Annotated in this window: 76 protein-coding genes, 1 other RNA gene and 1 pseudogene; 47 read left to right on the forward strand and 31 right to left on the reverse strand. The window is 39.7% G+C overall.

The window, feature by feature from the left end:
• The first annotated feature begins 423 nt into the window (after positions 1-423).
• The gene (locus tag A33Q_RS00010) at positions 424-1,905 is read left to right on the forward strand and encodes a S8 family peptidase (RefSeq protein ID WP_016254386.1); all 1,482 of its coding nucleotides are present in this window, start codon (positions 424-426) and stop codon (positions 1,903-1,905) included.
• A 167-nt stretch (positions 1,906-2,072) separates the two neighbouring features.
• Here A33Q_RS00010 and A33Q_RS00015 read toward each other — a convergent pair whose 3' ends face one another.
• The 5 genes from A33Q_RS00015 to tsaD form a co-directional block, all read right to left on the reverse strand.
• Entirely contained in the window at positions 2,073-3,125 is a 1,053-nt protein-coding gene (locus A33Q_RS00015) for a M42 family metallopeptidase (protein ID WP_009035185.1), read from the reverse strand.
• A 295-nt stretch (positions 3,126-3,420) separates the two neighbouring features.
• On the reverse strand, positions 3,421-5,304 hold the full coding sequence (locus A33Q_RS00020; RefSeq protein ID WP_009035186.1) for an amidophosphoribosyltransferase: 1,884 nt from the start codon (positions 5,302-5,304) through the stop codon (positions 3,421-3,423).
• A 132-nt stretch (positions 5,305-5,436) separates the two neighbouring features.
• A complete protein-coding gene (locus tag A33Q_RS00025) occupies positions 5,437-5,952 on the reverse strand; it encodes an HNH endonuclease (protein WP_009035187.1) in 516 nt (171 codons plus the stop codon).
• Between the two features lie 54 nt (positions 5,953-6,006).
• Positions 6,007-6,474: an SsrA-binding protein gene (gene smpB, locus A33Q_RS00030; protein ID WP_009035188.1), complete on the reverse strand. Its 468-nt coding sequence runs from the start codon at positions 6,472-6,474 to the stop codon at positions 6,007-6,009.
• A 361-nt stretch (positions 6,475-6,835) separates the two neighbouring features.
• Positions 6,836-7,840 (reverse strand): tRNA (adenosine(37)-N6)-threonylcarbamoyltransferase complex transferase subunit TsaD, encoded by a 1,005-nt coding sequence (gene tsaD / locus A33Q_RS00035; protein ID WP_009035189.1) that lies wholly within the window; start codon positions 7,838-7,840, stop codon positions 6,836-6,838.
• A gap of 13 nt (positions 7,841-7,853) precedes the next feature.
• Between tsaD and A33Q_RS00040 the strand changes: the two genes are divergently transcribed.
• From A33Q_RS00040 to A33Q_RS00055, 4 genes are read left to right on the forward strand one after another with little or no spacing between them, the layout of a single operon-like run.
• Positions 7,854-12,473, forward strand: a complete 4,620-nt coding sequence (locus tag A33Q_RS00040; protein WP_009035190.1) for a translocation/assembly module TamB domain-containing protein — start codon at positions 7,854-7,856, stop codon at positions 12,471-12,473.
• Positions 12,474-12,521: 48 nt separating this feature from the next.
• Positions 12,522-13,820, forward strand: coding sequence for a cryptochrome/photolyase family protein (locus A33Q_RS00045; RefSeq protein ID WP_009035191.1), 1,299 nt, complete (start codon positions 12,522-12,524; stop codon positions 13,818-13,820).
• On the forward strand, positions 13,820-14,773 hold the full coding sequence (locus tag A33Q_RS00050; protein WP_009035192.1) for a Smr/MutS family protein: 954 nt from the start codon (positions 13,820-13,822) through the stop codon (positions 14,771-14,773). The genes A33Q_RS00045 and A33Q_RS00050 overlap by 1 nt, the downstream gene beginning before the upstream one ends.
• Positions 14,774-14,776: 3 nt before the next feature.
• Entirely contained in the window at positions 14,777-15,610 is an 834-nt protein-coding gene (locus tag A33Q_RS00055) for a hypothetical protein (protein ID WP_009035193.1), read from the forward strand.
• 2 nt (positions 15,611-15,612) lie between these two features.
• Here the strand turns inward: A33Q_RS00055 and A33Q_RS00060 are convergent, their stop codons facing one another.
• From A33Q_RS00060 to A33Q_RS00090, 7 genes are all read right to left on the reverse strand, one after another.
• Positions 15,613-17,085 carry a cellulose synthase family protein gene (locus tag A33Q_RS00060; protein ID WP_009035194.1) on the reverse strand — a complete coding sequence of 491 codons (1,473 nt, stop codon included), beginning with the start codon at positions 17,083-17,085 and terminating at the stop codon, positions 15,613-15,615.
• Complete coding sequence (locus tag A33Q_RS00065) at positions 17,085-18,629, reverse strand: 4Fe-4S binding protein (protein ID WP_009035195.1); 1,545 nt, start codon at positions 18,627-18,629, stop codon at positions 17,085-17,087. Before A33Q_RS00065 ends, A33Q_RS00060 begins: the two co-directional genes overlap by 1 nt.
• Entirely contained in the window at positions 18,626-19,984 is a 1,359-nt protein-coding gene (locus A33Q_RS00070) for an NAD(P)/FAD-dependent oxidoreductase (protein WP_009035196.1), read from the reverse strand. The genes A33Q_RS00065 and A33Q_RS00070 overlap by 4 nt, the downstream gene beginning before the upstream one ends.
• A complete protein-coding gene (locus A33Q_RS00075; RefSeq protein ID WP_009035197.1) occupies positions 19,977-20,735 on the reverse strand; it encodes a DUF547 domain-containing protein in 759 nt (252 codons plus the stop codon). Before A33Q_RS00075 ends, A33Q_RS00070 begins: the two co-directional genes overlap by 8 nt.
• Positions 20,736-20,886: 151 nt before the next feature.
• The gene (locus A33Q_RS00080; protein WP_009035198.1) at positions 20,887-21,372 is read right to left on the reverse strand and encodes a rhodanese-like domain-containing protein; all 486 of its coding nucleotides are present in this window, start codon (positions 21,370-21,372) and stop codon (positions 20,887-20,889) included.
• A gap of 90 nt (positions 21,373-21,462) precedes the next feature.
• Positions 21,463-22,176: a Crp/Fnr family transcriptional regulator gene (locus A33Q_RS00085; protein ID WP_009035199.1), complete on the reverse strand. Its 714-nt coding sequence runs from the start codon at positions 22,174-22,176 to the stop codon at positions 21,463-21,465.
• Between the two features lie 73 nt (positions 22,177-22,249).
• Entirely contained in the window at positions 22,250-22,795 is a 546-nt protein-coding gene (locus A33Q_RS00090) for a type I restriction enzyme HsdR N-terminal domain-containing protein (protein ID WP_016254387.1), read from the reverse strand.
• Here A33Q_RS00090 and A33Q_RS00095 point away from each other — a divergent pair.
• Positions 22,774-24,414 carry an amidohydrolase gene (locus tag A33Q_RS00095; protein ID WP_040489531.1) on the forward strand — a complete coding sequence of 547 codons (1,641 nt, stop codon included), beginning with the start codon at positions 22,774-22,776 and terminating at the stop codon, positions 24,412-24,414. The genes A33Q_RS00090 and A33Q_RS00095 overlap by 22 nt on opposite strands.
• A gap of 1 nt (position 24,415) precedes the next feature.
• Here A33Q_RS00095 and A33Q_RS00100 read toward each other — a convergent pair whose 3' ends face one another.
• Complete coding sequence (locus A33Q_RS00100; RefSeq protein ID WP_009035202.1) at positions 24,416-25,114, reverse strand: ComEA family DNA-binding protein; 699 nt, start codon at positions 25,112-25,114, stop codon at positions 24,416-24,418.
• Positions 25,115-25,338: 224 nt separating this feature from the next.
• Here A33Q_RS00100 and hemA point away from each other — a divergent pair, with 224 nt between their 5' ends.
• From hemA to A33Q_RS00115, 3 genes are all read left to right on the forward strand, one after another.
• Entirely contained in the window at positions 25,339-26,610 is a 1,272-nt protein-coding gene (gene hemA / locus A33Q_RS00105; RefSeq protein WP_040489544.1) for a glutamyl-tRNA reductase, read from the forward strand.
• Positions 26,611-26,679: 69 nt separating this feature from the next.
• Entirely contained in the window at positions 26,680-28,254 is a 1,575-nt protein-coding gene (locus tag A33Q_RS00110) for a WG repeat-containing protein (protein ID WP_009035204.1), read from the forward strand.
• Between the two features lie 35 nt (positions 28,255-28,289).
• Positions 28,290-28,742 (forward strand): YciI family protein, encoded by a 453-nt coding sequence (locus A33Q_RS00115; protein WP_009035205.1) that lies wholly within the window; start codon positions 28,290-28,292, stop codon positions 28,740-28,742.
• A 12-nt stretch (positions 28,743-28,754) separates the two neighbouring features.
• On the opposite strand, the gene A33Q_RS00120 is transcribed toward A33Q_RS00115, so the two are convergent.
• From A33Q_RS00120 to A33Q_RS00130, 3 genes are all read right to left on the reverse strand, one after another.
• Entirely contained in the window at positions 28,755-31,592 is a 2,838-nt protein-coding gene (locus tag A33Q_RS00120; protein ID WP_009035206.1) for a PD-(D/E)XK nuclease family protein, read from the reverse strand.
• Complete coding sequence (locus A33Q_RS00125; RefSeq protein WP_009035207.1) at positions 31,585-34,845, reverse strand: UvrD-helicase domain-containing protein; 3,261 nt, start codon at positions 34,843-34,845, stop codon at positions 31,585-31,587. Before A33Q_RS00125 ends, A33Q_RS00120 begins: the two co-directional genes overlap by 8 nt.
• Positions 34,846-34,930: 85 nt before the next feature.
• Positions 34,931-35,539: a DUF6992 family protein gene (locus A33Q_RS00130; protein ID WP_009035208.1), complete on the reverse strand. Its 609-nt coding sequence runs from the start codon at positions 35,537-35,539 to the stop codon at positions 34,931-34,933.
• A gap of 197 nt (positions 35,540-35,736) precedes the next feature.
• Here A33Q_RS00130 and A33Q_RS00135 point away from each other — a divergent pair, with 197 nt between their 5' ends.
• From A33Q_RS00135 to A33Q_RS00180, 10 genes are all read left to right on the forward strand, one after another.
• A complete protein-coding gene (locus A33Q_RS00135; RefSeq protein WP_009035209.1) occupies positions 35,737-36,297 on the forward strand; it encodes a YceD family protein in 561 nt (186 codons plus the stop codon).
• A gap of 17 nt (positions 36,298-36,314) precedes the next feature.
• On the forward strand, positions 36,315-36,506 hold the full coding sequence (gene rpmF / locus A33Q_RS00140; RefSeq protein WP_009035210.1) for a 50S ribosomal protein L32: 192 nt from the start codon (positions 36,315-36,317) through the stop codon (positions 36,504-36,506).
• Positions 36,507-36,783: 277 nt separating this feature from the next.
• A complete protein-coding gene (locus tag A33Q_RS00145) occupies positions 36,784-37,782 on the forward strand; it encodes a beta-ketoacyl-ACP synthase III (RefSeq protein WP_009035211.1) in 999 nt (332 codons plus the stop codon).
• 21 nt (positions 37,783-37,803) lie between these two features.
• Entirely contained in the window at positions 37,804-38,367 is a 564-nt protein-coding gene (efp, locus tag A33Q_RS00150; protein WP_009035212.1) for an elongation factor P, read from the forward strand.
• 103 nt (positions 38,368-38,470) lie between these two features.
• The gene (gene accB / locus A33Q_RS00155; RefSeq protein WP_009035213.1) at positions 38,471-38,944 is read left to right on the forward strand and encodes an acetyl-CoA carboxylase biotin carboxyl carrier protein; all 474 of its coding nucleotides are present in this window, start codon (positions 38,471-38,473) and stop codon (positions 38,942-38,944) included.
• 27 nt (positions 38,945-38,971) lie between these two features.
• The gene (gene accC, locus A33Q_RS00160; RefSeq protein WP_009035214.1) at positions 38,972-40,321 is read left to right on the forward strand and encodes an acetyl-CoA carboxylase biotin carboxylase subunit; all 1,350 of its coding nucleotides are present in this window, start codon (positions 38,972-38,974) and stop codon (positions 40,319-40,321) included.
• A gap of 189 nt (positions 40,322-40,510) precedes the next feature.
• A complete protein-coding gene (locus A33Q_RS00165; RefSeq protein ID WP_009035215.1) occupies positions 40,511-42,820 on the forward strand; it encodes a PSD1 and planctomycete cytochrome C domain-containing protein in 2,310 nt (769 codons plus the stop codon).
• A gap of 1 nt (position 42,821) precedes the next feature.
• On the forward strand, positions 42,822-44,273 hold the full coding sequence (locus A33Q_RS00170; RefSeq protein WP_009035216.1) for a DUF1501 domain-containing protein: 1,452 nt from the start codon (positions 42,822-42,824) through the stop codon (positions 44,271-44,273).
• A 12-nt stretch (positions 44,274-44,285) separates the two neighbouring features.
• Positions 44,286-46,424: a c-type cytochrome domain-containing protein gene (locus A33Q_RS00175; protein WP_009035217.1), complete on the forward strand. Its 2,139-nt coding sequence runs from the start codon at positions 44,286-44,288 to the stop codon at positions 46,422-46,424.
• Positions 46,425-46,426: 2 nt separating this feature from the next.
• Positions 46,427-47,164 carry a sugar isomerase domain-containing protein gene (locus tag A33Q_RS00180; protein ID WP_009035218.1) on the forward strand — a complete coding sequence of 246 codons (738 nt, stop codon included), beginning with the start codon at positions 46,427-46,429 and terminating at the stop codon, positions 47,162-47,164.
• A 6-nt stretch (positions 47,165-47,170) separates the two neighbouring features.
• Here the strand turns inward: A33Q_RS00180 and A33Q_RS00185 are convergent, their stop codons facing one another.
• Positions 47,171-47,917 carry a hypothetical protein gene (locus A33Q_RS00185; RefSeq protein WP_040489534.1) on the reverse strand — a complete coding sequence of 249 codons (747 nt, stop codon included), beginning with the start codon at positions 47,915-47,917 and terminating at the stop codon, positions 47,171-47,173.
• Positions 47,918-47,988: 71 nt separating this feature from the next.
• On the opposite strand from A33Q_RS00185, the gene A33Q_RS00190 reads away from it, so the two are divergent.
• Positions 47,989-48,558, forward strand: a complete 570-nt coding sequence (locus A33Q_RS00190; RefSeq protein WP_009035220.1) for a hypothetical protein — start codon at positions 47,989-47,991, stop codon at positions 48,556-48,558.
• On the opposite strand, the gene A33Q_RS00195 is transcribed toward A33Q_RS00190, so the two are convergent.
• Positions 48,553-51,144, reverse strand: coding sequence for a family 20 glycosylhydrolase (locus A33Q_RS00195; protein WP_009035221.1), 2,592 nt, complete (start codon positions 51,142-51,144; stop codon positions 48,553-48,555). The genes A33Q_RS00190 and A33Q_RS00195 overlap by 6 nt on opposite strands.
• A gap of 248 nt (positions 51,145-51,392) precedes the next feature.
• Between A33Q_RS00195 and A33Q_RS00200 the strand changes: the two genes are divergently transcribed.
• Together A33Q_RS00200 and A33Q_RS00205 are read left to right on the forward strand one after the other, a co-directional pair.
• Positions 51,393-52,130, forward strand: a complete 738-nt coding sequence (locus tag A33Q_RS00200; RefSeq protein WP_084328450.1) for an adenylate/guanylate cyclase domain-containing protein — start codon at positions 51,393-51,395, stop codon at positions 52,128-52,130.
• 10 nt (positions 52,131-52,140) lie between these two features.
• A complete protein-coding gene (locus A33Q_RS00205) occupies positions 52,141-53,637 on the forward strand; it encodes a tetratricopeptide repeat protein (protein WP_016254395.1) in 1,497 nt (498 codons plus the stop codon).
• Positions 53,638-53,657: 20 nt separating this feature from the next.
• Here the strand turns inward: A33Q_RS00205 and A33Q_RS00210 are convergent, their stop codons facing one another.
• Positions 53,658-55,007 carry a S8 family peptidase gene (locus tag A33Q_RS00210; protein ID WP_084328451.1) on the reverse strand — a complete coding sequence of 450 codons (1,350 nt, stop codon included), beginning with the start codon at positions 55,005-55,007 and terminating at the stop codon, positions 53,658-53,660.
• Positions 55,008-55,377: 370 nt separating this feature from the next.
• On the opposite strand from A33Q_RS00210, the gene A33Q_RS00220 reads away from it, so the two are divergent.
• Positions 55,378-56,523: an acyltransferase family protein gene (locus A33Q_RS00220; RefSeq protein WP_009035226.1), complete on the forward strand. Its 1,146-nt coding sequence runs from the start codon at positions 55,378-55,380 to the stop codon at positions 56,521-56,523.
• Between the two features lie 31 nt (positions 56,524-56,554).
• On the opposite strand, the gene A33Q_RS00225 is transcribed toward A33Q_RS00220, so the two are convergent.
• The 3 genes from A33Q_RS00225 to A33Q_RS00235 all read right to left on the reverse strand — a co-directional run bounded on the left by A33Q_RS00225 (position 56,555) and on the right by A33Q_RS00235 (position 60,226).
• Positions 56,555-57,118: a DUF3109 family protein gene (locus A33Q_RS00225; protein ID WP_009035227.1), complete on the reverse strand. Its 564-nt coding sequence runs from the start codon at positions 57,116-57,118 to the stop codon at positions 56,555-56,557.
• Between the two features lie 71 nt (positions 57,119-57,189).
• Positions 57,190-57,648, reverse strand: coding sequence for a DUF4442 domain-containing protein (locus A33Q_RS00230; protein WP_009035228.1), 459 nt, complete (start codon positions 57,646-57,648; stop codon positions 57,190-57,192).
• Positions 57,649-57,802: 154 nt separating this feature from the next.
• Positions 57,803-60,226 carry a TonB-dependent receptor domain-containing protein gene (locus tag A33Q_RS00235; protein WP_316929402.1) on the reverse strand — a complete coding sequence of 808 codons (2,424 nt, stop codon included), beginning with the start codon at positions 60,224-60,226 and terminating at the stop codon, positions 57,803-57,805.
• Positions 60,227-60,463: 237 nt separating this feature from the next.
• On the opposite strand from A33Q_RS00235, the gene rnpB reads away from it, so the two are divergent.
• Positions 60,464-60,860: RNase P RNA component class A (gene rnpB, locus A33Q_RS21445), an RNA gene on the forward strand.
• Positions 60,861-60,879: 19 nt separating this feature from the next.
• Positions 60,880-62,038: pseudogene (locus tag A33Q_RS00240) on the forward strand (sigma-54-dependent transcriptional regulator).
• Positions 62,039-62,228: 190 nt separating this feature from the next.
• Here the strand turns inward: A33Q_RS00240 and A33Q_RS00245 are convergent.
• Positions 62,229-63,242, reverse strand: coding sequence for a long-chain-fatty-acid--protein ligase (locus tag A33Q_RS00245; protein WP_009035231.1), 1,014 nt, complete (start codon positions 63,240-63,242; stop codon positions 62,229-62,231).
• A gap of 54 nt (positions 63,243-63,296) precedes the next feature.
• On the opposite strand from A33Q_RS00245, the gene A33Q_RS00250 reads away from it, so the two are divergent.
• A complete protein-coding gene (locus A33Q_RS00250) occupies positions 63,297-63,977 on the forward strand; it encodes a hypothetical protein (protein WP_009035232.1) in 681 nt (226 codons plus the stop codon).
• Positions 63,978-64,028: 51 nt separating this feature from the next.
• Here A33Q_RS00250 and A33Q_RS00255 read toward each other — a convergent pair whose 3' ends face one another.
• Positions 64,029-66,443, reverse strand: a complete 2,415-nt coding sequence (locus A33Q_RS00255; protein WP_009035233.1) for an alpha-ketoacid dehydrogenase subunit alpha/beta — start codon at positions 66,441-66,443, stop codon at positions 64,029-64,031.
• A 443-nt stretch (positions 66,444-66,886) separates the two neighbouring features.
• On the opposite strand from A33Q_RS00255, the gene ald reads away from it, so the two are divergent.
• The gene (ald, locus tag A33Q_RS00260) at positions 66,887-68,005 is read left to right on the forward strand and encodes an alanine dehydrogenase (protein WP_009035234.1); all 1,119 of its coding nucleotides are present in this window, start codon (positions 66,887-66,889) and stop codon (positions 68,003-68,005) included.
• Between the two features lie 96 nt (positions 68,006-68,101).
• On the opposite strand, the gene A33Q_RS00265 is transcribed toward ald, so the two are convergent.
• Both A33Q_RS00265 and A33Q_RS00270 read right to left on the reverse strand, forming a co-directional pair.
• Positions 68,102-68,335 carry a (2Fe-2S) ferredoxin domain-containing protein gene (locus A33Q_RS00265; protein WP_040489539.1) on the reverse strand — a complete coding sequence of 78 codons (234 nt, stop codon included), beginning with the start codon at positions 68,333-68,335 and terminating at the stop codon, positions 68,102-68,104.
• Positions 68,336-68,615: 280 nt separating this feature from the next.
• Positions 68,616-69,539: a sugar phosphate isomerase/epimerase family protein gene (locus A33Q_RS00270; RefSeq protein ID WP_016254402.1), complete on the reverse strand. Its 924-nt coding sequence runs from the start codon at positions 69,537-69,539 to the stop codon at positions 68,616-68,618.
• Positions 69,540-69,713: 174 nt separating this feature from the next.
• Between A33Q_RS00270 and A33Q_RS00275 the strand changes: the two genes are divergently transcribed.
• Genes A33Q_RS00275 through A33Q_RS00290 form a run of 4 tightly spaced genes read left to right on the forward strand, consistent with a single transcriptional unit; the run spans position 69,714 to position 75,940 of the window.
• Complete coding sequence (locus tag A33Q_RS00275) at positions 69,714-70,418, forward strand: hypothetical protein (RefSeq protein WP_009035237.1); 705 nt, start codon at positions 69,714-69,716, stop codon at positions 70,416-70,418.
• Entirely contained in the window at positions 70,415-73,156 is a 2,742-nt protein-coding gene (locus A33Q_RS00280; protein ID WP_009035238.1) for a TonB-dependent receptor, read from the forward strand. The genes A33Q_RS00275 and A33Q_RS00280 overlap by 4 nt, the downstream gene beginning before the upstream one ends.
• The gene (locus tag A33Q_RS00285) at positions 73,153-74,325 is read left to right on the forward strand and encodes a DUF4249 domain-containing protein (protein ID WP_009035239.1); all 1,173 of its coding nucleotides are present in this window, start codon (positions 73,153-73,155) and stop codon (positions 74,323-74,325) included. Before A33Q_RS00280 ends, A33Q_RS00285 begins: the two co-directional genes overlap by 4 nt.
• A gap of 1 nt (position 74,326) precedes the next feature.
• Positions 74,327-75,940 carry a hypothetical protein gene (locus A33Q_RS00290; RefSeq protein WP_051394788.1) on the forward strand — a complete coding sequence of 538 codons (1,614 nt, stop codon included), beginning with the start codon at positions 74,327-74,329 and terminating at the stop codon, positions 75,938-75,940.
• 70 nt (positions 75,941-76,010) lie between these two features.
• Here the strand turns inward: A33Q_RS00290 and A33Q_RS00295 are convergent, their stop codons facing one another.
• From A33Q_RS00295 to tilS, 4 genes are all read right to left on the reverse strand, one after another.
• Positions 76,011-78,740 (reverse strand): hypothetical protein, encoded by a 2,730-nt coding sequence (locus tag A33Q_RS00295; protein ID WP_009035240.1) that lies wholly within the window; start codon positions 78,738-78,740, stop codon positions 76,011-76,013.
• Positions 78,741-78,837: 97 nt separating this feature from the next.
• Positions 78,838-79,776 (reverse strand): malate dehydrogenase, encoded by a 939-nt coding sequence (gene mdh, locus A33Q_RS00300; RefSeq protein ID WP_009035241.1) that lies wholly within the window; start codon positions 79,774-79,776, stop codon positions 78,838-78,840.
• Between the two features lie 149 nt (positions 79,777-79,925).
• Positions 79,926-80,462 carry a Crp/Fnr family transcriptional regulator gene (locus tag A33Q_RS00305; protein WP_009035242.1) on the reverse strand — a complete coding sequence of 179 codons (537 nt, stop codon included), beginning with the start codon at positions 80,460-80,462 and terminating at the stop codon, positions 79,926-79,928.
• Between the two features lie 3 nt (positions 80,463-80,465).
• Positions 80,466-81,782 carry a tRNA lysidine(34) synthetase TilS gene (gene tilS, locus A33Q_RS00310; RefSeq protein WP_009035243.1) on the reverse strand — a complete coding sequence of 439 codons (1,317 nt, stop codon included), beginning with the start codon at positions 81,780-81,782 and terminating at the stop codon, positions 80,466-80,468.
• Positions 81,783-81,830: 48 nt separating this feature from the next.
• Here tilS and A33Q_RS00315 point away from each other — a divergent pair, with 48 nt between their 5' ends.
• The 9 genes from A33Q_RS00315 to A33Q_RS00355 all read left to right on the forward strand — a co-directional run bounded on the left by A33Q_RS00315 (position 81,831) and on the right by A33Q_RS00355 (position 91,244).
• The gene (locus tag A33Q_RS00315) at positions 81,831-83,510 is read left to right on the forward strand and encodes an OstA-like protein (protein ID WP_016254406.1); all 1,680 of its coding nucleotides are present in this window, start codon (positions 81,831-81,833) and stop codon (positions 83,508-83,510) included.
• Positions 83,511-83,639: 129 nt separating this feature from the next.
• Complete coding sequence (locus A33Q_RS00320; protein WP_009035245.1) at positions 83,640-84,347, forward strand: T9SS type A sorting domain-containing protein; 708 nt, start codon at positions 83,640-83,642, stop codon at positions 84,345-84,347.
• Positions 84,348-84,418: 71 nt separating this feature from the next.
• A complete protein-coding gene (locus A33Q_RS00325; RefSeq protein ID WP_040489556.1) occupies positions 84,419-85,351 on the forward strand; it encodes an outer membrane protein assembly factor BamD in 933 nt (310 codons plus the stop codon).
• Between the two features lie 25 nt (positions 85,352-85,376).
• Positions 85,377-85,691, forward strand: coding sequence for a DNA-directed RNA polymerase subunit omega (locus tag A33Q_RS00330; protein WP_009035247.1), 315 nt, complete (start codon positions 85,377-85,379; stop codon positions 85,689-85,691).
• Between the two features lie 2 nt (positions 85,692-85,693).
• Positions 85,694-86,902 carry a bifunctional phosphopantothenoylcysteine decarboxylase/phosphopantothenate--cysteine ligase CoaBC gene (gene coaBC / locus A33Q_RS00335; RefSeq protein WP_009035248.1) on the forward strand — a complete coding sequence of 403 codons (1,209 nt, stop codon included), beginning with the start codon at positions 85,694-85,696 and terminating at the stop codon, positions 86,900-86,902.
• Between the two features lie 39 nt (positions 86,903-86,941).
• Entirely contained in the window at positions 86,942-87,844 is a 903-nt protein-coding gene (gene porD, locus A33Q_RS00340) for a type IX secretion system protein PorD (protein ID WP_009035249.1), read from the forward strand.
• A 44-nt stretch (positions 87,845-87,888) separates the two neighbouring features.
• Positions 87,889-89,541 carry a DNA repair protein RecN gene (gene recN, locus A33Q_RS00345; RefSeq protein ID WP_009035250.1) on the forward strand — a complete coding sequence of 551 codons (1,653 nt, stop codon included), beginning with the start codon at positions 87,889-87,891 and terminating at the stop codon, positions 89,539-89,541.
• Between the two features lie 181 nt (positions 89,542-89,722).
• On the forward strand, positions 89,723-90,538 hold the full coding sequence (locus A33Q_RS00350; protein WP_009035251.1) for an enoyl-ACP reductase FabI: 816 nt from the start codon (positions 89,723-89,725) through the stop codon (positions 90,536-90,538).
• 64 nt (positions 90,539-90,602) lie between these two features.
• On the forward strand, positions 90,603-91,244 hold the full coding sequence (locus A33Q_RS00355; protein ID WP_009035252.1) for a DUF2911 domain-containing protein: 642 nt from the start codon (positions 90,603-90,605) through the stop codon (positions 91,242-91,244).
• A 299-nt stretch (positions 91,245-91,543) separates the two neighbouring features.
• Here A33Q_RS00355 and A33Q_RS00360 read toward each other — a convergent pair whose 3' ends face one another.
• Positions 91,544-92,323 (reverse strand): prohibitin family protein, encoded by a 780-nt coding sequence (locus A33Q_RS00360; protein WP_009035253.1) that lies wholly within the window; start codon positions 92,321-92,323, stop codon positions 91,544-91,546.
• 106 nt (positions 92,324-92,429) lie between these two features.
• Here A33Q_RS00360 and A33Q_RS22035 point away from each other — a divergent pair, with 106 nt between their 5' ends.
• The 7 genes from A33Q_RS22035 (at position 92,430) to A33Q_RS00390 (ending at position 97,846) form a co-directional block, all read left to right on the forward strand.
• The gene (locus A33Q_RS22035; protein ID WP_160169326.1) at positions 92,430-92,603 is read left to right on the forward strand and encodes a hypothetical protein; all 174 of its coding nucleotides are present in this window, start codon (positions 92,430-92,432) and stop codon (positions 92,601-92,603) included.
• Positions 92,604-92,727: 124 nt separating this feature from the next.
• Positions 92,728-93,285, forward strand: coding sequence for a phosphoribosylglycinamide formyltransferase (gene purN / locus A33Q_RS00365; RefSeq protein WP_009035254.1), 558 nt, complete (start codon positions 92,728-92,730; stop codon positions 93,283-93,285).
• Between the two features lie 109 nt (positions 93,286-93,394).
• Positions 93,395-94,921 (forward strand): bifunctional phosphoribosylaminoimidazolecarboxamide formyltransferase/IMP cyclohydrolase, encoded by a 1,527-nt coding sequence (purH, locus tag A33Q_RS00370; RefSeq protein ID WP_009035255.1) that lies wholly within the window; start codon positions 93,395-93,397, stop codon positions 94,919-94,921.
• 199 nt (positions 94,922-95,120) lie between these two features.
• Complete coding sequence (gene xerA / locus A33Q_RS00375) at positions 95,121-96,233, forward strand: site-specific tyrosine recombinase/integron integrase (protein ID WP_009035256.1); 1,113 nt, start codon at positions 95,121-95,123, stop codon at positions 96,231-96,233.
• 152 nt (positions 96,234-96,385) lie between these two features.
• A complete protein-coding gene (locus A33Q_RS00380; protein WP_009035257.1) occupies positions 96,386-96,616 on the forward strand; it encodes an Imm27 family immunity protein in 231 nt (76 codons plus the stop codon).
• Positions 96,613-97,251, forward strand: coding sequence for a hypothetical protein (locus A33Q_RS00385; protein WP_009035258.1), 639 nt, complete (start codon positions 96,613-96,615; stop codon positions 97,249-97,251). Before A33Q_RS00380 ends, A33Q_RS00385 begins: the two co-directional genes overlap by 4 nt.
• Before the next feature lie 262 nt (positions 97,252-97,513).
• Positions 97,514-97,846 (forward strand): site-specific integrase, encoded by a 333-nt coding sequence (locus A33Q_RS00390; protein ID WP_235062759.1) that lies wholly within the window; start codon positions 97,514-97,516, stop codon positions 97,844-97,846.
• Positions 97,847-97,910 lie beyond the last annotated feature (64 nt).

A 97,910-nucleotide genomic window follows, 5' to 3' on the forward strand; every position in this document is an offset into this window, starting at 1 on the left:
TATGTAGGCGGATATTCATATTAAAAAATGTATCTAACATTAAAAATTCACTATATACACTTGTAAAAAACTTTTCTAAACGAACGAAATACCACCCACAAACCATTCATATAATAATGACCGCTGTTTCAAAACATCAAAACTCTTAACATTAATGCTTAATAAAACACATTTTTGCTCTATTAAAATGTATTTTATAAAATATTTATTTTATATTTCTCCGTATTTACAAAAGCTTATTTCAGTTTGGATTAGTATTCAGACAGATTAAAAAGCTTATTAAAAAACAAAACCAACTCTTTTTTGTACCACTTATCACTATTTTAAAACCTTTAATTTACAATTATGATGTGTTCGACCAAACCCAGATTTTCGCATTTTCTAATGATTGTAGTCCTTCTGTTTTCCGCTTGTCAAAGCGAAATGGAAGATCTTGTCCAGATTGAGGAAAACTTGATAGAAGAGGAGTCTGTATTCAACCAATTTCATTTCGAAGAACTGGCTGACATAACAGACTTTACCAACCTTAGAGAAGGTGATTTTACAGGAAGATTTTTGATCCTAAGTAAAGGGCAAAATCTTCCCAATAACTTAGAGGGAAGTATTCAAAATGCAGGAGGTGAAATTGTCAAAACTTTCCCTCAAATAGGTGTGGCAGTGGCGGTTGCCCGAACTCCTGACTTTCTTTCTAATGCAAAAAAAATCAACGGAGTAGAATCGGTAACACCTGATTTAATTCTTCAGTACACCAAAGAACCTGAAACAAGAGGTGAAGATATTCAATTGGATTTAAGTACAGCAAGAAGAGGCAGCTCAAGTTCTGCAGGAACACCTTTCAATTACCAGGATGCATTTCTTGATGGGTTTCAGTGGGCTCCTTCATCCATTGATGCTCCTGCCGCTTGGGACAATGGTTTCACCGGTAATGGAGTAAGGGTTGCTGTGATAGATGGTGGTTTTTTTGCTACGCATGTGGACCTGGCACCAAATATGGACATTCAGAGTTCAAGGTCTACTGTTCCGGGTGTGAATTTCAACCAAGATCTTGGCGGCTTCTGGCATGGCACACACGTGGCAGGCATAGTGGCTGCAGCAGGAAATGGAATTGTCGGTATAGCTCCAGAAGCCACCATCATCGGAGTCAAAGCCCTTCACGGAGGATCGGGAGCATTTGAATGGATCCTAGAAGCCATTCTTTATTCGGCGACTCCTCAGGCAGCTGGAGGAGCAGGAGCAGACATTATCAATATGAGTTTGGGAGCTACAATTCCATACAGAGATTCTTGGAGTGATAAAGAATTTAGAGATGCTTTTAGAGACTTACAAAAAACCTATGATAGAGCTACAAGATTTGCTTATCAAAACGGTGTAACCGTAATAGCAGCAGCCGGTAACGGTGGAAACAACTTTGATGATGCCAAGGAACTATTTCAGCTTCCTGCACAAAACCAACACGTACTTTCTATAAGCTCTACAGGCCCTACCGGATGGTTGTTAGGAAATGACAACTTCTCACAGCCGGCATACTATACCGATCATGGCAAATCTTTGGTAGACTTTGCAGCTCCAGGAGGGACTTTAGGACTATGGGTAGTGGAAGGATTTGATGGTAATTGCACCTTAAATGGCACTAATCTATCTTTCACCAGTTTCTGTGAGGTGTTTGACCAGGTTATCAGCTGTAATGTAAACAACGGCTGGGCTTGGGCACAGGGTACTTCTATGGCTGCTCCAGCTGCAGCAGGTGTGGCAGCACTGATACTTCAAGCCAACAATGGAAAGCTGAGCCCCGCTCAAGTTGCTGCAAGAATGAGACAATCTGCAACTGACTTGGGCAAGCCAGGACAGGATGAATTCTACGGACATGGATTTGTCAATGCAGCCAAAGCCGTTGGATTAAACTAAAAACAAAAATTTCTAAGCTTTTGTAAATACACCTTCGGTTTATTGAACCAAACCGGATCACAGAAAAAAAGTCTGTCCACTTTCATTTGGACAGACTTTTTTTTATTTTAAAATAAATTATTCAAAAAGGGATGCAGAAAGGCCTTGAGGCCTAAAATCCTCATTTATCAGTGATCCCAATTGTAGTCATCCATATCCTCCAAACATGCTTTTAGAAGCTGGATACTTCCAGCTATATCCTCCTTGTGGGCCATTTCTATAACTTGATGTAGGTGTCGGGTAGGGATGGAAATTGCCCCTGCAATAGAGCCCTGCTTTCCCATTCGTTGGATGCCTGCAGTATCAGTGCCTCCGGCAGTCAAGATCTCGGGCTGCCACTTGATCTGATACTTGTCTGCTGTTTGTTTCATGAAATCCACCATACGGTAATCACAAATGGTCATGCCGTCCATGATCTTGACAGCTGTACCATTGCCTAGTTCAGTGATTTTTTCATGAGATTGGGCTCCTGGTACATCATAGGCAATGGTAGTATCCAAGGCTATCCCAAAGTCAGGATTGATCCCATGGGCGGCTACATTCGCACCCCTTAGACCTACTTCCTCTTGCACCGTAAAAGTTGCGTACACATCAAAGGCAGGATTTTCCAGTTGCTTGAGGGTTTCGATAAGGATAAAAACCGCCACCCTATTATCAATAGACTTACAATTGACACAATCCCCCATTTCTATCAACTCCCTGTCTCTTGTAATCGGATCACCTACACTGATGTATTTTTCCACTTCATTTTTCGGCATACCCAAGTCTATAAAAAAATCGGTGGTCTTGGGAAGCTTGGTTCTTTCTTCAGGCGACATAACATGAATGGGCTTGCTTCCCATGACTCCTACCAAATCCTTTTTTCCATGAATGATCACCCTCTGGGCTGTCAATGTTTTGGGATCAAAGCCCCCCAAAGTATGGAAACGAACAAAGCCCTTGTCATCAATATGGGTTACTATAAAACCAATCTCATCCATATGGGCTGCCACCATCACTTTCTTCCCTACAGGATTGTTTTTGGATTTTTTGACTGCGATCACATTACCCAAATTGTCTGTTTTCACTTCATCAACAAAAGGTGTGACCAATTCAATCACCAGGTCTCTGACACGTTTTTCATATCCCGGAGCTCCGGCTATTTCACAAATCTGCTTCAATAAGCTTACGTTAATTTCCATTTTCAAATTGTTTTTCTTCCCAAATGGGAAAAGTTCTGCATGAGGAGTTAAATCGTAAATAGCATGAAAGAAACTTTACAAAAAACCAAAAAAAGCTATAAAATACTTTTCGACGAACCTCATCCAATTTAAAGAACAAGTAACCTCATATCTCAAATAAACCCTAAACCATCTAGATTTTTAATTCTTGCCTCTTATCTCTTGCTTCTTGTCTCTCGCTTCTTGACTCTTATTTCCTTATTCATTTTACTTAATACTTTGTACATCGTACTTGGTACTTTGTACTTTATTCAACCTAATAAGCCCGTACAGCCTTGCCTTCCATAAAATTCACAAAAGCCCTGTTGACTACTCGCATTCCTCCACTGGTAGGGAAATTGCCTGTAAAATACCAATCACCGATATGATCTGGGATACATTTATGAAGATTTTCGACTGTCTGATAAATTACTTTCACCTCAGCTTTAATTTCATCAGTGGTGATAATTTCAGCTATTTTATCTGAAACTTCCTGATCTGTAAATGGTTCATACAGCATCTTGACAAAATTCATTGAGCCCTGCTGACTGTTGATACATTTTTCATAAATCTCATCCATCAAAAATGTCATATTCCTTTCTTTAATCAGTTCCAAAGTTGCCCTGAAAGCAATGAACTCTCTCATTTTTGACATATCTATGCCGTAGCAGTCAGGGAATCTGATTTGAGGAGCAGAAGATACGATGATAATGCGCTTGGGCTCCAAGCGGTCCAAAGTAGTCAAGATACTTTTTTCCAAAGTAGTCCCCCTGACTATACTGTCATCGATCACTACCAAAGTATCTATTCCTGACCGCACAACCTCATAAGTCGTATCATACACATTTGCCACCATGGCATCTCTGTCCGAATCATTGGTAATGAAAGTTCTAAGCTTGACATCTTTGCTGACTAGCTTTTCGACTCTTGGCCTGAAATTCAACAGCTCTTCAAGGTCTTCCAAATGTGGCTTCCCCTCCAAGAGCACTTCGCGCCTTTTGGCACTCAAGTAATCTTCCAATCCTTCGATCAATCCCAAGAAAGCAGTTTCCGCTGTATTGGGAATATAGGAAAACACAGTATTTTTGAGGTCAAAATCTATTGCCTGAAGAATTTGAGGAATCAGGGCTTTGCCTAAGGCTTTTCTTTCTCTATAAATATCCGGATCGGTCCCTCTGGAAAAATATATCCTTTCGAAACTGCAGGATTTCTTCTCCCTAGCAGGCATAATCTCATGCTCTGCATAAGAGCCATCTTTATTGATCACCAAAGCATGGCCTGGTTGGATTTCTTTAATTTGCTTATAATCGATATTGAAGGCAGACTTGATCGCGGGTTTTTCAGAAGCTACTACTACAATTTCATCGTCTGCATAATAATAAGCTGGGCGTATTCCAGACGGATCTCTCACAACAAAACTGGAACCATTTCCAATCAACCCTGCCATGGCATACCCCCCATCAAAATCTCTGCAGGAACGTCTCAGTATTCTGGCAACATCAAGCTCATCTTCGATCACTGCTGTGATCTGCTCATTACTGTATTCTTTTTTGTATTTGTCAAAAATCCTCTGGTTTTCCTCATCCAAAAAGTGTCCGATTTTTTCCATTACGGTTACGGTATCGGTTTTTTCTTTGGGGTGCTGTCCTAGCTCAACCAACTTACTGAAAAGCTCTTCCACATTGGTCATGTTGAAATTCCCGGCCATAACCAGGTTTCTGCTTCTCCAGTTGTTTTGTTTCAAAAAAGGATGACAGGTTTCAATACTGTTTTCACCGTGTGTTCCGTATCTTAAGTGCCCCAGCCAAACTTCTCCGGAAAAAGCAATATTTTCTTTGAGATGAGCAGCATCAAAGAGCACTTTTTCTCCTCCATGCTTTTTGGCTTTTTTATATTTCTTGTGGATTTTGTCAAAAATATAATTGACGGCTTGCGGTTCAATTGAGCGGTATCTGCTTATATATCTTGTACCTGGTTTGGTATCAATTTTTATATTAGCGACTCCTGCTCCATCCTGGCCTCTGTTGATCTGCTTTTGCATCAAAACATAGAGCTTGTTGGGTGCATAAAGAGGAGAGCCGTACTTATCGATGTAAAACTGCGGATCTTTTCGGAGCCTCAACATGGCTATACCACATTCATGTTTGATCTGGTCACTCATTTGGGTCTGGGCGAATTTATATGACTTTGCAAAGGTACTCCTATTTTCAATGATTAGAAAAACCTTTTTGTAAATGGCAGTACACTAATATTGAAAAAATAGTTTCCTCTGATCTATTGAGTCCGAAAAATATCACTTCACTCCTACCACTTTTACTTCCAAAAAGGGCAGCCACTCTTCTGCATTGCGATAGGCATACTCTGCCAAGTAAAAACTCAAAGATGGCCTAAAAGGAGTTGTTCTCAACTTCAACCCTGACTGTTCAGGAGACTTGTCCCCTTTCTGCACATTACAGCGGTGACAAGCTGTCACCAAGTTGGACCAGTTGGTTTTTCCTCCTTTGGATTTTGGGATCACATGGTCTATGGTCAGCATTTTCTTGGATCCACAGTATTGACATTCGTTCCCATCCCGCTTAAAAAGATTGTTCCTGTTTAGCAACACCCCCTTATAGGGGATATTTTTATACTCATTGAGCCTGATTACTGCAGGATAATTAAACTCTCTGTTAACTGTTCTGACGACAAGAGTATCGTAACTACTTAGACAACTTACTTTTTCCAAAAAAATGAGAACGAGTGCTTTTTGAACAGTCACAACTGCAACCGGACTGTGATCCAAATTCAAAACTAAAACACGCTTTTCCATAGACCTCTAAGATAAAACTTTGAATGGAAAAACCTGTCGTTCAATAAGAATGTTTTAAAACTTCATTCTTGCCAGTTCTCTTTTAGTATCTTTTTCTTTGATGCTTTGCCTTTTATCATGCACCTTTTTGCCCCGGGCCAAAGCGATTTCCAACTTAGCCAATCCTTTATCATTGATAAATATCCTTACCGGAATGATTGACAGTCCCTTTTCCTCAAATTTACTTTCCAGTTTTTCGAGCTCTTTTTTACTTAAAAGTAATTTCCTTTCGCGTACAGCTTCATGATTGTAGCTTGAGGCCATGGAGTAGGGAGCGATATGCATCTGCTTGATAAAAAGCTCCCCTTTTCTGAAAAAACAATAGGCTTCAGTCAAAGAAACTTTTCCTTCCCTGATCGATTTAATCTCAGTTCCTTTAAGAACCAAACCAGCTTTGAAGGTATCAATAAACTCAAACTCGTAACTGGCCTTTTTATTTTTGATATTGATTATTTTCTCAAACTTCTTTTTCTCTTGTCCCATTTCTTTAAAAATTCCTTTGTGCCTTCATTTTGAACTGTCTCTTCTTTTAATGTTTGTCGGTCTATTTATTGAAGATTTAAGATTTAAGATTGTAGATTTAAGATTGTAGATTAAACCAAAGTTTCACTACTCATTATTCACTATTCACTCTCCACTTCTCACTACCTTAGTTCATCCTTCATCCCTCATCCCTCATCCTTTCCTAACTCCTCCTTCATTATTTATCATTCGAAATTCATCATTCGATATTACTTATTGTTCCCAAATCCCCCCAAACCTAATTCAATTGACATCTCTCAGCTCTGCCCCTCGTAAATCGTAATTCGTCAATCGTAATTCCCTTCATCCTTTCTCCTTTCATCTAAATCTTCATTCTCGCCTCGGGGACCACATCCATTCCACAAAACTCCCCTTTCAGGTATTTATAATGTGCCGCCATGGCAATCATTGCAGCATTATCTGTGCAGTACTCAAATTTTGGGATAAATGTTCTCCACCCATGTTTTTTTGCCAGACTTTGAAGCTCATTTCTCAAACCTGAGTTGGCGGAAACACCTCCTGCTATGGCAATATCCTTAACGCCATAAATATCAGCTGCTTTCTTCAATTTTTGCAATAACATCTTTATCAAGGTAAACTGAATTGATGCACAAAGGTCTGCTAAATTCTCCTCTATAAATTTCGGGTTATTTTTTAATTGATCTCTAAGAAAATATAAAACTGCGGTCTTGATCCCCGAAAAGGAATAGCTAAGGTTTGGCATATCTGAAACAGGAAAAGAAAAAGCCTTTGGATTACCTTCTTTGGCATATTTATCAATCAATGGACCTCCCGGATATGGAAGACCAAGCAATTTGGCTGTTTTATCGAAAGCTTCCCCTACTGCATCATCCAAGGTTTCCCCTATTACCTCCATATCCAAATGATCTTTGACCAGTACCAGCTGGGTATGTCCACCGGAAACCGTCAGGCAGATAAAAGGGAAAGTTGGCTTTGGGTCATCTATAAAATGAGCCAAAATATGTGCCTGCATATGATTCACATCAATCAGGGGTACATCCAATGCATAAGCAAAGGACTTGGCAAAAGACACCCCTACGAGTAATGATCCCATGAGCCCAGGCCCTCTGGTAAATGCTACCGCCGAAAGCTCCTCCTTGGTAATCCCTGAAGTAGCGATGGCCTCATGGACTACCGGAATCAAATGTTGTTGATGGGCACGAGAAGCTAATTCAGGAACTACCCCTCCATATTTTTCGTGTACTGATTGCGTGGCGATTATATTATTAAGTATTTTGCCATCAGAAATTATAGATGCAGACGTTTCATCACATGATGATTCAATGGCCAGAATATTGATTTTCATTGTAAATTAATCCTTGGAAAAGAACCCGAAAGTTACGGAAAAAATACTGAAAGCCTTAAGGCTAATCTTCAGGCTGACTCTTTTCCTTATCCTAGGTCTATTTTTGATCGCAACTTTGCTTCAGATTCCTTACTTTCAAACGAAGCTAACCAATAACCTTACAAATTACATCAGCAAAAATACAGGTTTTAAAACAAGCATTTCCAAAGTTAAAATCCGATGGTGGGACGCAATCAGCCTCAATGATCTGATTATTTATGACCAAAAGGACAGCCTAATGATCGACCTGGAAGAAGTCTACATTGACTTTTCGATCAAAGGGCTTTTTGACAGAGTAAATCCATCATTGGATCAGATTAAAATGGAAAGGGGAAATGTCCGTCTGATCTTCCACGAAGGCGAGGAATACCTCAATATTTCTGAGTTTTTTTCGGAAATAAACAGGATTTTGCCAGGTACCAAAGATCCGGATAAGCCATCGGGTAGATTTGAAATAGCCAATATATACTTCAATGAAACATCACTGGATATTCTGAATTATTCAGCTATACCGGTCAGTTCGGGCTTTGACTACAACAACCTCAGATTTCGGGAACTCATTGCCGATGCTGATAATTTTTATACTGATGGCCCGCTACTGGGTATGAAGGTGAATTACTTAAGAGGAGTAGAATCCACTTCCGGAATGGTCTTTCAACAGCTCAAAACGGATTTTTCCTATGCACCTAATTTTATGGAATTTGATAATCTCTATTTAAGGTCAAATAACACAGAAATTAAGGACTACCTGAAGTTCAGCTACCCCAGCAGTCGATCTCTTTCGAATTTCAATCAGGAAGTCCAGATTTTAGCCAGACTTGACGAGGCTGTTTTGGAAATTAAAGACTTAAACTATTTCACAGATGAAATACCTGAAATTGAAGACAGGATTTTTTTAAGTGGCGAAATCAGCGGAACTGTTGAGAAACTAATCTCAAACCAACTTCTGATCCGATTTGGTCAAAGAAGTGCCTTGTTCGGAAAATTCAAAATCGATGGATTGCCTGATATCAGAAATACTTTTTTTGAAATGTCATTGATGAATTCGGTTCTGAACAGTACTGACCTTTCTCCATATATTTCAAAGGAGGCCAGACAGGAAATCAATAAATTTAGGGATATCCGCTTTGATACGGATTTTTCGGGATTTCTTCACTTTTTCACATTCAACGGGAATTTCCGGACAGGCATAGGTAACATGTTGGGAAGACTGAGCTACAAGTTGGAAAACAACACCCCAACCTATTCAGGTAGACTGGAGCTAAATAACCTCGACTTGGGTGTTTTACTCGAAGATAAGGAGCGTTTCCAGAAAGTATCAATGACCGGCCGCATCAAAGGTACTGGGCTTTCAGTAGAAACAGCCTTGCTGGAAGTAGATGCCGATATCCGCAAAATGGGGGTCCTAGGCTATGATTACACCAATATCCGTACAGATGCAACCTACGGGAAAGATCTTTTCAGAGGAAATATTGCCGTAAATGACCCCTATTTGAAAGGTGAGGCGCAGGGTGTACTCGATGTAAGAGACGGAAAGGATTCTATTAGACTCAATGTGTCTTTGGACACTGCTTACCTGAAGGAACTGAAAATCGTGGAAAGGGACCTCTTCGCAAGTGGAAAAGTAGACATGGATACCAAAGGAGTGACTTTGGATGACATTGAAGGAATTGCCAGATTCAGTGATATTGGGATAAGTTATGAAGGGAGAAATCTCAACATTGACAATTTCTTTTTCCAGTCCTTATTTACGGATGAATCAAGAGTCATATCCCTCAACTCTGACCTTTTGGTGGCGGGAATTTCCGGAATTTTCAAAATCGATGAATTGATTAACGATGTAACCAACCTTAGCAAAGAGTATTTTGCCATATTGACCAACAGCGAAAGTACTGTAGATGTCAGTCAAGTAGGTTTGCATGAACCTTATAGCATTGATATTAATCTGAATTTCATCGATATCAACCCGATCATAAATCTGATAGAGCCCAAAGCTTCCATTTCTACCAATACTTTGATAGAAGGGGCCTTTTATCAAACGCCAGACAATACAATCCTGAATTTCTTTTCAAGCATTGACAGTATTTATTACAATGGCAACTTCTTCTTTGATACCAATCTGGATTTCAACACCTCAAAGCTAACCCGAAGCAATGATGTGTTGGCTTCGTTTTTTGTGTCTTCAAGGCAACAAACACTTACCTCAGGGCTGATTTTCAACAACCTCGAAATGGAAGCCATCTGGGATGAAAACAACATTGATTTCACCTACAAACAGGATCAATTGAGTACTGGAAGTTATATAAGAATCCAAAATGAGATTTCAATTTTTCCGGACCATACCAATATCGTGTTTGAACCCTCTGAGCTCAAAATCATAGACAAGGTCTGGAATTTCGACCCCGAAAACAGCATATTTATTACAGACAATACTTTCTTATTTGACAACCTGAAGCTGTATAACGAAAGTCAATACATCTCTCTGAATGGAGTTATTTCCAATAAGGCTGAGGATGTCCTTGGACTGGAAATCAAAGATGTAAGTCTTGATTTTTTCAATACACTTTCAGTGAAAGAATTTGAAGGATTGGCCAATGGGCAATTTGGTTTCAGCAATTTCTTTGAAACTCTTGCTATCAATGGGCAATTAAACATTGATGATTTTTATATCAATAACTTTCTCATCGGTGATATAGAGGCGGGGACATTTTTTTCCGAGGGACTGATCAATGTGGAATTGAATAATTACAGGCAGGGAAAAAAAGTAATCTCCCTGGAAGGCTCTTTGGGCAGTGAAGATCAAAATCTTTCACTTTTGGCTAAACTGGAAGAAGCAAACCTTTCAGTATTGGAGCCATTTCTGGAAGACTATGTCACTCAAATGGGAGGAACGGTTTCAGGTGACTTGGAAATAGGAGGAACAGTTGCTTTTCCAGTGGTTTTGGGAACCGGTAAAGTAAGTGGCGGCAGGCTTTTGGTAAATTATCTCAACACCCGCTATACCATAGATGGGAACTTGGTATTTGAACCCAATGAGATCAGTTTCAGAGAACTTACACTGAGAGATATCAACGACAACAGGGCTAGGATGCGCGGGGGAATTTCCCATGACTATTTCAGGGATTTTGTTCTGGATATTTCCTCTAATATGGAGAACTTTCAAGTTCTCAACACCTCTATCAGAGACAATGATCTGTTCTATGGTACCGCCAATGTAAGCGGAACTTTGAATATTTTTGGAGCTGCCAATAACCTAGATATTACAGCTAGAGCGACTTCACAACCCAATACGAGAATATTCATTCCTTTCGGCACTTCAAATGTTCAGGCACAGGAAGATTTTATCAATATCATCAATGTGCGCGATACTACCCAAAGGGTTTCCTTTGAGGAATCTGTTGAAAAATTGGCTATCAACAATGTGCGGATGAATTTCGCTTTGGACATCACCCCTGAGGCTTATACAGAAATTCAGATTGACCCAAGAACAGGAGAAAATATTCAAGGAAGGGGAAGAGGCGTGCTTAATCTGGGTATTGATACCCAAGGAAATTTCACCATGCAGGGGAATTATGAAATCACCGAAGCCCGGTACAACTTCTCCCTTTATAATGTCATTCGAAGAGAATTCGTTATTGAACCTGGCGGAAGGATTTCCTGGTATGGAGACCCCTATGAGGGGGTAATGGACCTAAGAGCCTATTATCAGGAAAGTGTATCCCTGCAAAATCTGCAAAACGTACAAAATCAAGGTTTGGAAGATCCACAAATGCGCAGGAGATGGCCACTCAGAGTGATTATGGATTTAAAAGGAAATCTGCTTTCACCAGATATCACCTTTAACTTTGATTTTGCTGAATTTCCATCAGAGGGAAATATTCAGACCTATATCTCAGCCTTCCAAAATAGGATTGCCAACGATGAGCAGGAAAAAAACAGGCAGGTTTTCTCAGTGATTATGATGCGGTCTCTTTCGCCTGAAGGTCAGTTTAGCGGGGTCAGCAATATTGCAACCTCAAACCTTAGCCAATTACTTTCTTCCCAACTGAATAGTTTTATTGCCCAAGTAGATCAAAATCTGGAAGTAGATATAGATTTGGCAAACTTGGACCAGACGGCATTGGAAACATTTCAGCTGCGGGTGGCTTATACCTTTCTTGACGGAAGGTTGAGAGTCACAAGAGACGGAGGGTTTACGGATCTTCAGGGCAATGCTGACCTGAACAGTATTGCAGGAGATTGGCAGGCAGAATATCTGCTTACCGAAGATGGTCGGTATAGAATGAGAATTTACAATAGAAATAATTTCAATACCTTCACATCACTTTCTCTTGCCAGAAATGTTGCCACTTACGGGGTTTCTGTATCCCAAAACCTGTCTTTCAATACTTTCGGTGAACTGTGGAATAAGATCAAAACAGGGGAAAGGGAAAAATTACGCATCAATGATACAGACGACTTCCTGAGGTATGAGTTTGAGGAAGCTGATGAATGGAAGCCTATTCCTTTAAAAGACCTGGACAAAAAGATTGAGCCTGAATACCTGGAAATTATTGAAAGGCCTATAAAAACCAGAAAAGAAGAGGAGGATTAAAACATTTTCAAAAGCTAAAGTATTCTAAACCCAAGCAATCATTTATATATGGAACAAATTAGCATATTCTGGTTTAGGAGAGATTTAAGATTAGAAGACAATACGGGATTATACTATGCCTTTGAGCAAGAAGAAAATGTCTTACCTCTATTTATTTTTGACAGAAATATTCTGGATGACCTGGAGGATAAAAAAGATGCTAGGGTAGAATTTATCCATGATCAGATCCAAAAAATATCCAATGGACTCAAAGATTTTGAAAGCAGTATTTTGGTCAAATATGGCAAGCCTCTGGATATATGGCAAGAGCTATTGGAGGAATATGATATCCAAAACGTCTATACCAACAGGGATTACGAACCTTATGCCAAAGAAAGGGACACCCAGGTCAAGAAACTGCTCAAAGAAAGAAATATACAGTTTTTGGATTTCAAAGATCAGGTGATCTTTGAAAAAGATGAGATTGTAAACGGTTCAGGGGATTTTTATAAAGTATTTACCCCATACAGCAAGGTATGGTTGGAGAAATTCCACAAATCCAAAATCGAAACTGTCTCATTGGATGGAAGAAAACGCAACTTTTTTAAAACTAAGCCATTGGATATCCCCAGTCTGGAGGACATGGGATTTGAAAAAACCGAAATCAAGATTCCTCCTTTGGAAATTGATAAACCTTTGATCAGAAAATACGACAAAACCCGTAATTTTCCGGCTATAAACGGCACAAGCAGACTAGGGATCCATTTGAGATTTGGGACCATTAGCATACGGAAACTGGCATTGGAAGCGTACGAGCTGAATAAAACCTACCTCAATGAACTGATATGGAGGGAGTTTTATATGATGATTCTTTACCACAATCCCGATGTGGTAGATAAAGCTTTCAAACCAAAATATGATCAGATTCCTTGGCGAAATAAGGAAGATGAATTTGAAAAATGGTGTGAAGGAAAAACAGGATATCCTATAGTAGACGCTGGCATGAGAGAACTCAATCAGACAGGATACATGCACAATAGAGTCCGGATGATTGTGGCGAGCTTTCTCACCAAACATCTTTTGATTGACTGGAGGTGGGGAGAAGCATATTTTGCAAAGAAACTACTGGATTTTGAACTGTCTTCCAACAATGGAGGTTGGCAATGGGCTGCAGGAACGGGAACTGATGCCCAACCTTATTTCAGGGTTTTCAACCCTGAATCACAAACTGAAAAGTTTGACAAAGAATTGAAATACATTAAAAAATGGGTTCCTGAATATGGAACTGACAAATACCCTGAACCCATTGTGGCTCATAAAGCCGCACGGAAAAGGGCTATTGAAACCTACAAAAAAGCACTGAATTGATGAATATAGGAGATCGTGTAAGATTATTGCATGGAAATGAAGAAGGGGTAATCACCAAAATTTCTGCTGGGGGGAGAGTAGAAGTAGAGATAGAAGATGGTTTTCGAATCCCTGCTATGAAAAATGAGGTGGTCCTGATTTCGAAAGCAGAAAGGGCCCATTTCGGTAGCTCAAGTGATACAGAGTCCTCCAAAACAACTGAATTTATCCCATCCAAAGTTTCCAATTCCAATGAAGGATTATTTTTGGCCTACTTACCTATTAATGACAAAGACCATAGTGTCTATATCAGTAACAATACGGAAAAAGACACTTTAGCTTTAATCACAGAGCATTACGGAAGCAATTCCCAGGCCTTACTTGCCGAAAAAATCCCAGCAAAAACAAGTCGGAAAGTAACTGAAAAATCAATTCAGAACTTTGAAGAATGGCCCACGCTCCTTCTACAATTTTTCCCTATAAACAATAGAATTGAAAAGACAGAAACACCATTTGAAAGAAAAATAAAATTTAAGGCATCCTCCTTCTTCAAAAGCAAAGGGAAAGCTCCTATCATAGAAAAAGAAGGCTATGTTTTCAAATTGAGTGAAAACAGTGTTGAAATTGATGTTCATCAACTTAATGAGCAATTAAACCCCGGTAAAAAGGCGCTGGTTCAGGAATTCCCGAGGCCACCCAGAGAAATTGATCTTCATATAGAAAAATTGAGCAAAGAACATGAATTCATGAGCAATTCAGAAATGCTCAAGCTTCAGATGGAAGTATTTGAAAGAAACCTGAATTATGCAATTGCCTCTGGAATGGATGAAATTTCCTTTATCCATGGAATAGGTAACGGAGTTCTGAAAAAAGAAATTCACAAGTATTTGAGCCAATTGGGAAATATTAAGTATTTTCAAGACACGCAGAAGAGCCGTTTTGGTTATGGCGCTACGCTTGTCAGAATATCTTAATCCATGCAAGGTAAAATATCTCCTGTTTTCAGGCTTTTTCAACAACATTTTGCAGAAGCCAAGTCAGCATACGTAGCTCTAAGCAAGCAGTTTAGAGGAAAAAAAGCCATTGAACTGGAAAGCAGACTCATTTTCCTGGAAGTCTACCTTGATTTGCTTTCACACATTCATTTCAAAGAAGATGGGTTGAAGTTTGAGCTTTTTTCTCCTTTCAGAAATATTTTCCGCGGACTGAAAAAAACCAAACACCTGAAAATGGTCATCAATCAGGTGGAGGCCATAAAGCTTAAAGAATCCATAGAGTTTAAATCATATACCAAGTCGCTTTTGAATGAAAAAAACCAACTCTATGCAGAAGTCTATGATCAGGTATTGGTCTCTCCCTTACATATTTGGGAAACGCTGTACAATGCTTCTTCCAAATTAAGTAAAGGATTAAAACCCTTGATGATCAATACCGCCACCACTCAAATCATCAATGAGGAATTGGAGTATTTCAACCTGGATCATAAAACAAAACTTGACAGTAAAGCATTGAAAGATATCTATGAGGGGCTTAGGGTTATCATCGCTTTGGAAAATTTACGGATTGAATCAGGATTTAATCCCATTTTCGTAGATGAGGTACACCAAAGGATGGGAACTTTACAAAAATCCCTGCTCAATTGGTATGAAAACCACCTCTTCATTCAACACCTGACTGGCTTTTTGTCTGACAAGCAAAATATTTCCAATAAATACCTAGACTTACTTGAAAATCTTCACCTAAATAAAAAAAATCATAAGTCTAATGTAGAAAAACAGGTAAGAGACCTTTTTGAGAAGATTTTAGACTAGAACTATATTTTTTGAAAATTATAACTCTTGAAAGATTGCCAGCTTACAAGTCCATATCCTATGGCCAGCATCAGGTGAAAAATCAACATTTGGTAAGTTCCGGAAATTAGAGATAAAATAACGATCAGAAAAAATACCAAAGCCAAAAAGGCTTCAATATAGGTGGTAAATGGGACCTGAAGCTGATTGTAAATATTACTGGTCCAAGAGTCCTGGTTACCTTTCAAATTGTATTTTGGAGTACGAATAAAAGGAGACTTCTTCCCACTCAACCCCTCCCAAACTGCTTGGGCATTATGAACTGACAAGCCCATCGACACGGACAAAAATAACGGAAGCTCCCACAAAAATCTGAAAAAACTTTTTCTGGAAAACCCCACCAAACTTAGATTGGCAAAAAAGTAAACCAACGCGATTATCAAAAAGCTAAGCAGAAAGACTGCCGCTGAGCGAAAGTATGAATCCGGAATCATATCCTGCTGAAATGCCCACCATATTGGAATACTGCTGAGGCTTACAATGAATACTGCAATAAAAATAACGGCATTGAGCAAATGGGCTGTGGCATGAATCTTTACTTTGGCAGGATAAGGGTTCAAAAGTACGTTTTTCAAGTGCTTGACAGCACATTCTGCTCCTCCTTTTGTCCAGCGAAACTGCTGTGACTTAATGGCTGACATGATGGGGGGCAATTCAGCGGGGGATTTTACATCCGGCCTATAGACAAATTTCCATCCTTTTTGCTGCGCTCTATAGCTCAGGTCCAAATCTTCGGTCAGCGTATCTGCTTCCCAATTACCCGCATCAAGGATACATGCTTTACGCCAAACCCCACCAGTTCCATTGAAATTGATAAATGCCTCTTGATTATTTCTACCTATCTGCTCTACCATAAAGTGTGCATCCAAAGCAAAGGCCTGAAGTCTGGTCAAAATAGAAAACTCTTCGTTCAGGTGAGTCCACCTTGACTGAACCATTCCTACTTCCGGCTCTTCAAAGTGCCCCACTGTAGCTCTTAAAAAGTCTGGATCCGGCAAAAAATCCGCATCAAAAACAGCGATAAACTCTCCTTTCGCTGATTCCAGGCCAGCTTTCAAAGCACCTGCTTTGAAACCTGATCTGTCCTTTCTGTGAATATATTGAAAATCAATATCAGGATATTCTTTGATTGCTTTTTGGATGATTTCGACGGTTTCGTCTGTACTATCATCCAGAATTTGTATTTCAAGTTTTTCACTGGGGTAGTGAAACCCTGCACAGGCATGGATCAGCCTTTCGACAACATAAACTTCATTGAACACCGGTAATTGAACAGTGACGAAAGGCAGATCGTTTTCATCAGGAAAAGTATGGCTCTTTTTTTTGCGAAGAAATTTAAAAAAATGAAAAAGCAAATGTGCCTGTGCCAAGCTATAGCAAAGTACAAACAACATCGCTATGGCGTAAATGCCAAGAAATATATAAATGATACTCATTAAGATTTTACTGTAATCGATTTGTTCCCTATAATAATTGGGTTTTCGTTGATTCTTCCTTCTTCAGACCCATTTTCCAACTTCAATACTCCCCTAGGGCAAACAGCTGAACAAACACCACAGCCTACACATGATGCTCGTACTATATTCTGTCCGCGCTGGGCATACCAACGCACATCTATGCCCATTTCACAATAAGTAGAGCAATTGCCGCAAGATATACATTGTCCACCATTGGTCGTAATTCTGAACCTGGATTTGAAGCGTTGCACAATTCCTAAGTATGCTGCCAGAGGGCATCCAAATCTACACCAGACCCTGTTGCCCATAAAAGGATAAAACCCAGTACCAATAACTCCTGCAAAGGCTGAGCCTATCGCAAATCCATACACACTATGCAACTGATCCGTGGCCTGACCCAGAAGTCCGAACTCCATAAAATAATTGACAATGGTCACCAAAGTCATGGCTACAGCAAATACCAATACCCCATGAACCATATATCTTTCTACGCTCCAGGCCTTCAAGGACTTATCCGAAAGCTGCCTGTATGGATCCCCCAATGTTTCGGCCAAGCCCCCACATCCACAGACCCAGGAGCAGTACCAACGCTTCCCATAGAAATAAGTGAACAATGGAACACATACTATGATCAGAATAATTCCCCAGACCAACATAAACATGCCTAAAGCTCCTGAGCTAAGCATGCCTTCCATTCTGTAATCATAGAAAAAAGAATAATCCAAAGGCCAAATGTTTTTGAAATCATGCCATGGTTTATTGAGCAAAACCAATATTTCGGGAATCAAAAAAGCAAAAGCCAACTGAAAAAACATAACAGAGGCAGTCCTGATGGTTTGGTAGGTATTACCTCTATATTTTCGAAACATCCTGATCCCCATCACCAAAATAGCCAGCGTATAGATTAATCCATACAAAAACCATTGGGAAGCCGGATTACCAGAAAGAAAAATACTTAAGGGATCTACCATCAATACCAGATTGGTAAGGTATTCTGGAAACCAATAAAGAATAACATAAAACACTATCAACCAGGTACCGGTAATAATACCCAGCAATCCCCTTGATTTCATGGAAGAAAAATAGATTCCATCATTCTTGATTCCTTCCGGCTCATTCCTATACAATGGCAAAATGTAAAGCAGACCTCCCATAACACCCAAACCTATTGAAATACCTAGAAAAAGATAGGGGTTATCCGAAACAGCCCCTTGGCTTGCTGCTTTGGTCAAGTCAAAGGCATAATCGTCCCAGATTACCTGATCCCAATCCTCATTGGATTTTAGCTCATCGTTGAAAGCATCAAAATAGTGGTTGAAATCTGAGACAAAAGAAAAATTACTGGAATAAGTTTCCCCATACATAGGCCTGAGAATCCGCAGCATATCATCTTGATGCTCCTCCTTTACCTTGTCTTCCACCATTTCCCTTTCAAGTTGATAAGTTCCAATAAAAGGGATCAAACTGAAACCAATCAGTCCAAAAATAAATAAGACTAGTCCGATTACCTGAATTTTTTTCATGCCCTTGACCCTATTAATCTGTGAAAGAAAGAACGCTTTGGAATTTCTATTTTTTTACCACTTACAGAGGCGTATTTTTCCAATACTTTTTTGTAAAATTTATCAAAAAACTCAGCGTTAAAATCAGCCTTATGCAAGTTTTGGAGTACTTTTTCCAAAGACCACCCTTCTTGAATTGCTTGGTCAAAAAATTCATGCCTCAACCTCCAACCAAAACTGTTTACTCCAAGAATTTTTTCCGATTCCTTTTCAAAAACCAGCCTAAGACAGTTCTTGCCACTTTCGCTTTCCCAATAGAAAGAATCAATACCCTCTTTCCTTTCATTTGGCACAAGCCCATAAGTCTGATACTCAATATCAAAAAACTTCGCTGAATTGAACCAGATTCCCGGTCGATAAGGGACAGCATTGTCTGAGGTTAGGTTATGCGCAAGTGTTTCTCCGTGCATTCTCCCAGTATACCAAACCTGTTCAATATTTTTCCTGTCATCTCCAGGCTTTTCTCTAAACTCAGCACAATCCCCAATCGCATACACATCCTGTATATTGGTCCTGAAAAAACCATCCACTAAGATCCCCCTGCCAATCTCAAGGTCCGAGTTTTTTAAAAACTTTACATTTGGGCTTACGCCAACTGCCAAGCCTACAAACTGACATTCAATTTTTTCACCCTTGTTGGTCAAAACTGAATCCACTTTCCCTGAATCATCCCCATAAATTTCTTTCAGCTCAGTTTCCAATCTCAAATCTATATGATGTTCCAATATATGCTTATTGACCAACTGTGCTTCTTCCACAGGTAATACATTATCCCAAAAATTCTTTTCCCTGACCAAAAATGTCACCGAAATATCCCTGCTCGCCAGCATTTCGGCCATTTCAATTCCGATCAATCCTCCACCGACGATCACAGCATGTGATATCCCTACCGTATTTTCCTCCATGATATCCAAGTCCTGTTTGGAATAAAGTCCCTGTACTCCATTGAGACTTTGTCCTGGCCAGTCAAATTTGTTAGGGACAGAGCCAGTTGCCAAAACCAAAACATCGTATCCAACTTTTTTTCCAGAGTCTAAAAGCAAAGTTTTATTGTTGAAATCCACTAACTCCACCCAAGCCTGTAAAAGTTGAATATTATTTTTCTCCCAAAACCAATCCTCATAGGGTTTGGTATGTTCAAATTGCATGTGCCCCATGTAAATGTACATGAGTGCTGTGCGTGAAAAAAAGAATTCAGTCTCTCCCGAAATCACCAGGATTTCCGAATTTTCATCCTTTTTACGAATATTTCTGGCACAGGTGATTCCCGCTATACCATTGCCAATAATTATGATTTTTTTCTTTTTATCATTCATTCAGAGACCAGTCGTATTTGATATTTGAGACTTTGGCGTTGGGTTTAATCTTGACTTTAGAATATTTGTTAAGGTAATCAATTAAGCTTCCCTTTTTGGTAAAATCACCTTTGAACCATGAAAAAATCTGGGATATTTCAACCTTTTCGGCACTGATCTTATTGTACTTTGGATTGTTAATGAAGTCCTTCGCCGCCTTTTCTAATTGACTATCAAGCTTTTCGGCTGTAAAAGCTTCATTCAACAATGGAGGACAGGATATTGAGGCACAATTGACTGCAAAATGTATCCTTGGTTCGTCAAATTCCTTTCTGATGATTTTGTGCTCTATATCATCCAGACTGGTATCTTCTCCACCTATTTTGAAGAATTTCTTGGTCCAAACGGTATTGACCATGGGCACATTTAAAGTAGGATTAAGGTCCTTGATACTTTCCACTGGATAATTGTCCGCAATCAGCTTGATGGTAAATGCATTATAGGCATTGATCCAATAAGCCAGTTGCTCGTCTTTAGACCAGGCTTTTTTGTCGGGTGCATTATTGCTCAATAGATTCAAGTATTCCTGTAGTCTCTTTTCTTCCTTGATAAAACCCTTGTAATCTACTTTCCCGTCTTTGGACACGTATTTTTTAAGAAGTTCATCAAAAATCTCATGAGAAGGAGCTTTCTCGGCAGCATCTGAAATCTCGTATGCTCCACAGGAAAAGTTCAGCAAAAAGAGTGTAATTAAAATCGATAAAGTTTTCATAAATATCTTTCGTATTAGTTGAGGTAAGGTACGAAGTAAACAGGAGGATTGTATTTGAATAAAGCTATTGACCTTCTAGTCCCTCCTAAATATGCTTAAAATTGAAAGTTTTATAATTCACCAAATGTCATTAAAAAGACATTTAGCAGCTTCAATACACCTTATCCCCTTTACTCAGCCAAATCCCCCAAGTTTTGCTGTAGGCATGAACTCTATTGGTTTTACCATGCTCATCAAAAACCGGAAGACCCTCATTGACCCAATGAAAAATACCTCCATAGAGGTTGTAAACATTTTGATAACCGGCCTCCTTCAGCTTTTTTCCGATTTCCTGGCTCCTTGCACCAATGGAGCAATAGACTACAATATCCTTGTCTTTGGGAATTTCGCTAATAGCCTCTAGTGAAAAAGTGTCGTAGCCTACCCATTTGGCATTCTTAATGTGGGAAACTTCAAACTCTGATATTTCTCTGGTATCGAGAAAAAGTACTTCTTCAGTGAGTTTTTTGTCTTCTGGATAAACTAAGGGAAACTCTTTGTCATATACTCCTTTCAAAAGCGTTTTATACGCCAAACTTTGACCCCAAACCATCGCAGAACTGAACAGAATTAAAATTATCAGAAAAAACCTTTTCATATTCTTTCAACACCCATTGAGTTCAATTGGTTGCCACAAAAAAACAGTGATCCAAAGTATCACTGTTAATGGGTGTAAACCAAGATTGTTTTATCCATAGAAGTCTGAAAGTCTGGCAAGCCCTTTTTTGTCCAGGACAATGATCTTTTTCCCTTCAAAATCTATCAATTCGTCTTTTTTAAATTCAGAGAGTAACCGGATAACAGTCTCAGTAGCAGTACCTACAAGTCCGGCTATTTCTTCTCTGGTAAGCACAATATCTATTTTTTGACCTTCTTGGCCATCAATCCCATAGGTTTCACTTAATTTCAGTAGCGTGAATGCCAACCTTTCTCTTATGGATTTTTGTGTAGCATCCGTGAGTTTTTCCTCCATGATACCCAAGTCATTGCAAATAGCTTTAGTGACTCTTTGATGAAATGCAGTATCATCAGAAAGGACCTTTAAAAATGACTCCCTGGGAATAAAACATATTTTTGCATCTTCAACTATTGTAGCAGATGAGGAATAAGACTCTTCACCCAACAAAGATGTATAGCCCAGAAAATCTCCTTTTTGTGCAAGCCTGATAATCTGCTCTTTGCCGTTTGAGGCTGTTTTAAAAACTTTTACAATCCCTTCATTGATGCAAAAAATCCCCATAGGCTTGGTGCCTTCGTAGAAAAGTATCTGTCCTTTTTTATGGCTTATAAAATTCTTGTTGTCCGTAATGTGGCATAAATGCTGATCAGAAACTCCCGCAAAAAGGGAAAACTTTCTGCTCACACAAAGTTCACATGCTATGCTTTTGGGTTGACTTTTCATATTATCCTATTGCAATTATTCGAAACTAACTAGTGCTTAAATATAGTTAAAAAGCTGACACATATCAGCTTTTTCAGACCTTAAATTCCGGGAGACCCTGTATCTGTTTGTAATTATTTGATGCTCGATCATAGGCAAAAAACAAATGTTGAACCCCATTACTAATTCCTACAAAAGCCGCTTGCACACTTTGATTATAGACAGTGACCTGCTCCATAGTCTTTTGGGTCAATTTCACTTCTGGAGCTTTACACTCTATCAGTAAAAATGGATCACCTTTCCTGTCAACAATGAGGATATCAGACCTCTTCTGCAATTGATTGTATTTCAATCCTTTTTCAATGGCAAAAAGGGATTTGGGGTAATTTCTAAACTGAACAAGGAATGTGATCATATGCTGTCTGACCCACTCTTCAGGGCTCAAGATCAAATACTTCTTTCTCAGTGAGTCGAAAATGTTTAATTTACCGTCCATTTCTTCAATTTTCAGCTCAATTTCAGGAAAATTGAGCTTTGCTTGAAGAAAATTATATCTGTCATCCATCATGGCTGCAAATATCAGGTCTTTTGGAGAAGAATCACCTATATCTTTTAAAAATGAAAAAAATATTGGACACATGCTTTTTAGTTCTTTTTTGTCTGGGTTTGCAGCATTGCAGCCCTAAAAAAGAATCTGTGGACCTGATTGTTCATAATGCCACAGTCTACACAGTGGATGATGGTTTTAGTATTTTAAAGGCTTTCGCTATAAAAGATAACCGCTTTGTGGAAGTGGGAAGTAACAGCTCCATTTTATCCAAATACCAAAGCGAGGAAATTGTGGATATGGAGGGCAAACCAATCTATCCCGGATTTATTGATGCGCATGCACATTTTTTTAGATATGGTTTGGGGCTTCAGGTGGCTGACCTACTAGGTGCTGAGTCTGAAGAAGAATTGGTACATAGAGTTAAAGAACACCATGAAAAAAACCCGGAAGTAGCATGGGTCATGGGTAAAGGTTGGGACCAAAACCTTTGGGAAGGCAAGGAATTTCCCACCAGGGAAGCCTTGGATGAATTGTTCCCCGACAAACCCGTCCTACTCACCCGCATAGACGGTCATGCGGCATTGGCCAACCAAAAGGCCCTTGATCTCGGAGGAATTACCGCCAAAACGGAGATGGTAGGCGGCAAAGTGATTTTAGCTGAAGGCAAGCCAACAGGAGTCCTAATCGACAATGCAATCAAATTGGTATCGTCCAAAGTCCCTAGCCCAAGTGAGGATGAAGCCAGAACAGCTTTTTTAAACGCCCAGGAAAACTGTTTCGCCGTAGGTTTGACCACTGTAGTAGATGCAGGCCTGGAAAGAGAAACCATTGAACTGATCCAAAAATTGCAAGAGGAAAACGCCCTCAAAATGCGAATGTATGCCATGGTGAACCCCACTAGGGAGAATATGGATTACTATTTTGAAAAAGGCCCTTACCAAGATGACAAATTGACTGTCAAAAGCTTTAAAATATACGGTGATGGTGCATTGGGCTCAAGAGGAGCAGCATTACTCAGACCCTATCATGATCATGCAGATAATTACGGTTTCTTGCTCAAAAATCCGGAAGAGTTTGATGCCTTAGCCAAAGAAATCTATGAACATGGTTTTCAAATGAATACTCATTGTATAGGGGACTCGGCCAATAGAACACTGCTTGATATTTATGCCAAATACCTCAAAGGGAAAAACGACTTGAGATGGAGGATAGAACATGCCCAAATTGTCAGCACGGATGACATGCCCAAATTTGCCAGTTTCAGTATCATTCCATCGGTACAACCCACCCATGCTACCTCTGACATGTATTGGGCAGAGCAAAGGCTAGGTCCTTTCAGGATCAAAACAGCCTATGCCTACAAAGATTTATTGGATCAAAACGGCATGCTGGCTTTGGGAAGCGATTTCCCTGTGGAGCATATCAATCCTTTGTATGGTTTTCATGCTGCCGTAGTCAGAAAGGATGCAAAAAATTGGCCTGAAAATGGTTTTCAACCAGAAAACAGAATAACCAGAGAACATGCACTTAAAGGAATGACCATTTGGGCCGCTTATGCCAATTTTGAAGAAAAATTAAAAGGAAGTATAGAACCCGGTAAGTTGGCTGATTTTGTAGTTTTGGAAAAAGACATTATGACTGCCGATAGAGTTGACTTGAGAACTATCAAGGTAAAACACACTTACATTGGAGGTGAAAAGGTTTATTGAATCAGTCAAATTTCAAGTATGGCCGAAGCCTATCCAACCATTCTTCGTTGAAAATTTTAATCTTTAATAAATCCTCAGCATTTGAGTAAGGTCCGTGCTGATCCCTATAAGCCACAATAACTTTAGCAGCACCATAATTGACATAGGGATGCTTGGCAATTTCTGCAACCTCAGCATGATTTATATCTAGGAGACGAAATATTCCGGGTTGGAATTCAAAATAATCAAAAATCCTCTCCATCACTTCTTGTTTTAATCCATATACTTCAAGTAATTGCTCCTTGTACAACATTCCCCCCATTCCCTCTCTAAACTTGACGATCCTTCCTGCCAAGGTCTGACCTATACCGGGTACAACCTGAAGAGTCACAGAGTCTGCTTCATTAAAATTAAGGCGATTTAACTTTGGTGAAGCCCTTTTCGGAAAATCATCCTTTTTTTTAAGAGTATCTTGAGGCAAAAGCGAATTTTCTTTTACAAAATCTGGTTTATAATGGAGAAATCCAGCCTGCACCATACTATCAATCACCTGCTGGTATTCTTCATATATCTCTTTGTTTTGCTTCTGGACCAGTCGCCCATAAAAATCCGGCACGAAATAAAGAAGGAGAAAAACTGGAACGATGAGTATAAATCCACGGGATTCTCTTTTGGTAAACCCAAAATAGGTTTTCAAAAAAAAGTAAATTCTGGCTTTCATAAAAATTTCATTTTGTGAAACATCCAATTGGAAAAAGATATTCGTATTTGAATAACGAAATTTAAAATATTGGAAACAAAAGTCCAAATAACTTTAGTTTACTTTCCATTTGTTTGAAAATAAGACCTGAGTTATTTAGATAGATTTTAAATTAGAGGTAGATGTCACGAAATATTCTTTTGAACGAGAAACTGAATTAAATTTGTATGCGAAAAGTACCTGAAATGCAGCATAACTTCAGAGCAATAAGCTTATCACATAAAAGTGCCCCAGTCCAAATCAGAGAAGTGATTTCTCTTGATGAAGGATCTATTCATGCACTATTAGTCAAATTGAAGGATTTTTTCAGTCTCACAGATACTTTGATCTTATCTACTTGCAATAGAACAGAAGTATATTATTCCCATGAATTAGATTTAAGTACCGAAATTATCAAACTCATTGGGCTTGAAAAAGGGCTTGACAATGTGGTTGATTATTTGGAGTACTTCAAAATACTCAATAACGACAAGCAGGCGATAGACCACCTTTTCAGGGTATCAATGGGTCTTGAGGCTCAGGTAGTTGGAGACATGCAAATCTCCAATCAGGTCAAAAGGGCTTATCAGCTTTCCGCTGACCTTGACCTTGCCGGTCCTTTCCTTCACAGGTTGATGCATACCGTCTTCTTTTCCAGCAAAAGAGTTGTGCAGGAAACAGCTTTCAGAGATGGAGCAGCTTCAGTATCCTATGCTGCTGTTGAACTTATCGAAGAACTAACTTCCAACACATTCCAACCTAGGGTTTTGCTTATTGGTGTAGGTGAAATAGGTGAAGATGTTGCCAAAAACATGGTTCACATTCCAGACGCCAAAGTATCCATCACCAACCGTACCTTCTCAAAAGCTCAGGCCCTTGCCGATGAAATGGGATTTGAAGCAATTCCTTTTGAGCAGTGTTTTGAAGCGATGAAAGATGCAGATGTGGTTGTTTCATCAATCATGAAATCGGAGCCTTTCATTACAAAGCAATTGGTGAAATCTTTGGACATTCCCAGCTACAAACTTTTCATTGATCTTTCTGTCCCAAGAAGCATAGAGACAACCATAGAAGATGTACCTGGGGTAATGCTATACAATGTGGACAATATCAGAAGCAAGGCTTCCGAGACCTTGGAAAAGAGGTTGGCTTCCATTCCACAGGTAGAAAGGATCATAGAAGAAGCTATAGAAGAATTTTTTAATTGGAAAAAAGGAATGATGGTATCTCCAACCATCAACAAGCTTAAAAATGCTCTGGAGCAAATCCGTCAGGAAGAGATGGAAAGATTCCTGAAAAACGCAGATCAGGCTCAAATTGCGATGATTGACAAAATCACCAAGAGCATGATGCAGAAGGTACTCAAAGTACCTGTAGTACAATTAAGGGCTGCTTGCCTCAGAGATGAAGCAGATCAGATGATTGACATCATTTCGGATCTTTTTGACTTGGAAAAAGTCAGTGAAAAGAAGTCCTGATAAATATCCCTGCGCTTTTATTGAATAAGAGTAGTATTCCTCTTAATTTACCCCCTCAATTATCCGATAATGATTACAAACGCCAAATTGGGGGCAATCACCCTAGCTCTATTACTGGGTTTTTCCACATCTAATTCCTTTTCCCAGACTTACGAGGTATATGATCAAAACCTCAAACTCAAGTCAAGAGTAGCTTATGACCAAATCAAGATTTTGGGAGAATCTGTCCGCATAAGTGCGGTTGATTCTGAGGTTAAATTACTGAGCAGGGAATATAAACCTTACCTCAACCTTAAAGCTGAATCTATTTTTGCTTATGATCAACCTTGGATTGTAACTCAAGGAAAAGATGGTATGGGAGCTTTTCATGAATATGGAGAAGAAATACTACCAGCGGAATACGATAAAGTACAGACTTTTTTTACCAGGCTGCTTGCAAATAAAGGCAACATGTACTGGATTTATGACCATTCCAGCAGAGAAACCAAGGCTTTAGGAACATTCAATGAAGCTAGGTTAGCTACTAATGGTCAGGTTATAGCAAAAACAGCTCAAGGATACCTCCTTCCGCTGTCTGAGGATCCGGATCACCTGTATGAAGAATTAAGAGAAGTCAATCAAAATTACCTGTTTGCCAAAGAGGCAACCGGCTATGGCTTGATCAATAGAGAAGGAAACTACGTGCTTCGTCCCGTAATCGACCATTTGGTACACTTGGAAGAAGATTACTTTTATGCCTATGATGGCAATCAATATATGTTGATCAAAGGCAGGGAAGGAAAAGCAGATATCAATTACACTTCCTATCACAAAATCACTTTAGAGGATGGCTTGATGCTGGAGTTTATCCATGGCAAATTGAGAAGAGTAATGAAAAATGATGGGATTCTTCTGGATCAGGTAGGCATGGAAAAGGTCACCTCTGTTGGAGAAAAGCATTATAATGTTTTTTTAAGAGATCAGACGGTAGGTCTCTTGGGACAAAAAGGTTGGGAAATCAAACCAATATTGGGAGTTGACAAAATCCTTCCAGGGAAGGAGGGACTTTTCCCTGCCTTCAAAGATGGAAAGCTCGGCTATATAGATGTACTGGGAAAGTGGGCTATTCCTGCTCAGTACGAAGACGGAAAAAAATTCAATGAGGGTTTTGCGGCAGTAAAATCCGGAAATCTCTGGGGCTATATAGATAGAAGCGGAAACTGGATTGCTGAACCACAATTTGCCTTTGCCAGCGAATTCAGAAGAGGACTGGCGGTGGTCAAAAAATCAGGAAAAGACAATATTATTAACAAGAACGGGAGTCTGATTCTGGAAACAGGGTACCAGAGGATTTCTTTGGCCGCAGATAATTACTTTATCACTGAGGAAGAAAATAAATTTGGACTTGTAGCTCCTGATGGAAAAGAAATTGTGGAGCCAAAATTTCAAGAATTACGCAGGGAAGATCTCAATAAAATATTGGTAAGAGTAGGTGATAAATATGGTCTTTTGGATGAAAACGGAGACTACCTGCTTCCGCTTTATTATAGAAATATCATGTTTGACCCAGGGGCCAATCAAATCCTTGCTGAAGATTTTTATCAGTTTGCCGAAGAGGAAGCAGAAGAAAATGTAGGTAATTCCAAAAAGAAAAGGGGAGGCTGATAAAGTCAAGCAACAATCATCACAACATCTAAGGTATGAAAAACCATATTTTCTTTCTGCTGGCATTCCTGTTTTGTATACAGGCCAAAGCCCAAAACACCTCATATGACGAAAAGCTTGCCAAAGAGCTTGGAGCGGATGATTATGGCATGCGGAGTTATGTAATGGCCTTTTTGATGGCCGGCGACAGAGTCAGTGAATATAGCACAGAACAACGTCAACAAATCCAACAAGGACACATGGCCAACATCAATAAACTGAGTCAAGAGGGTAAATTGATTTTAGCAGGCCCTTTTATCGAGGGGGGAGAGAAAAGAGGTATTTTCCTTTTTAATGTCAACACACTTGAAGAAGCCAAACTGCTCACCCAATCAGATCCCGCAGTAGAAGCGGGAGTTCTGAAGATGGAGCTGGTACAATGGTATGGCTCTGCAGCATTGCTTAAGATTCCTGAATGGCACAATAAAGTTCAGAAAAAGTTCTTTTGAATTAAATCCACATCACCTCCCACACATTTCTTTGTAAGCACAGTAGCTGCATTTTGCGGTATCATCAGTTTGGACAAAAGGCACCTCTGGATCAAATATTTCGCCCAATAAAGTACTCAGACCTGCTTCAAATTCCTCTTGGTGGTCAAAGTAATTCTCAACTTCTGATTTGTTCATCCGCAGAAATGGACTGAAATTATCCTTAAATATTTCCTTGACATTGAAAAGCCCCGGTTTTAATGGTTTTCTGTTTGTAGGATTGGAAAACTGATACAAATACGCATACAGCATGGTCTGCAATCCAGCCTTATTTCTCTTTTTATTCTCTCTTTCTGTTAATGAGCCAATGGATTCCAGATTTTTATTGTCTTTCCCTGTTTTGTAATCCAAAAGCCTGACAATACCCTGATGCTCATCTACCCTGTCAATCAGGCCATATAGACCAATGGGCTGTATTTCTCCACCAATCAGTACTGGAATGCTTGCATGGTATTCTTTCTCCAAACCCAATATTGAAAAATCTCCATTTTGCATATCATATTCAATGATTGCCTGGATATAATTCACAAAGATTTCTCTTACTATTTGCATCTGCCCGGTGATTTGGATGGCTTTGCCTTCATCCAGATGATAAAACTCTCTGATGGCCTTATCAACCATCAGAGGTACCTGAAGTCTGATGCGCTCAAGTTCATGGGATGTTATTTTTCTGAATTCTTTCCCCTCGGGGACTTCATACAGAAATTCAATTGCACGGTGTAGAATACTTCCAAAAACCCCGGCATCCACTTCTGCAGCTACCTCTTCCTTTTCTTTCAAGCCAGCTACATACCTGAAATAAAACCTTAGCGAACAGTCCAAATATGTATTGATCCCCGATGCAGATAATTTTTTTCTATGAATTTCCGGATCAGACTTGACTATGTATTGATTTAGAGTTTCAAGAATTGCAGGTGTTTTTTCCATGACAATTTCCCGGGAAGGGGTAAGTGAAGCTTCCAGCATAACCACCTTAGGACCTTCAATATCCAGTTCCACCTGCATCTGTTGCAGAAACCGCGACATCTCTCCTGCCTTTCCCTGATTGGCAGATGTGCTATAGATCAAGTGGACTTCTTCAGCCCTGTGGAGCAATCTGTAAAAGGTATAAGCATAAATCGCGTCATTTTGCTCCTGAACCGGAAGACCGAATGCCCTTCTCAGATTAAAAGGAATCATGGAGTTGATACTACCTCCAGGGGGAAAGCTACCTTCATTGACATCACAGATAATTACTCTTTTGAAGTCCAGATTTCGGGATTCAAGCACTCCCATCAACTGTAAGCCTTCCAGGGGTTCCCCATCAAATGGCAGTTTCACTTCCCTGAAAAGCTGTCTGAAAAGCTTCAGAAAAAACTCTGTCTTCAGTTCACCAAGCCTGCTGCCTGTGAAATTTTCCTCCATCCTATTGAGCAGCTTGTAAGTTTGAAAAAGATAGGAACGTTGAATGGTGTCATCTTTCAACTGCTCAGCAAGATGGGATAATAAATCTCCCAAATAATCAAAAAGAGAAGCTGCCTCTACCCTCTTAAAAATCAATGTGAAAAGACCTCCCCCTTTTGTCAAAACTTCTTCATGAATTTCCAGACTGTTTGTCTCCGAAATATGTGTTTTCAGATTATTGACAAATACGCGATCTGCATCAGTAAGATAGGTAAATGACAAAAGATCAATAACAGGCTTATGGTAAAAATAGGTTACCCCATCTCTGACTTTAATAAATCGCTGCAAGTCCAATACCGCATCCAGAAAAGCATAAACAGGTGCATTTCTGATTGGGTAACCCATGGTCACATTGAGCTTTTGGATATTCTCGGGGATAGCATGAAGCGCTGGAAAAAGCAAGGTTTCGTCCGGTAAAATCACAACTGTTTCTTCCAATGCCTCAGAAGGTTTCACATGCTTCAAAAGGTGCCCCACCAAATTCGCCTGATTGATTTTAAGAGGTACAGCATAGGTGGAGATTACCTTGGATTTGGAAATAATCCCCGAGGGGATTTCATCGGGAAAAGTAGGACCAAAAACAGGATCCTTCTTATAATTCCTAAAAAAGAGGCCTGATTCCTGTCTCTGATCATTGAAATAATAAGCATCCACATCCCAGAAAATCTCAGCTCCAAAATTTTTGATAAAATGTTTGATGAGTTTTTCTTCTGTTATGGTAAAAGCATTGAAGCCCACAAAGACATGGTGCTTGGCAGGCGTTGCCATCCTATCCAGTTGTAAAACTCCATTTTTGTAAATTTTCCCACTGTAATACTTTCCCGATACATCCAAATGGGCATTAAACCTTTCATATAAGTCACCAAGTACTTGCCAAAAACGCAGAAATTTCTCTTTTTCTTTTTCTTCTTGACTTTTGAACGATTTCCAGAATTGCTCTATCAGCTTGATTTGTTCCTCAGTCAGGTAACTCAGGTCTGATTCGAAAGATTTGATTTCAGATAGATTTCTATACAGCGTTTTGGCATCCGCCATAAATTGATCAATGTCATTAAAATCTTTGAGAATAAGCTCTCCCCAAAAATAGAACCTATCAAAATCCTCCGGCTCAGGTTGAAGCTGGCAATAGACCTCGTAGAGTTCAAAGACCAAACTCAGATCATCAGCAGGAACCTGCCCGGTAAGACCCGTAAAAACCTGCTCAATCGTCTTTACCTCAGGCATCCAGCTTGGATTTTCTATCAATTCACCCAACTGCCTGATAAAAAACAATCCCGCTCTTCTATTTGGCAAAATTACTGTCACCTCTTTCAAGTCCCTGCCTGAGGCTAAAATACTGGCAGCTGTATCTTTCAAGAAACTATCCATATACTTCAATGATTTCTGTGGGTTCCAAATAGCAGAGAAAACCTTTGACAGACAGCTCGCTCATCTGCTTAAGCAGCTGCATATATTCCCTGACCTGTACTTTATGGGAATCACTTTTTACTCCTGTTTTAAAATCCAAAACCACGGCTTCCTTTTCCGAGATTAATATCCTATCGGGACGTTTTTGAACCCCTCCCGGCAATAATATACCCTGCTCTGCAAAAGCCCTATAAGTACCTGAGTACCAATTTTTAAATTGTGGCATGGCAAATAAATCTTTGAGTTGCTTTTCCAGTTCAAGCTTAATCTGCTCTTCAAACCTTCCCTCAAAATTATATTGAGCAATTAATGAAAGGGCCTCGTCCAGCGTATTGGAGTTTTCAAGTATCTCGTGGACCAATACCCCCAGCTTCCTCTGGGACCTATCTATCATCCCGATTTTCCCAAAATCCCAAGCATACTCTCGGGTCTTCAACCTGGTATTCCATGAGGTGTAAGTCCAATTCATCCAGTTTTCTTTTTCAAAAAAATCAGTCTTTTTCTCTGTCCTACCTGGCCAATTCCCAAACTCAAAAACCTTTTCTTCAGAATTCCAATAAGCTTCTTGGCCGAAAAATTTAACTCCATACCCTGAGTTCAGCAAATTGTACAAAATCCCTCCGGTCTCTTTGGTTGAAACACCGCTCTTTTTGGAGACTTTATAATTGGCATGTCCCCAAATAACCTCCTCCGCCCGGGTAAACGCAACATATAGCATATTTAGTGAATCTAAGTAGGCCAACCTTACCTCATTGGAATAAAGGTTATCAAAGGCTGTTTCTTTCAGTGCTGAAGTATGTGATAGTGGCATGACTGCACTTAAGCCATCTTCTTGCCATTCCGACCATAAGATTGGAGCCTGATTGCCTGTTGCCACCACTTCCCAATCCATAAAAGGCATCAAAACCACCTTGTATTGCAGTCCTTTTGATTTGTGGATGGTCAGTATCCGCATGGCATCATGACCATCCGGGATTTTCACGGTCTGTTTGTCTTTATTCAATTCCCACCAATCCAGAAATCCGGCTAAATCTGCCCTATTCTTTTTCACAAAATCAAAAACAGCTTCCTTGAACCCGGAGATATAAGCCAGGTCTTTACCCTTTTTGCTCAGGTCCAAGAACTGCATCAATACATCTACCAATTCCAACAATGGCTGCTGCAGCCACTTACCCAATTGGTTTTGTAAAATTTGATATTTTGAAAGTAGCTCCAGAGGTAAACTGCTCACTTCAAACAAATCATGGGAATAGTCAATCTCATGAAAAAGCGCATAATAATAAAAACAGGTTTTCAATGCTACTTTATCATCTGGATTCCTGAGGTGTTCTAAAAGAGACAAAAGAGACTTCACTGCTGCTGATCTGTGAACAAATAAAGATTCCTCAGACAAAACATCGTAAGCATAACCGTTATTTGGGTTTTCACGGGCATAATCCATCAGCTTATCAGCTATTTGAGCACCCTGTTGGTTTTTTCTCACCAAAAAAGCCATATCTTTCAAGGCATAGCCCTTATCCTGAAGGCGCTCTACCAATTCAGGCAATTTATTCAACACATCCCCATCCTCTTCTTCCTCTTCCAAGTCCCCGTTCTCCTGAGGAAGGCTTTTTCTATATTCCTTCTCTGTAAACTCCAAATGAATAAAGCCTTGAAAAGCAGTTTGTCTTTTTTGCTCAGGCACCTTCTGACGGACTTCTTGGAAAGCTTTAGTAAGTAGATTTTCAGATTTTACATTAAAATCTGTCTGCATCAACTCCTGCATAAATTCCGGCAAAGACTCAAAAAGTGAATTATTGAAATCTATGACTTTGGGAAGGCTGCGGTAATTTACGGCCAAGTTTTTGACTTGAATCATTTGACTTCCTATCTGCTCCTCCACTTCCTGAAGCAACAGCTCCAATTTGCCTCCTCTCCACCGATAGATAGATTGCTTCACATCACCTACCAGCAAATTGGTATTTCCGGAAGCAAGTGAGTTTAGCAACAAAGGCTTAAAGCTAGACCATTGAAAATCAGAAGTATCCTGAAATTCATCAATCAGAAAGTGCTTATACTGATTGCCTATTTTTTCATAGATAAAAGGAGCATCATTATCCTTGGTGATTTCCTTCAAAAAATCATTGACATCGGAGATCAGAAGAATGCCTTCTTCATCTTTGAGGTCTCTCAATTCCAGAATTAAATTCCTAAACACTCCATATTCTCGAAGATTCCTTAAAAGTGCTTCCAGTGTATTCCATCTGGTTCTCAAAGGGAGGGATTTTTGTATCAAGTCCCTGAGTCCTGAATCAGCAGCAGAAATGATAGCCTCTTTTTGTTTAGAAGTTTTGGTATGCCAGCCTTCCACAGATTCAATATTGCTGAGTTGAAGATCAGAGTAATTGGGAAAAGGCCCAGTCTTGTTTCCAAACTTTTCAAATTTGGAAGCAAAATTAGTATTTCCTTTACCTCCTGAAAAATCAGCCCAATCCAATCCAAATCTTAATCTGATCTCATTGGCCTTCTCTTTCATTTGCAATGCTTCTTGTATCAAAATAGCCCGCTGCTGAAAAATAAATGTTCTCAACTCCTGTACAAATTCTTCCTTTTCTAATGAAGATTGAAAACTATCCCGATAAGCTTTGAATTTTTCCTGAAATATTTCTTTTCCCAAACCCTTGATCCCAATCCTAATATCCCAGGATTTTCCATCTTCTATCTGATCCTTGGCGTAATCTACAAGCCACTGCTTAAGATTCTGATCCTCGGAAACTTTTTCTACAACCCTATCCACTAATCTCTCCAAAACAGCTTGTTGATCGAGTTCAACATCAAATTTGGCCTGTAAATCCATCTCTCTTGCAAATGAGCGGATGACTTTTTGAAAAAAGGAGTCAATAGTACTCACTGAAAAGTAACCATAAGCATGCAATATGTCTAAAAGGGTGTGGTAACTCCTTCTCTTAAGCTCCTCTCCGTCTATTTGAAGATGCTTCATCAATTCACTATCCAAAAATTCTCCCGGCTTAACCTCTTTGGAAAGCCTCTCTAAAAACTCCAGAATCCTTTCTTTCATCTCCTGGGTAGCCTTATTGGTGAAAGTCACCGCAAGGATTTGCCTGAAAGCCCCAGGATGTTTCAAAGCCAGCTTGAGATATTCGAGTGTCAACGTATAAGTCTTACCGGAACCTGCTGAAGATTTGTAAATGATAAAAGGTTTGATGCTGTCCATAGGCAAAAGTGTATAAGAACAAATCAAAGACTTTTGACCCTGAATAAAAAATCAATGACGCGAATTGTCAGAATAAAATATTCTTCTAAAATTCCCAACGAAAAGAAACTCCATTGCCGCTAAGGCTGACCTGATCAACAATCTTTGCAAGATTCCCTGAATGCTTCCTGTGGACAAAATACTTGATCAAATCGAAGCTCATCAAAAATGCTCCTTGCAGCATAATGGATTTGCCAAAACCCTGAAATTGTCCATCATCTAACCTCCTACCTCTCTCATTCAACCAAAAGCCAGATGCCACATAAGCCAGATCGAGTCCTGCATTTAGCAATAAGATTTTTTCAATGCTATTCTGGGCACTAAAAGTTTCCCAGAGATCACTTTTTGACTCTTCCTTCATGGCACTGAAATAACCAAATCCAGCAATAAGCAAATTTACCGAATTCCAATACATATTCATCTGATGAAATGCCCTTGTCTCTCCAGAGGTCCTTCCAGCCATGACGGCTCCTGTGGCAATATTTCCAACAGCCCAAGATCCCAATATCAGCATCCCTGACTTGTTGTAATCAATTCTTTCCTGATTGTATTGCCTCAGTGCATCTTGATTGGATTGGGCCAGGGTTTCTTTTGAAAAAATTGAAACTATTGAAAACAAAAGGAGTGTTAAGATTAAGGATTTGAAAAGTTTCATAAATGGTTTGTTTAATAAATTAACATGAATTGAAAGTTTTTGTTGATGGATCTAAAAGAAAGTAAGGTAGGCCTATCTTTTAAATTCCAAGATGAATTTCCAGTCTTATCCGAAGCTTTATAAAATAAATCCTGACCAAATTTTATTATTCTAAAGCATTTCCCTAAATTTGCGGTCTTGAATTAGAGGGAGGAGTCATGAAATTCTTGAGAGCGTACAACATTGACATCATCAAACTCAAAGAGGGTAAACACACATTTGAGTTCAATGTAGATAATGAGTTCTTTAGGTTTTATGAAGCAGATGAATGGGTCAACGGAGCCAATCTAAAAATTGAAGTAATACTGAATAAGACAGTTTCCCTGATGGAGGCTCACTTTCAGGTTTCAGGTACCGTGGGGCTTACCTGCGACAGAAGCCTAGAGGAGTTTGATTATCAGCTAAATACCGAGGAATTGGTTATTTACAAATATGGGGAAATGGAGCAGGAGATCAGTGAAGATGTAATCATGATCACCCGTGACACTCCCAGCATAAACATTGCCCAGCTTGTCTATGAATTTATCTTGTTGGCTATTCCTGCCAAAAAGATTCATCCGGATTATGAAGACGAGGATGAAGAGGACGAAGGTGAAGGCAGTTTGGTCTATCTTTCTGAGGAGAACGAAGATGATACAGATAAGCCCTCAGGCAATAAAGAAAAGAAACAAACCGATCCCAGATGGGAAGCATTAAATAAATTAAAGAATAAAGATTAATCTAAAATAGCATAGAGATGGCACATCCTAAACGCAAAATTTCGAAAACCAGAAGAGACAAAAGAAGAACTCACTATAAGCTAACTGCTCCAGGACTGGCTAAATGCCCTACAACAGGTGAGACCCACCTACCTCATAGAGCATTTTGGTTGGACGGTAAACTGTACTACAAAGGACAGGTTATCATGGAAAAAGAAGTTCTTGCTTAATCATTACACAAAAGGCCTTTTGACAAAATCCATCCCGACACAAGTCAGGGTGGATTTTTTTGTTTTAAAGAAAAAGCTAAGTTTACAAGAAGTCTCTCCAGCAGAAACCTTTAAAGTCCTTTAAAACCAAAAAGCTTTGGTGAAAAAGGACATTTTAAATAATTTTGATGCCTTGGTCTGCGATCAAAGCAATTCTCAATCCAAATTAGACCATAACACATTCAGAGCCAATAAATTAAAAAGTAACGCTTTTGTTTTGGCTGAAAACCATTGATTAATGAAAAAAACCAGAGCAGTAATTACGGGAGTTCAAGGCTGGGTTCCGGAATATGTATTGACCAACCGTGAGTTGGAAACCATGGTGGATACCAATGACGAATGGATTACCACCAGAACAGGAATAAAAGAAAGAAGGATTTTGAAAGGTGAAAACCAGGGGACTTCAGTAATCGGAATCAATGCTGTCAAAGGACTTTTAGAAAAAACCAATACCAAAGCAGAAGATATTGACTTGATTATCTGTGCGACAGTTACCCCTGACATGCCTTTCCCGGCTACAGCAAATATCATTGCAGATGGAGTTGGTGCCAAAAACAGCTACAGCTATGATATTTCGGCTGCTTGTTCTGGATTTTTGTACGCCCTCACTATTGGCAGCCAGTTTATAGAAACCGGGATGCATAAAAAAGTCATCATTGTAGGTGCAGACAAAATGTCTTCAATAATTGATTACCAAGACAGGGCTACCTGTATTATTTTTGGTGATGGTGGCGGTGCAGTACTTTTAGAACCTACCCAGGAAAAAGTCGGTATTATGGATTCTTTACTCCATGCTGATGGCTCAGGAGCTCCTTTTCTTCATATGAAAGCAGGAGGTAGCCGAAAGCCGGCAAGCTTGGAAACCATCGCTGCCAGAGAGCATTTTGCTTTTCAGGAAGGATCCACAGTCTTCAAATTTGCTGTGACCAACATGGCAGAGGTCAGTGCTAGAATTATGGAACGAAATAATCTGGCTTCCGAGGATATTGCATGGCTTGTTCCGCATCAAGCCAACAAAAGAATCATCGATGCTACCGCAAACCGAATGGGTGTTGGTCCCGATAAGGTGATGCTAAACATAGAGAAATACGGTAACACTACAGCCGGAACTTTACCTTTGTGTCTTTGGGATTACGAATCCCAACTTAAAAAAGGCGACAATATCATCCTTGCTGCTTTTGGAGGAGGATTCACTTGGGGATCCATCTATCTGAAGTGGGGGTATGACCCAAAATAATTAAATTTTAAACCAAACAATATGGCAAGTACCGCAGATTTCAAAAATGGATTATGTCTTGTAATGAACAATGACATCTATTCCATAGTAGAATTTCAGCATGTAAAACCAGGGAAAGGAGCTGCTTTTGTTAGAACAAAACTAAAAAGCCTCACTTCCGGAAAGGTTTTGGACAAAACTTTCAATGCAGGTGAAAAGGTCACCACTGCCAGAGTAGAAAAAAGATCCCACCAATTCATCTATGCAGATGATATGGGGTATCATTTTATGGACATGGACAGTTTTGAGCAAATCCCAATTGAAGAAAAATTAATCGAGAGACCTCAATTACTCAAAGAAGGTCAGATTGTGGACATCTTAGTCCATGACGAAACTGAAACCCCTCTTTCAGTGGAGTTACCCCCATTTGTAGAACTGATGATCACTTACACTGAACCTGGTATCAAAGGAGATACAGCCACCAATGCATTGAAGCCTGCTACTTTGGAAACCGGTGCTACTGTAATGGTTCCATTATTTGTAGAACAGGATACCATGATCAAGGTAGATACAAGAGATGGCTCCTACTCAGAAAGAGTGAAATAATTTCAGAAAGCTAACTGATTTTCTTAAATTACATAGTATTCTTAAAAGATATTCAAACCCAAACGCAATCTCCCGAAAGGGTGATTTTTAAATTATTCAAGTTATGAAAGCAAAAGAAATACAGGATTTAATTGATTTTATTTCCAATTCCGGTCTTGCGGAAGTAAAAATAGAAACTGATGAGTTTAAACTTTCTATAAAGAAACATGCTGATGCCCAAGCAGTAAGAGTAGAAGCAGCAGCGCCTACACAAGCAGCAGCGCCCGCTCCTGCTCCGGCACCTGTAGCTGCCAATCCAAGTCCAGCTGCTCCTGCAAAAGAAGAAAGCAGCAATTATGTAGAAATCAAATCTCCTATGATTGGGACATTCTACAGAACTCCAAACCCTGATTCAGATGCTTTTGTAAATGTTGGCGACACTGTCAGCAAAGGCCAGACAGTTTGTATCATTGAAGCAATGAAGCTTTTCAATGAAATCGAATCTGAGGTATCCGGAAAAATCGTTAAGGTATTGGTTGAAAATTCCCAGCCGGTAGAATATGATCAGCCATTATTTTTGGTTGATCCAGCAGGATAATTTTTGTTTCAACAAACCCAAATTACAGTGTTTAATAAAATATTAATTGCCAACCGTGGAGAAATAGCACTGAGAGTGATCCGTACCTGCAAAGAGATGGGGATCAAAACAGTAGCTGTTTACTCTGTTGCTGACAAGGACAGCTTACATGTTCGCTTTGCTGATGAAGCTGTATGTATTGGAGCACCTCCGAGTAAGGAATCCTATCTAAATATTCCTAGAATCATAGCTGCTGCAGAAATCACCAACGCAGATGCAATTCACCCTGGCTATGGTTTTCTTTCTGAAAACGCTGAGTTTTCAAGAATATGTGAAGAATACGGGATCAAATTTATCGGGGCAAGTCCCGAAATGATCAATAAGATGGGTGATAAAGCTACTGCCAAAGCAACCATGAAGGAAGCTGGAGTACCCACCATCCCAGGTTCAGAAGGCTTATTGGAATCAATAGATCAAGGTATCAAGATCGCCAATGAAATGGGCTATCCAGTAATTCTGAAAGCAACTGCAGGTGGTGGTGGCCGAGGAATGAGAATTGTCCGTCAGGAAAGTGAGTTTAAGAAAGCCTGGGATGATGCAAGACAAGAGTCTGGTGCAGCCTTTGGAAATGACGGATTATACTTGGAAAAATTTGTAGAAGAGCCCCGCCATATTGAAATTCAGATAGTAGGAGACAGTAAAGGCAGAGCTTGCCACTTGTCTGAGAGAGATTGCTCCATACAGAGAAGACATCAAAAATTAGTAGAAGAAACGCCATCCCCCTTCATGACAGATGAATTGAGAGAGGCTATGGGTACAGCCGCCATCAAAGGTGCTGAGGCAATAGGATATGAAGGCGCAGGCACGATAGAGTTTTTGGTTGACAAACACAGAAACTTCTTCTTTATGGAAATGAACACCCGAATACAGGTGGAACACCCCATCACCGAAGAAGTGACCGATTTTGACCTGATCAAAGAACAAATCAAAGTAGCGGCAGGAGAGCCTATTTCCGGTCAGAATTATTTCCCAAAGCTTTATGCTATGGAATGTAGGATCAATGCGGAAGACCCTGCCAATGGATTTAGACCAAGCCCGGGAAAAATAGTCAACCTGCACATGCCGGGTGGTAGAGGTGTAAGAGTGGACAGCCATGTATATGCAGGCTATGTTATCCCGCCTAATTATGATTCTATGATTGCCAAACTGATTGTGAGCGGTCAGTCTAGAGAAGAAGTAATTGTGAGAATGAAAAGAGCTCTTGAGGAATTTGTAATAGATGGAATCAAAACCACTATCCCTTTCCATATTTCACTTCTGGAAAATGAAGAATTTAAGGCAGGAAACTTCACCACGAAGTTTTTGGAAACCTTTGACTTCTCCGTAATCAAAAAATAAATCAAAATATTATCAATCCAATTGAAGCCGACCAATTTGGTCGGCTTTCTTTTTTACAATACTTTCTTCGCAGTTCTTGATATTTACTTCATCAGAATATCAATAGTTGATTTTTTTGGGAAACAATTTTGTCTTCTGTAATTTTTTTCACGAATTTACTTGAACTGAAAGTAACTCCCCTGAATAGCCGTGAAAAAACTGATTTCCTTTGCCCTTCCCTCTTTGCTTGTCTTGTTTTTTTCTTGCCAAGAAAAAACTACGACAAACAACTTCCTGGATGGTAAAGACCAAGTAAGCTATAACTTTCATGTCAGGCCTATTCTTTCTGATAAATGTTTTGCATGTCATGGCCCTGACGCCAACAAAAGAGAGGCAGGGCTGCGCCTCGATATCGCCGATTCGGCCTATGCCACTTTGAAGGAAAACCCCGGTCGCCACGGAATTGTCCCAGGGAATCCTTCTGATTCAGAAATTTACATCCGCCTTACATCAGATGATCCGGGAGAGCGCATGCCTCCAGTGGAGTCCAATCTAAGCCTCAACCCAGATGAAATCGAAATTATTAAAAAATGGATAGAACAGGGTGCCAGGTATGAACCGCATTGGGCATTTGTAAAACCCCAGAAACAAGCCCTTCCGAAAGTCAAACATCAAAAATGGCCTTCCAATGAAATAGATTATTTCATACTCCGGCAAATGGAATCAGCAGGCCTGAAACCCAACGCAGAAGCAGATAAGGTCGGCTTGCTCAAAAGAATCAGCCTAGACCTGACCGGACTCCCACCCTTACCGGAATGGATTGCTGACTTTGAAAGAGATGATTCTGAAGAAGCATATTCCAACATGATAGATCAACTTCTCTCCAAGGAATCATTTGGAGAGAAAATGGCCGCGCTATGGATGGATATCTCAAGGTACTCTGATTCATACGGTTATCAGGATGACAATGTCAGAACACAATGGCCCTACCGGGATTGGGTGATTCATGCTTTCAACAAAAACTTACCTTACGATGAGTTCATCACCTGGCAATTGGCAGGTGATTTATTACCGGACAAGAACAAAGAAAAAATCCTTGCTACAGCTTTTAACAGAAATCATAAGTATACAGAAGAAGGTGGAGTGATAGAAGAAGAATACCGTGTGGAATATGTTTTAGACAAAACAAACACATTCAGCAAGGGAATCTTGGGACTTACTGCAGAATGTGCCCAATGTCATGACCACAAGTATGATCCCATTTCCCAAAAAGAATACTTTGAGCTGTTTTCATTCTTCAATAATACCCCTGAAAAGGGATATGAGGGAGACGTCATGCAATCCAAACCAGCAAAAACCCCAATTCTTTGGATTGAAAAAGAGGACATAGAAGAAATTCTGAAATTTATCAACCAGCAGGATTCCGACAGGATTATGGTTTCTGTAATGGAGGAATTGGACAGTTTAAGGCCTACATTTATTTTGGACAGAGGATTATATGATGCTCCTACAGACCAGGTTTTTCCCTCTACCCCATTATCCGTTAAAGCATTTGATCAAAATTACCCAAAAAACCGACTTGGCCTTGCCCAATGGACTGTTTCTAAAGACAATCCATTGACCGCTAGGGTTTTTGTCAATCTCATTTGGCAAGAAATATTTGGGCAGGGAATTGTAAAATCTACAGGAGACTTCGGGATGCAGGGAGATTTACCATCCCATCCTGAACTTTTAGATTGGCTAGCTGTGGACTTTATGGAAAATGGATGGAACATCAAAAGGCTATTAAAGCAGATTCTCAGCTCAGCTACTTATAGACAGTCCTCTGTGGTAGACCGAAAAAAACTAGAGAAAGACCCAGAAAACACCTTCCTTTCAAGGTATTCGAGATTAAGGCTACCTGCCGAAAACATCCGGGATCTTGTACTGGCAAGCTCCGGCCTTTTGGTGAATGAAATTGGAGGACCAAGTGTCAAACCCTACCAACCTAAAGGACTGTGGGAAGCTTCAACATCCGGAAGAGGAGAGTTGAAAACCTATCAACAAGACAGTGGAGAAAAACTATATAGGAGAGGATTATACACTTTTATAAAATTGACCTCACCACCTCCCATGCCGATTATTTTTGACGGCTCCAACAGGGACCTTTGCGAAGTCAATAGAGGACGAACAAATACTCCTTTACAGGCCTTGGTAATGCTCAACGACCCATTGGTCTTGGAAGCATCTTCTTATCTTGCCAATACTCTCTTAAAAAGAAAATCCGATCCCAGTTTGGCTATAGAAGAAGCATTCCTACGAATAGTCTGCAGATATCCCAAACATCAGGAGTTGAAAATCTTGGAAGATTACTTCAAAGAAGAAAAAATTCGGTTTTCTAAAGACATGAGCCAAGCTGCAAGCCTTATACGTGTTGGAAATTCCGCATCCCAAACGGAAGAAATCAATGAAGACCTGGCAGCCATGATGCAGGTCATCAGCTTACTTTACAATTTGGAAGAAACACTCATGAAAATCTGAAATGGAAAAGGAACAACTGGAACATAACTTAAATCACAACAGAAGAAAATTCCTGTCCAAACTAAGCCTAGGTATAGGAAGTCTTGCTTTGGGTAGTCTTTTGATTCCTGACCTTTTCAAAAGAAAAAGTGTTGAAGAGGAGCTTTTTGACGCACTACCCCATTTTGCACCCAAAGCCAAAAGGGTGATCTATCTCTTCCAAAACGGTGCCCCTTCTCAATTGGAATCTTTTGACTACAAACCCCTGCTCAACAAACAAATGGGACAGGAGTTACCTGAATCCATCAGAATGGGGCAAAGACTTACCGGAATGACTTCCGGACAAAGTTCATTTCCACTGGTGGGTTCCTATTTTGGCTTTCAACAGTATGGCGAAGCCAGAGCTTGGATTTCAGACCTTTTTCCTCATACTGCCAAAATCGTAGATGATATCTGTATCATTAAGTCTATGCATACCGAAGCAATCAATCATGATCCTGCTCTCACCTTTTTTCAAACAGGGGCTCAGGTTGGAAACAGACCCAGTATGGGAGCATGGTTGAGTTATGGGCTAGGAAGTGAAAACAGTAACCTGCCTGCTTTCTGTGTATTGCTGAGCCGAGGGAAAGGAAACGGGCAGGGAGTTTACTCCAAATTATGGACCAACGGCTTTTTGGATTCCGTTCATCAGGGAGTCCAATTTTCCGCAAGCGAAGATCCCGTACTCTATTTGGGTGACCCGGTCGGTATGTCACGGGAAGATAGGAGAAAGATGCTCGATAAACTTTCAGTCTTGAATGAAATGAGTTATGAATCCTTTGGAGATCCCGAGATTCTCGCAAAAATCCAGCAGTACGAAATGGCTTTTCGGATGCAGACCGCTGTTCCGGAAGTCACCGACATCACCAAAGAACCCGACAGCATCATCAAAATGTACGGCCCAGACTGCCTTGTTCCCGGCACTTATGCTGCAAATTGTCTTTTAGCAAGAAAACTTTCAGAAAATGGAGTCCGATTTGTCCAACTCTATCACCAAGGTTGGGATCAACATGACAACCTCCCAAGAGAAATCATGGGACAGGCCAAAGATGTGGACCAAGCTTCAGCAGCATTGATCAAAGATCTCAAACAGAGGGGTTTATTGGATGAAACTTTGGTTATTTGGGGAGGGGAATTTGGTAGGACCAATTACTGCCAAGGAAAAATGCAGGAAGATAATTACGGAAGAGATCACCACCCAAGGGCTTTTTCAATCTGGATGGCAGGAGGTGGAGTTAAGTCAGGAATGGTATACGGGGAAACCGATGAGTTTGGATACAACATTGTGGACAAACCCGTTCATATCCATGACTTCCAGGCCACAGTGCTGCATCTGATGGGAATACATCACGAAAAACTTACTTTCAAACATCTGGGAAGACGGTATAGACTGACAGATGTGCATGGAAAAGTAGTCAAAGACATCCTTGTTTAAACCTCCTTGACCATGTCAATAAGCGCTAGAGTATTCCATTTATTCGACTACCTTCTCATCATTATGCATAGTCTGGTAATTGTCCTGATTATCGGTCAAGGTAGATTAGTTTTCCATCCACTATTGGAAGTACTGGGAAGGATGCATCCATTACTTCTACACTTTCCAATAGTACTATTGATTTTGGCAGCTTTTCTTTATTGGTTTCCGGATTCTGGCCCAAGCCCTATTTTTAGAAAAAAGTTATTGCTCATTGCCCTGCTTTTCACTGGCCTCACTGTCGTAGCCGGTTTCTTGTTGAGCTCAGAACCGGGATATTCCTATGAAAATTTTAAATTCCACCAATGGACAGCTGTAAGTGTTTTCTGGTTAGCATCTGTTTGGTATTGGATTGATCAAAAGGAAAATTTTTATACTCTAAAATTACTTCCCGTGACATCTAGCTTGCTGATTGTGATCACAGGGCATTTGGGAGCCAGCATCACTCATGGAGAAGATTTTCTATTGGAACCCTTGAATTCACCAGCCAAACAGGTTCAGGTTTCCCTTGAAGAAGCTGAAGCCTTTAATCATATCATCAAACCTATTTTGGAACAGAAATGTATCAGTTGTCACAAAGCTTCCAAACAAAAAGGGGAATTGAGATTGGACGAAGCTAAATATATTATGGCGGGAGGAAAAACAGGTTTGAGCATTGACCTTAAAAACCCAAAGGAAAGTTTGTTACTCAAAAGAATCCACCTCCCTTTGGAGGATGATGAACACATGCCTCCCAAAGGAAAAGTACAGCTGAATGATCAGGAAAAACAACTGCTGGAGACATGGATTCTTGCATCCTCTCCTATGGATAAAAAAGTAGTCGACTTCAACACCAAAGAACAATTCTTCACTTTGGCCAAAAACTGGGTAGAAAGCAGACAGACTATTCATTATGATTTTGAAGCCGCCAAGCCCAAAATTATCAAATCTTTAAATGATGAATATAGATTAATTGAGCCTATTTCCCCTCAATCACCTGCCTTGGCTGTGAGATTTTTTGGCAAAAACCAATTCAATTCCGATCGTCTCCAAGAACTGGAAAAAATAGGAGAAAAGATCGTGTACCTTAATTTAAGCCATTTAGACCTCAATGATGAGGATCTTAAAGTAATAGGAGGGTTTAAAAATCTTGAAAACCTCAATCTGAATTTCACAGGATTGGATGGGACTTCGCTTGATCACCTGGCAAACCTGCCCAATCTTCAAAAACTTTCAATCAGTGGTAATCCTCTGAAGGCTGAAACTTTGAATCGACTTAAAAAAATCCATTCTCTTCAAGTCCTATATATTTGGAATACCAAGATTTCAGACTCAGAGATTGATCATTTCCTTTCCCTTAACCAAAAAATCACAATCGAAAGAGGTTACAAAGATGATGCAGGGCCTATTGCACTTAATGCTCCCATCATTGAATTCGACAATCCTATTTTCAAACAATCCAAAAAAATCTCATTGAAACATCCAATTGGTTCGGTCAGAATCCACTATACCTTAGACGGGACTAAACCTGATAGTCTTCACAGTCCAATTTACCAAGAACCAATTCTTCTCCACGAAAGCTCCACTATTCAGGCCAGGGCATTTGCTCCGGGATGGATTGGTAGCCCGATCAATCAAGCTGTAGTTTTCAAATCCGGGATAATTCCAGATGAAATCGAATTAAGCTATGATCCGGATGAAAAATATAAGGGCAAAGGAGCTCAAACACTCTTCGATCTTGAAAAAGGGGATGAAGATTTTGCCTCTGGAAAATGGTTGGGTTTTCAAAAGCAACCTCTTGAAGCTATTTTAGAATTCACTCAGGTAAAAACGATCAATAACATTGCTCTTAGCCTTTTAACTGATGAAGGTTCACATATTTTCCCACCTTCGCAAATAGAAATCGCACAGAAAAACCCAGATGGAAATTGGGAGATTATATACACTGAAAAGCCCGAACAGCCAAAAGAAAATCTAGGAAAACAAATGCTCTTGAAAACCCTGGGTCTGGAAAAGGCAATGCAAACCGAAGCAGTAAAAATCAGAGTCATTCCTCTAGCTGCCCTTCCCTCCTGGCATCCTTCCAAAGGAAGCAAAGCTTGGGTTTTTATAGATGAAATATTGATAAATTGACTATGAAAAAAGCTTATCAGAGATATTTGGACCATTTGAAGGCCAAGCTGGAAACTGTGTTTAAACAGATAGAAAAAATAGAATTGGCAGCTGATTGGGTCAGTCAATGCATGATGAGCGATGGCTTTATTTATACCAGCGGAACAGGCCATTCACACATGTTTGCCGAAGAGATATTTTACCGTGCTGGTGGTTTTGCCAGAGTTATCCCGATACTTGATGAAGCTTTGATGCTTCATAAAAATGCATCTTTAAGTACTGAAGTAGAAAGAAAAGAAGGCTATGCTAAAAAAGTATTATCTGATTATAAAATTGGACCAAAAGATATTTTCATCATTTCATCTAATTCAGGAAGAAATACAGTAAGCATTGAGATGGCCATGTTGGCAAAAGAAAATGGAGCAAAAGTGATTGTTATTACCAATCTCAAGCATACTTCTTCAGTAGCTTCCAGGCATAGTTCAGGGAAAAAACTCTACGAAATCTCTGATCTTTACTTCGATAATGGAGGTGAGATCGGAGATGCTTCTGTTCAAATTTCTGGACTGGATTTCAAAGTTGGAGCCACTTCAACAATACTTGGAGTAAGCATCCTCCAATCCATCATGGTACAGGCTACAGAAAACCTGGTTTCAAATGGCTTTGTCCCTGAAGTATTCAGCAGCTCCAATTCTGATGAAGGAGAGGCGCACAACGATGAACTGATAATGAAATACAAAAACATCATTAAAAGCCTCTGAGATCTTTTACCTCAAACCCCAAACAACTCCCACAGAAGCGAAATTGAAAAGGGCAAAATTGTAAACATCAGAAATATCAGCTCCTCCTTCTAAAATCCTATAACCAGCCTTCAGATCAAAATAATTGGACAAAGGAACTCTGACACCTCCGAAAAAATCAAAAGCCCTTCCTGGCCCTCCTGCCAATCCATCTCCCTCTATCATGGCCAAAAAGTTGCCGGTATCATAGCTCACAAATAAGTGGAGCAGTGGTACAAAACCAACATCATCTTTGAAATCTTCCACTCCTCCTTGTATTAGCCTAACTTGTGCATCCCTGATTTTGGCAGTGAATCCCAGACCCAAAACCCATTTCTCATTTTGAATCAAATCCCTTCTATAGGTCAGTCTGTAACTATTGAATTTATAAAACCCATCAATCTCATTGGTTCCATCAAACTGACTCTCTTGAAAGTTGATGTTGAAACCAGGAGATCCCAAGTAATTCGCACTTAATGGGGCGTAGAGACCGAAAATATGATTTTTACCAAAACTATAACCAGGTCTTACCCTGAACGGTATTACCGGCCCCTGAATTTCAAAATCCGAATTGAAGTCAAACAGAGTCCCTTGTTCATTGGGTATCCGTACCTCATTATAACCCGGAAAAATTATTCCTGTCTCTAAATCCAGACTGATCTGCCCCTGCGCAGAAAAAACCAGGCCAAAACAGATAAAAAACAAAGCGCATTTTTTAATCAATAAGTCGTTCATATTTGTAGAACAAGAATAATAGTAAATTGTTCTTTTTATCCTAATATTGCACAGTTATCAATCAATTTTAAATGAATAAGCATATTTTTCCCTTTCTTATTTTATTTTTTGTAGTAAAATCAACTCAGGCTCAGGAAATTGTCTCGGTAGAAAAATCTATATGGCAGGTTCAAAGCTTATTGGTAACCAAATATCTCAGCAATGAATCTAGGATTTTGGATAAAATAGCCCTTCGAAATGAAATTGGTTTTGATTTTTCTTACAGAGATGGGTTATTTATGGAAAACCCACTATTGGTCTGGAATCCATTTTTAAGAATTGAGCCAAGATACTATTACAACCTTCAAAAGCGACTTATAAAAGGAAAAAAGACTGCCCAAAACTCAGGAAATTTTGTCGCTCTGACTACTTCTTACAAACCGGACTGGTTTGTAATATCCAATGAATCCGGTATTGGAATAATCCCAAATCTGAGCTTGATTCCAACATGGGGGATAAGAAGAAGCCCAACCAGGCATTTCAATTATGAAGCAGGGTTTGGTGTGGGTTATGGATGGGAGTTTTATAAAGTTATGCCGAGGACTGTGTCTATGGGAGAAGTTTTTGTCAACCTTCATTTGAGAATTGGTTTACAATTATGAGCCATCCCATTTATCGCATGAACTGATATCTCCTCCTTTACCGGAAGGTGTAAACACGCGAAGCATAACTTTTCCTTCAATAGGTACAGGAGCCGAATATTCAGGCGAATTTGCAGTTACCTGAGATCCATCTCTGGTATACCTGATGATAAGCCCGGGAGTTTCTACGTTGGCATGCATCAGTCCATCCTTCACAAAAGTGCCTGGCTTGGGTAATCTTGTATTGAAGCCTCCAAAAATAAAATCAAGCCTTGGCAATTCCCTTTGCCCTACAGCATTTGCAAACTTATTCCAATCCTCTGCTCGGGCAGCTTTTCTTGACTCATGGTCAGAAACAGAGGTCCAATCAGGATCAGAAGCCCATGCCCTTTCTACCAGACCAAGCATCTTCGGCAGGAGGTAGTATTCCATCATATCTTGTCCTTTCACAGTTTCTGTCCAAAGTTGACCAGAAATTCCTTTGATATTTTTCTTTCCCTCATTGCTTAGTCTCACTTTATTTTTTACCAATTCATCTATGTCGATTTCCCGGCCATACATATCCCTGTCATTGGAAATGAAATGATTGAGGGGCACAGTTTGCCATGCTGTTTGGAGATTAACATGACCTGACCAAAGGTGCCCTGGTTCATCAGGATGCAAGTCATAGGCCAAGTCGAAGTAAATATTGGAAGAGTTGCAGAAAATAACCTCATACCCTTCATTGGCAAGTTGATAAGCCATATCTTCTCCTCCCCAACCTGCTACTGCATTCCAGGCATGAACCCTAAATCCGGCATCAGCAAACTCTGGATTGGGTCTGGGTACCCGTTTTCCCTCTTCTTCCACTTCCACTTGCCCTATTTCCTCCCAACCTGCAGTCTGTATATTCCTTTCAGCAAACATTTTACTGATTCTCTTATAAAAATAATTTCTCAAATCATCCACGGAAGATACCTCTTCCGATTCCTGAATGAATTTCTCACATACAGGTGAGTCAGTCCAAGCACCATGAGGGACTTCGTCTCCACCTGTATGAAAAGTTTTAAGTGGAAGGCCTGCCTCACTAAATAGCTCTATTATTTCATCTACTACCTTACCATAAAAATTAAAGGCTGATTCCTGACAAATGCATATGGTATTCCCCCGAAAGTTCTGTGCTGAAAGGTAATCGGATGTATCTTCAAAGTCTTCCAGCAAATACTCCATTGCAGCATGCTCATCACCCGCTTCCATCTTTTGATGGTATCTGGATCTCATTGCAATGATAGCAGCTTTGGAATGGGCAGGAACGCCAATTTCCGGAATCACCTCAATATGCCTCTTGTTGGCGTATTTCAATATATCAACAAAATCATCCGTAGTATAAAATCCTGTCCCATGAGGAGAATCACCTTGATCTGGTCCAGAACCATAATAAGGCCACAAAAAATCTTTTTCTTCTGCAGAATGCCCTCTTTTACTTCCTACAGCTGTCAATTCCGGTAAACCAGGTATTTCTATCCGCCAACCTTCATCATTTGCAAGGTTGAAGTGAAAAACATTCAGTTTGTAAAAAGCCATTAAATCCAAGAGTTTGAAAACAGCTTCCTTGGACTGGAAATTTCTTGCCACATCCAAAAACAAGCCTCTGTACTCAAATCTTGGCTCATCCTCAATTTTGATTTTAGGAATTTCCAATTTAGGTACTCGCTCTGCGAAAGCCTCTACTGGGACAAGTGCCATCAGACTTTGAATACCATAGAAAGCGCCTGCAGGTTCACTGGCTTCAATTAGTATATTTTCTCCTATAGTTAAATTATATCCTTCTTTCCCCAGGTCAGCACTGCTGTTTATGATCAAAACATCAGCTTCTTCTTTGGAAACTGAGGATACATTTCCTTCAAAAATTTCTTTAAGCCATTTTTCCAAATGTAAAGTCTGAGCTTCATACCCCTCATCTGCATAAAAAGTGATTTCAGATGCTTTTTCCCATGATCCCTCAACCCATTCATATTTTTTGGGAGTGGGAATCACAGGACTAAACTCCCTTGAATGTAGCCTTTTCAAATCCTTATTCTGCTCAAATAAAAAATTTCCTGTGGGAATGGGCAGTGTGGACTCAGCTGCCACCTTTACCATAGAGGGGAGATTGACTCCTTTTTTATGGTAATTGACTAAAGGATGGCCTTGGTCAGATTCATTTGCAAAAACAATATACAAAGCATCCGGTGCATGGCTGTTTTTATTGAGAAAATTCCCGGATTTATATTCAATTACAAACTGCTCTTCAGGTGAAAGAACAGGAAAATCTTCCATAGGCTTGATTCTAAAAAAATCCCCCGACAAATGTTCGATTATTACTTTTTGATCTACTAAATCAGGCTTAACAGAAAGAAAAATCGAATTGAAAAAAATTTCCCAATCCGGATTTAAATTTTGTTTACTCTTATTTGTAATGGTAAATGAAGCTCTGTGAAACTGCTCCGGTTGAATGGAATTTTCCAACAGTTCCCATTCTATCTTAAGGTCATCCGCAGATGGATTACCTTGATTGGAAGAGCAGGAAAAAATAAAGCAAGAAATGAATAAGAAATAAAGGGCGGGGCTAATAAATTGTCTTATCATTCGATGAATATAACAAATTCAAGAAAGATAGAAAACCCAAAAGTTTATTTTATATGCCTTTTTACTGATATTGCCAATATCAATTTCATTTTCACACCCATTTAAAGAATTATATAACACAAAATAATAGTGAGGAAATCTTAATATTTGATTAAATTTTACGGATAGAAATTTCAAATCACTCAATGGTAAGAATTATATTAATAATTACTTGAGTTTCCCTAGGGAAAAAACCAAAGGTAATTTTTATGAGCTCATATATAAGACCCAATCGACAACTTGCTACAATCATGTTTTCGGACATCGTTGGGTACACTTCTATCATGGGCACCAATGAAGACCTCGCTTTTGAACTTGTAAAGAAAAATACCCAGCTACATAAAGACATGACAGCCAAATATAAGGGTCGGCTGGTCAAAGAAATGGGTGATGGGATTTTATGTGCCTTTTCAAGAGCTGAGGATGCTGTGCAGGCAGCCCATGAAATTCAAAGCAATTATATCCGAAGCCAAGAACTAAATCTGAGGATTGGTCTTCACATGGGCGAAATTATTGAAGAAGGTGGGGATGTCTTTGGGGATGCTGTCAATATCGCATCTAGAATTCAGACTTTAGGAAGCCCAAAGTCAGTTTTGCTTTCTGATAAGGTTTACTGCCAACTTCCTCAAAAGTCAAATTTGCAAACAGTAAACTTGGGAACTTTTGAATTGAAAAATGTAGAAAAGCCCATAGAAATACATGCCTTGGCAACACCAGGGCTTGTTGTTCCGAAGCGTGGAGAAATGCTGAAATTACTGGAAAGCAGAATCAAAAAAGGAATGCTAGCTGCATTGATCATCCTCAGCCTACTTTCTGCCGGACTTTGGTTCAATTACAACACAATGGTAAACAAGTCCATCAAAGAGTCTGAAAAATCCATTGCTGTTTTGCCATTTTCAAGCCTCAATCAGAAAGAAGAGGATTTTTTTGACAGATGGCCTTACTGAGGATATCATCATGCAATTATCCAAGATTTCGGCCTTTTCCGTGATTTCGAAATCGGGTGTAGAATATTACAAAAACAGTAATGAAAACCTTAGTAATATTGCTAAAACCTTGAATGTAAATTACATTTTGGAAGGAAAAATCCAAAGGGTCAACAACAGGATCAAAATCAACACCAATTTGATACAGGTTTCGGGAAACAAAAACATTTGGGCAGAATCCTACGAAAGAGATCTTTCGGACATTTTTGAACTTCAAAGTGACATCGCACAAGCAATTGCCATTTCCCTCAGCACAAAGTTGACTGAAGAAGAAAAATTTCTTTTGGAAAAGAAACCTACACAGAGTTTTACGGCATACGAATACTACATGAAAGGAAGGAATTATTACTACAAATACAATGTAGAGGACAACCTAAAAGCAATACAGGAGTTCAAGAATGCCATTGAAGTGGACAGAAATTTTGCTTTGGCATGGGCTGGATTGGGAGATGCCTTCAGTCAAAATTATGGTCGATTTAAAATGGAGCGTATCTGGATAGATTCTGCCAAAGCTTCCAGCCAAAGGGCGATCAGCCTTGACAGCAACCTATCCGAAGCCTATAAAGCTCTTGCTACAGCACATTATTACAATGGAGAATATGAAGATAATTTCAACCTGTTGCAAAAAGCAGTTGAACTCAATCCTAACAATTCTCAAGCTGTAGGCAATTTAGCTACTAGCTATTTTATCAGGGGAGAACTGGATGAAGCCATCCAAAGACAGAAAAAAGCTGCCGGACTCAATCCTAAAAACTACATACCATTCCAGATTGTAGGCTGGACCTACAGATTGCTAAAGGATTATGAAAATGCAATTCAGTGGCTTAATAAATCATTGGAAATACAACCAGAAAGTGATACGTACGAACAACTGGGACTTAGCTATCTAGGGATGGCAGATACCCTTGCAGCAAAAAGCTTAGTACCTGAATTACTGGGACTACTGAAAGGAATTTCAGATGAAAAAGGTTTGCCCTTGGCTACTCAACAAGGTACAGCCGCTAAAATATATGAATCTGCCGGGATCATATCTTTCTTTTGTGAGGATTTTGACAGCTCCATGGAATACTTCCAAAGTTTTATAAAATATAATGAAGCAGCAGGTCGGGACCCCCTATCATCTGCCCCTATTTATTTAGGCTACCTCCACTTATTGCAAGGCAACAATATGGATGCTGAGGTACTTTTGGAAGGCGCCAACTACATCAATATGGGGGAAATCAAACAAAACACAGATGACCCTGATCATTTTTTTAAAATGGCAATGATCTACGCAATTTACGATGACAAGGAAAAATGCATGGAATATTTAATTGCAGCCAAAAACATGAAATGGGTGGATATACAGATGGCAGAATCCAATCCTGTATTTTACCATCTCATTGACTATCAACCTTGGAAAGAATTCAAAGCCGAAATAGAGCAAAAAATACTTTTAATGAAAAATAAGGAGCTGAGTCTAAAATAAGCCCCAACTCCTTTTGAAGGTTATCTGGTAGTCACAATTTTATAATCTCTTTCATCTGAACAGGTTATAGAATTCAAGGAGTTTATTCTTCCTCTTCCTGCGATTACTCCTGCGGCTATTGCAGCACTCATCGAGGTACCTGACATGTTTATATATCTATTGCCCGGATAAGTGGAAAAAACATTTTTCCCTGGAGCAATATATTCTACATTTTCACCAAGCATAGCTCTTTCGTAGCACTCATAAATACCATATCGATGAAAAGCAAAACCTGTTATGGTATAAATATCTCTAAAAGGAGGATTAGTGGCCCCCGGAGTGCTGATGCAGCCTGGATAATTTCGTGTGGAACTACCCTCCAATGGCTCACAACTACATGTATTCCCCGCTGACATAACAATTGAATTTTTACGTCCTCGTATACTGGTGATATTTTTCATCGCATCCGTCAAAATTTCATTATAACTTCTACAATCTTCACCTTCTGGATCAGCTCCAAAGCTCATAAGAATTACATGTTCAATATTTGAATGTATCCTCCTTAAACTCACATAGAAGTATTCCAAAGCTTGCAGAACACCTATCCAAGAACCTTCTCCATTTTCATCTAAAACCTGTAGCGAAACCATTCTAATACCTGGCGCAACCCCATTCATACCGTATGAACCTTGACTTGCTTTCCCTCCCACTAGGCCGGCAAGATGCGTACCGTGTCCATTCGGGTCTGTAAAAGGATTCATTTCTATAAAGGATTTCGAAAAACGCGAATCTACACTACCCAAATCAGAATGAGTATTATCAATTCCGGTATCTAAAATCCAGACCATATTATTTTTTCTCAACTGGTTTTGAGGAATAGGTCCTCCCATGAGGGTAATACCCTGACTGGTTTTATTATTTGAATCATACAGAATTTCATCAGGATTGTTACTACCTCCCTGTTGGATAGGTTTCCCCTGCTGAATTGGCTTACCTTGAACCATAAAGTCCTTTTTTACAACTAGGTCAGGATCTTTTTCAAGTTCCTCAACTTGATTTTGAGTCAATTCCAAAATAGCACCTGAAATTACATTCGCTAAGATTTGATTTTCAGGAATACTGACAGGTCTGGAAAGGCTTCTGTTTATCCTCTCTTTGATATTTTGAACTTTACCGCCTCTCATTTTATTAAATTCCTCATCCCCCATTTCCAAATCCTCAAAAATCATTGGAATGATTACAGTCGGTTGAATATTAACGACATATTTAGATTTGCTTTCAGGAAATTGGCTTGGGGGACTGTCTTTTTTTTCGGGCTTTTGCCGACAACCGATTAAACAAAAGCTTAAAGCAAAAAACATCAACAGACAATTAAGACATAGTTTTCTCATAAAGATTGGATTTAAAAAGAATAAAAAGAGTAGATGCTTTTTCAAAGCTATAATTCTACCTAAAATAAAATTTCAAGATTCATTTCATAAACCGCAGCCAATTCTACTGCGATACCAAAAAAAACACTTAACACACTTGAAAATATAACAATAATATTTTTCAAATTATACTCATATACATTTTTTTGATTATTATATACCTTTTTTTCCAAAATAAAAATCACTATAGAGCTGAAACTACAAATATTCACCATATCAAACAGGTATTATACACCCTCTGATAAAAAGCATTTTTATATCCACACTTTATTTATATTTTACAAAAAGTTTGACTGATTACGAAAATTAATCTCCTAACCTAAAACAACCTATGTCAACGCTTCAACCTTCCGGTGTTCCTTTGAAAGAAAGGTACCTTGCTCTTGATGTTTTGCGGGGACTGACTATAGCCCTAATGATAGTCGTCAATACGCCGGGCTCTTGGTCTCATATGTATGGTCCCTTTATGCATGCTCCCTGGCACGGCTTCACCATCACAGACCTGGTTTTCCCAACATTCCTTTTCGTGGTGGGAAATGCCATGAGCTTTAGTATGAAAAAACTAGAAAAAATGGGCCAAGGCCTTTTTCTACGAAAAGTTCTCAAGCGTAGTTTTCTCATTTTCATCATTGGTTGGGGCTTGAATGCCTTCCCGTTTTTTGATCAGACAGAAAATGGTCTAGCCATGATCAATTGGGGAGAGGTGCGGCTTTTAGGTGTATTGCAGAGAATTGCCCTATGTTACCTTATTGCTTCGCTTGTTCTTTATTACCTAAGCAGATCCGGAGCATTGATCTTCAGCCTGATTACCCTGATCGCCTATTGGCCGGTGATGTATTTCTTCGGGGAAGCAGGTGAGCCATATTCATTGACAGGAAATACTGCCTTAAAATTAGACCTTTGGCTCATTGGAGCCAAGAATCTGTATATGGGAGAGGGAATCCCTTTCGATCCTGAAGGACTGTTAAGTACTTTTCCTGCTGTAGTAAATGTAATTGCGGGATACTTTGCAGGTAAGTTTATACAGCAAATGGGGAACAATACCAAAACAGTAAAATACCTATTGGTAGCAGGTTTAATCCTGATTGCTGTATGCCTGGCTTGGGATCCTTTTTTCCCCATCAATAAAAAACTTTGGACAAGTTCTTATGTACTACTGACCATAGGCCTAGATTTGCTTTTAATTGCTGCGATGATTTTACTCATTGAAGTATGGCAGCAGAGAAGCTGGACTTACCCATTTGAAGTGTTTGGAAGAAACCCTCTGATCCTATATGTGCTTTCGGGTGTAGTCATCAGCATCATGTATTTTATTAGCATCGGAGATCAAAATTTAAAAGGACTGATCTATTCCAAAGCATTTACGAGTTGGCTCAGCCCAAAAAATGCCTCCCTGCTGTTTTCAATAGCATACATGATGTTGATTTGGTTTATTGGGCTTTGGATGGATAAGAAAAAAATCTATATCAAAGTTTAAAAGCAAAGCCCACCTGAGCGTGGGCTTTTTCTTATCCTTCAATTTCATTGACAAGCTCCTGGTACCAATCATCTCCATATTTTCTGACCAAAGCATCTTTCAGGAACTTATAAACAGGAACTCCTAACTTGCTTCCCAGCGAACATGCAGGACTGCAGATATGCCAGCGGTCATAGTTAAGCGCTTCGTATTGGTCATATTTGGTAATCCTTATGGGATAAAGGTGGCAGGATATAGGTTTTTTAAATTCAATTTTACCATCAAGATAAGCTTGTTCTATTCCACATTTCAAAATACCTTTTTCATCGTATAAGGCATAGGCACACTCTCTGTTTTCCCCAATAGTGGGCGTTCCTTTGTCACCATCCTTATCAATGACCCAAGTACCCTGCTTTTCAATGACAGCCCTACCCTCTTCAGTAATATAATCTTTGACTATAGGGTAAATCTTTTCAATGATATCTGTCTCCTCATCCTCCAAAGGAGCCCCAGCATCACCCTCCACACAGCACGCCCCTTTACATTTTTCCAAATCACAGACAAAAAACTGTTCCTTTATATCATCACTTATAACTGCATTGCCTACTAAAATCATAGCTATTTTCTTATTCCTAAAACTCTTCTTCGCAAAGGTAAAGCTATTTTCTCACTTAGCTTGACAACCCACTATTTTCTCCTGACATACACTCCCTTTGTCAATCGGGCAATTAGCTCCCCTTTATTATCTCTTACCTCACATGGAAATTCAAACACTTTTTTCCCAAGCAAATCGACTTCTTTTTTGATATTTTCAATTTCATCAGTATTGATCGAAAATTCGGCAAAAACGGTCCCTTTTCCAGGTTTTACAAAATCAATCGAAGCGGTCTTATCCCAAACAATGTAATTTTCACCCAAATTGATCATTAGGATAAACATATAAAATGGATCACACATGGAATAGAGAGACCCTCCAAAAGCAGTCCCAACCAAATTGCGGTTGTACCACGTCAACTTTAGCCTTATTTTGAAATAGGTGAATGAATCATTGTAGTTAACCACCCTGATTCCTGCAAAAAGATAAGGTGGGTAAATATTGAGCAGTTTGATCAAGCGCTTGTACTTCCTATATCTTTTATTTTCCATTAGGGACAGAATCTTTTTCCCCGAATATATAAAAAAAGAACCGTCCCGATAAATCGGAACGGCTCAACCCAGCACTATGAAGAAAAGCTATTTAAAGCCTTCCGTAACATAACATGGCACTGTTTAATTTGTTTGTAAAATTTTTATTTTTTTTTTAAAATCTGAATTCATATCCAGCAGTGATGAACCTAGGAATACCTACCCTGATCCCCTGGGGTCTTCTGGTAGCAATATATCGCTCATCAGTAAGGTTTTTGATACTTAGATTAAATCTAGAATTCCATTTTTCAACATCATAGCTGAATACTGCATCAAACACTCTGTAAGCTGGCACCAAGCCTATCCTTCCATTCGGACTCGCTGCCACGGTGTTTAATTCATCTCCAAATTGTTCTCCTACAAAATTACCTACAAGTCTCAATCCAAAACCACCCTCTGTTCTTAGGGTAAGCGCTGAATTTAAAAACCAGTTAGGAGCATATGGCGTTCTATTGCCATTGATGTTGACTCCATCAATAAACCTATCTTCTGAATAAGTCGCTCTCAAAAATGTAGCATTGACATCATAAGTAAGGCTGACTCTGCTCATCCCAAACAAATTGCTCAGATCGAATACCGCGGCTGTTTCTACACCTCTATTCAAAGTCGCCCCACCATTAACCAATCCAAACCCAACGCCTCCGGCAGACTCAGCTACAGGTATTACCTGATTGCTGAAATTCATCACAAAACCTGTTGCCTCAAGGAAAAGCCACCTGGTAGGTTCGGTCCTGAATCCCAATTCGTAATTGACACTGGATTCTGCATCAAGGTCCAACACGTCACCTAATGCAGTGATGGCATCTTTGGTTCTTGGAGGCGCATAACCTTTGTGTACCCCACCGAAAATATTGAAAGTAGTAGCAGGCCTAAAATTTAACCCTACACCTGGAATGATTTCATTAATCACGTTTTCAGCAATTAACGTCGTATCTCTTACTCCAACTCCAGGGAAACTTCTTCTTCTGATGTCTCTCTCGTAATCAAAACTTTCAAATCTAACCCCTGCATTAAAATCAAACTTGGAGGTTATCATCATTTTATTCTGGACATAAGCAGCTAGAGCATGTCCTGTCCTAACCTCGTCCTCTACTAGATTGCCACTATTAACTCCTGCTTTGGTGCCATTTACTCTTTGTTCGAATGCACGCTCGTACAACAACCTCGTACCTACAATCAATTCATTTTGCGTATTAAAAAGCTTATGATCGATCTCCAACCTGGGTTCTACTCCAGCCACTTCAAATTGCCTGTTTCTATTACCTGTACCATCTCTCATGAAAATGGCTCCACCTGGCACTTCCCTGTCACCCCAGACCACTCCTGTCCAATTAGCCGGTGGAGTATTGTCATTGTTTATAGCAAAATCTTGTCGGTTCCAATTTCTGGTAGTTGTATAACCATAAGCAATGGTTCTTAATCTCACATTTTTATTGAATCTATACTTGTGACTAAAGCTCAAGGAATATCTTCGTACATCGAGTTGGTCATCCGGAGCAAGTCTTGTAAAGTCTTCTCCTCCTCTATCATACATCACTTGGTTGATTCCTATATAGGTGGAATTTGACACCTCATTGTAAACTCCAAGCTTTACACCTAACTCTGATTTGTCATTCAGATTAAAAAGAAACTTAGTATTGAAATCTGTGATATCAAATTCAGTTGGACCTATATTATTGGCGGTTTTTCTTAATAGGTTTACATGGATTCCGGTATTCCCAAAAGTATTCCCATAATTCACAAGACCTGAAAAGAATCCTCCTTGGCCACCCTGCACAAAAACAGAGCCCTCTTCTTCCTGCGGCGGGTTGGCCGTGATATAATTGACTACACCTCCTATTGTCTGCGGACCAAAGAGAATCTGACCGGAACCTTTGAGAATTTCAACTCCGGCCATTCTATCCATTGCAGGTGTATAATACATTTCAGGCTCTCCATAGGGAGCTAAAGCTACTGGTACACCATCTTCCAAAACCAAAACACTTCTACTTCTATCCGGGTCAAGTCCTCTGATCCCAATATTGACACGCATTCCCAGACCTTCCTCATCTACTACGTGAACACCAGGAGACCTTCTGAGTACTTCATTCCCACTAAGAGGATTAACAGTTTGGATTTCTCTTTTATCTATAAAAGTAACAGAACCTGGTACTCTGCTGAAAACCCTGTCCTTATTGGCAATGACGTCTATCTGTGGCATTTCTACGCCGATCTCTTCAAATACCAATTCTACTTCGCTCATTTGACCTCCACTCACGACTACATTTCGGGTAAATGTCTTGTAGCCTACTGCGGATATTTTCAAAGTATATTCACCATCAGGCAAATCATAAATTTCAAAGCTACCATCTATATTGGTGTAAGTACCTTTCACAGTGCCTATCACCATGATATTAGCAAATGGAATGATTTCACCATCATTGTTTTTCACCTTACCTGAGATGACCAGAGCTTTTTCTTCTGAATTATTATCCAAATTATCATTGGAAAAGACTGGGTTATTAACTGCAACTAAAAAGAGAATTGCGAAAATTCTCAATAAACCTGTTTTAAACATCTACCTCTATAGTTATTTAGATTTAATTTAAATTAACACTGCAAATGTATTTGCTATTTAAACTTAATCCAAATAAGAATGAAAAGTTTTAATGTTATTTATCCATAGGATAGTCAAAGCAATTGATAATATCTATGATTCAACTGTAAGTATCGCTATTGAAATTCTTATCCTCGAAAAATCGTACGCTCTTTGAATAAAATTTTACGTTATTTGCAAAGTGCAAGCCGTCTTGTCGCTGTTCCGCTTTGCGGGAGGGAGGAAAGTCCGGGCAACAAAGAGCGCCATACTTCCTAACGGGAAGGGGTCAAGCTGGGAACGGCTTGGTCACAGAAAGTGCCACAGAAAATATACCGCCCCGATCCGATCGGGGTAAGGGTGAAAAGGTGGGGTAAGAGCCCACCGCTTCTACAGTGATGTAGAGGGCACGGCAAACCTTATGGGTTGAAAGATCAAATAGGTCCCGCACCGGATTCAGTTTCGGAAAAGGCTGCTCGTCTTTCTGCGGGATGGGTAGATTGATGGATCCCGGTTGTGAAGCCGGGACTAGATAAATGACAAGAAACCCATTTGTAGAAATGGGGAACAGAACCCGGCTTATAGGCTTGCACCTTTATAAATTTAAAACAAACCCTATGTCTAAAATTCTGATCATTGATGATGAGAAAGTCATCCGAGCTACTCTAAAAGAAATCCTGGAATACGAAAATTACCAAATATCTGAGGCCCAAGATGGGGAAGAAGGTTGGAAATTGCTTCAGGAAGAGGAGTTCGACTTGGTCTTATGCGATGTAAAAATGCCCAAAATGGATGGGCTAGAGGTGTTGGAGAATGCTTCGCAAATGGATAAGCAGCCCCAGTTTATCATGATTTCTGCTCATGGATCTATAGAGACAGCAGTAGAGGCTACCAAAAAAGGAGCGTTTGATTTTGTTCCCAAACCACCTGACTTAAATCGGTTACTACTGACAGTCCGGAATGCCTTGGATAAAAAGAACTTGGTCTCAGAAACCAAAGTACTGAAAAAGAAACTGTCCAAAAAAACTGGATATGGTGGGAGAATCACCTGCCATAGTACATGTAAAAGAAACCATAGAGAAAGTAGCTCCAACAGATGCGCGCGTACTTATCACTGGTCCAAACGGAACAGGGAAGGAGCTTGTAGCACATTGGCTACACAAGAAAAGTAACCGGTCTTCCCAGCCATTTATTGCAGTAAACTGTGCAGCTATACCAGCAGAATTGATTGAAAGCGAGCTATTCGGTCATGAGAAGGGATCTTTTACCTCAGCCGTAAAGCAAAGAGTAGGGAAATTTGAGCAAGCCAACGGTGGCACGTTATTTTTAGATGAAATCGGAGACATGAGCCTTTCTGCCCAATCAAAGGTGCTCCGAGCGCTTCAAGAACACAAGATCACCCGCGTGGGAGGGGACAAAGACATCAAAGTAGACGTACGCGTCCTAGCTGCTACCAATAAAGACCTGAAAAAAGAAATAGAGGATGGTAACTTCAGAGAAGATCTTTATCACAGACTCAGTGTTATTCTTATTCAAGTACCAGCTTTAAAAGACAGGAAAGAAGATATTCCCCTTTTGGTAGAAAAATTTCTCGATGACATTGCAAAAGAATATGGAACTGCTCAAAAGGATATTTCCAAAGAAGCACTCAAGCAGCTGCAGGAGTTCCCCTGGACTGGGAATATACGGGAATTGAGAAATGTCGTGGAGAGATTGGTGATATTAGGTGAAAAAACTATCAGTATCGAAGATGTAAAAAAATATGCTGACTATTAAAGGGTCAGCATACTTTTTATCCTTTAATTTCAGAGTTTTCAATTGCCTTAGCGTAAGCTGGGCAAGGCTTGCTTGATGCACAGGAACTAAGAGCCAGTACCCCTAATGCCATCACTATTATTGCTGCTTTTTTCATACTATTTTTAAAATATTGATTCAAATATGTTTATTTCCAAAAGGAATACCAAATTTAATTAACCATTAAATTACAACCTCTTATCTCAGAATTGTCAATCCTACCCAATACTTCCAGGTAACCATTCTCATCAAATCTTCCCAAATCCTGCGTCTCTATAAAAGCACAACTATGAAAATTGGCGAGATCAATTACATTGATCCCACCATGTTTGCGTTTGGAATAAGCAAAAGGGTCATTGACATCTCTAAGCATAACGTGCATGGTTGACGGCAAAGTATATTTACCTTCACCTTTGGAGTACGATTGGGACATTAATTCAGTCATCCCGTACTCAGAATGAATTTTTTTCACCGAAAAATATTTTTTTAAAATGTCATGCACTTCTTCCCTGATCATCTCTCTTCTCCTACCCTTCATTCCTCCTGTCTCCATCACAATCAATTGTCCAATCTCCGGAAAAGTCAGGTTACTTTCAGCCAAATCAAGCAGAGCAAATGTCACTCCTAGCAAAAGGATTTTCCCAGGTTTATTCTGAAGCGCTTTCAATTTGTCCACCAATTCCTTTTGATTGTATAGGTAAAACCCAGAGTATTCTGAAGCGGACTTTTCTATGAAATGTTGTGACATACTTACCAATGAGCTGCCCTTTCTCTCCAAATATGCCGGCAACAATGCGAGCACATGAAAATTCGTAATCAATCCATATTCTGATTCAAACAATCTAAGTGCGTGTTTGAGGTAAAACTCTTCAGACCAAAAGTAATGCTTACTGGTAATCGCACCTGTTGTCCCACTGCTCGAATAAAATCCTTCAAAATCTTCAACTTTCCCACTTACCACATCGAAATCTTTGAAAAGTCTAATCGGTAAAAACGGAATAGACTCCAAATCCGTGACCTGAGAAACATCGATATGGCGGGCTTTTAAATAGCTTTTATAGATTTCATTGTGCTCTGATTGAAACCTAAAGAGTTGCAAAGCCTTTTGTTCAAAATTATTTTCATCTATATTAAGTATATCTTGTTGAAAACTTTTGAAATACTCAGTCGTTTTATAATTTGTCATTGTAAAATTGTTCAATTTTACCCCCTAACCGAAAGGTTGTAAATTTATGCCAGCATGAGCAGTGTAAAAAATTATATTTACTTATTCTTTTTCCAATTTATTGCATTTTCCTGTGTTCAGCCACCTGAAAATTTTCCATCAGTCCCTGAAATCAATTTTGAGGACATGGCTTTTTCAAGTGCCTCAGGTGCTGATTCCCTTATTATCAGGGTAGGTTTTAGAGATGCTGAAGGTGACTTAGGTCTCAACCCAACAGACATTGACCCACCATTTCAACCTGTAACTTTTAGAAGAAATAATTCGGGCAACTTGATTGTATTTTCTCAAAGACCTCCTGAAGCACCTGCTTATAACCCTATTGACTGGGCAATCAATCCAATAGTCAACAATGTAATCGTAACCGATACGGTGTGGGTAGAGCAAAACGAAAACCACAACAATATTTTCATCAAATTCTTTATCAAAAGAAACGGTGTATTTACTGAGTTTAGATGGGAGGATCCTCCCTATTTCACTACGTTCAGTGGCCGTTTCCCTAGAATATTGAACAATAATCAAGGGCAGCCAGTGGAAGGATCACTTCAATACGCCATGCTCTCTTTTGGTTGGGAGTCTATTTTTAGAAATGATACCATAAGAATTGATGTGCAGATTCAGGATAGAGCACTAAACAGGAGTAATGTGGTATCAAGCCCAGAGGTTACACTAAATCAGATCCGAAGAACAGCTAGATAAAAAAAGCCTCAAAATCAGAGGCTTTTTTCATTTTTTCAATTTCAAAGCTCCTTAGATTGCAGGAAACTTATTTGGATTCACCTCATGCATCATGCTATAAACTTTTTCTACAACATCCTCTACAGAAGGCTTTGAAAAATAATCTCCATCGGAGGAATAAGCTGGCCTATGCGCTTTTGCTGCCAAAGTAGCAGGCTCAGAATCCAAATGGTAATAAGCTTTTTGCTCTTCCACAACTTTTTGCATCATATAAGCTGAAGCCCCACCGGGCACATCTTCATCGGCAAACAGAACACGGTTGGTCTTCTTGATAGATTCTACTATGCTATGATCTACATCAAATGGCAACAAAGTCTGCACATCTATGATCTCAATATCAATTCCCATTTGAGCCAGCTCAACTGCGGCATCTTCAATAATCCTGCACATGGAGCCATAAGTCACAATTGTTAGGTCATTGCCTTCACGAAGAACTTCAGGCTTACCAAGAGGTAGTCTATATTCACCTATATTCGCAGGCATTTTTTCCTTCAACCTATACCCGTTAAGACATTCTATTACTAAGGCTGGTTCATCGGAATGCATCAAGGTATTGTACATACCCGCAGCTTGGGTCATATTTCTAGGAACACAGATCAGCATTCCTCTCAGAGAATGTAAAAGCATGCCAATAGGAGATCCCGCATGCCAAACTCCTTCAAGTCTGTGTCCTCTGGTTCTAACAATCAGTGGAGCCTTTTGGCCTCCCTTAGTTCTGTAATGTAGACATGCCAGATCATCGGACAATGTCATCAATGCATAGTGGATATAATCCAAGTATTGAATTTCAGCCATTGGTCTCAAGCCTCTCAAAGCTGCACCAATACCCTGACCAATGATGGTCACTTCCCTGATACTGGTATCAGTGACCCGGTGCTCACCATACTTTGCCTGCAATCCGGCAAAAGCCTGATTCACATCACCTATTTTCCCAACATCTTCTCCAAAGGCCAGAAACCTCGGATCAGTTTCCAGAAGGTTGTCAAAGCAAGCTTGTAGTACTTCTCTACCATCTACCAATGGTGCTTCATCATCATATTCCACATCAACGGCCTCAATTTTAGCACTGCTAAATTCTGACTGAGAATAGAGGTGGCTGCTATACCTATCTTCGTTCAACTCCTGCTGAATTGTATACCAAGATTTAAGGTCTGATTTTATACTTTCAGGTTCAGTCCTCAATATCCACAAAGCACGCCTTACAGAAGAAATTACGTCCTTTCTGATAGGGTTAAGCGTTTTGGATAACTCATCAGCAATACTTTCAAGTAATTGAGATTGCTGGGACTTGGCAGCAACTTCTTTGATCAAAGATACTGCTTCTTTAAGTTCGTTTTTAATTTCACTTGAAAACAACTGCCATGCGGCGTCCTTTTCCTTCTTGGCAAAGGCTTTGGCTTCTTGATCAATCTGATCAAGCTCCTCAGCTGTCGCAATTTCTTTTTTTATCAAAAACTTCCTAAACTGGGCAAGACAATCATATTCCTGTTCCCATTCAAGCCTTTCCTTACTTTTATATCTTTCATGTGACCCTGAGGTAGAATGCCCCTGTGGCTGCGTAACTTCTACCACATGAATCAATACTGGCACATGCTCTTCTCTTGCGATCCGGGCGGCATTTTCATAAGCTCTGTCCAATGCTTCATAGTCCCAGCCTTTGACCACAAAAACTTCGTAACCTTTCTGGTCATCATTTCTCTGAAGGCCTTTGAGCAGTTCTGAAATACTACCTTTGGTGGTATGGTATTCATTGGGCACTGAGATACCATAACCATCATCCCATACAGACACGATCATAGGAACCTGGAGAACACCAGCAGCATTGATCGCTTCAAAAAACATCCCTTCAGAAGTAGAAGCATTCCCAATGGTTCCCCAAGCAACTTCGTTTCCTCCATTACTGAATTGAGTAAATTCTTTAAGACCTTGATTCTCTCTGTAAAGCTTGGAAGCATAAGCCAAGCCAAGCAATTTGGGCATTTGTCCCGCTGTAGGAGAAATATCCGCAGAAGAATTTTTCATTTCTGAAAGATTCTTCCAAGTACCATCATCATTGAGTGATCTTGTAGCGAAGTGGCCGTTCATCAACCTTCCTGCTGAAGCAGGTTCAGCTTCTACGGAAGTATGCGCATAAAGCTGGGCAAAATATTCTCTGATTGTCAATTGCCCGATGGCAAACATAAAAGTCTGATCTCTGTAATACCCGGCTCTGAAATCCCCATTATTAAAATACCTGGCCATTGCAATTTGAGCCAGCTCCTTGCCATCTCCGAAAATCCCGAATTTGGCCTTACCCATAAAAACTTCCTTACGGCCCATCAGAGAAGCATGTCTGCTTTCCATTGCAAGCCGAAAATCACTTAAAAGTTGTTCTTTGTCCAGAACTTTATTCCTTTTGTTTTTGGAGAATGTTGCCACTTTTGTCATTTTTAACTAATCTAATAAGCTAATTTGGGTTTAATGCAGTTTTACTGCAAGTATTTCAAAAATAGAGATTTTTAATTTTTTTACAAACTCCAAAAGAGAATAATTTCTAATTTTTTCAATAAATTATTTCGATAATTTGAAATAAAATTGAAATAAAAAAAATTAAATTCTGAATTTTGAAAATTTTATTATTTATTAGCAGGAAAACTTCTTGAAGTGCAGTATAATCAACCTATTGAGGCTAAAAAATCAAATTACCCGAATTTTCGATTTCCAAATGAAGTAAAATAGAATTTTATTAAATATATTTTATATAAACAAACTTTTATTCTGAATAAGAATGATTTTCATATTCGAATCAAAATAATGATTAGATTTTGTATCGAATCTAAGTGTCCTTATTATATTTGCGCAATCGATTTAAAAACCCAAATTTTAGCATCATGATAATAGGTGTTCCTAAGGAAATAAAAAATAATGAAAACAGGGTTGCCTTAACTCCTGCAGGTGCAACAGAACTTGTAAAAAGAGGTCATCAGGTATTTGTTCAACACACTGCAGGTGAAGGAAGCGGTTTTCCTGATGATGAATATACAGCAGCAGGAGCAGCAATTCTTCCCACCATAGAAGATGTCTACGCTATTGCGGAGATGATCATCAAAGTAAAGGAACCGATAGAGCCTGAATATAAACTGATCAAAGAAGGCCAGTTATTGTTCACTTATTTTCACTTTGCTTCTTATGAGCCTTTGACCAAAGCTATGGTTGAAAACAAATCAGTTTGTTTGGCATACGAAACAGTTGAAAAAGTGGATAGAAGTCTTCCGCTTTTGGTACCCATGTCTGAAGTAGCTGGTAGAATGTCAGTACAGAAAGGTGCTAATTACCTTGAAAAACCATTGAAAGGAAGAGGGATTCTTCTTGGCGGAGTACCGGGAGTGCTTCCTGCCAAAGTCCTGATTCTTGGCGGTGGCATTGTAGGGACTCAAGCCGCTTGGATGGCTGCAGGTCTAGGCGCAGATGTCACGATCATGGACGTGTCGATTCCAAGAATGAGATACCTCGCAGATGTGATGCCTGCCAATGTCAAGACCATGATGTCCAATGAATACAATGTGAGAACCATGATCAAAGATGCTGACTTGATCATTGGGGCTGTGTTGATCCCGGGAGCAAAAGCCCCCCACCTGATCACTAGAGATATGTTGAAAGACATGAAGCCTGGGACTGTATTGGTAGATGTGGCAGTAGATCAAGGCGGATGCATCGAAACATGTAAGCCAACAACTCACGAAAACCCAACCTATATCATTGATGATGTAGTTCATTATTGCGTAGCCAACATGCCTGGTGCAGTACCATATACTTCTACTTTGGCCCTTACCAACGCTACCCTTCCTTATGCCATACAATTGGCCAATAAAGGCTGGAAAAAAGCAGCTCAGGAAAATCCGGAACTGGTACCAGGACTGAATGTTATCCACGGCGATATCGTATACAAAGCTGTTGCTGAAGCGTTTGACATGGACTATGTACCAGTTGAAAAATATCTTGTAGATTAATCTTTGATTAGGATAAATTGCAAAGGCCTCTGAAATCTTTTTTCAGAGGCCTTTTTTTATGAGGATTCGACCTGAGATCAGCCTATTGAGCTGTACTCACAATTTCTTTCTTATCGAGGAAATATCCGCTTTTTTGACCACCTCATTGTTGATCACAACGGTAGGAGCAGATTTGCAAAAGTCCATACACTTGGTTTTGATTACCTTAAATTTACCTTTATGATCTTCGCTTTGTATGAGTTCTTTGATTTGCTTTTGCAGCATTTTACATCCGGACTTTTTACAGTCCGAACCTGTGCAAACAAAAATAAATCTCTTGTACGTTGCCATTTATTTTTGATTTACGAAGGACGATTTACGAGGCCTATCGATAATCATAATTCCCCACTATTTTCAAATCGGCCTTGGTTTCCCGACATTCAAAATAAGTTTGGTTCATCAGCTCAGCCTGGAAGGCAAGCTCATCCTTCATTATTCAGTGTTCTATATTTGAAATTCAAATCTTTAAAACAATGAACACCGATTGATAAATTTCGAAGGCTCGTGCCAACACCCCTCTCTTCTCCCCTTGCAAATGTCCAAAGCATCGTCAATCGTATTTTGTAAATCTTCAACCACCATTTACCAAAGACTTCATTTTCTCCAGTCCAGTTTTGGCCACTTCCAAAGCATCTTTTTCCCAATACGAAGGATTGAAAAGCTCCAAAGAAAGTACCTTCTTCCCTCCCATTTGCTTCAGAGTCTGAATGATTGCTTCCATTGGGGCCGCTCCGTCTCCAGGATAAACCCTATCTTTATCTTCCTGTTTTTCTCTCGGAATGGAAGCCACAAAATCATTCATGTGAAAAATATCCACCAAGTCCCCATTCAGCATTTTGAGTCCTTCGTAACCCGACCCTCCTCTGAACAGGTGATATACATCAGGTAAAATCTTTGCATCCGGATCATTAGCGACAGCTGCTACCATCAGGACCTGCCCCAAATGATGAAAATATGGGAAAGCCCCCCAAAATTCCAATTGGGGCATAACCCCTGTTTTCCTTCCCAATTCCAATAGCTGGGAATATCTTTCGCCTGCCTTAAAAAGATCCAAAGGTGCATCCACACCTGCTGCCGGTGCAGCTACCCGATCACAACCCAAAGAGGCCAACAACTCCATTTCTTCTTCCATCTGCCGGAATCCAGCCTTTCTCTTCGCATCATCATCTACCATCCAGGGAGCAAAACCAATAGCATTTTCAAACTTTAAGCCTGCATCATCCAGCATCTTCTTAAGGCTAGCTGCAGAATTCCCCGAATTGACATATTCCTGAATGTCCCTGACCCACAACTCCACACCATCATACCCTGCTTTTGATGCAATATCTATATACCCTCTCAATCCGGGCTTTTGCCCCATAATGGTACTGGTATTCAGACAATAGGAGAATTCTGTGTTTTGAGGTTTGAGAGGTGCAGCATGGCTAAGCGCTGAGCCCAAAATGGCTCCTGTGCCAAGGCCCAATGTTTTAAGAATAGTTCTTCTGGAAGTCACTGTTTAAATAGGTAAGAGGTTGGAAAATTATTGTTAATCTTAAATTACTGAAATCCAAATTAGCTCAATTGACTTATAAATTTCAACCACTTATAAAATTATTTAGATCATTCCAATATTCACCTAAGTATTTTGTTAAATTTAAAACTTAAGTATCTCAGCCTATAATAACCTATGAAAACCATATTTTTTTCGCTTATCTTCTTGATATTGACAATTAGCTTTGGTTATGCCCAAGGCGACTTTTCTTATCAAGCGACCTATAGAGAAAACATCCTTCTGGATCAGGAAGTGGTCTCGGGTGGATATTATGTTGATCCTGCCAAAAATATTGAGGGGCATCCTTATTTTGATTTGAGGAACTTTGAAAAAGGAAATATCCAAATCAATGGCATGCTCTACACAGAGGTCCCTCTGCTTTATGATATCTGGCAGGATGAAGTCTTAACTTTTCAGCCCATACATAGCAAAAAAATTCTGATAAGAGCTGACAAAGTGGAACAGTTCATTTTGGAACATACCCCCAAAAGAATATTTATACGCCTGGATGAAAACCCTGGCTACACCTTCCACCGGAATGGCTATTATGAACTATTAGCCGGCGAGGAGCTGCAATTATTGACAAAACATTACAAACAGACTAAGGCCAATAGAGACAACTTATCCTACACGGATGTTTTTTATGAAAAAAGTGACTTTTTCCTGAAAAAAGGGAATGAAATCCAGCTCATCAGAAAGAGGAAGCAGGCAAGGGATTTCCTTGGTCTGGATAATAAAGCACTGAGAGATATTTTCAAAGGAAAAAACCTCAGGTTCAAAGCGGACAAAAAAGCTTACCTCAGCGTCTTGGTAGAGTATATTAATCAAAAAAGCCAATGAAACTTAAAGCAGTTTTTGTCTTTTTCTTTTCTATATTGTGCCTTTTTCCGGCCTTGGCCCAAGATCATTCCAAAAAATTCTCAGGTTTGTTTCCTGGAATCAGTTTTCAGCGTTTTGCCAGGCAAATTGAGGCCCAAAGTGATTATGAGTTTTATTTTCTTGAAAAAGATGTCTCAGAAATCCAAGTCAATATCAGCGCTGCTGAAAACACTTTACCGCAACTCCTAGTCACAATTTTTGAAGGTAAAGACCTGAAGTTTAGCATTGATGGCTCTAATCGGGTCTTCATCAGCAAAAATTCAGCATTAGAAGTCAAGCTTGCCGAAGATTTTTTCAATAAAAGAGACAGGGAAATAAAAGGGGATAGTCTTGGAGCACAATCCGACATAGACAGGGCTTTTTCCAGAAATAAACTTTATGTAATCGGTAGCCAAGGCAGCCAAACGGAGGCTACGCTTAGTGGCAGGATCACAGGTATAGACACAGGTAACCCAGTTTTTGGGGCGGTGGTTTTTGAAAGGGTCAATTACACCCGGGCCATTACCAATGAAGCCGGGGAGTTCAGCATTCACCTTCCCGTTGGAAGACATACACTCTTTATTCAAAATCTGGGAGGATTTGTGGAGCAAAGGCAACTGAGCCTTTTAGGAGATGGTATTTTGGATATAGCTATTGAAGAAAACATCATCTCTCTGGACGAATTCACGATCAGTTCGGAAAAGATGAGCAATATCGCCAGGCCAGAAATGGGAGTGCAATCCCTCAACATTCAATCCATGAGAAAACTTCCTGCAGTCCTGGGCGAAGTAGATGTGATCCGTAGTATTCTTACTCTTCCCGGCGTACAGACTGTAGGGGAGGCTTCCGTGGGCTTCAATGTTCGTGGCGGTGCAGCAGATCAAAACCTCATTTTGATGAATCATTCCACGATTTATAATCCTTCGCATCTTTTTGGTCTATTCTCGGCCTTCAATCCGGATATGGTGGAATCGGTGGAGCTGTACAAAGCCGGGATGCCTGTGAAGTTTGGTGGGCGACTAAGTTCTGTTTTGGATGTTGAGGCCAAATATGGCAATCCGGATAAGGTTCAAGTGACCGGAGGGATCGGCCTGATGACGAGCAGACTCACAGTAGAAGGTCCAATCGGTGAAAACACGACTTTTGCTTTAGGTGGGAGAACTACTTATTCAGATTGGATTCTGGATATTCTGGAGGAAAACACAGACTTCAATGACGCCCGGGCCTCCTTTTATGATTTGAACTTCAATGTATCCCATAAATTCAACGATAAAAACACCCTTAAGCTGAATGTATACAATAGCAGCGATAATTTCCGCTTTGACAGGGATACAACTTTTACCTACGAAAACAGAAACTTCAATCTAGGTTGGACACATTATTTCAATGAAAAATTGGAAGCTGAACTGGTTCTGGGAAGGGATCAATACAATTTTGGAATTCAAGGCAGGGACAATCCCAGCAATGCCTATGATTTCGGTTATGAAATCTTACAGGATTTTGCAAAAGTAAACTTCCAGTATGAATATGATGACCAACATCAACTGAATTTTGGTCTGCACAGCATCAGATACAGGCTACAGCCCGGCCAAATTGGCCCTGTTGGAGAGCCTTCCCTGGTCATTCCGGAAAGTGTGAATACGGAACAAGCCTTGGAAACAGCCTTCTACATAGGTGATAATTTTGAAGTAAATGATCACCTTTCCCTGAATTATGGCATGCGATACGTCATCTACAATTACCTAGGCCCAAATACCATCCGGGAATACCGCGATGGAGTACCTATCGCTCCCCCAAATCTAGAAAGAGAACGGGAATTTTCTGCTGGCAGCATTATCAACACTTATCATGGCCCCGAATTCCGGATCTCTGCCAGGTATATTTTGGACAATATCTCTTCCATCAAAGCAGGGTACAACACAGGAAGACAATTCATTCATTTGGTCACCAACAATGCTGCAATAGCTCCTACAGATGTCTGGAAACTGAGTGATCCCAATATCCGCCCTCAATGGGGGGATCAGATTTCCATAGGTTATTACAGAAATCTAAAAATTGACAAATATGAATTTTCGGTAGAAACCTACCACCGTACCCTTCGCAATCTGATAGATTTCCGATCAGGAGCCACCTTGATTCTCAACAACGCAGTAGAGCAGGATATTCTCAGGACAGAGGGCAGGGCTTATGGAGCAGAAGTATTGTTAAAAAAAAATACAGGAAAACTCAATGGATGGATCAGCTACACCTATTCCAGGTCACTTCTGAGAACCGCAGCAGAAGAAACAGCCGAAAAAATCAATAATGGTGGATGGTACCCCAGTAATTTTGACCAACCACACAATGCTGTTTTGGTCGGGAATTATGAATGGTCCAAGCGCATCAGCACTTCCATCAATGCAAATTACAGCACTGGCCGCCCAATCACTTTGCCTGTAGCGCAGTTTAACTATGGAGGAAATGAAAGAGTCTATTTCTCAGACAGAAATGCATACAGAATCCCTGATTATTTCAGAGTAGACCTTTCTGTCAACCTGGAAGGGAATCACAAATCCAAAAAATTGGCCCACTCTTCCTGGTCTGTCGGGGTATATAACCTACTGGGGAGAAGAAATCCTTACTCAGTTTACTTCACTCCTGTCAACGGAGTTTTGGAAGGATTTCAACTGTCCATCTTTGCCCAGCCAATTCCATTTATTACTTACAATTTCCGGATATGAAATCGAGCAAATTGAAAACTGTACTTCTAAAAATCTTCAGCTTTTTAATGCTGGTTTTGAGCATTATCAGTTGCAGAGATCCATTTGAACCCGAAATTATCCGTCAGGACCTAGCTATTCTGGTTGTAGAAGGCTATGTGGAAGTGGATGGAGAGTCCTTTATTTCTTTGAGCCGGACTTCTCCTGTAAGAGATACTGCAAGTGTTGTTTTTGAAAGTGGTGCCCGGGTTTTTCTCATACCAGAATCGGGTACTTCCTTTTGGGACTTTGAAGAATCTGAAGACCAAGCTGGATTCTATACACTTGAAGGATCATTTGACCCAAATCAAAAATACTTCCTCAATGTCTGGCTAAGCAATGGTGAAATGTACCAGTCTGAGCTTTTGACCCCGATTATCACTCCGGATATAGAAGAATTGGGCTGGTTGAGAGATGAAGTAGGAGTAGAAATTTTTGTCAGCACTAATGGCAACGAGGATGCTAGGTATTTTCTTTGGACATACAATGAGGACTGGATTTTCAATGCAGGTATCTCTTCGTTTTTGATTTTTGAAAATGGAGGAGTAAGAGAGCGAAGAGAAGAGGAAAGAGTAGACCGCTGCTGGAGTTCTACATTTATGCCAAGGATAGTATTACAAAATTCAGCCCGTTTTGATGGCAATAGAATCCTTGAAAGAGAGTTAGTAAGAATCCCAAATTTATCTGAAAAACTACAGCGCAGATACAGTATAGAAGTAGTGCAGCGCGCAATAGATCAGGATGCATTTGATTTTTGGGAAATATTGAGAAAAAACTCAGATGATATTGGTGGGATTTTCAGCCCATTGCCTTCTCTGATCAGTGGCAATATCAATAATGTGGATGAGAAAAAGGATGAAAATGTAATCGGTTTTATCAGTATGGGAAGATCTTCCAGAAAGAGGATTTACATTGATCAAGCTGATGTTGCTCCTTGGCGTGTAGAAATTCCTGAATATGAGTTTTGTAATTTGAGTATGGACACTATTCCTCCAGAATTGGCAAGCAGCCGATTTCGAACCGGTGTAGAAATCCCGGCCAGAATACTTTTCGATGGGCCCTTTTTCCTAGGCTACAGAGGTGCCAGTCGCGAATGTGTGGACTGTACTTTGAGAGGTTCAAATGTTAAACCAGAATTTTGGGAGGATTGAGATGAAAAAATACCTGAGTTTAATTATTTTCTTCCTCATCTGTCTAGCTATCCAGAGTCAGACTTTACCCAATGAGTCTGTGCATGTGCATGTATCAAAATCCCTCTTAATTACAGGAGAGTCTATCCGCTTTCGTACTTGGGTTCAATCCGAAACCGGTCCAGCATTTTCAAAAATTGCCTATGCAGAACTCATTGACAGAAACAGCAATGCTGTAGCACAAGTGATCTTCCCATTGGAAAATGGATCAGGAGAAAATTATTTGTTAATTCCCAATACTCTAGAATCTGACCATTATATTTTCAGGGTATATACCAGAACAAGTCCATACTTGGGTCAAGAAGGAATTTACAATCAATTTGTCACGATAATCAACCCAAAACTTCCTCCAGGCCAAGCTGCTGACCAAGTGACCAAAAATACTTATTCAAGCATAGAGCACAGTTTTAAAACCATTGATCTCATTGAAACAGGGATCAGTACAAGTTTTGATCTACCATTAGACAATTTTCCCAAGTCAGAAAAAAACACTTTTTCCATTGCCTTCAAAAATCCTTTTCTCCCAAAAAATCAAAAAGGCTTTTTCAGAAAAGAGATCTACCAGCACATATCTCAAGTAAATAACCTGATTCCCGAGCCATACGGCCATATAATCCACGCCAAAACACTGGACTACCCCATTGACACGACGGAAACGTTTTTCCTTTCTTCTCATGGAAACCAATCCGTTCTCAATTCTTCCAAACCGGATATGGAAAGGAATTTGTACTTCGAACTTGGACCTTTAAAAGATTACAACTTTCTGATCGCTCAATCTGAAAAGCAGGAAAAACAATTGAACTTCTCCCCACAGTCCCCCTTTGCAGCATTTGAGTTCAAAAATGATTTTCACTTTCCAACATTGATTTTGGAAGAAAAAGACAAAGAATTACTTCAAAAACTGATTGTTGCAGGCAAATCCGAATCCTATTTTACGGAGGAGGAAATACAGGAGTTTTTACCGATTGCCACGGGATTTGTGGCAGACCGAACTTACCTGCTGGATGACTATACCCGCTTTGAAAATCTGGAAGTCACCTTAAAGGAATATGTTCCTGAGGTTCTTGTCAGAAGACAGTCCCGAAAAATGGTCCTCAAAGTCTTGGACAAGCCCACAGCTGGGGTCTTTCAGGAAAACCCTCTGGTTTTGATAGATGCCATGCCCATTTTTGATGTGGACAAATTCGGAAAAATGGATCCAAAAGGATTAAAAAAGCTGGAAGTGCTGTCAAGGGAGTTTTTTCTCAACAAAGACCGATTTGCCGGTGTAGTTTCTTTTAGCTCATTTGAAAATGATTTTGGGGGATTTGAATTGCCCGAAAACGCACTTTACCTGAATTACTGGCCTGTTCAGGCTCCAAAAAAATACATATCTCCCCATTTGATCAAAATTCCAAAACCTGATCATTTCCCTGACTTCAGAACCAAACTATACTGGTCTTCGGATTTTGATATCCATACACAAAAGACCTTTTATGCTTCAAGAGTTCATGGTGAGTTTGAGCTTGTTTATTCCTACTTTGATGAAAACGGAACCTGGCAACAAATAAGAGGAACCTTAAATGTATCGGAGTAATGAAAAGATATCTGGCAGGTTATTTCTTGCAACTTTCAAACCTAACAAGCCAGGGTATCTTATTCCTGATTTAAACAGGCAGCTTATACTCTTTGAATTTAGTACCTTCCCTTACATAAATGACATATTCATTTTGGGAAACAGAGTGCCTCAAATCTATGGTTCCTGTTCCCCCGATAGGCCTTGAGTTCAGAAGCTCACCTTTTAAATTGTACAGGTATACAAACTCCTGATCTCTGTCCACCACCACGAAGATGTTCCTATCTCCTCCAAAAGAGAAAAACTGGAAGGTCAGGTTTTCTGAAAAAATATCCAATGCAAAGAGCTGCTTACTTTCGGGATCCAGCACAGAGACTTTGTTGTATTCATGCACCGTAAACAGGTACCTGTCATCCTTTTGGTCTTTAATCAGTCTGAATTTGCTTTCCCGGTCAGGTCTTTCCAGTTGATTTCTATAGGCCAACTCTCCTCTTAAATTCACGTGCACTATTTCACCTTCACTACTCACAGTAACTACTCGGGTATCAGAGGCACTTCCCCTTTCGACCAGGATATAATCAGACTCTATTCCATTTCCGAGTTTAATTGGAGAACCAAGTTCAGCTTCCCCCCTTCTATTAAAGAAAAACAGCTCACCTGCAGAGCTCAGAGCCAGCATCCTATCCCCAACGCCTGCAATTCTATGGTGTGCCGGTTTTGAGGACAATGGGCTATTGACATTTTTTGGATTCCAGCCATCCAGTCCTTTTCCTGACCTGTCCAGCAAGAAAAGTTTACCTGCATCTGTTGCTACAAAATACCTGTAGTCTCTGTCATTGTTGTAATCTACAAGATTGAGATGTTGAATCTCTTCATTTCCTACAGGTGATACCGGAAATCCAGGGATCAAGCTTCCAAGTCTGTCAATAATATAAACTTGGTTTCCTGCAGCAAACAACAATTGCAGTTTGCCATTTTTATAATAATCCACTTGGAAAATAGCTGTACTGATTTTTGATTCCAATGGATATGAAAATACAACTTCCCCTTCTGAACTAATCAGATGCATTCTGTATTGCTCATCCTGCACTACAAATTCAGTACTTCTGTCCACAAAATTCTGGATAGCTTTGGGTCCGTAAACCAACTGACTTTCAAACTGAACGGATCTATTTTCACTCAAAACCACATCGGAAACTACCCTGATCGGCTGAGGATTATAACCAAACTCCAAACTGACCTGATCTCCTTCTTCTCTCTCCTTTACCTGCAAAGCCATCAATTCAAGAGATTTGAGTTGCGGGGCATATTTTTGAAAAAATGCTTTCCAAGTGGGAGATGAGGATTCTACAAGTGTATTGTACAGTTTCGGTATGTTCACAGACAAACTAAAGCCTGCATCAAGGGCTACATTTTCAATCAGGTCCTTATATGCTACTGATTTGCCCCAGATGTTATCAGAAAAATAATCGTCTATGTAAATTTTCATTGCTTTGCTGCTATTCGCAAAAACTAAATAATCACCAATGGAGGTAATGTAAGTATCCGGAAAGCCTACAAAACGCCCCTCAAAAAGATGCGCCGGGAATTCTTCCGCACTTATGATAAATATTTCCTGGTCCAGGTAAAAGTCTACGGGAATCAATGATAGGTCTGCCTTATCCACTCCTGCATTAAATTGCTTCAACAGCCGAACCTGTTGGTCTGCTGATTCTGTTTTGACCAGCAATACGCGATCCTGCTGTTCAGACCCGGCCATCTCAAAAAGCATGTACCCCATCTCCCCGGTCAGATCTTCTAAAAAACCTTTTTGGATCAAATTTTTGTCTATATCCCCTTTGAGCGTACTCTTATATTGGAAACCCTGATCCTGAATGGATTTCAGTTGCCTAGGATTCTGAAGATTGTAATTGAAATATGCAGCTGTCCTATTGCTTACAAAATTATGAAAATCAGACTTGCCTATTCCGCTGTTGTGTGACCAGTCCATTTCTCTCCCGTCAGCAAAAAATGCCAAGCCATCCAGCTTGATTTTTTCATCCTCGAACCTCAGCTCCAAATTTGCAGACACATTGCTTCTGGCAAAACTCTTGATCATCGTGAGATCCTTATCTCTTGTAATTCCTTCCATAAAACGGGCAATCCCTTGGCTTGAGATTCTCAAAACCCCCAATCCTTTTGGCTTTACAGTGGAAGCAAATAACTCTTTGTATTTTGATTTAAAATTATCAGTGCCACTGTTCTGAGAATACCTGATCGCTTCCTCAACTAAAAACGAGGTGTAGCTGATAAGAAGCACATTGTTGATCAGGGTATAGTTCAGGTTTCTCTCCAAATCAAGGCTTTGAAACTCTTTGATGGTAACGTTGCTGTAACTTCTAGTATTGATCTGAGAAAGCGGCGGGATGTTTTCTTCCAGTTTTTCCAAAAACCCAAATTCGGAACCTGGGCTAAATGCTATGGTGTAAAGAAAATCGAATTCCTCCCTTCCTACCGGATGCATGGAAAGTACAAACTGATTCCCTCTCAGCACCTTTTCCAATTCTCCTTCCTGACCAAAGAGACTATCTAAATGATTGAGCTGGTCAGCAGCCTGTTGCAGGGAAGGCATATCTGACATTCTTTCCCAAAATGGCTGTGAAGTAAATTGGTTCCAGGCCATGACCGGCTGGTAGGTTTCAAATACGAAAACCGCATCTGGCGAGACCAGCTCCAGAGCAGAACTTTTCCCAAACAAAAAATACTTTTGATAGATGTAATATCCTCCGCCAATGACTCCGGCTAGAATAAAGGTAATCAATAGAAACCTGATAACTCTCACAGACCTTGCTTGCTTATTTTTTTATTAGACGTAAAAAAATCAAAAAAAGTAAAAAATCCCGACCTCAGGCCGGGATTTTATGGAATTTAGGAAATAATTACTTGTTGGAAATCTTATCCAATACAGTCATTACTTCTTTTACATGTCCTCTGGAAACTTCCAAAAGTGCTTTTTCATCTTCATTGAGATCCAGTTCGATTACTTTTTCGATACCGTTTTTACCTAGAATCACTGGAACGCCCAAGTAGCAATCATCGATTCCATATTCCCCATCAAGTTTGATACAAACAGGGAATACTCTTTTTTGATTTTTCAGAATAGCTTCTACCATCTGAGCAGCTGCAGAACCCGGTGCGTACCAAGCTGAAGTACCCATCAACTTCACCAGTTCTCCACCGCCAAACTTGGTTCTTTCAATGATCGCATCCAGTTTATCTTTGGCAATCAATTCGGTAACAGGGATACCCGCCACTGTAGTATATCTTGGAAGAGGCACCATAGTATCACCATGGCCGCCCATCAGGATAGCTTGAATTTCTTTTGGGGAAATATCCAATTCTTCTGCGATAAATGCTCTATATCTGGCAGTATCCAAAATTCCGGCCATTCCCATCACTTTGGTTCTTGGAAGCTTGGAAGTGATATGCGCCTGGTAAGTCATTACGTCAAGTGGGTTAGAAACTACGATAATGATCGCATCAGGAGAATGTTTGATTACATTTTCTGTAACAGACTTCACAATACCTGCATTGGTTTCGATCAAATCGTCTCTGGTCATTCCAGGCTTTCTAGGAAGACCCGAAGTAATTACCACTACATCTGAATTGGCAGTTTTGCTGTAGTCATTGGTGCTGCCCACTGTTCTGCTATCGTATTGGTTGATTGGGGCTTTTTGCCATATATCCAAAGCTTTGCCTTCGGCAACTCCCTCTTTGATGTCTATCAAGACAATTTCTTCGGCAATTTCTCTGTATGCTAAAACATCAGCACAAGTAGCACCCACATTTCCGGCGCCTACTACGGTCACTTTAGTCATGAATTTATGATTTATTGTTTGTATTTATTTAAATTTTTCAAAAGTCCCGCTAAGTTATTAAACAATGCCAATTATATGAAGTAATCAGTCTGATTCCTTAGCGAATAGGTCCGATGATTTGCTAAATGGTATATATAAAATCTATTCGGTCATCTTTCTTCATTGGATATTTTGTCAAACATTTCATTTAGATTGAAAAATCCGAATGAGCTTTTATATGATTTGAATAGCCTGTAATTGTTCTGGTTGTAAAATTCAGCCAAAGAAGTCATCATTTTGGCTTTGATTCTGGAATGGGAGTCAAAAATCTCCTGAATGGCAAAATGAGGTATTACATACAGCTCTGCTTCTTCTGAGTCCACAATTGAAGTATAAATCCTCTTAACATTCTCCAAAAGGGCATTTTCTCCAAACACTTCGCTTTTCCTCACCTCATTGATTTTTTCGAAATTATCCTTTACATCTATAGTAAGCCGGATTTTCCCTGATTTGACTATGTAGACAGCCTGACTTGGATCCCCACTAAAAAACACCACTTCATCCTTTTTGTATTTCCTAAGGTGCAGGGCAGGTAAAAACCTGGACATTTCCACATTTTTAAGCCTCGCAAAAAGATAAGTCTGCGCAAGAAATTGAAATGTCTCCAGTTCTGAAGCATTGAAGGTTTTTGAAAATGGATTAATCATGACTTATCTTTTTTTGAAATACAAAATATGCTTACTCTCTTCTTTACACTTAAACTGTTCCGCTATTCTATACCCTACGACCCAGATGATTTGACCTCCTGATTCCAGTACTGCTACTTTCTTTTTCTCAACTAAAGGCACTTTCAAATCTATCAAAAAATCAGATACCTTTTTTTCCTTTTGCATGCCAAGAGGCATAAATTTATCTCCTGTTTGCCATTTTCTCAATTTAAGGGGAAATCTGAGTTTTTCCTCATCGAACATGGCATTCTCTGGATTTTTATCTAGTGGAAAATCCTTTTTTACGTGTAGCAGGTCATATTTTCCAAATTTAAAGGACATAGAAATGTCATTCTTTTCTATGGATTGCGATTCCCATTCAAAATCACTTCTGGCAAGAATTAAATATTCACGGTCAAGATTCAAAAAGTATTCATCTGAGTGAAAATTTTTACCGGAATGTCCTTCTTCAATAGCTTTTATCAAGTCTTCCACATCTGAAATATTGAACCCGTAATTCCTGAGCCAATAATAGATCATGGAGGATTTTCCAGGTAGATTGCCCAGACATTTCAAGGCCAGATACTGGGCATCTCCTTCATTGATGATATTTTCTTTTTGCCAATTGTCAAAAAGATGAAAAAAGGCTTTCCCCGTGTCTTTGATCCTGTCGAAACTATCATTTAAACTTCTTAAAGCATCCGGATACCCTTCCTCCAATGCCGGAATGACAATTTTTCTGATGAAGTTCCTTTTGTAAATCAATTTTTCATTGCTGCTGTCATCCCTCCAAGAATAGCCTTTGTCCAGCATGTAGGCCATCAACTCCTCTCTTTGAAACGGCAGCAAGGGCCTGATGACATCAATTTTCTTATCGGCCATGCCATATACTCCTTCTATTCCTGTCCCCCTAAGCAAATTTAAAAGAACTGTCTCTATTTGATCTGTGAAATGGTGCGCAACCAATACCCCATCAAGTTTTCTTTCACGGATCAATTCCGAAAACCAATCATAGCGGATTTTTCGGGCTATCATTTGGGTGGATTGCCCAGGCACTTCAAATGCATCCGGAAGTACTTTATGGATGTGATTGATTTTCCCCCATTTTTTGGCCAGTTCCTCAACAAATGCAGCATCTCCATCACTTTCTTCAGCACGCAGCCCAAAATTGACATGCGCTATTTCAAATTCAATATCAGCTTCTTTCAACAAATACCCCAAGCTTACACTGTCCAGCCCTCCACTGAGGGCCAATAAATACTTTCCTTTTTGATCCAAAAGATTTTTTGACCGTATATGTTGGATTAATCGCTCTACCATAATCCAAAAATATCATTTTTGGTTAATTTTGAGCCGACCAATCTTCAAATGATTAAAAACACCCTATTCATCTTTCTTCTTTTCCTAGGATTCAGTACCCAAATGGCTCATGGACAAGATTCCAATACTCTTGAAATCCAACAGGCTGATTTGCTTCAGGGAGCTGCCGGCTTTGAAAGGCTGATCGACAATGTGCGCATGAAGCACCAAAACTCCCTGATATACTGTGATTCGGCTCATTTTTTCAGGACTGAAAACAGAGCCAAACTTTTTGGAAACGTGAGGATTGTAGACACCCAGGATCCCGTCACCACCAATAGCAGATACGCCGAGTATGACGGAAATACTAAAATTGCCAAACTTAGGGATAAGGTAGTATTCAGAAATGAAGAGACTACCCTTTACACAGACTTCTTGGATTACAACAGAGCAACCGGAGTAGCAAATTACTTCAACGATGGCAAAGTGGTGGACTCGACCAATGTGCTAACCAGCTTAAATGGCGTATATGAAACAAGAATTGAAAAAATCACTTTTACAGAAAACGTGGTTTTGGTCAATCCGGATTACACCCTCAAAACCAACTTCATGATCTACATGACAGTGCCCAAAACTGCCGAAACAGTAGGTCTCACCAATATTGTTTCCAAAGAAGGAGACAAGCTGAATGCTCAAAAAGGAAGCTTCTACGATACAGAAAGAAAAATCTTCAGGTTTTATGATGGGGATGTAGAGACAGCTACCAGTAAAGTCTATGCCGAGGTACTCTATTATGATGAAAACCTGAAATATTACGAAGGCCGGACTGATGTAAGCGTTTACAACAAAGAAAGAGATGTAGAGATTTTCGGAGAAGAAGGAAAATATTGGGAGGACCGAAAATACAGCATTGTATATGGGAATGCCCTGGTTCAAAAATACTTCGAAAAGGATACGATGTTTATGATTGCCGATACACTGATATCCCAAGACAGCGAACTGGAAGAGGAAAGGCACTTATTGGCCTTCCGCAACGTTCAGATGATCAAATCTGATCTTTTTGGGAAATCTGATTCATTGGCTTATATCTATTCTGATTCCACTATACACCTATACAGGGATCCCATTTTATGGAATGATAAAAGTCAGATCACTGCTGATTCTGTCAGGTTCTTGATTGCAAATGAAGAAATTGACAGAGTGTATCTCAATAGAAATGCATTCAACATCACAAAAGACACTTTGAACAATTTCAATCAAATGAAAGGGCGTAAGATGACAGGTTATTTTAAAGAAGGTCAAATTTCGCGCTTTCATATTGAGGGTAATGGAGAATCCATATATTTTGACGTCATTGGTGATTCTACACTGCGCGGAATGAATAAAATGCTTTGCGCCAATATCATGATGTTCTTTGAAGAGGGCAACATTCATAAAATCAACTGGTTGGTCAAACCTGAAGGAGAATTCAACCCTCCACACCTTATAAAAGAGGAAGATAAGCTTTTGGAAGGTTTTACATGGCGGGAAGAAGAAAAACCCAGCATGGAGTTAATTTATGCTTGGCGGACTCCAAGAAAAAGAGAAGAAGTTCCTGAAGATTTATTTAATCAGCCGGATGTGTTGATACAGCGCCCAAGTGATGAAGAACTGCAAAAATTAATAGATGAAAAAATTAAATCCGGGTCTGAAATGAAGTTATTGGAAATGCCGAATGTTTCAAAGGATCCAGAGAACGATGACGGTTAAAAAAAATTTTACAGAGCTTAACAAAAATTAACCCCAACATAGTATAAAACTGAAACCTATTTGGTATTTTTATTCGTAGATGAAATGAGTTATAAAAAGAAAAATTAGGGCTTATTGATAAAATTCTACATGAAAAGTATTCTCAAATTTTTGATATGTGGCATGTTTATGCTTCCCCTCGCTGTAGATGGGCAGGTTCGTGTGCTTTCTGAGAATATAGAATTCAGTGGAAAAATCGGCACTTCTCACCGCAAATCCCTCATCATTCAAAACGAATCCAAAGAAACCAAAGAATATACCCTCAAGTATTTGAGAGGAAATATAGGTTCTTCTCAAAACATCAAAGTATGTATAGCTGACAGGTGTTTTGATCCGAGAAAAGAACTTGCTAAGATCAAACTTGACCTGAAACCAGGAGAAATCTTTACAGATCTTTACCTTGAATTTGACCTGGGTATTGCAGAACTCAGAGGGAACTTCGACTTACACTTTACCAACCCGAATAATTCAAGAGATGTATTTATGATTGAAGCAGTCTATGAAGTTTACAATCCATCCATAGACGAAACCAATCACAAAGACATTTCTTTGGGCAGTGTTTTCCCGAACCCTGCCATCAGTACAGCCCAGATTGATTATGAATATAAAAATCCCAATGCCACAGCAAAAATCAGTATCAACAGCTTTATCGGCAATCCTGTAGCTGAATATCTCTTAGACCCTATGCAAAAAAGCCTGGTCATCAATGTGGCTGACCTCAATCCTGGAGTATATTTTTATACCTTATTTGTCGACAACAAGAATATTGTTACAAAAAAGCTCGTTGTCAAAAAGTAAGCACAATTCCCTTACACTGGTAAAATTTGATACCAATGATTAATCCCTTATATTTGCGCCTTCCAATGATGATGAAAAAAAGAATTCCCCTTTATATATCCCTGTTTTTACTTGTACTGATATCTGCTTGTGGACCTTTCTACAAGCTGGAAAAAAGTACTAACTGGGAAGAACTGTATGAAGCTGCCAACAATTATTATGAGCAGGGGGAATATAACAAAGCAATTATCCTTTACGAAAAAGTACTCCCTGTCATCAGAGGAAGTGAAAAAGCTGAAATGGCAGATTTCAATTATGCCTACAGCCATTTTAGGATGAAAAGATATATAGAGGCAGCGGGGTATTTCAATACTTTCTACCAGACTTACAATAGAAGTCCTCTTGCAGAAGAGGCCCTTTTCATGAATTCATACTCACTTTACCTGGATTCTCCTGACTACAATTTGGATCAAAAAAGCAGTAAAGATGCAGTCAACGCCATTCAGCTTTTCATCAACAGGTTCCCTCAGTCGGACTCCTATGAGAGAGCCATGTCCATGATAGATGATCTTCAAGTTAGGTTTGAGAAAAAAGCTTATCAGGAAGCTATCCTCTATTATAAATTGACTGAAGGATTGTATCCGGGTGATTTTTACAGAGCCTGTATTATCAATTTCCAAAATTTTGCTAAAAATTATCCAGACTCAGAGTACAATGAAGAGCTTGCATACAAATTGATCGAAGTTTCACTGGCCTATGGTCAAAGGAGTGTCTTCGACAAAAAAGAAGAAAGGTTGAAAAATGCAATCAGCTTTGCAGATCAATTCCAAAGAAGATATCCTGAAAGTAAATATCTGGGCTCCGTGCAGCCACTGATCAAAAAAGCAGATTCCGAACTGATTGCTCATCAAAAGTTCAAAAAAGAGTATGAGGAAAGACTGGCTAAAGCCAGGTTGGAAGCAGAAGAAGCTGAAGCAGCCGGACCTTCCACTGAAGTCACTTCGGCCCCTCCAATAGAAAATTAAACAGAAAACATAAATAATCAATCATATGGCTATCAATCCATCCATCATTACCAGAGATTTGGATAAAATTTCAGACCAAACCGGAAACCTGTATGAATCCATTCATATTATTTCCCAAAGAGCCAAGCAGATTTCTTCTACAATGAAAGAAGAGCTTAACAACAAACTTTCAGAATTTGCTTCAACTGTTGACAATTTGGAAGAAGTATTTGAGAACAAAGAGCAAATTGAAATTTCAAAGTTTTATGAAAGGATGCCAAAACCTACTACTTTAGCAATGGAGGAGTTTTTGGAGGAAAAACTTTACTACCGCTATCCGGACGAAACTATTGAAGAATAATAATGCAACTGAAAGGTAAAAGGATTTTACTGGGTGTCACAGGCAGTATTGCTGCTTATAAGTCGGCACATCTCACAAGATTATTAGTCAAAGAAGGAGCAGAAGTACAAATCATCATGAGTACTTCTGCTCTTGATTTTATTACTCCCCTGACTTTGGCCACATTATCTAAAAATCCTGTTTATCATCAATTTCACGAATCAAATACCGGAGTCTGGACAAATCATGTTGAACTAGGACTTTGGGCTGATCTTTTTTTAGTAGCTCCTATCAGCGCCAACACGCTGGCGAAGTTTGCCAATGGACTTTGTGATAGTCTCCTGACAGCAACATACCTATCAGCAAGGTGCCCGGTCATGATTGCTCCTGCTATGGATCTTGACATGTACCAACACCCTTCTGTCATCAACAACCTCCATCGACTTTCATCATTTGGAAACATCATTCTTGATGCCGAATCAGGAGAGCTGGCAAGCGGGCTTTCGGGCCAGGGCCGTATGATGGAGCCAGAGCATATTTTGGAAAAGGTGCTTTCCCATTTTCAAAGTGACAAAGCCTTCTCCGGTAAAAAAATATTGATCACCTCAGGTCCAACCCAAGAAGCCATAGACCCTGTCAGATTTATCAGCAATCATTCCAGCGGAAAAATGGGAGCTGCCATTGCCGAAGCTTTTGCTTCCCAAGGCGCGGAGGTTCATTTAGTCTTGGGAAAAGGAGCTAAAAAACCTAAGGACAGCAGTATTCATATCCATCCCGTTGTCAGCGCCCAAGAAATGTATGATCAAGCAGTTCAAATTCACCCTTCCGCAGATATTGCTGTTTTTGCTGCAGCGGTGGCAGACTATGCTCCGAAGCATATTGCTGATGAAAAAATCAAAAAAGGCGGGGATTCCATGTCCATTGAACTGATCAAAAATGTGGATATTGCACTAGCGCTAGGAAAGAAAAAAGCTCCTCACCAAACCCATATAGGCTTCGCTTTGGAAACAGAGAATGAGGAATTTCACGCCAAAGAGAAGCTCTCCAAGAAAAATTTCGACCTTATCGTTCTCAATTCCATGAGAGACGCCGGTGCAGGTTTTCAAACTGACACCAACAAGGTCCGTATATTTTCTGAGGATGGAACGGAGGTCAATTCTGACTTATTGCCTAAAGAAAAAATAGCTCAATTGATATTGGAAAAATTAAAGCAGCTACCGGTCAAAATCTAAGGCCAAATATTTCGTTATATTTTCATAATTGTCTGAGCAATGAAAAACTGCTGTCTTCTACTCCTTTTATTTTGGGGCATGTTTCCCGCAACAGCTCAGGAGCTCAATTTCCAGGTTATTATCAATTCAGACCGGGCAAGAACCCAAGAAACCAGGGTTTTTGAAGACATGAAGGCCAATTTTGAGCAGTTTATCAATGGGCGGACGTGGACAAGTGACCAGTTTCAACCAACCGAACGTATCAAAGGAAATATCCTCATTACCATATCTGATATGCCTCAGGTCGGCTTTTACAATGCCACAGTTCAGATTCAGTCTGTAAGACCAGTTTATGGCACAAGCTATGAAAGTATGGTCCTTAATTTTATTGACAGAAACTGGTCTTTTGAATTTCTCCAAAACCAGCCTTTGGAATTCAATCGCTTTTCTTTTTTGAACAATATCAGTTCCCTATTGGCCTATTATGCTTACATCATCATTGGTTTTGATTATGACAGCTTTGCCTTGAGAGGGGGAGATCCCTATTTTGAAATTGCAAACAACATTGTCAACAATGCCCAGCAGTCCCCAAGACCGGGATGGCAAGCCAATCCAAATGAAAGAAGAAACCGCTATTGGTTGGTCAATGACATTTATACTTCCTCCGTATTTGCTCCTATCAGAGAAGCCATGTACCTCTATCATAGAAGAGGGTTGGACTTACTTACTTCAAAACCTGAAGAGGGCTACAAAAACATGGTAAAAGCCATTCAACTTGTGGCCGAGGCCAACCAACAACAACCCAATGGAATCTTTACAATAGCTTTTATAGATGCGAAGGGAGAAGAGATCAGTAAAGTCCTTAAAAATGCACCTCTCGAAATCAGAACAGAAGCTGTAGAAAGTTTGATGAAAATTGACCCCAACAATGCCAGAAGGTACAATGATTTACTGAAAGGTTGATCAGTTTTTATTAGATTTGTCCAGACAATATTTTTGAATCCTTCATGCTCAAATCACTCAGTATTTCCAATTACGCTCTTATCCGTGAACTTCAAATGAAGCCTTGTTCGGGGCTCAATATGATCACCGGTGAAACAGGTGCTGGAAAGTCCATCATGCTGGGGGCAGTAGGATTGCTTTTGGGAAACAGAGCTGATACAAAAGCGCTATTTGAGGAAAACAATAAGTGTGTGGTTGAGGGGAGTTTTGATATTCAAAGCTATGGGATTGAAGATTTTTTCAAAAATGAGGACTTGGACTTTGATCAGGAATGCATCATCAGAAGAGAAATCAGCCCCTCTGGCAAGTCAAGAGCATTTGTAAACGATACCCCTGTAAGATTGGAAACGCTCAAAGAACTGGGCAAAACACTGATGGACATTCATAGCCAACATGACAATTTACAGCTGGGTGATGGTGCTTACCAATTGGCACTGGTAGATGCCTTTTCCAATTCCAAAAATGAATTAACAGCCTATCAAGAGTCCTATAAAACATGGAAAAAAAGTAAGAAGGCCTATGAACAGCTCAGGGAACAGTCCCTTGAAATGAAAAAAGAGGCCGATTTCAATAAATTCCAATTGGAAGAATTGTCAGTACTCCAATTACAGACAGGCGAGCAGGAAATCTTGGAAAGCGATCAGGAAGTCCTCGAAAATGCAGAAGAAATCAAGGCCAAAATCCAGGAAATCCTCAACCAACTTCAAAACGAAGAATTTGGAGCATTACGGATGCTGGCCATTGCAAACCAAGGAATCGGTCAATTGGGGCGACTTGCCCACAAATTTGAAAGCTTTCAAGAGCGGTTCCAAAGCATGCTGATTGAGCTCAAAGATATCGCCGCCGAACTGGAGGATGAAGATAGCATGGTGGAAGTAGATTTTGAAAAGCTGGAAGCTGTCAGGGATCGGCTTAATAAGATCTTTCATCTCCAGCAAAAACATGGAGTGGACTCTGTAGAAGCACTTCTGGTACTGGAACAAGAACTGTCGGAAAAAGTCCTTAAAGTTGAAAACCTGGACGAAGAGCTTGAAAAGCTCGAAAGACAAACACTGGAATCAGAAAAATCCCTGAAAGAAAAGGGACTGGTTTTAAGCAAAAAAAGGAAAACATCTTTTGAACCTTTTGCCACTGAGCTTGCTAAGCTTCTTCAGCAATTAGGAATGGAAAATGCATCTGTTGAAATATCATCTCAGCTTACCACGCCTGGAAGAGATGGCATGGATCAGATAGATATACTATTTTCTGCCAATAAGGGCGTAAAGGCACAAGCTCTAAAGCAAGTGGCTTCAGGTGGTGAATTCTCCAGGTTGATTTTTGCAATCAAATATATCATGGCCGATAAAATGGCCCTGCCTACCTTGATTTTTGATGAGATCGATACGGGTGTATCCGGAGAGGTAGCTCTGCAAATGGTGAGAATGATGCAGGACATCGCCAAGAAGCATCAGGTTATTTGTATATCCCACCTTCCACAGGTTGCAGCCAAAGGCGAATTACATTATTTTGTTTTTAAAGACAACAGTACAGAAAAAACTATTAGCAAGGTAAGACTGCTGAGTCCTGAAGAAAGAGTCAATGAGATTGCAAAAATGATTGCAGGAGCGAGTCCTTCCCAATCCGCAGTGGAAAGTGCCAAGGAATTATTGACCAACTGAGCTGCAAAGAGTTAGTGCTTTTTGTTTCAGCGTACTTTGGAAGTTTTTAGCTAGACTCAGAAAATGGAATTCACATCCCTATGTCACATACACCTTTCCGGTTCATTGCAAATTCAAGCAATATGGAAATTTTCCCTATTTTTACCCTTTCAATCAAGAACCAACCTTAATCAAATATAGTATGGCAGAGAATTTATTAAAAGGAAAAGTAGGCATCATCACAGGTGCATTGGATGAAAATTCCATCGCTTGGAAAACTGCGTTGAAAGCTCATGAACAAGGAGCCAAATTCGTTTTGACCAATGCTCCGATCGCAATGAGGATGGGGGCCATCAAAGAATTGGCTGAGCAGTGCGGGACCATCGTCATACCGGCTGATGCAACTTCTTTGGAAGATATAGAAAAACTTTACTCCGAGGCCAAAGAATATCTCGGCAGTGATTTCGACTTTTTACTTCACTCCATCGGCATGTCACCAAATATTAGAAAAGGGCGCTCGTATGGAGACCTAAACTATGATTGGGCCATGAAATCCTATGATGTTTCGGCTATTTCTTTTCACAAAATGATGCAGGTAGCTGAGAAAATGGACGTCATGAAAGAGTGGGGTTCCATCATGGGGCTGTCCTACATTGCTGCTCAGCGGGTATTCCCATTCTATACAGATATGGCTGATGCCAAGGCCCTGCTCGAAAGTATAGCCAGAGGCTATGGTTACCGGTTTGGGAAAGCAAAAAAAGTAAGGGTAAACACCATCTCCCAATCCCCGACCAAAACTACTGCCGGAACAGGAATTGGGGGATTTGATGCTTTTTTCAACTTCGCAGATAAAATGTCTCCATTGGGAAATGCATCAGCAGAAGCCTGTGCTGATTATATCATTACCATGTTTTCCGACCTGACCAGGTTTGTGACCATGCAAAACCTCTTCCATGATGGTGGATATTCCACAACCGGTATTTCTGAAGAGTTGATGGAACAGTTTAAGGATATTTAAAAATACCTTATCCATAAATCAGCATAGTTTTAGAACAATTTTAGCTACAAAATTTTAACCGAAAATGAATTTCAAAACTTTGATTCCAGCAATTGTTGCAAGCTCCTTGATGATGGCCTGTAATACCGAAAAATCAGTTCAAACTCAGGATTTAAGAAGTGTTGAGGGTATCAGCCAATTAGAACAGGAACATACACTTGAGAAAACAAGCTATGCAGACAGTGTCAATGCAGGCTTGGTAGAAGATACATTTAAAGGAAGTGCTAGAAGAGAAGCAAAAGGCAGTATAGGAAATGCTGACATCACTGTGAACTATGGGTCTCCTGGCAAAAGGGGAAGGGTCATCTGGAATGGCTTGGTTTCGTATGACCAGGTCTGGGTAAGTGGATCGCATTGGGCGACTGCCATTGACTTTTCAGAAGACGTGATGATTGGAGACACAGAAGTACCCGCCGGCATGTATGGTTTTTTTACCATCCCTGGAAGAGAAGAGTGGACCCTGATTCTCAATAAAAACTACGATCAGCATTTGGCTGATGATTATGATCAATCAGAGGATGTGGTCAGGTTGACTGTAAGTCCTGAGGAATTGGAAGAAGAAGTACAACGTCTGACTTATGAGGTGAAAATAGAATCCGGTAATCATGGAGCAATCTCTTTGATGTGGGATAAGGTGAAAGTGAGTTTGCCTGTAAGGACTGAGTAAAGTGAAGGATTTAACCAATTAATATAATACAAAGGGAGCAAATATTCGTTGCTCCCACTTGTTTCTTGCTTTCCCAATGCTCGGGACAGGCTTGGCACCTCGCTCCTACAAATCCTTGATTCATTTTTCGAAATTATGAATATCGAATATCGAATGATGAATTTCGAAGGCACCGATTCTCTCGCTTTTTTTCATTATTTCGGATTTACGAAGGACGATTTAGGAGGCCTTGCGATAATTATATCTCCCCTCCTTTTTTTCATCCTTCCTACCTCATCCTTCATCCTTCCTCTACTTCTCTACTGATTATCAGAATTGATCAAATAAGGTGTTTTACCGTCTGTGATGATGATTTTGGCATTTGGGGAGTTGGCCAACTCTCGGAAAGCTTCAATACTTCTGAGTTCTATGATTTCCCGAACCAGACCTTCTGCAAGGATTTTTTGGGCATCTCGCGTTCCTTCTGCTTCAATTCTTCTCCGTTCGGCTTCTTGCCTTTCCCTATCCAACACATACTCCATTTGCTGGGCTTCCTGTTCGGCTTTGAGCTTTCTTTCAATGGCCCTGCTAAGTTCTACCGGTAGCTGAATACTTTTCATCAAAACCCGCTCTATCACAAATCCTCTGGGCCTCAATGATTCGTGCATGCGGTCTTGTATGTTTTTCTCAATTTCTGAACGCATTCCAGAGTGCATGTCCTTGGCCATGTATTGTGCAGTAACATCTGCTGCGGCAGACCGAAATACATTCAGGATCAAAACCCTCTCATAGTCCTCTCCCACATCTTCGAGGATAAAGGGTACCTGCTGCTTTTCAATACTGTATAATATGGAAATCTCCGAATCTATGGTCAGCCCTTCTTTGCTGGGCAGGTTGAGCTTCACCTCTTGATTGACAGTACGGATAGGCACTTTGATCACCCGGGAAGTAAATGGGTTGAAACCTACCAAGCCGGCATCTGCGACATCAGGAGAAAGCTTGCCAAACTTACTCTTCACTCCTACTTCTCCCTGCCTGACAACTGCACAGGAGCTTACAAGCATTGCCAGCACAGTTAATATTAAAGATATATTTTTCATAGGATTGTTTTTAGTTTACTTAGCCTACGAAATCAAATTTTAAAAAGATTCCAAAAACAAAAATAAATTGTATAAAATTTTATTTAATAAAACATATATAGTAAAAATGCGTTGGAAGGCACATTGTTCTGAGTCTGACTTTACAAAAATCATCGCTTGTATCCTGACGAGAATGTTGGTCTTTGCTGCGAGAAATATTCTCCAAATCGAATTAAAAATCCGATTTATCCGTGTTCGACCTTACAAATGTCGAACAGCGGAGTTTGCTGTCATCGTTTGAGTATCCTGCCCTTTTTACAAAAGCATTCCATTTTAAAAATGGTATTCTGCTTTTTTGTCCTGTAATTTTCTTTGGAGACTCGAATCATGCTAAGTAATTTTACACTTCAATAAAATAAAAGCCCTTGAAAAATATAGCTATTCTGGCCTCAGGCAGTGGCAGCAATGCTGAAGAGATCTTCAAATACTTTACAAAATCTAAAAAAGGCAAGGTTGTCCTTATCGCATCAAACAAGGAAGACGCATACGTACTGGAAAGGGCGAGAAAGTTTGAGGTGCCTTTTTTCACCTTTTCAAAAAAAGAACTGGAGGCCGGTTTGGTTGTTCAGAAGCTTCAAGATGCAAAAATTGATCTGCTGGTCTTAGCAGGCTTTTTACTCAAAATCCCTATAAACCTGATTCAGGCATTCCCTGACAGTATTGTCAATATTCACCCCGCCTTATTGCCAAAATATGGTGGAAAAGGAATGTACGGAATGCGGGTACACCAAGCTGTGAAAGATCAAGGAGAAAAAAAAACCGGGATCACCATACATTTGGTCAACGAAAATTATGATGAAGGAAAAATCATATTTCAAGCAGCAGTACCCATTTCCAGTTCCGATACTCCCGAGGACATTGCATCTAAAGTACATGAATTGGAGTACAAATACTTCCCAAATGTGATTGAAAGCCTGCTTTAATGCATTGGTTTTCCTACCTTTGGCACTTGAAAATTTTCTTATCAAAATATAGTCACATCATCTGAATCCAAATTCCGGCTTCCATTCCTTTGTGACAGATCACTACATTATGGCTAACAAAAAAATACAATCCGCACTTATCTCTGTCTTTTACAAGGACAATCTTGAATCAATTATTGCTCTTCTCAAAGCAAATGATGTCACCATTTACTCTACAGGAGGCACCCAAAAGTTTATCGAAGAACAAGGAGCAAAAGTAGTTCCTGTAGAGGAGCTCACTGGCTATCCTTCAATTTTTGGCGGCAGGGTAAAAACCCTTCATCCAAAAGTATTTGGTGGAATTCTTCACAGAAGAGAAAATGAGGGCGATGTATCACAAGCTGTTGAGTTTGACATTCCTGCTATCGATCTGGTAATCGTTGATTTATACCCTTTTGAGGAAACAGTTTCCTCTGGCGCATCGGAGACGGATATTATTGAAAAAATTGACATTGGTGGCATCTCTTTGATCCGTGCAGCTGCCAAAAACTTCAAGGATGTAACCATTATAGCTTCCAGAGATCAATATGGCGAACTGGAAGAAAAACTGAGGACACAGAATGGCAGTACTACCATGGAGGATCGAAGGTACTTTGCCGCACAGGCTTTTCAGGTATCTTCCCACTATGATACCCATATTTTTAATTATTTCAACAGAACTGAAGAAATCCCTGCCCTTAAAGTATCTGAAAACAAATCCAAAGCACTCCGATATGGAGAAAACCCGCATCAGGCAGCGCATTTTTATGGAGATCTTACCGAAATGTTTGACCAACTGAACGGTAAGGAACTTTCTTACAACAACCTTGTAGATATCGATGCTGCTGTCGCTCTAATCGCTGAGTTTAAAGGTGAAACTGCCTTTGCCATCCTCAAGCATACCAATGCCTGTGGCTGTGCAACCGCCTCCACCGTAAAAGAAGCTTACCAAAAAGCATTTGCTGCTGACACTACATCAGCTTTTGGCGGAGTATTGGTGACTAATCAGAATGTGGACCTGGCTGCTGCCGAGGAAATGAACAGCTTATTTTTCGAAGTTTTGATCGCACCATCATTTGATGAAGACGCATTGGCAGTATTGAAAAGTAAGAAAAACAGGATCCTTTTATTGCAGAAAATCGATGCTCCCGGAAACAAGCAAATCAAGACCTTACTCAATGGAGTAATCGAGCAGGACAAAGACCTCAACACCGAAAGCAAAGCTGATTTTAAAATTGTAACCAAGCAAGCTCCAAGCGAATACGAAAAAGATGCTTTGGTATTTGCCGCCAAAATCTGCAAGCACACCAAATCCAATACAATTGTATTGAGTAACAGCGATCAGTTATTTGCCTCAGGTGTTGGTCAGACATCGCGGGTAGATGCCCTCAGACAGGCCATAGAGAAGGCCAAATCTTTTGGTTTTGAATTAAACGGAGCTGTGATGGCATCGGATGCTTTCTTCCCATTCCCTGACTGTGTGGAAATTGCCCACGAGGCGGGTATCACCTCGGTGGTTCAACCTGGCGGCTCCATCAAGGATCAAGACTCCATAGATTTTTGCGATGCCAATGGCATGAGCATGGTCATGACCGGAGTGAGGCATTTCAAACATTAAGATCAAAGGAATCCGGCATCCGGAAATCACAGATTCCGGGTCGTATATTTTGCGCATACAATTTAACCCCTGCATCAACTGCAGGGGTTAAATTTTTTAAATAATCGGATAATTAACCGTTTAATATGTCATCAAATTCCAATTAGATTGAGGAAGATTATACTTTTATGAAAAGAAATGTTTTTTAAAACTGATTTTTATGAAAAAGCTGGTTTTAAAAAATGATTGGATAGGCGATCATCCAATCATAAGGATAGAGTTCCCTTATGACTTTGAGCTCAAGCAATTGGTCAGGCAATTTCACGGTTCCAATTGGGACACGGGGATGAAAGTTTGGTGGGTTAAATATTCAGACAGCAGGTTGTCGGAAATGCTTCAGTTTTTTAAGGGAAAAGCGTGGTTGGATTACAGTGAGTTAAAAAAGGCTACTATCCCTCAAGAAAAGATAAAAATAATTCTTCCGGATCTTTCTTCAGAGAAGATAAAGGCCATTCAGTGCTTCGAGGATTGGCTACGGAATAAGCGGTACAGTGAAAATACTATAAAAACATACAGGGATGCTATATCTGTATTTCTGAGGTTTTTTGAGAACAAACGAATAGAGGAAATAGAAAACTCCGATTTAGAAAAATTCAATACAGCGTACATACTTGCCAATGCTTATTCCAGTTCCTACCAAAACCAATTTGTCAATGCCATCAAATTATTCTTTTTAAATCGAAAGGGTGAAAAATTCAATCCTGAAAATATCTACAGGCCAAAAAGAGAGAAGGCATTGCCAAATGTATTGAGCAAGGAAGAGGTAAAAAAGATATTGGATTCCATTTCAAATATCAAGCATAAATCCATGATCAGTCTGATTTATGCATGTGGACTAAGAAGAAGTGAATTATTAAACATTCAATTAAATGATATTGATCCAAACAGAAAGTTACTTTTTATCAAACAAAGCAAGGGAAAAAAAGACAGAGTGGTTCCTATTTCTGATAAGCTTATTGAATTATTGAGAGCGAATTATAAATCAGAGCGTCCAAAAGTTTACTTATTTGAAGGGGAGAAAATAGGCTCGAAATATACAGGTAGTAGCTTACAGCAGGTGCTAAAACAGGCAATAAAAAAAGCGAAGATAAAAAAGCCGGTAACCTTGCATTGGTTACGACACAGTTATGCCACTCACTTATTGGAAAGCGGTACGGATTTAAGGTACATTCAGGAGTTGTTAGGGCACAATAGCAGTAGGACAACGGAAATTTATACCCATGTGAGTAAGAAAAAAATTTCAGAAATAAGATCCCCTTTTGATGATTTATAAAAAAACTATTGTTTTAAATAATTTATGCTAATTTGGCACCAAGCTGTCAGTATTTGTCAGCTTGGTACTATAAATACGTTATTATAAATAAGTTGGGCAACATTTTAGAAGACCAACCACCGAAATAAGAGCAATCTTAAAAATTACAATGAATGGAAAAGGAAATAATTGGAAAGTGGATTTTTAAAAATGGAGAAGTTATTCCTGATTCCAATTGCTTCTTAATCAAGTCAATGATCAAAAACGACTTAAAGGAAATAAAAGTAAGTGAAGACGGATGGATTAAGCAATATGAAGATAAAAATGGCATTATTTGGGAATTGACTTATCCTGAAAGTCATTTACAAGGTGGTGGCCCCCCGAAATTGAGACAGATTAAATGAAAAGTTTATTAAACATAGTGCTTTTGTTTTTTACAAGTACACAAATCTATTCACAGACTTATCTAACTTATGAAGTAATAGAGAAGGCTGAATCTCATTTAAAACAAGCCGTTGGCGAAGAACTGTTTAATTATTTCAAACTTGACCCAGATTCTTACTATGAATACAAAAATAGAACAGGGAAAACCAAATGGGAAAACATCAATAAAGGGAAAAAGACTAAAGGAGATTTTGTAAATGGGAAAAGCATTAGGTTTATATTAAACCATCCAGAATTTCAATATCAATATGTGGACAAAAGAATTTCTGTCCAATTAGCTTCTGACCTAAGTTTGAATTCTGAAATTAACTTAGATAGAATTCCAAAATATCTGTTAGAAGGAAGAAAGTCTGATTGGCTTAATGAAAATCAGCTTGATAAGATTATTGAAAATCAAGGGTTAAAAAAATCGGTAAAGAACCCAATAAAGCGACTAGAATTTGACTTTGATGAAAGAAAATACTATTGGATGGTCTTTAATACTCTTTATGAAGAAAAGTGCTATTCTGATGAAGAACTTTTGCATATAGACCCAAAAACAGGCCAAATTCTAAAGCATTATGAAGAACGACATTATGTTATGCATTGCCACTAAGGAAATAAAAACGTTGCCCAACATTGCCTAAGAGCAAGCGGGCGGAAAGTGCTAAATTGAAAGAGATTACCTTTAACAAACCTTGGTCGTGGCGGACAGGGAATAGGGTTTTAAAGCCCGCCTGCTCTTAGCCTTGACCGTTGAACTAAACCTCCTTCGTCGGTAGTTTTAGACCTAAATTTTAAGAGTCTGATTTTTAGATATTTACCTTAAATTTATTCCATGTTTAACCATTAATTGATTTAATCATGGAAAAAAAAATTTGCGCCGAAGAATGTATGAGGAGATGGTTTACAGGCATTATTCTCCTAGAAGTATCAAGACGTATCTTAGTCTGGTATCTGTAGTATCAGCCCATTTTGGGAAAAGTCCGGACACGATCAGTATCCCCGAATTAAAGGATTATCTTTTTAAGAGGATTGAAGCCGGCCAACTTTCAGTATCAAGCATCAACCAGACAATCAGTGCCTTTAAAATACTTTTCAAAGACGTACTTGAAAGAGATTGGGAAACTATCAGGATCAAACGGCCAAGACGTCCCAAGCTGCTTCCGGTTGTATTTGGATCTGCTACATTTGATTGGACATTAAGTTAAGCTCGATTAACTTAGTAGATATGGAAAAGAAAAAAAGAAGGTCATTCGATAAATACTTCATGTT

This window comes from Indibacter alkaliphilus LW1 (assembly GCF_000295935.2).
GTDB lineage: Bacteria > Bacteroidota > Bacteroidia > Cytophagales > Cyclobacteriaceae > Indibacter > Indibacter alkaliphilus.

Bases quoted from the DNA above. Each gene is read 5' to 3' on its own strand.
- A33Q_RS00010 (WP_016254386.1), top strand. From the start codon at position 424: ATGGAAGATCTTGTCCAGATTGAGGAAAACTTGATAGAAGAGGAGTCT.
- A33Q_RS00015 (WP_009035185.1), bottom strand. From the start codon at position 3,125: ATGGAAATTAACGTAAGCTTATTGAAGCAGATTTGTGAAATAGCCGGA.
- A33Q_RS00020 (WP_009035186.1), bottom strand. From the start codon at position 5,304: ATGAGTGACCAGATCAAACATGAATGTGGTATAGCCATGTTGAGGCTC.
- A33Q_RS00025 (WP_009035187.1), bottom strand. From the start codon at position 5,952: ATGGAAAAGCGTGTTTTAGTTTTGAATTTGGATCACAGTCCGGTTGCA.
- smpB (WP_009035188.1), bottom strand. From the start codon at position 6,474: ATGGGACAAGAGAAAAAGAAGTTTGAGAAAATAATCAATATCAAAAAT.
- tsaD (WP_009035189.1), bottom strand. From the start codon at position 7,840: ATGAAAATCAATATTCTGGCCATTGAATCATCATGTGATGAAACGTCT.
- A33Q_RS00045 (WP_009035191.1), top strand. From the start codon at position 12,522: ATGGAACAAATTAGCATATTCTGGTTTAGGAGAGATTTAAGATTAGAA.
- A33Q_RS00050 (WP_009035192.1), top strand. From the start codon at position 13,820: ATGAATATAGGAGATCGTGTAAGATTATTGCATGGAAATGAAGAAGGG.
- A33Q_RS00055 (WP_009035193.1), top strand. From the start codon at position 14,777: ATGCAAGGTAAAATATCTCCTGTTTTCAGGCTTTTTCAACAACATTTT.
- A33Q_RS00060 (WP_009035194.1), bottom strand. From the start codon at position 17,085: ATGAGTATCATTTATATATTTCTTGGCATTTACGCCATAGCGATGTTG.
- A33Q_RS00065 (WP_009035195.1), bottom strand. From the start codon at position 18,629: ATGAAAAAAATTCAGGTAATCGGACTAGTCTTATTTATTTTTGGACTG.
- A33Q_RS00070 (WP_009035196.1), bottom strand. From the start codon at position 19,984: ATGAATGATAAAAAGAAAAAAATCATAATTATTGGCAATGGTATAGCG.
- A33Q_RS00075 (WP_009035197.1), bottom strand. From the start codon at position 20,735: ATGAAAACTTTATCGATTTTAATTACACTCTTTTTGCTGAACTTTTCC.
- A33Q_RS00080 (WP_009035198.1), bottom strand. From the start codon at position 21,372: ATGAAAAGGTTTTTTCTGATAATTTTAATTCTGTTCAGTTCTGCGATG.
- A33Q_RS00085 (WP_009035199.1), bottom strand. From the start codon at position 22,176: ATGAAAAGTCAACCCAAAAGCATAGCATGTGAACTTTGTGTGAGCAGA.
- A33Q_RS00095 (WP_040489531.1), top strand. From the start codon at position 22,774: ATGAAAAAAATATTGGACACATGCTTTTTAGTTCTTTTTTGTCTGGGT.
- A33Q_RS00090 (WP_016254387.1), bottom strand. From the start codon at position 22,795: ATGTGTCCAATATTTTTTTCATTTTTAAAAGATATAGGTGATTCTTCT.
- A33Q_RS00100 (WP_009035202.1), bottom strand. From the start codon at position 25,114: ATGAAAGCCAGAATTTACTTTTTTTTGAAAACCTATTTTGGGTTTACC.
- hemA (WP_040489544.1), top strand. From the start codon at position 25,339: ATGCAGCATAACTTCAGAGCAATAAGCTTATCACATAAAAGTGCCCCA.
- A33Q_RS00110 (WP_009035204.1), top strand. From the start codon at position 26,680: ATGATTACAAACGCCAAATTGGGGGCAATCACCCTAGCTCTATTACTG.
- A33Q_RS00115 (WP_009035205.1), top strand. From the start codon at position 28,290: ATGAAAAACCATATTTTCTTTCTGCTGGCATTCCTGTTTTGTATACAG.
- A33Q_RS00120 (WP_009035206.1), bottom strand. From the start codon at position 31,592: ATGGATAGTTTCTTGAAAGATACAGCTGCCAGTATTTTAGCCTCAGGC.
- A33Q_RS00125 (WP_009035207.1), bottom strand. From the start codon at position 34,845: ATGGACAGCATCAAACCTTTTATCATTTACAAATCTTCAGCAGGTTCC.
- A33Q_RS00130 (WP_009035208.1), bottom strand. From the start codon at position 35,539: ATGAAACTTTTCAAATCCTTAATCTTAACACTCCTTTTGTTTTCAATA.
- A33Q_RS00135 (WP_009035209.1), top strand. From the start codon at position 35,737: ATGAAATTCTTGAGAGCGTACAACATTGACATCATCAAACTCAAAGAG.
- rpmF (WP_009035210.1), top strand. From the start codon at position 36,315: ATGGCACATCCTAAACGCAAAATTTCGAAAACCAGAAGAGACAAAAGA.
- A33Q_RS00145 (WP_009035211.1), top strand. From the start codon at position 36,784: ATGAAAAAAACCAGAGCAGTAATTACGGGAGTTCAAGGCTGGGTTCCG.
- efp (WP_009035212.1), top strand. From the start codon at position 37,804: ATGGCAAGTACCGCAGATTTCAAAAATGGATTATGTCTTGTAATGAAC.
- accB (WP_009035213.1), top strand. From the start codon at position 38,471: ATGAAAGCAAAAGAAATACAGGATTTAATTGATTTTATTTCCAATTCC.
- A33Q_RS00170 (WP_009035216.1), top strand. From the start codon at position 42,822: ATGGAAAAGGAACAACTGGAACATAACTTAAATCACAACAGAAGAAAA.
- A33Q_RS00175 (WP_009035217.1), top strand. From the start codon at position 44,286: ATGTCAATAAGCGCTAGAGTATTCCATTTATTCGACTACCTTCTCATC.
- A33Q_RS00180 (WP_009035218.1), top strand. From the start codon at position 46,427: ATGAAAAAAGCTTATCAGAGATATTTGGACCATTTGAAGGCCAAGCTG.
- A33Q_RS00185 (WP_040489534.1), bottom strand. From the start codon at position 47,917: ATGAACGACTTATTGATTAAAAAATGCGCTTTGTTTTTTATCTGTTTT.
- A33Q_RS00190 (WP_009035220.1), top strand. From the start codon at position 47,989: ATGAATAAGCATATTTTTCCCTTTCTTATTTTATTTTTTGTAGTAAAA.
- A33Q_RS00195 (WP_009035221.1), bottom strand. From the start codon at position 51,144: ATGATAAGACAATTTATTAGCCCCGCCCTTTATTTCTTATTCATTTCT.
- A33Q_RS00200 (WP_084328450.1), top strand. From the start codon at position 51,393: ATGAGCTCATATATAAGACCCAATCGACAACTTGCTACAATCATGTTT.
- A33Q_RS00205 (WP_016254395.1), top strand. From the start codon at position 52,141: ATGCAATTATCCAAGATTTCGGCCTTTTCCGTGATTTCGAAATCGGGT.
- A33Q_RS00210 (WP_084328451.1), bottom strand. From the start codon at position 55,007: ATGAGAAAACTATGTCTTAATTGTCTGTTGATGTTTTTTGCTTTAAGC.
- A33Q_RS00220 (WP_009035226.1), top strand. From the start codon at position 55,378: ATGTCAACGCTTCAACCTTCCGGTGTTCCTTTGAAAGAAAGGTACCTT.
- A33Q_RS00225 (WP_009035227.1), bottom strand. From the start codon at position 57,118: ATGATTTTAGTAGGCAATGCAGTTATAAGTGATGATATAAAGGAACAG.
- A33Q_RS00230 (WP_009035228.1), bottom strand. From the start codon at position 57,648: ATGGAAAATAAAAGATATAGGAAGTACAAGCGCTTGATCAAACTGCTC.
- A33Q_RS00245 (WP_009035231.1), bottom strand. From the start codon at position 63,242: ATGACAAATTATAAAACGACTGAGTATTTCAAAAGTTTTCAACAAGAT.
- A33Q_RS00250 (WP_009035232.1), top strand. From the start codon at position 63,297: ATGAGCAGTGTAAAAAATTATATTTACTTATTCTTTTTCCAATTTATT.
- A33Q_RS00255 (WP_009035233.1), bottom strand. From the start codon at position 66,443: ATGACAAAAGTGGCAACATTCTCCAAAAACAAAAGGAATAAAGTTCTG.
- ald (WP_009035234.1), top strand. From the start codon at position 66,887: ATGATAATAGGTGTTCCTAAGGAAATAAAAAATAATGAAAACAGGGTT.
- A33Q_RS00265 (WP_040489539.1), bottom strand. From the start codon at position 68,335: ATGGCAACGTACAAGAGATTTATTTTTGTTTGCACAGGTTCGGACTGT.
- A33Q_RS00275 (WP_009035237.1), top strand. From the start codon at position 69,714: ATGAAAACCATATTTTTTTCGCTTATCTTCTTGATATTGACAATTAGC.
- A33Q_RS00280 (WP_009035238.1), top strand. From the start codon at position 70,415: ATGAAACTTAAAGCAGTTTTTGTCTTTTTCTTTTCTATATTGTGCCTT.
- A33Q_RS00285 (WP_009035239.1), top strand. From the start codon at position 73,153: ATGAAATCGAGCAAATTGAAAACTGTACTTCTAAAAATCTTCAGCTTT.
- A33Q_RS00290 (WP_051394788.1), top strand. From the start codon at position 74,327: ATGAAAAAATACCTGAGTTTAATTATTTTCTTCCTCATCTGTCTAGCT.
- mdh (WP_009035241.1), bottom strand. From the start codon at position 79,776: ATGACTAAAGTGACCGTAGTAGGCGCCGGAAATGTGGGTGCTACTTGT.
- A33Q_RS00305 (WP_009035242.1), bottom strand. From the start codon at position 80,462: ATGATTAATCCATTTTCAAAAACCTTCAATGCTTCAGAACTGGAGACA.
- tilS (WP_009035243.1), bottom strand. From the start codon at position 81,782: ATGGTAGAGCGATTAATCCAACATATACGGTCAAAAAATCTTTTGGAT.
- A33Q_RS00315 (WP_016254406.1), top strand. From the start codon at position 81,831: ATGATTAAAAACACCCTATTCATCTTTCTTCTTTTCCTAGGATTCAGT.
- A33Q_RS00320 (WP_009035245.1), top strand. From the start codon at position 83,640: ATGAAAAGTATTCTCAAATTTTTGATATGTGGCATGTTTATGCTTCCC.
- A33Q_RS00325 (WP_040489556.1), top strand. From the start codon at position 84,419: ATGAAAAAAAGAATTCCCCTTTATATATCCCTGTTTTTACTTGTACTG.
- A33Q_RS00330 (WP_009035247.1), top strand. From the start codon at position 85,377: ATGGCTATCAATCCATCCATCATTACCAGAGATTTGGATAAAATTTCA.
- coaBC (WP_009035248.1), top strand. From the start codon at position 85,694: ATGCAACTGAAAGGTAAAAGGATTTTACTGGGTGTCACAGGCAGTATT.
- porD (WP_009035249.1), top strand. From the start codon at position 86,942: ATGAAAAACTGCTGTCTTCTACTCCTTTTATTTTGGGGCATGTTTCCC.
- recN (WP_009035250.1), top strand. From the start codon at position 87,889: ATGCTCAAATCACTCAGTATTTCCAATTACGCTCTTATCCGTGAACTT.
- A33Q_RS00350 (WP_009035251.1), top strand. From the start codon at position 89,723: ATGGCAGAGAATTTATTAAAAGGAAAAGTAGGCATCATCACAGGTGCA.
- A33Q_RS00355 (WP_009035252.1), top strand. From the start codon at position 90,603: ATGAATTTCAAAACTTTGATTCCAGCAATTGTTGCAAGCTCCTTGATG.
- A33Q_RS00360 (WP_009035253.1), bottom strand. From the start codon at position 92,323: ATGAAAAATATATCTTTAATATTAACTGTGCTGGCAATGCTTGTAAGC.
- A33Q_RS22035 (WP_160169326.1), top strand. From the start codon at position 92,430: ATGCGTTGGAAGGCACATTGTTCTGAGTCTGACTTTACAAAAATCATC.
- purH (WP_009035255.1), top strand. From the start codon at position 93,395: ATGGCTAACAAAAAAATACAATCCGCACTTATCTCTGTCTTTTACAAG.
- xerA (WP_009035256.1), top strand. From the start codon at position 95,121: ATGAAAAAGCTGGTTTTAAAAAATGATTGGATAGGCGATCATCCAATC.
- A33Q_RS00380 (WP_009035257.1), top strand. From the start codon at position 96,386: ATGGAAAAGGAAATAATTGGAAAGTGGATTTTTAAAAATGGAGAAGTT.
- A33Q_RS00385 (WP_009035258.1), top strand. From the start codon at position 96,613: ATGAAAAGTTTATTAAACATAGTGCTTTTGTTTTTTACAAGTACACAA.